Origin of the sequence: Micromonospora sp. WMMD734 (genome assembly GCF_049178975.1) — a bacterium.
In the GTDB taxonomy this organism is placed as follows: Bacteria; Actinomycetota; Actinomycetes; order Mycobacteriales; family Micromonosporaceae; genus Micromonospora; species Micromonospora wenchangensis.
On record NZ_JBMHMK010000001.1, the window covers coordinates 6,668,691 to 6,784,033 of the forward strand.

General features: G+C 72.8%; 98 protein-coding genes and 2 pseudogenes (1 of these 100 only partly in view). 56 read left to right on the top strand and 44 right to left on the bottom strand.

Translation table 11 applies throughout. The features are described from left to right. The 8 genes from ACN267_RS29155 to ACN267_RS29190 all read left to right on the top strand — a co-directional run. On the top strand, positions 1–781 hold the 3' portion of the coding sequence (locus ACN267_RS29155; RefSeq protein ID WP_281902857.1) for an ATP-binding protein. Its footprint begins 461 nt before the window's first position; 781 of the gene's 1,242 nt are visible here — the last part of the coding sequence; the start codon falls outside the window, past its left edge; its stop codon occupies positions 779–781. Between the two features lies 1 nt (position 782). Continuing rightward, a complete protein-coding gene (locus ACN267_RS29160; RefSeq protein WP_421490084.1) occupies positions 783–1,469 on the top strand; it encodes a response regulator in 687 nt (228 codons plus the stop codon). A 168-nt stretch (positions 1,470–1,637) separates the two neighbouring features. Continuing rightward, positions 1,638–2,843 carry a thioester domain-containing protein gene (locus ACN267_RS29165; RefSeq protein ID WP_421490085.1) on the top strand — a complete coding sequence of 402 codons (1,206 nt, stop codon included), beginning with the start codon at positions 1,638–1,640 and terminating at the stop codon, positions 2,841–2,843. A gap of 732 nt (positions 2,844–3,575) precedes the next feature. Beyond that, positions 3,576–5,219: a peptide ABC transporter substrate-binding protein gene (locus ACN267_RS29170; protein WP_204957768.1), complete on the top strand. Its 1,644-nt coding sequence runs from the start codon at positions 3,576–3,578 to the stop codon at positions 5,217–5,219. Positions 5,220–5,374: 155 nt separating this feature from the next. Beyond that, on the top strand, positions 5,375–6,301 hold the full coding sequence (locus ACN267_RS29175) for an ABC transporter permease (RefSeq protein WP_204957769.1): 927 nt from the start codon (positions 5,375–5,377) through the stop codon (positions 6,299–6,301). A gap of 75 nt (positions 6,302–6,376) precedes the next feature. After that, positions 6,377–7,348: an ABC transporter permease gene (locus ACN267_RS29180; protein WP_204957770.1), complete on the top strand. Its 972-nt coding sequence runs from the start codon at positions 6,377–6,379 to the stop codon at positions 7,346–7,348. A 26-nt stretch (positions 7,349–7,374) separates the two neighbouring features. After that, positions 7,375–8,403: an ABC transporter ATP-binding protein gene (locus tag ACN267_RS29185; RefSeq protein ID WP_421490520.1), complete on the top strand. Its 1,029-nt coding sequence runs from the start codon at positions 7,375–7,377 to the stop codon at positions 8,401–8,403. Further along, positions 8,396–9,409, top strand: coding sequence for an ABC transporter ATP-binding protein (locus tag ACN267_RS29190; RefSeq protein ID WP_204957771.1), 1,014 nt, complete (start codon positions 8,396–8,398; stop codon positions 9,407–9,409). The genes ACN267_RS29185 and ACN267_RS29190 overlap by 8 nt, the downstream gene beginning before the upstream one ends. A 139-nt stretch (positions 9,410–9,548) precedes the next feature. On the opposite strand, the gene ACN267_RS29195 is transcribed toward ACN267_RS29190, so the two are convergent. Further along, complete coding sequence (locus ACN267_RS29195) at positions 9,549–9,917, bottom strand: chorismate mutase (protein WP_204957772.1); 369 nt, start codon at positions 9,915–9,917, stop codon at positions 9,549–9,551. 267 nt (positions 9,918–10,184) lie between these two features. After that, complete coding sequence (locus tag ACN267_RS29200) at positions 10,185–12,035, bottom strand: bifunctional metallophosphatase/5'-nucleotidase (RefSeq protein ID WP_421490086.1); 1,851 nt, start codon at positions 12,033–12,035, stop codon at positions 10,185–10,187. 214 nt (positions 12,036–12,249) lie between these two features. On the opposite strand from ACN267_RS29200, the gene pcrA reads away from it, so the two are divergent. Further along, positions 12,250–14,652, top strand: a complete 2,403-nt coding sequence (gene pcrA / locus ACN267_RS29205; protein ID WP_421490087.1) for a DNA helicase PcrA — start codon at positions 12,250–12,252, stop codon at positions 14,650–14,652. 57 nt (positions 14,653–14,709) lie between these two features. Here pcrA and ACN267_RS29210 read toward each other — a convergent pair whose 3' ends face one another. After that, entirely contained in the window at positions 14,710–15,477 is a 768-nt protein-coding gene (locus tag ACN267_RS29210; protein WP_421490521.1) for a M23 family metallopeptidase, read from the bottom strand. A 343-nt stretch (positions 15,478–15,820) separates the two neighbouring features. Next, positions 15,821–16,537 carry a M23 family metallopeptidase gene (locus tag ACN267_RS29215; RefSeq protein ID WP_421490088.1) on the bottom strand — a complete coding sequence of 239 codons (717 nt, stop codon included), beginning with the start codon at positions 16,535–16,537 and terminating at the stop codon, positions 15,821–15,823. Between the two features lie 385 nt (positions 16,538–16,922). Between ACN267_RS29215 and ACN267_RS29220 the strand changes: the two genes are divergently transcribed. From ACN267_RS29220 to sucD, 3 genes are all read left to right on the top strand, one after another. Then, positions 16,923–17,327, top strand: coding sequence for a cobalamin B12-binding domain-containing protein (locus tag ACN267_RS29220; RefSeq protein ID WP_204957775.1), 405 nt, complete (start codon positions 16,923–16,925; stop codon positions 17,325–17,327). 498 nt (positions 17,328–17,825) lie between these two features. Continuing rightward, positions 17,826–19,004 carry an ADP-forming succinate--CoA ligase subunit beta gene (gene sucC / locus ACN267_RS29225; protein WP_421490089.1) on the top strand — a complete coding sequence of 393 codons (1,179 nt, stop codon included), beginning with the start codon at positions 17,826–17,828 and terminating at the stop codon, positions 19,002–19,004. Positions 19,005–19,006: 2 nt separating this feature from the next. Next, on the top strand, positions 19,007–19,894 hold the full coding sequence (gene sucD / locus ACN267_RS29230; protein ID WP_204957777.1) for a succinate--CoA ligase subunit alpha: 888 nt from the start codon (positions 19,007–19,009) through the stop codon (positions 19,892–19,894). Between the two features lie 61 nt (positions 19,895–19,955). On the opposite strand, the gene ACN267_RS29235 is transcribed toward sucD, so the two are convergent. Next, the gene (locus ACN267_RS29235; protein ID WP_281894526.1) at positions 19,956–20,213 is read right to left on the bottom strand and encodes a hypothetical protein; all 258 of its coding nucleotides are present in this window, start codon (positions 20,211–20,213) and stop codon (positions 19,956–19,958) included. Positions 20,214–20,369: 156 nt separating this feature from the next. Between ACN267_RS29235 and ACN267_RS29240 the strand changes: the two are divergent. Next, positions 20,370–21,644: pseudogene (locus ACN267_RS29240) on the top strand (DUF6350 family protein); the annotation flags it as partial. Between the two features lie 237 nt (positions 21,645–21,881). On the opposite strand, the gene ACN267_RS29245 reads toward ACN267_RS29240, so the two are convergent. Beyond that, the gene (locus tag ACN267_RS29245; protein WP_204957779.1) at positions 21,882–22,484 is read right to left on the bottom strand and encodes a DUF4190 domain-containing protein; all 603 of its coding nucleotides are present in this window, start codon (positions 22,482–22,484) and stop codon (positions 21,882–21,884) included. 26 nt (positions 22,485–22,510) lie between these two features. Continuing rightward, the gene (locus ACN267_RS29250; RefSeq protein WP_088647169.1) at positions 22,511–22,807 is read right to left on the bottom strand and encodes a CD225/dispanin family protein; all 297 of its coding nucleotides are present in this window, start codon (positions 22,805–22,807) and stop codon (positions 22,511–22,513) included. Between the two features lie 185 nt (positions 22,808–22,992). On the opposite strand from ACN267_RS29250, the gene purN reads away from it, so the two are divergent. Beyond that, the gene (gene purN / locus ACN267_RS29255) at positions 22,993–23,613 is read left to right on the top strand and encodes a phosphoribosylglycinamide formyltransferase (protein ID WP_088647168.1); all 621 of its coding nucleotides are present in this window, start codon (positions 22,993–22,995) and stop codon (positions 23,611–23,613) included. Continuing rightward, on the top strand, positions 23,610–25,181 hold the full coding sequence (purH, locus tag ACN267_RS29260; protein ID WP_421490090.1) for a bifunctional phosphoribosylaminoimidazolecarboxamide formyltransferase/IMP cyclohydrolase: 1,572 nt from the start codon (positions 23,610–23,612) through the stop codon (positions 25,179–25,181). Before purN ends, purH begins: the two co-directional genes overlap by 4 nt. A gap of 91 nt (positions 25,182–25,272) precedes the next feature. Here the strand turns inward: purH and ACN267_RS29265 are convergent, their stop codons facing one another. The 5 genes from ACN267_RS29265 to ACN267_RS29285 form a co-directional block, all read right to left on the bottom strand. Then, positions 25,273–26,310: an ABC transporter ATP-binding protein gene (locus ACN267_RS29265; RefSeq protein ID WP_281894516.1), complete on the bottom strand. Its 1,038-nt coding sequence runs from the start codon at positions 26,308–26,310 to the stop codon at positions 25,273–25,275. Next, positions 26,294–27,331 (bottom strand): ABC transporter ATP-binding protein, encoded by a 1,038-nt coding sequence (locus ACN267_RS29270; protein ID WP_281894514.1) that lies wholly within the window; start codon positions 27,329–27,331, stop codon positions 26,294–26,296. The genes ACN267_RS29265 and ACN267_RS29270 overlap by 17 nt, the downstream gene beginning before the upstream one ends. A 40-nt stretch (positions 27,332–27,371) precedes the next feature. Next, positions 27,372–28,328 (bottom strand): ABC transporter permease, encoded by a 957-nt coding sequence (locus ACN267_RS29275; protein WP_204957783.1) that lies wholly within the window; start codon positions 28,326–28,328, stop codon positions 27,372–27,374. A gap of 18 nt (positions 28,329–28,346) precedes the next feature. Continuing rightward, positions 28,347–29,285, bottom strand: coding sequence for an ABC transporter permease (locus ACN267_RS29280; protein WP_204924948.1), 939 nt, complete (start codon positions 29,283–29,285; stop codon positions 28,347–28,349). Between the two features lie 151 nt (positions 29,286–29,436). After that, positions 29,437–31,041 carry a peptide ABC transporter substrate-binding protein gene (locus tag ACN267_RS29285; RefSeq protein ID WP_421490091.1) on the bottom strand — a complete coding sequence of 535 codons (1,605 nt, stop codon included), beginning with the start codon at positions 31,039–31,041 and terminating at the stop codon, positions 29,437–29,439. A gap of 403 nt (positions 31,042–31,444) precedes the next feature. Here ACN267_RS29285 and ACN267_RS29290 point away from each other — a divergent pair, with 403 nt between their 5' ends. The 3 genes from ACN267_RS29290 (at position 31,445) to ACN267_RS29300 (ending at position 35,356) form a co-directional block, all read left to right on the top strand. Continuing rightward, entirely contained in the window at positions 31,445–32,305 is an 861-nt protein-coding gene (locus ACN267_RS29290; RefSeq protein ID WP_204957785.1) for a bifunctional methylenetetrahydrofolate dehydrogenase/methenyltetrahydrofolate cyclohydrolase, read from the top strand. Between the two features lie 186 nt (positions 32,306–32,491). Continuing rightward, a complete protein-coding gene (mdh, locus tag ACN267_RS29295) occupies positions 32,492–33,442 on the top strand; it encodes a malate dehydrogenase (RefSeq protein ID WP_421490092.1) in 951 nt (316 codons plus the stop codon). 696 nt (positions 33,443–34,138) lie between these two features. Continuing rightward, positions 34,139–35,356, top strand: coding sequence for an NADP-dependent isocitrate dehydrogenase (locus ACN267_RS29300; protein ID WP_204957787.1), 1,218 nt, complete (start codon positions 34,139–34,141; stop codon positions 35,354–35,356). A gap of 298 nt (positions 35,357–35,654) precedes the next feature. Here ACN267_RS29300 and galT read toward each other — a convergent pair whose 3' ends face one another. From galT to ACN267_RS29320, 4 genes are all read right to left on the bottom strand, one after another. Next, positions 35,655–36,731, bottom strand: coding sequence for a galactose-1-phosphate uridylyltransferase (gene galT / locus ACN267_RS29305; protein WP_204957788.1), 1,077 nt, complete (start codon positions 36,729–36,731; stop codon positions 35,655–35,657). Further along, entirely contained in the window at positions 36,728–37,534 is an 807-nt protein-coding gene (locus ACN267_RS29310) for a DeoR/GlpR family DNA-binding transcription regulator (RefSeq protein ID WP_421490093.1), read from the bottom strand. Before ACN267_RS29310 ends, galT begins: the two co-directional genes overlap by 4 nt. 105 nt (positions 37,535–37,639) lie before the next feature. Beyond that, entirely contained in the window at positions 37,640–39,169 is a 1,530-nt protein-coding gene (gene cysC, locus ACN267_RS29315) for an adenylyl-sulfate kinase (protein WP_204957790.1), read from the bottom strand. Between the two features lie 128 nt (positions 39,170–39,297). Further along, entirely contained in the window at positions 39,298–39,894 is a 597-nt protein-coding gene (locus tag ACN267_RS29320) for a DM13 domain-containing protein (protein WP_421490094.1), read from the bottom strand. 175 nt (positions 39,895–40,069) lie between these two features. On the opposite strand from ACN267_RS29320, the gene ACN267_RS29325 reads away from it, so the two are divergent. Genes ACN267_RS29325 through ACN267_RS29355 form a run of 7 tightly spaced genes read left to right on the top strand, consistent with a single transcriptional unit; the run spans position 40,070 to position 46,992 of the window. Then, positions 40,070–40,996, top strand: a complete 927-nt coding sequence (locus ACN267_RS29325; RefSeq protein ID WP_421490095.1) for a polyphosphate polymerase domain-containing protein — start codon at positions 40,070–40,072, stop codon at positions 40,994–40,996. Between the two features lie 6 nt (positions 40,997–41,002). Beyond that, positions 41,003–41,680 (top strand): DUF4956 domain-containing protein, encoded by a 678-nt coding sequence (locus ACN267_RS29330; RefSeq protein ID WP_421490096.1) that lies wholly within the window; start codon positions 41,003–41,005, stop codon positions 41,678–41,680. Beyond that, the gene (locus ACN267_RS29335; protein ID WP_421490097.1) at positions 41,680–43,437 is read left to right on the top strand and encodes a CotH kinase family protein; all 1,758 of its coding nucleotides are present in this window, start codon (positions 41,680–41,682) and stop codon (positions 43,435–43,437) included. Before ACN267_RS29330 ends, ACN267_RS29335 begins: the two co-directional genes overlap by 1 nt. A gap of 52 nt (positions 43,438–43,489) precedes the next feature. Continuing rightward, positions 43,490–44,461, top strand: a complete 972-nt coding sequence (locus ACN267_RS29340; RefSeq protein WP_421490098.1) for an ABC transporter ATP-binding protein — start codon at positions 43,490–43,492, stop codon at positions 44,459–44,461. Further along, complete coding sequence (locus ACN267_RS29345) at positions 44,454–45,335, top strand: ABC transporter permease (RefSeq protein ID WP_204957793.1); 882 nt, start codon at positions 44,454–44,456, stop codon at positions 45,333–45,335. The genes ACN267_RS29340 and ACN267_RS29345 overlap by 8 nt, the downstream gene beginning before the upstream one ends. Further along, positions 45,332–46,282, top strand: coding sequence for an ABC transporter ATP-binding protein (locus tag ACN267_RS29350; RefSeq protein WP_204957794.1), 951 nt, complete (start codon positions 45,332–45,334; stop codon positions 46,280–46,282). The genes ACN267_RS29345 and ACN267_RS29350 overlap by 4 nt, the downstream gene beginning before the upstream one ends. Beyond that, positions 46,282–46,992, top strand: a complete 711-nt coding sequence (locus ACN267_RS29355) for an ABC transporter permease (protein WP_204957795.1) — start codon at positions 46,282–46,284, stop codon at positions 46,990–46,992. The genes ACN267_RS29350 and ACN267_RS29355 overlap by 1 nt, the downstream gene beginning before the upstream one ends. Positions 46,993–47,094: 102 nt before the next feature. On the opposite strand, the gene valS is transcribed toward ACN267_RS29355, so the two are convergent. From valS to ACN267_RS29395, 8 genes are all read right to left on the bottom strand, one after another. Then, complete coding sequence (gene valS, locus ACN267_RS29360) at positions 47,095–49,710, bottom strand: valine--tRNA ligase (protein ID WP_421490099.1); 2,616 nt, start codon at positions 49,708–49,710, stop codon at positions 47,095–47,097. A gap of 136 nt (positions 49,711–49,846) precedes the next feature. Then, the gene (locus tag ACN267_RS29365) at positions 49,847–51,421 is read right to left on the bottom strand and encodes a trypsin-like serine protease (protein ID WP_421490100.1); all 1,575 of its coding nucleotides are present in this window, start codon (positions 51,419–51,421) and stop codon (positions 49,847–49,849) included. A 211-nt stretch (positions 51,422–51,632) separates the two neighbouring features. Beyond that, positions 51,633–53,465, bottom strand: a complete 1,833-nt coding sequence (locus ACN267_RS29370; RefSeq protein WP_421490522.1) for an ABC transporter ATP-binding protein — start codon at positions 53,463–53,465, stop codon at positions 51,633–51,635. A gap of 95 nt (positions 53,466–53,560) precedes the next feature. Continuing rightward, complete coding sequence (locus tag ACN267_RS29375; protein ID WP_421490101.1) at positions 53,561–55,369, bottom strand: ABC transporter ATP-binding protein; 1,809 nt, start codon at positions 55,367–55,369, stop codon at positions 53,561–53,563. 37 nt (positions 55,370–55,406) lie between these two features. Beyond that, entirely contained in the window at positions 55,407–55,934 is a 528-nt protein-coding gene (locus ACN267_RS29380) for a methylated-DNA--[protein]-cysteine S-methyltransferase (protein WP_421490102.1), read from the bottom strand. Continuing rightward, positions 55,931–57,613, bottom strand: a complete 1,683-nt coding sequence (locus ACN267_RS29385; RefSeq protein WP_421490103.1) for a DNA-3-methyladenine glycosylase 2 family protein — start codon at positions 57,611–57,613, stop codon at positions 55,931–55,933. Before ACN267_RS29385 ends, ACN267_RS29380 begins: the two co-directional genes overlap by 4 nt. A gap of 101 nt (positions 57,614–57,714) precedes the next feature. Next, the gene (locus tag ACN267_RS29390) at positions 57,715–58,287 is read right to left on the bottom strand and encodes a hypothetical protein (RefSeq protein WP_421490104.1); all 573 of its coding nucleotides are present in this window, start codon (positions 58,285–58,287) and stop codon (positions 57,715–57,717) included. After that, positions 58,284–58,793, bottom strand: coding sequence for a SigE family RNA polymerase sigma factor (locus ACN267_RS29395; protein WP_204957800.1), 510 nt, complete (start codon positions 58,791–58,793; stop codon positions 58,284–58,286). Before ACN267_RS29395 ends, ACN267_RS29390 begins: the two co-directional genes overlap by 4 nt. Before the next feature lie 143 nt (positions 58,794–58,936). Here ACN267_RS29395 and ACN267_RS29400 point away from each other — a divergent pair, with 143 nt between their 5' ends. The 4 genes and pseudogenes from ACN267_RS29400 to ACN267_RS29415 all read left to right on the top strand — a co-directional run bounded on the left by ACN267_RS29400 (position 58,937) and on the right by ACN267_RS29415 (position 61,950). Continuing rightward, a complete protein-coding gene (locus tag ACN267_RS29400) occupies positions 58,937–59,398 on the top strand; it encodes a hypothetical protein (RefSeq protein ID WP_421490105.1) in 462 nt (153 codons plus the stop codon). Positions 59,399–59,468: 70 nt separating this feature from the next. Then, a pseudogene (locus ACN267_RS29405) lies at positions 59,469–60,203 on the top strand (Type 1 glutamine amidotransferase-like domain-containing protein). Positions 60,204–60,261: 58 nt separating this feature from the next. Beyond that, entirely contained in the window at positions 60,262–61,347 is a 1,086-nt protein-coding gene (gene ychF, locus ACN267_RS29410) for a redox-regulated ATPase YchF (protein ID WP_088647525.1), read from the top strand. A 93-nt stretch (positions 61,348–61,440) separates the two neighbouring features. Further along, complete coding sequence (locus tag ACN267_RS29415; RefSeq protein WP_421490106.1) at positions 61,441–61,950, top strand: GNAT family N-acetyltransferase; 510 nt, start codon at positions 61,441–61,443, stop codon at positions 61,948–61,950. A 95-nt stretch (positions 61,951–62,045) separates the two neighbouring features. Here ACN267_RS29415 and ACN267_RS29420 read toward each other — a convergent pair whose 3' ends face one another. Further along, a complete protein-coding gene (locus tag ACN267_RS29420) occupies positions 62,046–62,582 on the bottom strand; it encodes a Uma2 family endonuclease (protein WP_421490107.1) in 537 nt (178 codons plus the stop codon). A 125-nt stretch (positions 62,583–62,707) separates the two neighbouring features. Between ACN267_RS29420 and ACN267_RS29425 the strand changes: the two genes are divergently transcribed. After that, on the top strand, positions 62,708–63,280 hold the full coding sequence (locus ACN267_RS29425) for a hypothetical protein (protein WP_421490108.1): 573 nt from the start codon (positions 62,708–62,710) through the stop codon (positions 63,278–63,280). A 99-nt stretch (positions 63,281–63,379) separates the two neighbouring features. On the opposite strand, the gene ACN267_RS29430 is transcribed toward ACN267_RS29425, so the two are convergent. The 3 genes from ACN267_RS29430 to ACN267_RS29440 form a co-directional block, all read right to left on the bottom strand. Beyond that, positions 63,380–64,108: a class I SAM-dependent methyltransferase gene (locus tag ACN267_RS29430; RefSeq protein WP_204957806.1), complete on the bottom strand. Its 729-nt coding sequence runs from the start codon at positions 64,106–64,108 to the stop codon at positions 63,380–63,382. 197 nt (positions 64,109–64,305) lie between these two features. Further along, positions 64,306–64,812: a GNAT family N-acetyltransferase gene (locus ACN267_RS29435; protein ID WP_421490109.1), complete on the bottom strand. Its 507-nt coding sequence runs from the start codon at positions 64,810–64,812 to the stop codon at positions 64,306–64,308. An 80-nt stretch (positions 64,813–64,892) separates the two neighbouring features. Then, positions 64,893–65,786, bottom strand: a complete 894-nt coding sequence (locus ACN267_RS29440; protein ID WP_204957808.1) for an NAD(P)-dependent oxidoreductase — start codon at positions 65,784–65,786, stop codon at positions 64,893–64,895. A gap of 60 nt (positions 65,787–65,846) precedes the next feature. Here ACN267_RS29440 and ACN267_RS29445 point away from each other — a divergent pair, with 60 nt between their 5' ends. Continuing rightward, positions 65,847–66,263, top strand: coding sequence for a MerR family transcriptional regulator (locus ACN267_RS29445; protein ID WP_204957809.1), 417 nt, complete (start codon positions 65,847–65,849; stop codon positions 66,261–66,263). Here ACN267_RS29445 and ACN267_RS29450 read toward each other — a convergent pair. Beyond that, the gene (locus ACN267_RS29450) at positions 66,251–66,613 is read right to left on the bottom strand and encodes a PH domain-containing protein (protein ID WP_088647519.1); all 363 of its coding nucleotides are present in this window, start codon (positions 66,611–66,613) and stop codon (positions 66,251–66,253) included. The two genes, ACN267_RS29445 and ACN267_RS29450, sit on opposite strands and share 13 nt — an antisense overlap. 112 nt (positions 66,614–66,725) lie before the next feature. Between ACN267_RS29450 and ACN267_RS29455 the strand changes: the two genes are divergently transcribed. Next, a complete protein-coding gene (locus ACN267_RS29455) occupies positions 66,726–68,003 on the top strand; it encodes a DUF4190 domain-containing protein (RefSeq protein WP_204957810.1) in 1,278 nt (425 codons plus the stop codon). A 167-nt stretch (positions 68,004–68,170) separates the two neighbouring features. Here ACN267_RS29455 and ACN267_RS29460 read toward each other — a convergent pair whose 3' ends face one another. Then, a complete protein-coding gene (locus ACN267_RS29460) occupies positions 68,171–68,479 on the bottom strand; it encodes a 4a-hydroxytetrahydrobiopterin dehydratase (RefSeq protein ID WP_204957811.1) in 309 nt (102 codons plus the stop codon). 182 nt (positions 68,480–68,661) lie between these two features. On the opposite strand from ACN267_RS29460, the gene ACN267_RS29465 reads away from it, so the two are divergent. Next, positions 68,662–69,102 (top strand): (deoxy)nucleoside triphosphate pyrophosphohydrolase, encoded by a 441-nt coding sequence (locus ACN267_RS29465; RefSeq protein WP_421490110.1) that lies wholly within the window; start codon positions 68,662–68,664, stop codon positions 69,100–69,102. Positions 69,103–69,294: 192 nt separating this feature from the next. Here ACN267_RS29465 and ACN267_RS29470 read toward each other — a convergent pair whose 3' ends face one another. The 6 genes from ACN267_RS29470 to ACN267_RS29495 all read right to left on the bottom strand — a co-directional run bounded on the left by ACN267_RS29470 (position 69,295) and on the right by ACN267_RS29495 (position 76,808). Beyond that, entirely contained in the window at positions 69,295–70,362 is a 1,068-nt protein-coding gene (locus ACN267_RS29470; RefSeq protein WP_204957813.1) for a succinate dehydrogenase/fumarate reductase iron-sulfur subunit, read from the bottom strand. Then, entirely contained in the window at positions 70,362–72,275 is a 1,914-nt protein-coding gene (locus ACN267_RS29475; RefSeq protein WP_204957814.1) for a fumarate reductase/succinate dehydrogenase flavoprotein subunit, read from the bottom strand. Before ACN267_RS29475 ends, ACN267_RS29470 begins: the two co-directional genes overlap by 1 nt. A gap of 13 nt (positions 72,276–72,288) precedes the next feature. Further along, a complete protein-coding gene (locus tag ACN267_RS29480) occupies positions 72,289–73,095 on the bottom strand; it encodes a hypothetical protein (protein WP_204957815.1) in 807 nt (268 codons plus the stop codon). Positions 73,096–73,366: 271 nt separating this feature from the next. Beyond that, complete coding sequence (locus ACN267_RS29485; protein WP_421490111.1) at positions 73,367–74,794, bottom strand: TldD/PmbA family protein; 1,428 nt, start codon at positions 74,792–74,794, stop codon at positions 73,367–73,369. Beyond that, positions 74,791–76,227: a TldD/PmbA family protein gene (locus ACN267_RS29490; RefSeq protein WP_204957817.1), complete on the bottom strand. Its 1,437-nt coding sequence runs from the start codon at positions 76,225–76,227 to the stop codon at positions 74,791–74,793. Before ACN267_RS29490 ends, ACN267_RS29485 begins: the two co-directional genes overlap by 4 nt. 32 nt (positions 76,228–76,259) lie before the next feature. Then, positions 76,260–76,808 (bottom strand): Uma2 family endonuclease, encoded by a 549-nt coding sequence (locus ACN267_RS29495; protein WP_421490112.1) that lies wholly within the window; start codon positions 76,806–76,808, stop codon positions 76,260–76,262. Between the two features lie 196 nt (positions 76,809–77,004). Here ACN267_RS29495 and ACN267_RS29500 point away from each other — a divergent pair, with 196 nt between their 5' ends. From ACN267_RS29500 to ACN267_RS29525, 6 genes are all read left to right on the top strand, one after another. Next, on the top strand, positions 77,005–78,051 hold the full coding sequence (locus tag ACN267_RS29500; RefSeq protein WP_204957819.1) for an ABC transporter ATP-binding protein: 1,047 nt from the start codon (positions 77,005–77,007) through the stop codon (positions 78,049–78,051). Further along, positions 78,048–79,178 (top strand): ABC transporter ATP-binding protein, encoded by a 1,131-nt coding sequence (locus tag ACN267_RS29505; protein WP_421490113.1) that lies wholly within the window; start codon positions 78,048–78,050, stop codon positions 79,176–79,178. Before ACN267_RS29500 ends, ACN267_RS29505 begins: the two co-directional genes overlap by 4 nt. Further along, complete coding sequence (locus ACN267_RS29510; protein ID WP_421490114.1) at positions 79,175–80,179, top strand: ABC transporter permease; 1,005 nt, start codon at positions 79,175–79,177, stop codon at positions 80,177–80,179. The genes ACN267_RS29505 and ACN267_RS29510 overlap by 4 nt, the downstream gene beginning before the upstream one ends. 12 nt (positions 80,180–80,191) lie before the next feature. After that, positions 80,192–81,178: an ABC transporter permease gene (locus ACN267_RS29515; RefSeq protein ID WP_281894441.1), complete on the top strand. Its 987-nt coding sequence runs from the start codon at positions 80,192–80,194 to the stop codon at positions 81,176–81,178. 119 nt (positions 81,179–81,297) lie between these two features. Further along, positions 81,298–83,040 carry an ABC transporter substrate-binding protein gene (locus tag ACN267_RS29520; protein ID WP_421490115.1) on the top strand — a complete coding sequence of 581 codons (1,743 nt, stop codon included), beginning with the start codon at positions 81,298–81,300 and terminating at the stop codon, positions 83,038–83,040. Between the two features lie 80 nt (positions 83,041–83,120). Continuing rightward, entirely contained in the window at positions 83,121–83,414 is a 294-nt protein-coding gene (locus ACN267_RS29525) for a type II toxin-antitoxin system prevent-host-death family antitoxin (protein WP_421490116.1), read from the top strand. On the opposite strand, the gene ACN267_RS29530 is transcribed toward ACN267_RS29525, so the two are convergent. Beyond that, positions 83,393–84,130 carry a helix-turn-helix domain-containing protein gene (locus ACN267_RS29530; RefSeq protein WP_194821169.1) on the bottom strand — a complete coding sequence of 246 codons (738 nt, stop codon included), beginning with the start codon at positions 84,128–84,130 and terminating at the stop codon, positions 83,393–83,395. The genes ACN267_RS29525 and ACN267_RS29530 overlap by 22 nt on opposite strands. A gap of 113 nt (positions 84,131–84,243) precedes the next feature. Here ACN267_RS29530 and ACN267_RS29535 point away from each other — a divergent pair, with 113 nt between their 5' ends. Both ACN267_RS29535 and ACN267_RS29540 read left to right on the top strand, forming a co-directional pair. Then, positions 84,244–84,450 (top strand): hypothetical protein, encoded by a 207-nt coding sequence (locus tag ACN267_RS29535; RefSeq protein ID WP_421490117.1) that lies wholly within the window; start codon positions 84,244–84,246, stop codon positions 84,448–84,450. Beyond that, positions 84,440–85,627 carry a helix-turn-helix domain-containing protein gene (locus ACN267_RS29540; protein ID WP_421490118.1) on the top strand — a complete coding sequence of 396 codons (1,188 nt, stop codon included), beginning with the start codon at positions 84,440–84,442 and terminating at the stop codon, positions 85,625–85,627. The genes ACN267_RS29535 and ACN267_RS29540 overlap by 11 nt, the downstream gene beginning before the upstream one ends. A 91-nt stretch (positions 85,628–85,718) precedes the next feature. On the opposite strand, the gene ACN267_RS29545 is transcribed toward ACN267_RS29540, so the two are convergent. Beyond that, positions 85,719–86,165 (bottom strand): hypothetical protein, encoded by a 447-nt coding sequence (locus ACN267_RS29545; protein WP_421490119.1) that lies wholly within the window; start codon positions 86,163–86,165, stop codon positions 85,719–85,721. Positions 86,166–86,544: 379 nt separating this feature from the next. On the opposite strand from ACN267_RS29545, the gene ACN267_RS29550 reads away from it, so the two are divergent. Beyond that, positions 86,545–87,306 (top strand): class I SAM-dependent methyltransferase, encoded by a 762-nt coding sequence (locus ACN267_RS29550; protein ID WP_421490120.1) that lies wholly within the window; start codon positions 86,545–86,547, stop codon positions 87,304–87,306. A gap of 127 nt (positions 87,307–87,433) precedes the next feature. Here ACN267_RS29550 and ACN267_RS29555 read toward each other — a convergent pair whose 3' ends face one another. Then, positions 87,434–89,578 (bottom strand): S9 family peptidase, encoded by a 2,145-nt coding sequence (locus ACN267_RS29555; RefSeq protein ID WP_204957828.1) that lies wholly within the window; start codon positions 89,576–89,578, stop codon positions 87,434–87,436. An 86-nt stretch (positions 89,579–89,664) separates the two neighbouring features. Between ACN267_RS29555 and mshB the strand changes: the two genes are divergently transcribed. The 3 genes from mshB to ACN267_RS29570 all read left to right on the top strand — a co-directional run bounded on the left by mshB (position 89,665) and on the right by ACN267_RS29570 (position 91,661). After that, positions 89,665–90,654 (top strand): N-acetyl-1-D-myo-inositol-2-amino-2-deoxy-alpha-D-glucopyranoside deacetylase, encoded by a 990-nt coding sequence (gene mshB, locus ACN267_RS29560; protein ID WP_421490121.1) that lies wholly within the window; start codon positions 89,665–89,667, stop codon positions 90,652–90,654. 17 nt (positions 90,655–90,671) lie between these two features. Further along, positions 90,672–91,115, top strand: a complete 444-nt coding sequence (locus ACN267_RS29565; RefSeq protein WP_204958193.1) for a hypothetical protein — start codon at positions 90,672–90,674, stop codon at positions 91,113–91,115. 81 nt (positions 91,116–91,196) lie between these two features. After that, the gene (locus tag ACN267_RS29570; RefSeq protein WP_421490122.1) at positions 91,197–91,661 is read left to right on the top strand and encodes a hypothetical protein; all 465 of its coding nucleotides are present in this window, start codon (positions 91,197–91,199) and stop codon (positions 91,659–91,661) included. Between the two features lie 139 nt (positions 91,662–91,800). Here the strand turns inward: ACN267_RS29570 and ACN267_RS29575 are convergent, their stop codons facing one another. Continuing rightward, positions 91,801–92,838, bottom strand: coding sequence for a GNAT family N-acetyltransferase (locus tag ACN267_RS29575; protein WP_421490123.1), 1,038 nt, complete (start codon positions 92,836–92,838; stop codon positions 91,801–91,803). Positions 92,839–92,917: 79 nt separating this feature from the next. On the opposite strand from ACN267_RS29575, the gene fdxA reads away from it, so the two are divergent. From fdxA to ACN267_RS29600, 5 genes are all read left to right on the top strand, one after another. Next, complete coding sequence (gene fdxA / locus ACN267_RS29580) at positions 92,918–93,244, top strand: ferredoxin (RefSeq protein WP_007072862.1); 327 nt, start codon at positions 92,918–92,920, stop codon at positions 93,242–93,244. A 95-nt stretch (positions 93,245–93,339) separates the two neighbouring features. Continuing rightward, entirely contained in the window at positions 93,340–94,443 is a 1,104-nt protein-coding gene (gene dapC, locus ACN267_RS29585) for a succinyldiaminopimelate transaminase (RefSeq protein WP_421490124.1), read from the top strand. 10 nt (positions 94,444–94,453) lie between these two features. After that, entirely contained in the window at positions 94,454–95,458 is a 1,005-nt protein-coding gene (locus ACN267_RS29590) for a prephenate dehydrogenase (RefSeq protein WP_421490125.1), read from the top strand. Between the two features lie 47 nt (positions 95,459–95,505). Further along, positions 95,506–96,144 carry an SIMPL domain-containing protein gene (locus tag ACN267_RS29595; RefSeq protein WP_421490126.1) on the top strand — a complete coding sequence of 213 codons (639 nt, stop codon included), beginning with the start codon at positions 95,506–95,508 and terminating at the stop codon, positions 96,142–96,144. Continuing rightward, positions 96,144–96,785 carry a nucleoside/nucleotide kinase family protein gene (locus ACN267_RS29600; RefSeq protein ID WP_204957834.1) on the top strand — a complete coding sequence of 214 codons (642 nt, stop codon included), beginning with the start codon at positions 96,144–96,146 and terminating at the stop codon, positions 96,783–96,785. The genes ACN267_RS29595 and ACN267_RS29600 overlap by 1 nt, the downstream gene beginning before the upstream one ends. Here ACN267_RS29600 and ACN267_RS29605 read toward each other — a convergent pair. After that, positions 96,768–99,338, bottom strand: a complete 2,571-nt coding sequence (locus ACN267_RS29605; RefSeq protein ID WP_421490127.1) for a hypothetical protein — start codon at positions 99,336–99,338, stop codon at positions 96,768–96,770. The two genes, ACN267_RS29600 and ACN267_RS29605, sit on opposite strands and share 18 nt — an antisense overlap. Before the next feature lie 91 nt (positions 99,339–99,429). Then, the gene (locus ACN267_RS29610) at positions 99,430–99,987 is read right to left on the bottom strand and encodes a sugar O-acetyltransferase (RefSeq protein ID WP_281894408.1); all 558 of its coding nucleotides are present in this window, start codon (positions 99,985–99,987) and stop codon (positions 99,430–99,432) included. A 217-nt stretch (positions 99,988–100,204) separates the two neighbouring features. On the opposite strand from ACN267_RS29610, the gene ACN267_RS29615 reads away from it, so the two are divergent. Then, positions 100,205–103,546, top strand: a complete 3,342-nt coding sequence (locus ACN267_RS29615) for a S8 family serine peptidase (RefSeq protein ID WP_421490128.1) — start codon at positions 100,205–100,207, stop codon at positions 103,544–103,546. A 52-nt stretch (positions 103,547–103,598) separates the two neighbouring features. On the opposite strand, the gene dapD is transcribed toward ACN267_RS29615, so the two are convergent. Then, on the bottom strand, positions 103,599–104,555 hold the full coding sequence (gene dapD / locus ACN267_RS29620) for a 2,3,4,5-tetrahydropyridine-2,6-dicarboxylate N-succinyltransferase (RefSeq protein WP_281894406.1): 957 nt from the start codon (positions 104,553–104,555) through the stop codon (positions 103,599–103,601). Between the two features lie 81 nt (positions 104,556–104,636). Here dapD and dapE point away from each other — a divergent pair, with 81 nt between their 5' ends. Then, a complete protein-coding gene (dapE, locus tag ACN267_RS29625) occupies positions 104,637–105,710 on the top strand; it encodes a succinyl-diaminopimelate desuccinylase (RefSeq protein ID WP_421490129.1) in 1,074 nt (357 codons plus the stop codon). A 542-nt stretch (positions 105,711–106,252) separates the two neighbouring features. On the opposite strand, the gene ACN267_RS29630 is transcribed toward dapE, so the two are convergent. Then, positions 106,253–106,420 (bottom strand): hypothetical protein, encoded by a 168-nt coding sequence (locus ACN267_RS29630; protein ID WP_204958239.1) that lies wholly within the window; start codon positions 106,418–106,420, stop codon positions 106,253–106,255. Positions 106,421–106,575: 155 nt separating this feature from the next. Between ACN267_RS29630 and ACN267_RS29635 the strand changes: the two genes are divergently transcribed. The 4 genes from ACN267_RS29635 to ACN267_RS29650 all read left to right on the top strand — a co-directional run bounded on the left by ACN267_RS29635 (position 106,576) and on the right by ACN267_RS29650 (position 115,307). Then, positions 106,576–107,499, top strand: coding sequence for a TIGR00730 family Rossman fold protein (locus ACN267_RS29635; RefSeq protein ID WP_421490130.1), 924 nt, complete (start codon positions 106,576–106,578; stop codon positions 107,497–107,499). 4 nt (positions 107,500–107,503) lie between these two features. Continuing rightward, on the top strand, positions 107,504–108,049 hold the full coding sequence (locus tag ACN267_RS29640) for a TIGR00730 family Rossman fold protein (protein ID WP_204957839.1): 546 nt from the start codon (positions 107,504–107,506) through the stop codon (positions 108,047–108,049). Positions 108,050–108,136: 87 nt separating this feature from the next. Beyond that, a complete protein-coding gene (locus tag ACN267_RS29645; RefSeq protein ID WP_421490131.1) occupies positions 108,137–111,709 on the top strand; it encodes a PD-(D/E)XK nuclease family protein in 3,573 nt (1,190 codons plus the stop codon). 64 nt (positions 111,710–111,773) lie between these two features. After that, positions 111,774–115,307 carry an ATP-dependent helicase gene (locus ACN267_RS29650; RefSeq protein ID WP_421490132.1) on the top strand — a complete coding sequence of 1,178 codons (3,534 nt, stop codon included), beginning with the start codon at positions 111,774–111,776 and terminating at the stop codon, positions 115,305–115,307. The last annotated feature ends 36 nt before the right edge of the window (positions 115,308–115,343 follow it).

Genomic DNA, 115,343 nt, shown 5'->3' on the forward strand with positions numbered 1-115,343 from the left:
CCGGTTCGCCGGTGGCGCGGTGCTGGTCGCCGTCGGCATCATCGGCGTGGCGGCGGTCTACTCCCCGGTGCAGAACCTCGACGCGGTGGTCAACGGCGTGATCTTCGCGCTGGTCGGGCTGGTCGGCGTCGGGGTGGTGGCCGCCCCGATGCTGTGGCGCATCTGGAACCAGCTCCGCTCGGAGCGGGAGGGGCGCATCCGTGAGCAGGAGCGGGCCGAGTTGGCCGCCATGGTGCACGACCAGGTGCTGCACACCCTCGCCCTGATCCAGCGCAACGCCAGCGACGTCAAGACGGTGCAGCGACTCGCCCGGGGCCAGGAGCGGTCGTTGCGCAACTGGCTCTACAAACCGACCGCCTCGCCGACCGAGCGGTTCGCGGCGGCGCTGGAGCAGGCCGCCGCCGAGGTGGAGGACACCTTCGCGATCACCGTCGAGGCGGTGGTGGTGGGTGACCGGGGGACCGACGAGCGGGTCGGCGCGCTGGTGGCGGCGGCCCGGGAGGCGCTGGTCAACGCGGCCCGGCACGCCGGGGTGCAGACGGTGTCGCTCTATGCCGAGGTCGAACCGGAGCAGGTGAGCGTCTTCGTCCGGGACCGGGGCAAGGGCTTCGACCCGGATACCGTGGAGGATCACCGGCACGGGGTCCGAGGGTCGATCATCGGGCGGATGAAGCGGCACGGTGGCCGGGCGGAGATCCGTTCCGAGCCCGGAGAGGGGACGGAGGTCCGGTTGATGCTGCCGATCACCGGCACCGGCTCCACGGCGGAAAGGGGCAGCTGAGATGGCGGAACAGCCGATGGATGCGGGGGCGGGCACGGCGGACCGGGCGCACCGGTTGAAGGTCTTCCTGGTCGACGACCACGCCATGTTCCGGGCCGGGGTCCGGGCCGAGCTGGGCGCGCACGTCGAGGTGGTGGGGGAGGCGAGCACGGTGGCCGAGGCGGTCGCCCGGATCGCCGCCACCGGGCCGGACGTGGTGCTGCTCGACGTCCACATGCCCGACGGCGGCGGGCGGGCGGTGCTGGACGCGATGCGCCGCAGCCACCCGCAGGTGAAGTTCCTCGCGCTGAGCGTGTCCGACGCCGCCGAGGACGTGATCGGGCTGATCCGGGCGGGCGCCCGGGGCTACGTGACCAAGACCATCTCCCCGGACGAGCTGACCGACGCGATCCGCCGGGTGGCCGACGGGGACGCCGTGTTCAGCCCCCGGCTGGCCGGATTCGTGCTGGACGCCTTCGCCGCCCGGCCGGACGCCCCGGTCGCCGACCCCGAGCTGGACCAGCTCACCAACCGCGAGCGCGAGGTGTTGCGCCTGCTCGCCCGGGGGTACGCGTACAAGGAGATCGCCAAGGAGCTGTTCATCTCGATCAAGACGGTCGAGACGCACGTGTCGAACGTGCTGCGCAAGCTCCAGATGTCCAACCGGTATGAGTTGTCCCGCTGGGCGGCGGACCGACGACTCGTCTGACACCTCCCATTCCGGGAGCATCATCCCAGGGCTGACAAGAGATCAATTCGTGTCGCATAATGCCCCGTCGCCTTCGCGCGTGCGGGTGGTGTCACGACCCCGCCCGGGGGCGACGCACACCGGCCCGCCCGGAGCGGGCCAACCCCTGGGGAGAGGTGCACGGAACTGATGTTCGGAGAACGAGGACGACGCTGGGCGGGTACCGTCACGGCGCTCGTCACCGGTGGCGCGTTGGTGCTCGCCGCAGCCGGTCCGGCCGCCGCCGAGCCGGCGACGAAGGGCGTGGCGCGGGCGGTGCCGGGCACCAGCGTCACCCTGAAGCTGGACGGTCGGGCGCAGAAGACCTCGGCGCTGGCCCTGGAGCTGAAGGACGGCACCGTGCCGGTCTTCTGCATCGACTTCCACACCCCGGTGGCCCGCAACGGCGAGTACGCCGAGGGCAGCTGGGACGAGTCGGAGGTGAAGAACCTCGGCCGGGTGCAGTGGGTGCTCACCCACGGCTACCCCAACGCCGACCGGGCGAAGCTGCTCGCCGCGGCCGGTGCCACCCTGCCCGCCGGGCTGTCCGACTCCCGGCGCGACACGCTGCTCTACTTCGGCACCCAGACGGCCGTCTGGCAGTTCAGCGACGGCATCACCCTGGGTGACTGGGAGCGGGGGCTGACCGTCGCCGCCGAGTACGACGTGATCCGCCGGGTGCACGACTACCTGGTGCGCAACGCCACCGACCAGCCGGAGCCGAAGGCCGAGCTGAGCCTCGATCCGGCCTCGGCCAGCGCGACCACCGGCGGGCGGGCCGGGCCGTTCACCGTGCACGGACCGGCCGGGGAGATCGCCCTCAAGGTCGAGGGCGGCAGCGCCGTCGACGCCGAGGGGCGTCCCGTCGCCGCGACCACCAACGGTGGCCGGTTTTGGCTGACCGCCACCGCCGCCGGCCGGGTCACGGTGACCGTCTCCGCCCCGGACTCGGTCTCCTTCGGGCGGGTCTTCCTCTTCTCCGGCGGCAAGAACGCCAAGCAGAAGCTGATCCTGGGTGGCAGCACCGGCACCTCGGTCACCGCCGACGCGGCGGCGACCTTCGCCGCCGCCCCGGCCTCGCCGTCGCCGTCGGCCTCGCCGTCCGGGTCGCCGTCGCCGTCGCCGTCGCCGTCCCCGTCGTCCTCGGCGGCGTCCCCGTCGCCGTCGACCCCGGCGGATTCCTCGTCGCCGCCGGCCAGCCCGGCTCCGTCGACCTCGCCGGCCAGCAACGGCGGCGGCCTGCCGCTGACCGGGTCGCCGATCGCCCTGGCCGCCCTGGCCGGGATGGCGCTGCTCGCGTTCGGCGCGGTGGCGGTGCTGCTGGTCCGCCGCCGCCGGATCCGCTTCACCGTCTGAGGTACGGACACCCCGGCCCCGGCACCCCGATGGTGCCGGGGCCGGCCCGTTTCCGTCGGGGGTGCTCCGGCCCGTTTCCGTCGGGTCGGGGGGTGTTCCGGTCCGGCGACGCCGTCCGGGTGGTCACGCCGTCCGGGTGGTCACGCGGTCCGGAGGGACCGGTGCGGACCTGCGCCGGTGTCGTCGGCCGGCCGGCCGGGACTTGTCTCCGCGCGGCGGAAGTTGCCATCATCCGGATGGTCGAAATCGGGCAACTCTCGGTGGACGTCCAACCGTCGTGACGGGATGGCGGGAAAGCTCACACTTGCTACCCGTCGGTCACTACCTGCTGCAGCAGACTTGCTGTCTTTCCTGCTCAGAGCGGTACGACCAGGGCATCTCATGATCTTTTCTCAAGTATCGGCAACATGGCGGGCAACTAACGGCTTGATAACGGCACCTTCACGTAATGGGCCGGTGGGTGTCACAGTGGCAGCACCTCACCCCTGACGTGAGGCACCCGTGTGTCCCGACCGACCACGTCACCGCTGCCCATGGCACGGATCGTGGTCGTCGAGCCTGCCCGGGGGCCGAGTGCGGGAGTGTGGTGGCCCGGCGGATCGGTACCCCTGGGGTGTCCCGATTTCTCTGCGGTAACCGGTGATCTGTAACACATGATCGCCGTGCGGTGTCACCCCCCAACGTGCGTGAAACCCACGACGGAACCAGGTTAGAAAGAGGAGGCCCCTCGGAATGAGAGTCTCGAAGCGGGCGAGCGGCGCCATCGCGATGGGTGCGGCGTTCGCGCTCATCGCGTCCGGCTGCTCCAGCGGTAGCGACGACGAAGGCAGCAGCGGCGCCAGCAGCTCGGACGGTGCCATCGTCATCGACGGCACCGAGCCGGAGAACCCCCTGGTTCCGGCGAACACCACCGAGACCGGTGGCGGCAAGATCATCGACTGGCTCTGGACCGGTCTGGTCGAGTACCCCAACAACGGTGGTGCGCCGCAGAACGCGCTGGCCGAGTCGATCGAGACCAGCGACTCCAAGGTCTACAAGATCAAGATCAAGCAGAACACGAAGTTCCACGACGGCACCGTCGTCAAGGCCAAGAACTTCGTGGACGCCTGGAACTGGGGCGCGTACTCGCCGAACGGCGCGCAGAACGCCAGCTTCTTCGCCGACATCGCCGGCTTCGCCGACGTCAACACCTCCGACCCGGACGGCGACGGCCCGAAGAAGGCGCCCGAGCCCAAGGCCAAGGAGATGTCCGGCCTCAAGGTCGTCGACGACTGGAACTTCGAGGTCACGCTCGCCGCGCCGACCGCCGTGTTCCCGACCAAGCTCGGCTACAGCACCTTCATGCCGCTGCCGGACGCCTTCTTCTCGCAGGGTGCCGAGACCTTCGGCAAGAAGCCGATCGGTAACGGCCCGGTCAGCTTCGTCTCGTGGGAGAACAACGTCGCGATCAAGCTGACGCGGTTCGACGACTACAACCTGCGCGACAAGATGAAGATCAAGGACGTCACCGTCAAGATCTACCAGGACGACACGGCGGCCTACAACGACCTGGTCTCCAACAACCTGGACTTCCAGCAGCAGGTTCCGGTCTCCTCGCTGGCCGGCGACAAGTGGAAGGCCGACCTGGGCGACCGGGCGATCCCGTCGACCACGCCGTCGACCGGCATCATCGCCTTCCCGATCTACGACAAGCGCTTCCAGAACCCGAAGCTGCGCAAGGCGATCTCGCTGTCGATCAACCGGCAGGAGATCACCGACAAGATCTTCTTCGGTAACCGCAAGCCGGCCGACAGCTGGGCCAACCCGCTGACCCCGGGTGCCAAGCCGGGCAACTGCACCGCGTGCTCCTTCGACGCGGCCCAGGCCAAGACCCTGCTGACCGAGGCCGGTGGCTTCACCGGGCAGCTGAAGATGTACTACAACGCCGACGCCAGCCACAAGGACTGGATGGAGGCCGTCGCCCAGCAGATCAAGACCAACCTGGGCATCGACGCGGTCGCCGTCGGTGTGCCGACCTTCGCGGTCTTCCGGCAGAACATCAACGCCCACAAGATGGACGGCGCCTACCGTGCCGGTTGGCAGCAGGACTACCCGGACGTGGAGAACTGGATCAACCCGCTCTACGTGACCGGTGGTTCCTCGAACGACGGTCTCTACAGCAACCCCGAGGTGGACGCCCTGGCCAAGCAGGCCAGCTCCGCCCCGAGCCTGGAGGCCTCGCACGAGCTGTTCGCCAAGGCGGTCGAGAAGGTCGACCAGGACGTTCCGTCGATGCCGATCTACTTCGGTGGCCAGCAGTCCGGTCACTCCGAGAAGATCAAGAAGATGGAGCTGACCAACGTCGGCGAGCTCGACATCACCTCCGTCGAGCTCTGATCCGAACGGTCTGACCCCGGGTCGGGCTCGCCTACCGGTGAGCCCGACCCGGGGCCGTTCCGCGAGTGGGTGCACCCCACCCCTCGCCACGTTGTCGCCACCCGTGTCGGCCGCACCCCCGCCCCCGGCACACCCCTTGTCAGGAGGACCACCCCATGGGCCGTTATCTGGTGAGACGGCTGCTCCAACTCGTCCCGGTGTTCATCGGGACGACGCTGATGATCTACCTGCTGGTGTGGAAGGTCCCCGGGGACCCGTTCGCCGGCAAGTGCGGTGATCGGGGCTGCCCGGACAACTACCGGGCCATGATGACCGAGAAGTTCCAGCTGGATCAGCCCTGGTTCGTGCAGTACGCCACCTACATGAAGAACCTCCTGCAAGGCGACTTCGGGACCACCTGGTCGGGGCGCGACGTCGGCGAGATCATCGCCACCGCGTACCCGAACACCCTCAAGCTGGCCCTGGTGGCCCTGATCATCGAGGGTGTCATCGGCCTCACCGCAGGTGTGCTCACCGGCCTGCGCCGCAACGGCTTCCTGGACAACCTGGTCCTGGTCTCCACGCTCTTCCTGATCGCGCTGCCGGTCTTCGTGGTCGGCTTCGTGCTCCAGTGGTTCTTCGGCGTGAAGCTCGGCATCGTCAAGCCGACCGTCTCCAACGAGATGCGGATCACCGAACTGCTCCTACCGGGCTTCGTGCTGGGCAGCGCGTCGATGGCGTACATCGCCCGGGTGTCGCGCACCAGCATCGCGGAGAACCGCCGGGCCGACTACGTGCGTACCGCGATCGCCAAGGGGCTCCCGATGCGCCGGGTGGTCGGCATCCACCTGCTGCGCAACTCGCTGATCCCGGTGGTGACCCTGCTCGGCACCGACCTCGGCGCCCTGATGGGCGGCGCGATCATCACCGAGGGCATCTTCGGCATCAACGGCATCGGCCGCACCGTGCTGCGGGCGATCGTCACCAAGGAGAGCGCTACCGTTGTCTCCATCGTGGTCGTGCTGGTGCTCGTCTACCTGGTGATGAATCTGCTGGTGGACCTGCTCTACGCCGCATTGGACCCGAGGATCCGCTATGAGTGAGCGCAGCAGCGAACGAACCGTCATTGCAGTGTGCGCGGGCAACCAGGCCGGCGCCGAGCGCAGCGAGGTGCAGGCATGAGCGACCCGAGTGCCGCTTCGATCGTGAGCACGCCCCGTCCCGAGCAGTTGACCGAGGCAAGCTCCCCGGCCACCGCCGGCCCCGGCGGCAAGCAGGAGAAGCCGCGTAGCCTGCTCGGCGACGCCTGGCTCGACCTGCGTCGCAAGCCGCTGTTCTGGATCTCCGCCGTCTTCATCGTGCTCTTCGTGGTGATGTCGACCTTCCCGTCGCTGTTCACCTCCGGCAACCCGACCGACGGCGTGCTGGCCCGCAGCCGGGTTGAGCCGTCGTCGGACGCCTGGTTCGGTTACGACGTGCAGGGCCGTGACGTCTACGCCCGGGTCATCTACGGCGCCAACGCCTCGATCGTGGTCTCGCTGCTCTCCACGATCGGCACCCTGCTGATCGGCGGGACGGTCGGCATCATCGCGGGCTACAAGGGTGGCTGGATCGACGGCCTGCTCTCCCGGATCACCGACATCTTCTTCGGTCTGCCGTTCGTGCTCGGTGCGATCGTCATCCTCACCACGTTCAACGGCGCCGGCTCCGACAACGGCGAGTGGGAGATCAAGCTCCTGGTGATCGGCTCGCTGGTGCTGCTGAGCTGGCCGGTGGTGATGCGGCTGATGCGTTCCTCGGTGCTCGCCACCAAGGAGGCCGACTACATCGTGGCGGCCCGGGCGATGGGTGCCAGCACCGGTCGGATCATCTTCAAGCACCTGCTGCCGAACTGCCTGGCACCGCTGCTGGTCTACGGGACGATCATGATCGGCTCCTTCATCGGTGCCGAGGCCACCCTGTCCTTCCTGGGTATCGGCCTGCAGAGCCCGGTGGTCTCCTGGGGCATCATGATCAATGAAGCGCAGAACTACCTCCGGGTCTCGCCCTTCCTGCTCTTCTTCCCCTCCGCGTTCCTCGTCACCGCCGTGCTGAGCTTCGTCATGCTCGGCGAGGCGGTCCGCGAGGCCCTCGACCCGAAGCTCCGATAGGGGAGACTGAGTTGTCCGACATTCTCGTGTCCGAGCAGTCCGCGCCCGGCGCCGACGGATCCGGCCGCCCCTCCGGTCGGCTGCTCGAGGTCGACGGCCTGCGGGTGGAGTTCCGCACCCGGGACGGCGTCGCCAAGGTCATCAACGGAGTGACGTACCACGTCGACGCGGGGGAGACCCTCGCCGTGCTCGGCGAGTCCGGCTCCGGTAAGAGCGTCACCGCGCAGACCATCATGGGCATCCTGGACATGCCCCCCGGCTTCGTCACCGGCGGCGAGGTCCGCTTCCACGGCAAGGACATGCTCACCATGTCCGCCGAGGAACGTCGCCGCATCCGTGGCGAGGGCATTGCGATGATCTTCCAGGACTCGCTCTCCGCCCTGAACCCGGTCTTCACCGTCGGGTTCCAGATCGCCGAGCAGTTCCGGGTCCGGCGCGGGATGAGCCGTTCCGACGCCAAGAAGCGCGCGATCGAGATGCTCGACCAGGTCAAGATCCCGAACGCCAAGGGCCGGTTCAGCAACTTCCCGCACCAGTTCTCCGGCGGCATGCGGCAGCGCGCGATGATCGCGATGTCGCTGGCGCTCGACCCCGAGGTGCTGATCGCCGACGAGCCGACCACCGCGCTGGACGTGACCGTGCAGGCCCAGATCATGGACCTGCTCGGCGAACTCCAGCGGGAACGCCGGATGGGCATGATCCTGATCACCCACGACCTCGGCGTGGTCGCCGACGTCGCGGACCGGATCGCGGTCATGTACGCCGGCCGGATCGTCGAGGAAGCCGACGTCTACGACCTGTACGCCAAGCCGGCGCACCCGTACACCCTCGGCCTGCTCAACTCGATCCCCCGGCTGGACGAGAAGGGGCAGCAGCTCCGCACCATCAAGGGCCTCCCGCCGAACCTGATGAACATCCCGCCGGGCTGCCCGTTCAACCCGCGCTGCCCGATGGCGCAGCCGGTGTGCCGGGAGACCGTCCCCCCGCTGTTGCAGATCGGCACCGGTCGGGCCAGCGCCTGCCACTTCGCCGAGGAACTGGTGAACCGTGACTGAGAACATCATCGAAGTCCGCGACCTGGTCAAGCACTACCCGGTCACCCGGGGCATCGTGTTCAAGAAGACCATCGGCCAGGTCAAGGCCGTCGACGGCGTCTCATTCGACCTCAAGGCCGGCGAGACGCTGGGCGTGGTCGGTGAGTCGGGCTGCGGCAAGTCGACGCTGAGCCGGGTGCTGATGAACCTGGAGAAGCCGACCGCCGGCACGGTGCACTACAAGGGCCAGGACATCGCCAAGCTCTCCGGTGGCGCGCTGCGGCGGCTGCGCCGGCAGATCCAGCTGGTCATGCAGGACCCGTACACCTCACTGAACCCGCGGATGACCGTCGGCGACCTGATCGGCGAGCCGTTCGAGATCCACCCGGAGGTCGCGCCGCGCGGCAGCCGCCGGGACAAGGTCAAGGAACTGCTCGACCTGGTCGGCCTCAACCCGGAGCACATCAACAGGTATCCGCACCAGTTCTCCGGCGGCCAGCGGCAGCGCATCGGCATCGCCCGCGCGCTCGCCCTGCGGCCCGAGGTGATCGTCTGCGACGAGCCGGTCTCCGCCCTGGACGTCTCGATCCAGGCCCAGGTGATGAACCTGCTGGAGAAGCTCCAGAACGAGCTGGGCCTGTCGTACGTGTTCATCGCGCACGACCTGTCGGTGGTCCGGCACCTGTCGGACCGGGTCGCGGTGATGTACCTCGGCAAGATCGTCGAGATCGGCACCGAGGACGAGATCTACGAGCGGCCGACCCACCCGTACACCCAGGCGCTGCTGTCGGCGGTGCCGGTGCCGGACCCGACGCTGCGGGAGAACAAGGCGATCATCCGGCTCACCGGTGACGTGCCCTCGCCGATCAGCCCGCCGTCGGGCTGCCGGTTCCGCACCCGGTGCTGGAAGGCGCAGGACGTCTGCGCCGAGCAGCCGCCGCTGCTGGAGATCCGCCCCGGCTCGGACCACCCGAGCGCCTGCCACTTCGCCGAGAAGCGGGAGATCGTCGCCACGCACGAGGCGTGACCCCACCCGGACCGCCTGCCACCGTCCACCCGACGGCGGCAGGCGGTTCGTCGTTCCACCACGGTCCCCGGGACGCCCTCACCGCGGCCCGCGTCAACCGCAGTGCCGCTACCGCACCCCGTGTCCGCCGGGTCGCCGTTTACAGCGGCCCGCGCCCGGCCCGCAGCAGCAGCAACGCCAACTGGGTGCCGTCGGCCCCCAGCTCGCTGCGGAAACGCTCCAGGATCTCCCGCTCCCGGGAGAGCACCAGCCGGGTGCCCCCGGAGGCCATCCGGGTCACCCCGACCTCCTGGGACAGCGCCGCCCGCTCCTGCCAGAGCGCGATCAGCGTACGGTCGATCTCGTCGATCCGTTCCCTGATCGCCACGATCCGTTCGGCCGCCACCGTGTCGCCGGTGCCGGTCCGGGCGGCAGCGGCGCCGGTCGGGTCCGCCTCCGTGGGCTCGGCCCCGGCCGGATCGTCGTGCCGCGCGGGGCCACCGCTGGACTCCACCACGTCAGTCATCATCGTCGTACCCCTCGGGTCTCGGGCCCGGTGTTCGGATCCCGGGACGAAAAAGCCCCGGGCTCTCCGAGCCCGGGGCTTTCGCAGGTCTGTCGATCAGGCGCGACCCACGGCTGCCGGACTCCCGGTGCCGTAGTAAAAAAAGAACTGCCGCTCGATCACGTCGTCGAGTATGCCGACCGGTGGCCGGTGCGCGCAAGCACCCGGACGGCTGAGAGAAGGGCCCCTCGTCGCCGCGCGCCCGCGCCGACGAGGGGCCCTTCCCGCCGGTCAGCCCAGCCGGGTGATGCGGTCCGCCGCCGTGGGGGCGACCGGCGCGCCGGCACCCAGGTACGCCACCAGGGCGTCCACGTCGAAGCCGGGGGCGGTGGTCCGGCCGGTGCCGCCCGCCAGCTCGGTGAACCCGTCCCCGCCGTTGGCGAGGAAGTCGTTCGTGGTGACCCGGAAGCTGGCGGCCGGGTCGACCGGGGTGCCGTTCAGGGCCAGCGCGCTGACCCGCGAGCCGGCCGGCGCGGTGCTGTCGTAGGAGTAGGTCAGCCCGGCCGAGGGCTGGAGGATGCGCTGGGTGGTCTGCCCCTTGAAGCCGACGAACTGCTGCTCCAGTACGTCCTTGAGCTGCGCGCCGGTGAACGTCTGGGTGACCACCAGGTTGTTGAACGGCTGCACGGTGAACGCCTCGCCGTAGGTGACCTCGCCCGGCGCCTCGCCACCGGTCGACGCCCCGTACGCCAGGGAGGCCCGCACGCCACCCGGGTTCATCAGCGCGAGCTGCGCCCCGTCGCCCCTGGTGTACGCCAGCTGCGCGTCGGCGATCACGTCACCCAGCGGGCTCTCCCCGTTGGGCCGGGCGTCCCGGACGATGTCGGCGCTGATCTTCCCGACCACCCGGTTGGCGATCGGGGCGACCGCGGTGCGGTACTTGTCGGCCAGCGTCTTCGCGCCCGCGTCGACCAGCGCCGGGTTCTTGGCGAACACCCCGCCGGTCTGCTGCCAGGTCCCGTCGGCGTTGCGCACGCCGTTCTCCACGATCACGTTCTTCGCGGTGATGCCGGTGAACCGGCCGGTCCGCCGGTCCAGCGAGTAGTCGATGTCGGTGACCAGCTGGCCGTTGTTGCCGGCGCTGGTGACCACGCTCGGCTTGCCCGAGGAGTTCGGCAGCGAGCAGGAGTAGAAGCGGTGGGTGTGTCCGGAGACCACCACGCCGAACTCCGGCCGCAGGCCCTTGACGATGTCGACGATCGGGCCGGAGAAGTTGGCGCAGTCGGAGACGCCCGGGGTGGCCGGCGGCGCGGACTGCGCGCCACCCTCGTGCACCAGCAGCACCATCGCCTTGACGCCGAACAGCTTGAGCAGGCCGCCCCACTTGTTGGCGGTCTGCACCTCGTCGGTGAAGGTGACGTCCTTGATCCCGGCCGGGTTGACGATGCCCGGGGTGCCCTCCAGGGTGACCCCGACGAAGCCGACCGGCACGCCGCCGACGAACTTCACGTCGATCGGGGGCAGGATCGGCAGCTTGGTCTTCTTGTTGATGGTGTTGGCGGCCAGGTAGGTGAACTTCGCGCCGGCGAAGCCGTCGCCGTCCTGGCAGCCGTCGACCGGGTGGCAGCCGCCCTTGTCGATCCGGAGCAGCTCCTTGACGCCCTCGTCGAACTCGTGGTTGCCGACCGAGCTGACGTCGAGGCCGACCTGGTTCATCAGCTCGATCGTGGGCTCGTCGTGGAAAGCGGCGCTGACCAGCGGGGTGGCCCCGATCAGGTCGCCGGCGCCGACGGTGGTGGTGACCCGGCCCTCGGCCTTCGCCTCGGCCCGCAGCTTCTTCAGCCAGGTGGCGAGGTATTCCACCCCGCCGGCCGGGGTGCCGTTGACGGTGGCGCCGCTGCCGCCGGGCGGGTCGATCGCGCCGTGGAAGTCGTTGTAGCTGAGGAACTGGCCCTTGACCTCGCCACCCGTCGCGGTGGCGTACGAGACGGCGACCGGGGCGAGGCCGGCACCGGGGGCGGCGTCGGCCGGCGGCGTGGTGGCGCGGCCGGTGATGGGCAGGCTGGCCACGACGGCCAGGGCGAGGGCCGGTGCGGCGAGGTGACGCAGCACGGCCCGACCGCGCGAGCGCGGGTGACTCATATTTGTTCTCCCAAGTCGTCTACGGGGGAGCAGGCGGGGATTTCCCGGGTCATCGTCGCGCCTCGGGGCGGAAGATGCCAGTGGGGCCACCGTGACAGGTTCGTCTCAGTCCGGCCGGTCGGCGGCCGGGGCGTGCGCCCGGTGGCGGGGCACGATCCGTGCCGGGCGTGCGCGGGCGGGAAGTGTCCGGCCGACGGCATAGACTCGCCGTGCGATGCATCCTCTCTTCGACATCCCCGCGTCCCCGCCCGCGCCCGAGCCCGAGTCGGTTCCGCCGCGCCGGCCCGGCCCCGCCCGTCGCCTCGATCCGCAGGACCTGGTGGAGGGCCTGAACGGTCCCCAACGGGACGCGGTCGTCCACGCCGGCTCACCGCTGCTGATCGTGGCCGGGGCCGGCTCCGGCAAGACCCGGGTGCTCACCCACCGGATCGCCTACCTGCTCGCCGCGCGGGACGTCCACCCCGGCGAGATCATCGCGATCACTTTCACCAACAAGGCCGCCGGGGAGATGAAGGAGCGGGTGACCCACCTGGTCGGTCCGCGCGCCCGGCTGATGTGGGTGTCGACGTTCCACTCCGCCTGCGTGCGCATCCTGCGTGCCGAGCACGAGCACGCCGGCCTGAAGTCGACCTTCTCCATCTACGACGCCGACGACTCCCGCCGGCTGATGCAGTTGGTCGCCCGGGAACTGGATCTCGACCCGAAGCGCTACCCGGCCCGGGGGCTGGCCGCCCAGGTGTCCAACCTGAAGAACGAGCTGACCGACCCGGAGGAGTTCGCCGGCCGGGCCACGGGCCCCAACGAGCGGGCGCTGGCCGAGGCGTACACGCTCTACCAGCGGCGGCTGCGGGAGGCGCACGCGCTGGACTTCGACGACCTGATCATGACGACGGTGCACCTGCTCCAGTCGCATCCGCACGTCGCGGAGAGCTACCGCCGCCGATTCCGGCACGTCCTGGTCGACGAGTACCAGGACACCAACCACGCGCAGTACACCCTGATCAAGGAGCTGGTCGCCGGCACCGAGGGGATCGCCCCGGCCGAGCTGTGCGTGGTCGGCGACGCCGACCAGTCGATCTACGCGTTCCGGGGCGCGACTATCCGCAACATCCTGGAGTTCGAGCGGGACTTCACCGACGCCCGCACCATCCTGCTGGAGCAGAACTACCGCTCCACCCAGACCATCCTCAACGCGGCCAACGCGGTGATCGACCGGAACACCTCCCGCAAGCCCAAGCGGCTGTGGAGCGACGCCGGGGCGGGCGAGCAGATCGTCGGCTACGTCGCCGACACCGAGCACGCCGAGGCCGACTGGGTGGGCCGGGAGGTCGACCGGCTGGTCGACGCGGGGGAGACCCGCCCCGGCGACATCGCCGTCTTCTACCGCACCAACGCCCAGTCCCGGGTCTTCGAGGAGGTGTTCATCCGGGTCGGCCTGCCCTACAAGGTGGTCGGCGGGGTGCGCTTCTACGAGCGCAAGGAGGTCCGCGACGCGCTGGCCTACCTGCGCGCGGTGGTCAACGACGACGACACGGTCAGCCTCCGCCGGGTGCTGAACACCCCGCGCCGGGGCATCGGCGACCGGGCCGAGGCGTGCGTCGAGGCGCTGTCCAGCCGGGAGCGGATCTCCTTCGGCGCGGCGCTGCGCCGGGCCCGGGAGGCGCCGGGCATCTCCACCCGGGCCGCCAACTCCATCGCCGAGTTCGTCGCCCTGCTCGACGGGGCCCGCGAGCTGGCCGAGGAGGGCACCCCGGAGGAGGTGCTGGAGGCGCTGCTGACCCGCTCGGGCTACCTGACCGAGCTGGAGGAGAGCGTCGACCCGCAGGACGCCGGCCGGGTCGACAACCTCCAGGAACTGGTGAGTGTCGCCCGGGAGTACACCGAGCGGATCGAGGCGCTGGGCGCCGACGACGAGCGGGCCACCCTGGCCGGTTTCCTGGAGCAGGTGGCGCTGGTCGCCGACGCCGACCAGATCCCTTCCGACGACCCCGACCACCAGGGCGTGGTCACCCTGATGACCCTGCACACCGCCAAGGGCCTGGAGTTCCCGGTGGTGTTCCTGACCGGCCTGGAGGACGGCGTCTTCCCCCACCTGCGGTCGCTGGGCGACACCCGGGAACTGGAGGAGGAGCGGCGGCTGGCGTACGTGGGCATCACCCGGGCCCGGCAGCGGCTCTACCTGTCCCGGGCGGTCACCCGTTCGGCCTGGGGACAGCCGTCGTACAACCCGCCGTCGCGTTTCCTGGAGGAGTTGCCGCCGGAGCTGGTGCGCTGGGAGCGCACCGAGGGGACGTACACCTCGTGGGCCGGTGGGGGCGGCGGCGTCGGCGGGCGCGCGGACCGCGCGCCCGGCGGGCGGAGCGGCTTCACCGGGGGCACTCCGAGAGCGGCGGAGCTGGCGAAACGGCTCGGGGTGGACGCCAGTCGGCTGGCCACCGCCAGCGAGCTGCCGCAGGGGCCGAAGGTGTCGGCCGGCGACCGGGTCAACCACCAGCGCTACGGCCTGGGGCGGGTGCTCGCGGTCGAGGGGCACGGGCCGAGCGCCCGCGCGCAGATCGACTTCGGCGACCAGACCATGTGGCTGGTGCTGCGGCACGCCCCGCTCGACAAGCTCTGAGCCGACACCGACGGCCCGGTCCGGCGTGCTGCCGGCCGGGCCCGTCGGTGGTACGGCTCAGCAGGCCACGTCGATGCCCCGGGCGCGCAGGAACGGCGCCGGGTCGATCTGGTTCCACATCTGCCCCTGGTGCACCTCGAAGTGCAGGTGCGGGCCGGTGGAGTCGCCGGTGGAGCCCTCGTAGCCGATCACCTCGCCGACGCCGACCCGGTCTCCGACGGCGACCTTCACGCTGCTCTGGTGGGCGTAGTGGGTCAGGTAGCCGTTGCCATGGTCGATGAAGACCGAGATGCCGTAGCCGTCGCCGACGTCGCCGGCCTTGACGACCGTGCCGGCGGCGGCGGCGCGGATCGGGGTGCCGGCCGGCAGGGCGAAGTCGATGCCGGCGTGCAGGGTGCCCCAGCGCTCCCCATAGCAGGAGGTGATCTGCGCGCCGGCCATCGGGATCACCCAGGACGGCTTCGGCTTCGGCGCGGTCGTCTTCCGCGCGGTGACCCTGGGCTTCGCGGTGACCTTCGACTTCACGGCGGCCTTCCGGGTGGCCGTGGCCGTCGGGGTGGGACTGGTGCTGGTGGGGCTCGGCACGGCGGTGGGGCTGGCCGGGGCGGCCGACTCGCGGGTAGACCGGTCGGCGCGGGCGGCGGCCTCGGCCCGCTCCCGGGCGTCGAGCGCGACGGCTGCCGGTTCGGGGGTGTCGTCCCGGTCCAGGGCGGTGACCGTGGCGACCCCGGCCAGGCCGAGGCCGACCAGCGCGGCGAGGCCGAGGGTCAGGGTGCGTACGCCCCGCGGGTGACGCCTGCGGTGCCGGACCACGGCGGCCGAGATCCGGGCTCCGGGGCCGGTGCGGGTGGGGTTCCCGGCGCGGGTGGTGCCGTCGTCCGGGCGGTTGTTGTCTTCCAGCACGGTGGACCTTCAACTACTCAGGGGGTTTCGGACCCGGACCATCCTGGGTGTCGAAGCGCGCCTGGCCGGGTACGGGTACCGACGGGTAGCCCGGATCGTCCGGCGGCCTGACCGGCTATGTCCCGTCGGGGTGTCGTCTGACCTGTTGCCTCCACCGGCCCGACCGTGGGCTCGGTCACACTGCGGAGTGTGACGCAGCAGACTTGGCCGCACGAAAAACCGCCCGGATCCGTAGATCCGGGCGGTGAGCAGGCGTTACCGAGCGTCAGGAAGCGGCTGCTTCGGTGTAGTACGCCTCGACTTGCAGCTTGATGTCCACTCCGCGTTCCTGCAGCCACGGCACCGGGTCGAGGGGCTGGCCCTTGACATGGACCTCCAGGTGCAGGTGCGCGCCGTAGGAGTGGCCGGTGTTGCCGACCAGTCCGAGCTGGTCGCCCGCCTTCACCTGCTGGCCCTCGTGCACGCTCACCGCCGAGGAGTGGCCGTAGATGGCCTCGCTGCCGTCGGCGTGCTGCACGATCACCGCGTAGCCGTAGCCGCCGAACCAGCCGGCCTTGGTGACCGTGCCGGAGTGGATGGCCACGTAGGGGGTGCCCTCCGGCGCGACCAGGTCGATGCCGGTGTGCAGCTTGCCCCAGCGCATGCCGTACGGGGAGTTGAAGTCGTAGCCCTGCATGGGCAGCAGCCACGGGTCCTGCTGGCTGACGCCCGGCTGGCTGTCCCGGGCGTCGCTGCGGGTGGCCCGGTCGGCGGCGTCGGCACGGGCGGCGGCGTCCTGGCTGGTGATCGAGGCCTGCCGCAGCTCGTCGAGGACCGACGGGCTGACGCTCTTGGCGTCCGGCATCGCCCCCGCGCCGAGCGCGACGATCCCGGCGCCGACGAACGCGGTGGTCACGACCGCCGCGTAGCGGCTCCGCGGGGGGGTGGGCACGCGGCGACGGCCGCGATATCTATCGGGCTCAGACGACAGGCGCTGGCGCACGCACACCCTCCGTTGTCGGGGATCCGATGCAACCTCCGACCGATCGGTGCAGCCGCCCCGACGATCGTTGATCGCGTCATCACCCGTCCGTGGACCTGATGACAACCGTGGACACGTTAGCCCTCCGCCGCTCCGGTCACAAGCGTGCCCCCCGGATCGGCGATTCGTTCTGTCCCTTTCCGTCCATCATTGTCATAGCTCCACGCGCCGGACGGCTGTCCCCCTTCCTGCCCGTTCGTCGCGCACAGTGACCGATCGGCGGAGGCGTCCGGCTTCCCGGGGGCGGGCTGGGACGGTAGGGGTCCGGCCCGGGTTCTCCACCCCCGGTGGGCCGGGTTACCGTTCGTTCAGCTGGTAGCCGCGGAGCCGTGAAGGGTGTGCGCTGATGAACTCTCGTATCCGGGTAGTCGTCGCGAAGCCGGGCCTCGACGGCCACGACCGGGGTGCCAAGGTGGTGGCGCGTGCCCTGCGTGACGCGGGTATGGAGGTCATCTACACCGGCCTGCACCAGACCCCGGAGCAGATCGTCGAGACCGCCGTCCAGGAGGACGCCGACGCGGTCGGCCTGTCGGTGCTCTCCGGCGCGCACATGACGCTCTTCCGCCGGGTGCTGGAGCTGCTCGCCGAGCGGGACGCGCGGGACGTCGTCGTCTTCGGCGGCGGCATCATCCCCGACGCCGACATCCCCGAGTTGATGGAGATCGGCGTCAGGAAGATCTTCACGCCGGGGGCGACCACCCAGTCGATCGTCGAGTGGGTCCGCGCCAACGTGGCCCAGCCGGTCGCCTGACGGCCTGCGGGTGCGCCGCACCCGTCCGTACACCGACGGTGGTGGACCCGCTCCGGGCCGCCGCCGTCGCGTCGTACGGTGAGGCGGTGGCCGGGAGGGGCGGGTTGCCGAATCCGGGCAGGGTGAAGGGCCGGACGCACCCCTCACACGCCCGGCCCTTCTATGCACGATGCCCCGCCGCCACCCCTCGACCGACAGGGCATCGGCCGCTCCCGTCTTCGCGCTGATCAGCGCTCCGACATCAGACTCAACGACGCCCGTACCGTGGGGTTACGCGTTACGTGGGACAACCTGTGGACCGATTTGTGCCACCGGCGAGTCGCCGACGGCGCGCTGTGCATTACCGCACACCGCGCACCCGCTCGGTTGCCGCCGGTGCCCACCTCGCTAGGCTGCGGCCAATGGCCTGTTTCAACTGATGACAGGCGTCAACGGAGTTTCCACAACGCTGGCGGCGGCGCGACGGCGCGCCGCGGAGACGGGACGGGACGCGCAATCGTGGACCTGTACGAGTACCAGGGGCGGGACCTGTTCGAGCGGCACGGCTTGCCCGTGCTCGCCGGCGGCGTCGCCACGACCCCGGAGGAGGCCCGCGCGATCGCCGAACGCCTCGGCGGCCGGGTGGTCGTCAAGGCGCAGGTGAAGGTCGGCGGCCGAGGCAAGGCCGGCGGCGTCAAGCTGGCCGAGGGCACCGACGAGACGGTGGCCAGGGCCACCGACATCCTCGGCATGGACATCAAGGGACACACCGTCCACAAGGTCATGATCACGGTGACCGCGGACGTGGCCGAGGAGTACTACTTCTCCTACCTGCTCGACCGGGCGAACCGCACCTTCCTCTGCATCGCCAGCGTGGCCGGCGGTATGGACATCGAGCAGGTCGCCGCCGAGACCCCCGACAAGGTGGTCAAGGCCCCGATCGACGCGGTCGAGGGTGTGGACGAGGCGAAGGCCCGGGAGATCGTCGACGCGGCCGGGTTCCCGGCCGAGGTCGCCGACCAGGTCGTCGCGGTCGCGGTCGGGCTGTGGAAGGCGTTCGTCGCCGAGGACGCCACCCTGGTCGAGGTGAACCCGCTGGCCAAGACGGGCGACGGCACGCTGCTGCTGCTCGACGCCAAGATCACCCTGGACGAGAACGCCGGCTTCCGGCACCCGGACCACGAGGCCCTGGTCGACCAGGCCGCGGTGGACCCGCTGGAGCAGGCCGCCAAGGAGAAGGGCCTCAACTACGTCAAGCTCGACGGCGAGGTCGGCATCATCGGCAACGGCGCGGGCCTGGTCATGTCCACCCTCGACGTGGTGGCCTACGCGGGCGAGCGGCACGGCAACGTCAAGCCGGCCAACTTCCTGGACATCGGCGGAGGCGCGAGCGCCGCGGTGATGGCCAACGGCCTGGAGATCGTGCTGTCCGACCCGTCGGTGCGCAGCGTCTTCGTCAACGTCTTCGGCGGCATCACCGCCTGCGACGAGGTCGCCAACGGCATCATCCAGGCGTTGGCCCTGCTGGAGGAGCGCGGCGAGAAGGTCACCAAGCCGCTCGTGGTCCGGCTCGACGGCAACAACGCGGAGGCCGGTCGGGCGATCCTCGACGGCGCCGGGAACCCGCTGGTGCAGCGGGTCGACACCATGGACGGCGCGGCCGAGCGGGCCGCCGAGCTGGCTGCTGCGGGGGTCTGACGATGGCGATCTGGCTGACCAAGGAGTCCAAGGTCATCGTGCAGGGGATGACCGGCTCCGAGGGTTCCAAGCACACCCGGCGGATGCTCGCCGCCGGCACCACCGTGGTCGGCGGGGTGAATCCGCGCAAGGCCGGCACCACCGTCGACTTCGACGGCACCGAGCTGCCGGTGTTCGCCTCCGTGGCGGACGCGATGCGGGAGACCGGGGCGGACGCCACGGTGATCTTCGTACCGCCGCAGTTCACCAAGGGGGCGGTGGTCGAGGCGATCGACGCCGGCATCCCGCTCGCCGTGGTGATCACCGAGGGCGTGCCGGTGCACGACACCGCCTCGTTCTGGGCGTACAACGTCGCCAAGGGCGAGCAGACCCGGATCATCGGGCCGAACTGCCCCGGCATCGCCTCGCCTGGCGCGTCCAACGCCGGCATCATCCCGGCCGACATCACCGGCTCCGGCCGGATCGGCCTGGTCAGCAAGAGCGGCACGCTGACCTACCAGATGATGTACGAGCTGCGCGACATCGGCTTCTCCACCTGCGTCGGCATCGGCGGTGACCCGATCATCGGGACCACCCACATCGACGCGCTCGCCGCGTTCGAGGCCGACCCGGAGACCGACGCCATCGTGATGATCGGCGAGATCGGTGGCGACGCCGAGGAGCGGGCCGCCGAGTTCATCAAGGACAACGTCACCAAGCCGGTGGTCGGTTACATCGCCGGCTTCACCGCGCCCCCCGGCAAGACCATGGGGCACGCGGGCGCGATCATCTCCGGTTCGGCGGGCACCGCCGAGGCCAAGCAGCAGGCCCTGGAGGCGGTCGGCGTCAAGGTCGGCAAGACCCCGACCGAGACCGCCAAGCTGATGCGGGAGCTGATGTCCGGCCGCTGAGCCGTGCACCGCACCACCCGAGCGAGCGACGCAGGGGGTCGACCGGAGACGGTCGGCCCCCTCAGTTGTTCCAGAGCGGGTAGTTCCCGCTGGCCCGCCAGATCGCGGTGCCGATGATGTTGATCACGCCGAACGCGATCGCCAGGTAGCCGAGGACCGGCGACTGGCCGTACCGCTTGGCGTCGCGGATCGACAGGTAACCGAAGATGATGCCCAGGATTCCGCAGCAGATCAGGCCGAGGACGATGCCGAGCACCCCCCAGAGCGTGGTGCGGTCCCGCCCGGCCGCGGCCGGTGGCGGTGGGTACGGAGCGTTCACGGCTTCCTCCGGGCGATCGGTGCCACGACTTCGGTCGCGTCCCTGCGCCGAGGCTAGACCGGATCGGGGCCCCACGGCGGTGGATCACGGAACTCGCCGGCCCCGGGCGGCCCCGACGGGCAGCCACCACCGGCGCGGCATGCCAGAGTAGAGCCGATGTCCTCGACCACCCCTGATCAGCCCCGCCGTCCCAGCGGTGCCCGCACCGGCGGCCGGCCGCCAGGCCGTGCCGGCGGCGCCCGGGTGCCCGCACCCCGCCGGCCGGAGCAGTCCGGGCGCTCCCGGGCGCCGCTGCCCGTCGCCGCCGGGGTGGCCGCGGCCGGCGCCGCCGTCACCTCGTACCTGCCGGTGGCGGTGGTGCTCGGGCTGGCCCAATTCAGCGAGGACGCCGGCTCGCTGGTCGGTGCGCTGCGCGCCGGGCTCGCCGGCTGGCTGCTCGGTCACGGGGTGCCGCTGGAGACCACCGCCGGCCGGCTCGGCCTCGTCCCGCTGACACTCTGCGCCTTCGCCTTCTGGCGGCTGACCCGGGCCGGGGTGCACGCCAGCCGCGCGGTCGGCGCGCGCGACGGCCGGTCACCCCGACGGGCGGCCACCGTCGCCCTCGCGGTCGGCCTCGGATACGCCGTGTTCGGCGTCCTGGCCGCGCTGCTCGTCGACAGCAGCGGCCTGCGGGTGTCCCCGGTCCGGTCCGGGCTGACCCTGCTGCTCTTCGGCACGCTGGCCGCGCTGGTCGGGGCGGCCCGCACCACCGGGGTCACCCGCCTGGTCGCCGACCGTGCCGCACCGGTGCTGCGCGACGGGGTCCGCACCGGCCTGGTCGCCGCCCTGCTGCTGCTCGCCGCCGGGGCGAGCGCGGCGGGCCTTGCGGTGGCGACCGGCGGCGGAGACGCCGCCGACCTGATCGGGGCCTACCGGACCGGGGTCGCCGGGCAGGCCGGCATCACCCTGGTCAGCCTCGCCTACGCGCCGAACGCCACCGTCTGGTCGACGGCCTACCTGCTCGGCCCAGGGTTCGCCGTCGGCACCGGCACGGCGGTCCGGCTCAGCGAGGTCTCCGTCGGGTCGCTGCCGGCCGTACCGCTGCTCGCCGGGCTGCCCAGCGGCCCGGTCGACGGGCTCGGCGCGGCGCTGCTGGCGGTGCCGGTGCTGGCCGGCATGACGGCGGGCTGGCTGCTCGCCCGCCGGCTGCTCCGCCCGGACGCCGACGAGTGGACCCCGCCGGCCTGGCCGGCGCTGCTCGGCCCGGCCGCGCTCGCCGGTCCGGTGGTCGGCCTGGTCGTCGGGCTCGCCGCGGCGGCCTCCGGCGGCCCGCTCGGCGGCGGCCGGCTGGCCGTGATCGGCCCGGTGCCGTGGCAGGTGGCGGCGGTGGCGACCGCGGTGGTCACCGTCGGCGCGCTGCTCGGGGCCGCCGCCGCCAAGGTGCTCGACCGGCCGTCGTCGGCCCGCCCGGCCGCCCGGCCCCGCCCGCCCGCCGGCCGCCCCCGGAGGGCTCCGGAACGGTCCGACCCGGCCGGGGAGCGGCACCGGCCGACCCGGGGCACCGAGGAACGGCCGGCCCGCCCGGTTCCGGACTGACCGGCCGTCCCGACCGCCGGGTGGCCCTGCCGGACACGCGGCGAGGGGCGCCCCGGACGGTGCCGGGACGCCCCTCGATCGTGCCCGCCCGGGTCAGGGCGAGGTGGGGAGCGTGAAACTGCCGATGAGGTTGAGCAGCAGCAGCAGGATGCCGAGGCCGACCGCGACCGCCCCGCAGATCAGGCCGGCCTTGGCCTGACCGCCGTTGCTGGCCAGGCCCTGGTTCGCCTTCTGCATGCCCAGCCAGCCGGTGATCACCGCGCCGATGGCGACCGGGAGGCCCAGGAAGAGGCAGCAGAGCAGCGGCAGGGACGCGATGCCGAGGATCAGCGACACCAGGCCGAGGGTGTTCTGTTGCCCCTGCGGCGTCGGGTAGCCGGCCCCCGGGTAGGAGCCGGCCGCCGCGGCGTACGGCTGCTGCCCGTAGGGGTCCTTGTGGACGGGCTGGCCGTACGGGTCCGGCTGGAGTGGCTGACCGTACGGCTGGCCCGAGGTGGGCTGGGGGCCGTACGGGTCGTGCGGGGGCTGCTGGCCGTACGGCGGCTGTTCACCGTACGGCGTCGCCGGCTGCTGCCCGTACGGTGCCTGCGGCGCGGCGTACGGGTCCTGCGGCTGGCCCGGGACGGGCTGCTGCCCGTACGGATCGTGCGGGGGCTGCTGGCCGTACGGGTCGTGGCCGGGGTTTCCGGGCTGCATCTCGGCTGCTCCTCAGTCGTGGGCCGTCAGTAGCTGCTGGTGCTGCTGCCGTCGATCGCACCCATCACACCACCGAAGAGGCAGCACAGCAGCACGATGACGAGCCACACACCACCGATGATGAAGGCCAGCTTCGACCACTTCTTGGACTCCCGGGCGGCGGCCTCGGCGCCCGCGTAGTCGCCCTGCTGCAGGGCCGGGTTGACCTTCGAGGCGTTGATGATGGCGGGGATCGCCAGCGGCCAGAAGAAGAAGATGGCCACGATCGACGCGGTCATGTTGTTGTTGATCGGCTGCTGCGGGTTGGGGTAACCGGGCTGCATCTGAGGTGCTCCTCGTTCACGTCGGTACGGCGTCCGTACCTGATCATTGGCTATGGGGTGCGGTGGCGGGCACGACCCGGCCACCGGGCGACCGGCAGCGTACCGTGCCGGGGCGACACGCGTGATCACCCGAAACGTCGCCGCCCGCAGGATGGGCGTGCCGACCTGCCCGCTAGGGTGGCCGGGTGACCGAGCCCGCGTCCGTCGCCCGCCTCGTCGTCCTCGTCTCCGGCTCCGGCAGCAACCTCCAGGCGCTGCTGGACGCCACCGCCGACCCCGGCTACGGGGCCCGGGTGGTGGCCGTCGGCGCCGACCGGGACGGCATCGTCGGGCTGGACCGGGCCGCCGCCGCCGGGGTGCCGACCTTCGTCGACCGGGTGAAGGACCACCCCACCCGTGCCGACTGGGACAAGGCGCTCACCGCGCACGTCGCCGAGCACCGGCCCGACCTGGTGATCTCGGCGGGTTTCCTGAAGCTGGTCGGGCCGCAGTTCCTGGCGGCCTTCGGCGACCGCTACCTGAACACGCACAACACGCTGCTGCCGGCGTTCCCCGGCATCCACGGCCCCCGCGACGCGCTCGCCTACGGCGTCAAGGTCACCGGGGCCACCCTCTTCTTCGTCGACGCCGGGATGGACACCGGCCCGATCGTCGCGCAGGTGGCGGTGCCGGTCCTCGACGACGACGACGAGGAGACGCTCACCGAGCGCATCAAGGAAGCCGAGCGCCGCCAGCTCGTCGAGCAGGTCGGTCGCCTGGTCCGTGCAGGTTGGACGATCACCGGAAGAAAGGTCACGGTTCCGTGAGTGCCCCGCAGGACTCCCGCCGCCCGATCAGGCGGGCGCTGGTCAGCGTCTACGACAAGAGCGGTCTGGTCGAGCTGGCCCGGACGCTGCACGAGGCGGGGGTCGAGATCGTCTCGACCGGTTCCACCGCGTCGACGATCTCCGGCGCGGGGGTGCCGGTGACCCCGGTCGAGCAGGTGACCGGCTTCCCCGAGATCCTCGACGGCCGGGTCAAGACCCTGCACCCCAAGATCCACGGCGGGCTCCTGGCCGACCTGCGCAAGGAGTCGCACGGCGCGCAGCTCGACGAGCACGGCATCGCCGGCATCGACGTCCTGGTCTCCAACCTCTACCCGTTCCAGGCCACCGTCGCCTCCGGCGCGTCCCCGGACGAGTGCGTCGAGCAGATCGACATCGGCGGGCCGGCGATGGTCCGGGCCGCCGCCAAGAACCACGCCTCGGTCGCCGTGGTGACCGACCCGGCCGCGTACCCGGCGCTGGTCGCCGCGCTGGCCGAGGGCGGGTTCACGCTGGCCCAGCGGCGGGCGCTGGCGGCCCGCGCGTTCGCCGACATCGCCGAGTACGACGTGGCGGTCGCCGACTGGTTCGCCGGCACCGCCGCCCCGGCCGAGGACGGCTGGCCGCACTTCGCCGGGCTGGCGCTGCGCCGGCAGGCGACGCTGCGCTACGGCGAGAACCCGCACCAGGGCGCCGCCGTCTACGCCGACCCGGGCAGCCCACCGGGGCTGGCCCAGGCCGAGCAGTTGCACGGCAAGGAGATGTCCTACAACAACTACGTCGACGCGGACGCCGCCTGGCGGGCCGCGAACGACTTCCCCGACGAGCCGGCGGTGGCGATCATCAAGCACGCCAACCCGTGCGGCATCGCCGTCGGCGCGGACGTCGCCGAGGCGCACCGCAAGGCGCACGCCTGCGACCCGGTCTCCGCCTTCGGCGGGGTGATCGCCGTCAACCGGCCGGTCTCGGTGGAACTGGCCGGGCAGGTCGCGGAGATCTTCACCGAGGTGCTGGTGGCACCGGAGTTCGAGCCCGGCGCGGTGGAGATCCTCCAGGGCAAGAAGAACATCCGGCTGCTGCGCGCCCCGGCCTTCGCCCCGCTGCCGGCCGAGTGGCGGCAGGTCACCGGCGGGGTCCTCGTCCAGCAGCGGGACCGGATCGACGCCGCGGGCGACGACCCGGCCAACTGGAAGCTCGCCACCGGCGAGGCGGCCGACGAGGCCACCCTGCGGGACCTGGCGCTGGCCTGGCGGGCGGTCCGCGCGGTCAAGAGCAACGCGATCCTGCTGGCGAAGGACGGCGCGTCGGTCGGGGTCGGGATGGGCCAGGTCAACCGGGTCGACTCGGCCCGGCTGGCGGTCAGCCGGGCCGGTGCGGAGCGGGCCCGGGGCTCCGTCGCCGCCTCCGACGCCTTCTTTCCGTTCGCCGACGGCGCGCAGATCCTGATCGACGCCGGGGTGCGGGCGATCGTCCAGCCCGGCGGCTCGGTCCGCGACGAGGAGACCATCGCCGCCTGCCAGCAGGCCGGCGTCACCATGTACCTGACCGGCACCAGGCACTTCTTCCACTGATCCACCCGGCCGGGCCCGACCCGGCGTACCACCTGCGGCCGAGCGGCATCCGCGCTCGGCCGCAGGTGTGTCCGGCGGCGGTGGGCGGTGGTCACCCCCCGCCCGGCGGGTCGCGCAGGGCGGCGAAGTGGCAGGCGCTGGGGTGCGGGTCGGCGGGGCGGGGGACGGTCGGCGGGTCCTCCCGGGCGCAGATCTCCTCGGCCTTCCAGCAGCGGGTGCGGAAGTGGCAGCCGGACGGCGGGTCGGCCGGGCTGGGCACGTCGCCGGTCAACCGGATGATGCCGGCCGCGCCCCGGGCCTGCGGGTCGGGCACCGGCACCGCCGACAGCAGCGCCTGGGTGTACGGGTGGGTGGCCCGCTCGTAGATCTCCTCCTCGGTGCCGATCTCGACGATCCGGCCGAGGTACATCACCGCGACCCGGTCGCAGATGTGCCGGACCACCGACAGGTCGTGCGCGATGAACACGTACGACAGCCCGAACTCGTCCTGGAGCTGCTCCAACAGGTTGATCACCTGGGCCTGGATCGAGACGTCCAGGGCGGAGACCGGCTCGTCGCAGACGATCACCTCGGGGCGCAGGGCGAGCGCGCGGGCGATGCCGATGCGCTGCCGCTGCCCGCCGGAGAACTGGTGCGGATACCTGTTGACGTGCTCCGGGTTCAGGCCGACCACGTCCAGCAGCTCCTGCACCCGGCCGCGCTTGCTGCCCTTCGGGGCGGCGTCGGGGTGGATGTCGAACGGCTCGCCGATGATGTCGCCCACCGTCATCCGCGGGTTCAGCGAGGTGTACGGATCCTGCATCACCATCTGCATGTTGCGGCGCAGCCGGCGCAGCTCGCCCCCGGCGGCGGAGAGCAGGTCGCGGCCCTGGAGGGTGGCCCGGCCGGAGGTCGGTGTCTCCAGCCGCATCAGCACCCGGGCGAGGGTCGACTTGCCACAGCCGGACTCGCCGACGATGCCGAGCGTCTCGCCCCGGCGCAGGGTGAAACTGACCCCGTCGACGGCGCGGACCGCGCCGACCTGCCGCCGGAACAGCACCCCCCGGGTGATCGGGAAGTGTTTGACCAGGTCGTCGACGGCGAGGATGGTCTCGCCCCGGACATTGGTCGGGTCAGCGGTCGCGGTCATCGTGGACCTCCTGCGCGAAGTGGCACGCGCTGGTCCGGCCGTCGGCGAGGACCAGGTCGTCGGGCACCACGTCCACGCACACCTGCTGCACGTACGGGCAGCGGGGGTGGAACGGGCAGCCGTCCGGGATGCGCATCAGGTTCGGCGGCAGGCCCCGGATGGTGGACAGTTCCCGGCCGCGCACGTCCAGTCGGGGGATCGAGGCCAGCAACCCCCTGGTGTACGGGTGGGCCGGTGCCCGGTACAGCGGGCGGACGTCGGCGTGCTCGACGATCCGGCCGGCGTACATGACGGCGATCCGGTCCGCGACGCCGGCCACCACGCCCAGGTCGTGGGTGATCAGGATCATCGCCATGTCGAGGTCGCGGCGCAGGTCGGCCAGCAGGTCCATGATCTGGGCCTGCACGGTGACGTCGAGGGCGGTGGTCGGCTCGTCGGCGATCAGCACCTTCGGGTTCAGCGCCAGCGCCATGGCGATCATGACGCGTTGCCGCATGCCGCCGGAGAACTGGTGCGGGTGGTCGCCGAGCCGTCCGGCCGCACCGGGGATGCGTACCAGGTCCATCAGCTCGACGGTCCGCCGTCGGGCGTCGGCGCGGGACAGCCCGTCGCGGTGGCGCAGCGTCTCGCCGATCTGCCAGCCGACCGGGAAGACCGGGTTCAACGCCGACAGGGCGTCCTGGAAGATCATCGCGATCTCCTTGCCGCGTACCTGCCGGCGCTGCTCCTCGGGCAGGGTGAGCAGGTCGCGGCCCCGGTAGCGGATCTGACCGGAACGGATCACCGCCGGTGGGGTGTCCAGGATGCCCATGACCGCCTGGGCGGTGACCGACTTGCCGGAGCCGGACTCGCCGAGCACGGCGAGCGTCTCGCCCGGGTCCAGGTGGTAGGAGACCCCGTTGATCACCTTGGCCACCCCCTCGCCGGTACGGAACTCGACGTGCAGGTCGCGGACGTCCAGCAGGTGGCCGCCGGGCGGGGTGGGTGAGGCCGGCGTGGGCCGGGGTGCGGACTCGGTCACCGGATCTGCCTCTCGCTCGCGCCCGGGGTGGACATCGGCCTCACCGCAGCTTCGGGTCGAAGGCGTCGCGGATCGCGTCGCCGAGCATGATGAACGCGAGCACGGTCAGCGCGAGGAAGGCCGACGGGACGACCAGTGGCGTCGCCGACTCGCGCATGTGCACCCGGCCGGCGTCGATCTCGATGCCCCAGGAGATGGTCGGGGCCTTCAGCCCGATGCCGAGGAAGCTCAGCGTCGCCTCGGCGGCGATGAACGAGCCGAGCGCGATGGTCAGCACCACGATCGCCGGGGCGAGCGCGTTGGGCAGGATGTGCCGCCACATGATCCGGCCGTGGCCCGCGCCGAGCATCCGGGCGGCGGCCACGTAGTCCTGCTCCTTGGCGGTGATCACCGAGGAGCGGACGACCCGGGCGGCGGTGGTCCAGCCGAGCACCGCCAGCACGAAGATCACCGCGAACAGCCGGACCGTGTCGCTGCTGGTGCTGACCCGCTTGAGCAGCACGATCGCGGCCAGCAGCAGCGGGATGCCGAGCACGATGTCGATCACCCGGGAGAGCACCGCGTCGACCCAGCGGCCGAAGTACCCGGCCACCATCCCGACGACCAGCGCGATCGCCCCGGTGAGCAGGGCGGAGAGCGCGCCGACCAGTAGCGAGGCGCGGGCCCCGTAGACGGCGCGGGCGTACGTGTCGCAGCCCTGGAAGTCGTACCCGAAGACGGCTCCACCGGACGGCCCGGCGTGCTGGCGGGACAGCACGCAGTCGCGCGGGTCGTTCGCGGTGAACAGCGACGGCACGGCGGCCATCGCGGCGACCAGCACGACCAGCACCAGGCTGATCCAGAAGACCGGTTTGCGGCGCAGGTCGCGCCAGGCGTCCCCGGCCAGGCTGCGGGGTTTGTGCGGTACGCCGACCCGGTCGGGCGTCCCGGGCTCGCCGGAGACCCCGCGCCGGGCGGCCTGGTCCTCCGTCGCCGCCACCGTCTCGAAGTCGCTCATGCCGGCACCTCGCTGCGTTCACTCATAGCGGATCCTCGGGTCGAGGACGGCGTACAGGACGTCGACCACCAGGTTGGCGACGAGGTAGACCACGACGAGGACGCTGACGATGCCCACCACCAGCGGGCCGTCCTCGGTGCGGATGCCCCGGAACAGGTTGAAGCCGACTCCCGGGATGTTGAACACGCCCTCGGTGATGATCGCGCCGCTCATCAGGTTGCCCAGTTCGACGCCGAGGAAGGTGATCACGGGGATGAGCGAGTTGCGCAGCACGTGCACGCCGATGATCCGCCGCCGGGCCAGCCCCTTCGACCGGGCGGTACGCACGTAGTCGGCGCGCAGGTTCTCGGCGACCGAGGTACGGGTCAGCCGCAGCGCGGTGGCCAGCGACAGCGAGCCGAGCACGATGCCGGGCAGCAGCAGGGCCCACAGGTCGGGGTCGGCGCCGGCGGTCGGGGGGAAGACCGGCCAGCGGACGCCGAGCAGGTACTGGGCGAGCGGGGCCAGCACGATGGTGGGGATGCCCAGCACCAGCAGGGTCAGCACCAGGGTGGCGTTGTCGAAGAGGCTGGCCCGGCGGATGCCGGCGAGGACCCCGGCGGTGACCCCGAACAGGATCGTCACGGCCATCGCGATCAGCGCCAGCTTGACGGTGACCGGCCAGGCGGCGGCGAGGATGTCCCCGATCGACCGGCCGGTCAGCGACTGCCCGAGGTCACCCTGGAGCAGGTTCTTGAGGTAGTCGAGGTAGCGGTAGAGGAAGCCGCCGACGCCGGTGCGGTCGAGGTGGAACTTCTCCGTCAGGTACGCCCGCTGCGCCGGGGTCACCGGCCGTTCCCCGGCCAGCGCCTGGATCGGGTCGCCCTGGCCGGCGAACATCAGGGCGTACACGATCAGGGTGGTCCCGAAGAAGGCCAGGACCATCTGGAGCAGACGCCGCAGAACGAAGCGGAACATACTGTGCAGTCTTGCCCAAAAGTAGCGGAGACGGAGGCGGGTCGGGTCACCGTCCACCGATGACCCGACCCGTTGCTCCCGCCGACGGCCCCGTTGCCGCCGACGCGCCTGCACGTGCCGGCGGCCCGCTCGCCGCCGACGCCCTCCCGGACTAGCTGACCGCCTCGATCTTCAGCAGGTCGACCCGGTCGAAGAGGTCCATCTGGACGTTCTTCACCTTGGTCGAGTGGCCGAAGTTGTTCTGGCCGTAGCGCAGCGGGATCACCGGCAGGTCCTCGGCCAGCAGATCCTCGGCCGCCTGGTACTTGGCGATCGCGGCCTCCTCGTTCGGCGCCTTGGCGCCCTCGGCGAGGAGCTTGTCGAACTCGGGGTTGCTGTAGCCGTAGTAGTTCGACGAGCCGTTGGTGCTGTACAGCGGGCCGAGGTAGTTCTCCATCGACGGGTAGTCCATCACCCAGCCCATCCGGAACAGACCCACCGGCTGCTTCGCCTTGACCTTGGTCAGCAGGTCGGCGAACTTGGGCTCGGCGGTGCCGACGCAGTCCACGCCCAGGTTGGCCTTGAGCTGGTTGCAGGTCGCGTCGATCCAGTCCTTGTGCCCGCCGTCGCCGTTGTACGACAGTTCGATCTTCTTCGGGCCGCCGGCCGCCTCGTACGCCGCCTTCGCCTTGGCCGGGTCGAACTCGCCGGCCGCGCCGATGGTGTTCTCCCGGTAGCCGGCGACCACCGGCGAGACGAACGAGCGGGCCGGCTGCTGCGAGTCCTTGAAGATCGACTTGGTGATCTCGTCCCGGTCGATCGCCATCGAGATCGCCTTGCGCACCTCGGGCTTGCTGAACTCCTTCTGGAAGGTCGGGAAGGCCAGCACCTGCAACGACGACGCAGGGCTTTGCTGGAACCGGTCACCCAGGTCGGTGCCGGCGGTGGACAGGTTCTCGGTCGGGATCGTCTTGATCACGTCGAGGTTGTCCGAGAGCACGTCCGCGTACGCGGCGGTCGGCTGCTGGTAGATCCGGAACTCCACGCCGCCCACCTTCGGCTGCTCGCCGGGGAAGGCGTCGTAGCGCTCCACCTCGACCTTGGCGTCGTGCTGCCAGGAGCCCTTCATCCGGAACGGGCCCTGCCCGACCGGGGCCTGCTCGTAGCCCTCCCTGAGCACGCCGGGGGCGGAGAAGGCGGCCTTCGGCAGCGGGTAGAAGGCGGTGTACCCGAGCATCGACTTGAACTCGCTGTACGGCTCGGTCAGCGTCACCGTGAAGGTCAGGTCGTCGACCTTCTTCAGCCCGGACAGCCGCTCGGCGGCCGGCTTGTCGCCCTGGAGGTCGGCGTACCCGGCGATCTTCTCGAAGAAGTAGCTGGAGTTCTGCCCGTTGGGGGCGTACGCGCCGTAGTTCCAGGCGTCGAGGTAGTTGTCGGCGGTGACCTGCTCGCCGTTGTGGAAGGTGTAGCCGTCCTTGAGCTTGACCGTCCAGACCCTGTTGTCCGACGACGTGACCGACTCGGCCGCCACCTCGTGGGGCTTGTTGGCCTCGTCGTAGTCGACCAGCGGGCTGAACAGGGCGGCGAGCACCTGGGAGCCGCTGGTCTCGTTGGTGTTGGTCGGCACCAGGTGCTGCGGCTCGGCGATCTCGATCCGCACGGCCGCGTCGGGGTCGGACTGGCCGGTTCCGCTGCCGCCGCCCGAGCCGCAGGCCGCCAGGCCCAGCGTCACCGCGAGCGGGAGAGCGGTCCAGGCGGCAAGCCTGCGCACACGCATGGGGGTCTCCTCATCTCATGACGTAGCGCAGCCGGACCCGGCGCTGGGTGACTCTGCGCAACGTTCGGCAACGGTAGGCCGGGCTCGGCCCGACGACAACGACAGTGTTGCGATCACCGGCTACGCCCTTGTCGACGACGACCTTCGCTGGTATAGCGCTTTGGGCAAAATCCCTGCGTGCTGGCGGGGTGTCGAGGGCGGTTCCGGTGCTAGGTCGCCCTGGATCGCCTGTCCCGGCACGGGGTTGCCGGATGTCCGGACCGGGTCCGACCCGGCCCGTCCGTCCCGTACGGCAGGTGGGTCGGCCGAAAACCCTCACTCAGGGTGAGTAATGGCACCTCACGGAAAGTCACGGGTTCCCCGTCGTCGGCCTGCCGTCCGCCGGCCATGAGACGATCTGGTCGTGACGGCGATCATCCTGGACGGCAAGGCGACCGCAGCCAAGATCAAGGACGAGCTGCGGGTACGGGTCAAGGCGTTGGCCGAGCGGGGCGTCACCCCCGGCCTGGGCACGGTCCTGGTCGGCGCGGACCCCGGCTCCGAGGCGTACGTCAACGGCAAGCACCGCGACTGCGCCGAGGTGGGCATCGCCTCGATCCGCCGCGAGCTGCCCGCCGACGCCACCCAGCAACAGCTCGACGACGTGCTCGCCGAACTGAACGCCGACCCGGGCTGCCACGGCTACATCGTCCAGCTGCCGCTGCCGGCGCACCTGGACACCCAGCGGGCGCTGGAGATGATCGACCCGGACAAGGACGCCGACGGCCTGCACCCGGTGAACCTGGGCCGGCTGGTGCTCGGCTACGACGGCCCGCTGCCCTGCACCCCGCGCGGCATCGTCGAGCTGCTCCGCCGGTACGACGTGCCGCTGCGCGGCGCCAACGTCGCGCTCGTCGGCCGGGGCAACACCGTCGGCCGCCCGCTCGGCCTGCTGCTCAACCGGCGCAGCGAGAACGCGACGGTCACCCTCTGCCACACCGGCACCCTCGACCTCGCCGCACACACCCGCGCCGCCGACATCGTCATCGTCGCCGCCGGGGTGCCCGGCCTGCTCACCGCCGACATGATCACGCCGGGGGCCACCGTGGTGGACGTCGGCATCACCCGGGTGATCGGCGACGACGGCAAGGGCCGCTACACCGGCGACGTGGACCCGGAGGTGGCCCAGGTCGCCGGCCGGCTCGCCCCGATGCCGGGCGGCGTCGGGCCGATGACCCGGGCCATGCTGCTCACCAACGTCGTCGAACGCGCCGAGCGCGGCTGACCTCCCCCGCCCGTCTCCCCGGCCCGGCCCGTCTCCCGGGCCCGGCACCCGTCGCGCCGTCCGTCGGGAACCGGGCGGTGGTGACGTTGGCCCCATCCCGGGGATGGTCACCGCCCCTGGCCGAAACCGTGCCGGGGTGACTGTTACGGTCGGGAAAACCGACTGGTAGCAGGGAGTGGGACGACCATGGGTAAGAAGGTCACTGTCGTCGGGGCCGGCTTCTACGGCTCCACCACCGCACAGCGCCTGGCCGAGTACGACGTCTTCGACACCGTCGTCATCACCGACATCGTGGAGGGCAAGCCGGCGGGTCTCGCGCTGGACCTCAACCAGTCCCGCGCGGTCGAGGGCTTCGAGACCAAGGTCGTCGGCGTCACCACCGGCCCCAGCGGCGAGGGTTACGAGGCCATCGAGGGCTCGGACGTCGTCGTGATCACCGCCGGCCTGCCCCGTAAGCCGGGCATGAGCCGGATGGATCTGCTGGAGACCAACGCCAAGATCGTGCGGCAGGTCGCCGAGAACGTCGCCAAGTACGCCCCGAACGCCGTCGTCATCGTGGTGTCCAACCCGCTCGACGAGATGACCGCGCTGGCCCAGCTCGCCACCCAGTTCCCCAAGAACCGGGTGCTCGGCCAGGCCGGCATGCTCGACACCGCGCGGTTCACCAACTTCGTCGCCGAGGCCCTCGACGTACCGGTGAAGTCGGTGAAGACGCTGACCCTCGGCTCGCACGGCGACACGATGGTCCCGGTGCCCTCGCAGAGCACCGTCAACGGCAAGCCGCTGCGCGACGCGATGCCCGCCGAGCAGATCGAGGAGCTGGTCGTCAAGACCCGCAACGGTGGTGCCGAGGTCGTCGCGCTGCTCAAGACCGGTTCGGCGTACTATGCGCCGTCCGCCGCCGCTGCCCGGATGGCGCGGGCCGTGGCCGAGGACTCCGGCGCGGTCATGCCGGTCTGCGCCTGGGTCGACGGCGAGTACGGCATCTCCGGGGTCTACCTGGGCGTCGAGGCCGAGATCGGTGCCGAGGGCGTGAAGCGGGTCGTCGAGACCGACCTGGACGCCGACGAGCTGGCCAGCCTCAAGGAGGCCGCCGAGGCCGTCCGTGCCAAGCAGGCCGACGTCGCCAGCATGTGATCCACTGAACCATCCGCCGCAGGGGCGGGACGGCGGGAGCCGTCCCGCCCCTGCGCCGTCCCCGCCACCCCACCCCGCCTCGCCCCACCCGGCCCCCCGCCCCGGTGATCAAGAGGTTTAGGTCAGGAATCCCGGCTGGCATGACCGAAACCTCTTGATCACCGCCGCAGGACCGCCTGGCTTGGAGTGATCAAGAGGTTTAGGTCAGAAGGCCGGCCCAACGTGACCTAAACCTCTTGATCGCGGATGTCAGGTCGGTTGACTCCGGGTGATCAAGAGGTTCAGGTCAGGAGATCGGTCTGGCGTGACCTGAACCTCTTGATCACCGGGGAGGCGCGGGAGGCGCGGAACGGTCGCGTAGCGCGAAGGCGCGGAACGGCAGCCACCGCCGGCCGTCGGCGGTCACCGAGGCGGGTTCGCGTCGGTCGGTTTCGCGCCGGTGTGCGGCGGTCGCCCCGGGGAATGCCTCCGTCCAGGGCTGGAAGAACGGTCCCTCACCGTCGGTGGGGCGGTGACCGTGATAGACCCGAGGGTGCGGCTGGCCGGCATCCGGTGGTCCTGGCAGATCCGGCCGTGGCGCACAGGGCGTTTTCCGCCGGCCGGTGCCGCCGGGTGGAGGCCGGCTCGGTGCCGCGAACCAGTTTCCAGTACGCTCGTACTGCTTGAGCACGTGTCCCCCGAGAGGAGCGCCGGCCGATGGCGAAGATCAAGGTAAACAACCCGGTCGTGGAGCTCGACGGCGACGAGATGACCCGGATCATCTGGAAGCAGATCCGCGAGCAGCTGATCCTGCCCTACCTCGACGTCGACCTGCACTACTACGACCTGTCGATCCAGCACCGGGACGCCACCGACGACCAGGTGACCATCGACGCCGCCAACGCGATCAAGGAGCACGGCGTCGGCGTCAAGTGCGCCACCATCACCCCGGACGAGGCCCGGGTCGAGGAGTTCGGCCTCAAGAAGATGTGGCGGTCGCCGAACGGCACCATCCGCAACATCCTCGGCGGCGTCGTCTTCCGCGAGCCGATCATCATGTCGAACGTGCCGCGCCTGGTCCCCGGCTGGACCAAGCCGATCATCATCGGCCGGCACGCCCACGGCGACCAGTACAAGGCCACCGACTTCGTGGTCCCCGGCCCGGGCACGGTGACCATCACCTACACCCCGGCCGACGGCGGCACCCCGATGGAGATGGAGGTCGCCAACTTCCCCGGCGGCGGCATCGCCATGGGCATGTACAACTACGACGAGTCGATCCGGGACTTCGCCCGCGCCTCGTTCCGGTACGGCCTGGACCGCAACTACCCGGTCTACATGTCGACCAAGAACACCATTCTCAAGGCGTACGACGGTCGGTTCAAGGACCTCTTCGCCGAGGTGTTCGAGAACGAGTTCAAGGCCGAGTTCGCCGCCGCCGGCCTCACCTATGAGCACCGGCTCATCGACGACATGGTCGCCGCGGCGCTCAAGTGGGAGGGTGGCTACGTCTGGGCCTGCAAGAACTACGACGGTGACGTGCAGTCCGACACCGTCGCGCAGGGCTTCGGCTCGCTCGGCCTGATGACCTCCGTGCTGCTCTCCCCGGACGGCCGTACCGTCGAGGCGGAGGCCGCCCACGGCACCGTCACCCGGCACTACCGGCAGTACCAGAAGGGCGAGAAGACCTCGACCAACCCGATCGCCTCGATCTACGCCTGGACCCGGGGCCTGGCCCACCGGGGCAAGCTGGACGGCACCCCGGCGGTCACCGAGTTCGCCGACACCCTGGAGCAGGTCATCGTCGACACCGTCGAGAGCGGCCAGATGACCAAGGACCTCGCGCTGCTCATCTCGCGGGACGCCCCGTGGCAGACCACCGACGAGTTCATGAACACCCTCGACGAGAACCTGGCCCGCAAGCTCGGCGCCTGACCCTCGCCCGTACCCACGGAACCCGTCGGCGGACCGCCGACGGGTTCCGTCGTCTCCGGCGCGCGGCTCCCGCAGGAGGCCGCAGCCGCCACCCGTCCGGGTGACGGGCGCGTCACCGGCCCGGAAAAAGGTCGTTGAGCTGGGTGGACGTGGTGCCAGTCGCGTCCAGGGAGGTTGTCGTCGGCCGTCGCACGGCACCGGTGCCGGCCGGCCAGCCTTCCCGGCTGTCGAGCACAGCCAGCCGTCCCTTCCCCGCGGGGGGCCCTGTTCCGGGGCCCCCCGCGCCCTGCCTGCGGGGTCAGGCGGCGCGCAGCAGTTCGGCGGCCCGCTCGGGGGCGATGTCGTTGATGAAGACCCCCATCCCGGACTCGGAACCAGCCAGGTACTTCAGCTTGTCCCTCGCCCGCCGGACGCTGAACAGTTGCAGGTGTAGGTGACCCAACTCCCGGTCGATCCGCACCGGCGCCTGGTGCCAGGCCGCGATGTACGGCATGGGCAGGTCGAACAGCCCGTCGAACCGGCGCAGCAGGTCCAGGTAGAGCGGGCCGAAGGCATCCCGTTCGGCGTCGTCGAGCGCCGGGATGTCCGGCACCGGCCGGTGCGGCGCGACGTGCACCTCGAACGGCCAGCGGGCCGCCGCCGGCACGTACGCCGTCCAGTGCTCGTTGGCGGCTACCACCCGGTCACCGGCGGCGCGCTCGGCGGCGAGCACGTCGGCGTAGAGGTTGCCGCCGCCGGTGCGCTCCGCGTGCCGGCGTGCCGCCGCCAGCAGCGACCGGGTACGCGGCGTGACGAACGGGTACGCGTAGATCTGCCCGTGCGGGTGGTGCAGGGTCACGCCGATCTCCACGCCCCGGTTCTCGAAGCAGAACACCTGCTCCACCCCGGGCAGTGCGCCGACCGCCGTGGTCCGGTCGGCCAGCGCGTCGAGCACCAGCCGGACCCGGGCGGGGGAGAGGCTGGCGAAGGACGCCTGGTGGTCGTCGGTGAAGCAGACCACCTCGCAGCGCCCCTGGCCGGGGCGGACCGGGGTGAACCCGGTGATCTCGGCCGGCTCGTCGGCGATCCGCTGGCTCAGCGAGGGGAACCGGTTCTCGAAGACCGCCACATCGTAGTCGGGCGCGGGGATCTCGCTGTGCCGGTCGCCCCGCGACGGGCACAGCGGGCACTGGTCGGCCGGCGGGAGGAAGGTCCGGGTCTGCCGGTGCACCGCCACCGCCACCCACTCGTCGGTGAGCGGGTCGTAGCGCAGCTGGGAGGCGGGTGGGGGCGGCGGCAGCTCCCGCCGGTCCGGCTGGTCCCGGACGGCGTCGTCCCGCTCGTCGAAGTAGATCAGCTCACGGCCGTCGGCCAGCTCGATCGCCGTACGCTTCACCGCGTCGTCTCCCGCCCGGTCGCCCGGCCCGTGCCTGTCACGATCACCAGTTCGCCCACCTTCTCGTCGATCACCCGGAGCGCCTCGGGGGCCAACCGGTCGTCGCTGACCAGCACGTCGGCGGCGCCCAGGCCGACGATGGAGGAGATGCCGACGGTGCCCCACTTGGTGTGGTCGGCGAGCACGACCAGCTGGTCGGCGGCTTCCACCAGGGCCCGGTCGGTCTCCGCCTCCATCAGGTTGGGGGTGGTGAAACCCGCCCGCTCGGTGATCCCGTGTACGCCGAGGAAGAGCAGGTCCAGGTGCAGCGAGCGGATGGCCTCCACGGCCAGCGGGCCGACCAGCGCGTCGGACGGGGTGCGTACCCCGCCGGTCAGCACCACGGTCTGGTCGGGTCGGCCGGCGGTGTGCAGGATCTCGGCCACCGGCAGCGAGTTGGTCACCACGGTCAGCCCCGGCACGTCGACCAGGCGTCGGGCCAGCTCGGCGGTGGTGGTGCCGGCGGAGAGGGCGACCGCCGCACCCGGACGCACCAACTCGGCGGCCCGGGTGGCGATCGCGGCCTTCTCGGCGGCCTGCCTGACGGACTTGGCGTGGAAGCCCGGTTCGTCGGTCGAGCCCGGGTCGGTGACGGTGGCCCCGCCGTGCACCTTGGCCAGTAGGCCCCGGTCGTGCAGCGCGTCCAGGTCACGCCGGATGGTCATGTCGGAGACACCGAACTCGGCGGCCAGCTCGGTGACCCGGACGCCACCGGCGGTGCGGACCCGGTCGAGGATCGTCGCCTGCCGCTGCCGCGCCAGCATCCGCCGTACCTCCCGGGCCCCCCGCACCTGCACGCGCTCGCACGTGTTCCAACAAGATTGAACACTAGCGCGCAGCAGGCAGCGGTGGAAGTGGAACCCCCGAGGTCAGGCGGACGGCAGCCGCGGCTCCACCCAGCCGGTCTCGGTCAGATGGGTCATCACCGCCTGCACCGCCTCGTCGATGCTCTGGTCGGTGGTGTCGACCACCAGATCGGCGTCGGTGGGCGTCTCGTACGGGTCATCGATGCCGGTCATCCCGGTGAGCAGGCCGGCGCGGGCGCGGGCGTACAGGCCCTTGCGGTCGCGCTGCTCGCAGACCTCCAACGGGGTGGCGACGTGCACCAGCAGGAAACCCGCCCCGGCCGACCGGGCCATCTCCCGCACCGCGGCCCGCGCCTGCGCGTACGGGGCGATCGGGCAGCAGATCCCCACCCCCCGGTGCCTGGCGATCTCGGCCGCCACCCAGCCGATCCGGCGGACGTTGGCGTCCCGGTCGGCCCGGCTGAACGTCAACCCGGCCGACAACTCCCGACGCACCACGTCGCCGTCGAGCAGGGTGATCGTCCGGTCGCCCTGCTCGCGCAGCAGATCGGCCAGGCCCCGGGCGATCGTCGACTTGCCGGAGCCGGAGAGCCCGGTGAGGAAGACCACCAGCCCCCGGTGCCGACGCGGCGGGCGGGCCCGGCCCAGCTCCTTGGCCACCGCCGGCGGGGTGTGCCACTCGGGCAGCGGGAAACCCCGGTCGAGCAGGTCGTCGATCTCCGCCTCGCTCAGCGCGAGCTTGCGGTTGCGCGGCGGGATGTCGTCCCGCCAGCGCCACTGGCCGTCCCGGCTGTCGTAGGCCAGCTCGCGGGGGACCAGCACCCGCAGCCCCGCCCCGGACAGCATGCCGCCCGTGGACAGCAGGTGGGTCACCCCGTAGGCGGCGGAGATCCGGGCCCGCAGCAGCGCGTCGCTGATCTCGTCGGCCCGGCGGGGCAGCGGCACCGCGACCAGGGTCGCCGGGGGCATCCGGTCGCGGGCGGCGAAGATGCTGCGGACCAGGGCCTCGGTGGGCAGCCCGCCCACGCCGTCCTCGCCGACCGGGATCATCACCAGCAGATGCGCGCCGAGGGTCCGCGCCGCGTGCGCGATCTGCGCCAGCTGCGGCCGGTGCAGCGGACGGTCGGCGATCACCCCGAGTACCCGGCCCGGGGGCAGCAGCGGACGGATCTCGTCCGGGCCCCGGCGCAGCCGCTGGAACGGGCCGTGCCCGCCGTCGCCGAGCCGACGCACCGGGCCGCCCAGCCCGGCCACGCCCTCGCGGACCGGCCAGACGTCGGTCACCTCCAGCCCGGCCACCGGGGCGCCCTCGCCGTCGGTGAGCACCAGCGTCCGCCGGCCCGGGTCGGCCGGGTCCAGCCCGTCGGCGACGGCGGTGGGCACCTGGAGGGTCACCGGGACCGGCCAGGACGTGCCGTCGGCCAGTCTGCCGCGACGCTGCAACGAGGCCAGGTCGGCGCGGGTCATGAAGCCGGCCAGCGGGGTGTACGCCCCACTCAGCAGCAGCTCCAGATCGGCCAGCTCACCGGGGCGTGGCGCGTACGCGGGGGCGTCCCGCAGCACGTCCTCGGGCAGCACTGCACCGTTGCTCATCCGTACCCCTCACTCGCTGGCCGGATCACAGTTTCTCAGCCGGCCGGCGATCGGTCGAGAGTGCCACTCCACTCCCGACCCGGAAGTGGATCATCGGTGGCGTGTCCCGACCGGTCGGTGGGGGAGCGTCAACCGGCCGGGACCAGGGACGCGGCACCGAACGAGACCGCGAATCGCTGACACCAGATGGTGACACTGGTCAGCTCGGCGAGGTCGGTGCCGGGCGGGACGGCGTACGCCTGGTCGCCGCGGTTGCCCTTGAGTCGGCCCAGTTCCGCCCGGCGGCCGTCGTCGAAGACGTGCCAACCGGCCCGGCCGGTGCGGACCTGCTGGTCGGAGAGCCAGACCCGCAGATCCGGGCCGTTGGAGGTGTCCAGCCCGACCAGTTCCAGCCGGTGCCGGCCGTCGGCGGTGCGGACGATCCGGGCGGTGCCCGAGGTGTCGTGTTCGTGACTGACGAACTCCCCCCGGCTGACCACGACCGGCCGGGTGCTGGTGGGACTGCCGGCGGGGGTGGCCCCGGTGGGCGTGACGCCGGGGGCGTCGGTCGGGGTGGTGCCGGACGCCTCGGCCGGGGTGGTGCCCACTGCGGAGAGCTGTTCGTCGACCTGGTTGTCGGTCACCACCTTCCAGGGTTGGAACCAGTACAGGCCGAAGGCGGCCCCGACACCGAGTACGGCGACGGCGACCCAGGTCAGCGGGGCACGGAACAGACGACGGGACATGCCACCCAGTCTCGCCGGAGCACGGCGGCCGGGTGCCGGCCGGCGGCGTTACGAAAGCCTTACCGCCGTCGGACGTTCGCGATCCATAGCTCGTTCATAGGTCGTTCACATCGACTTTCCGGTCCGGTCACCTTAGCTGCCGGCGACCCTTTCGCGACCAGAGAGCGCCCACCGCATGCGACCACGATTCCTCCGCCGGACCCCCAGATCCGATCCGCCCACCACCGCCGAACCCTCCGCCGGCGGGCACCGCGAGTCGTCGCCCCCTCCCGGCGACACCGACCACACCGGCCACGCCCTCCGGGCACCGAGCAAGCTGCACGCGTTCAACCGGTACGAGATCAAGTACCTGGTCGAGACGACGAAGGTGCCGGCGTTGCGGGCCGCACTCGCCGCCCGGATGGTGCCCGACGCGCACGGCGGTGACGGTGGTTACGGCGTCTGGAGCGTCTACTACGACACCACCGACCTGCGGTTCTACTGGGAGAAGATCGAGGGGCTGAAGTTCCGTCGCAAGCTGCGGGTACGCCACTACGGCGACCGGTCCGGCGTGACCGACGACGCGACGGTGCACGTCGAGATCAAGCAACGGGTCAACCGGGTCACCCAGAAGCGCCGGATCGCCGTGCCCTACCGGGTGGCCCGCCGACTCTGCGACGAGCGCGTCATGATCGACCACGATCCCTCCCAGCGCGGTTTCGTCGAGGAGGTGCTGGGACTCGTCTCCGGCCTCGACCTGCGTCCGGTGGCGATGACCGGCTACCAGCGTGAGGCGTTCGTCGGTCAGGCGGCCGACCTGGGCCTGCGGGTCACCCTCGACCACCGGGTACGCGGCCGGGACCGCGACTTCCACCTCGGCGCGGACGCCGAGAACCGCCTGATCATTCCGGCCTCGAAGTCGATCGTCGAGGTCAAGGCGAACGAACGGGTCCCGTACTGGCTCACCGACCTGGCCGGCCGGGCCGAGCTGTCGGTGGTGCGGGTCTCCAAGTACTGCCAGAGCGTCGAGGCGTTCGGTCGCGTGCCGCGCTCGATCTTCCACGTCCAGGATGCCGATCCCGCCGCCGACCTGGTGGCCCCCACCCCGAGAAACGAGGCCTGAACCCCGATGGACATCACGTTCCAGGACCTGTCCGGCACCTTCAGCTCGGGCGACATCGCCCTCACGCTGTCGTTGTCCTTCCTGCTCAGCGCCATGATCGGCTGGGTCTACCGGGCCACCCACCGCAACGTGTCGTACAGCCAGTCGTACGTCCAGACGCTGATCATCCTGGGCATGCTGATCTCGCTGATCATGCTGGTGGTGGGCTCCAACATCGCGCGGGCGTTCGCCCTGGTCGGCGCGCTGTCGGTGGTGCGGTTCCGCAACGCCATCAAGGAGACCCGCGACGTCGGCTTCATCTTCCTGGTGATGGGCGTCGGGATGGCCTGCGGCACCCGGTTCTACAGCCTGGCCGTCGCCGCCGCCGTGGCGATCAGCCTGATCATCGTGGTGATGTACCGGTTCAACTGGTTCGCGCTCAACGTGCAGCGGCAGGTCGTCAAGGTTGAGGTCCCCGCCGGGGGCAACCACACCGCCGACATCCAGGACGTGCTGGTCCGGCACACCACCGAGTTCGAACTGGTCAGCATGGAGACGATCCGGGCCGGTGCGCTCACCGAGATGACGTACACGGTCCGGTTGAAGAAGGGCGGCGAGCCGGGCGACCTGATCAGCGCGCTCAGTGAGCGGACCTCGGGCCAACGGGTGACCGTGCTGACCGGCTACGACCAGACGGACCTGTGATGGCGCGTTCCCTGCGTACCCGGTCGGTGCTGCCGCCCCGGCTGCGTCGCCGGCTGCCGGTCCGGGTGCGGCAGAACTGGAAGCTGCTCACCACCTGTGCGGCCTTCCTCGCCGTGCTGACCCTGGTGCTGGGTACGGAACGGATCCGCCCCTACGTGACCAGCGCCGGGGACTCCGGGGGCGACGTGGTGAGCGTGGACATCCCCGGCACCGTCGACCTCTTCGACGCCGGTCGGGCGCACGAGATGTCGCTGACGTTCCGCGACGCCGACTACGAGCGGATGCTCGACGCCTACTGGAAGGAGGGCGAGAAGGGGTACGTCGAGGCCGACCTGACCGTCGACGGGACCACGATCCCCAGCGTGGGCATCCGGCTCAAGGGCAACTCGACGCTCGGCCAGCTCAGTTGGAAGGGCGAGACGCGGTCCTTCGGGGGCCGGGGTGAGGACGGCGGTGGGCAGCGACCGGGCGGCGGGTTCCCGGGCGGGCCGCCGCAGGGCGCCGGGTTCCCCGGTGGCGGGCCGCCGGACGATGCTGCTCCCGGCGTCCAGCAGCCCGCAGCAGGCGATCAGGCCGGCGGTGGTCAGCAGCCGGGTGGCGGTCAGCAGGCCGGTGGTGGTCAGTTTCCCGGTGGGATGACCCGGATGGCGTTGCAGGCCGAGGAGCCGGAGACGCTGCCGTGGCTGCTCAGCTTCGACGAGTTCGTCGACGGCCGGCGCTACCAGGGGCACCGGGAGGTGGCCGTCCGGGTGGGTGGCATGGGCGGCGGTTCGACAGTGCTCAACGAGGCCCTGTCGCTGTCGCTGCTCGACGCCACGGGTGAGCCCGCGCAGCGGTACGCGTACTCCTCGTTCACCGTCAACGACCGGCCCACCACCGCCCGACTGCTGGTCGAGCACCCGGACGAGCACTTCGCCGATCAGATGGACGGTACCGGCGTGCTCTACAAGTCACTGGCCAGCGGCAGCTTCACCGACCAGGGCGACGACCCGACCGCGTACGCCGACGACTTCAAGCAGATCACCATGAAGGGCAGCCAGGACCTGCAACCGGTGATGAACCTGATCCGGTGGGTGACGTCGGCCAGCGACGAGGAGTTCGCCGCGCAGCTCGCCGACAGGGTCGACGTGGCGTCCTTCGCCCGGTACGTCGCGTTGCAGAATCTGCTGCTCAACTTCGACGACATGGCCGGCCCGGGGAAGAACTACTACCTCTGGTACGACCTGGGGACGAAGAAGTTCAGCGTGATCAGCTGGGACCACAATCTGACCTTCAGCGGCAACGCCAGCCAGGGCCCGCACGACAGTGGCGGGTTGGGCATGGGCCGGGGCGGGCCCGGCGCAGCCGGTGCCGACGGCGCGGCCCCGGGCCAGGCCGCACCGGGCGGGACCGGTCAGCAACCCGGGCAACCGGGTCAGCCCGCCGGTCAGGCCGGACAGCCGGCCGGACCGGGCGCCCGGGGTGCTGGCGACGGGGATGGTCCGCGCGGCGGGATGATGACGGGCCACAAGCTCAAGGAGCGCTTCCTCGCCGCCGACGCCTTCAAGGAGACCTACGAGGACGCCTACCGGGAGCTGTACCAGCAGGTCTACGGCAGCGGGAAGGCGGCGGAGTCGCTCACCGCGATCAGCACGACGCTGAAGGGCGTCGAGGGGGTCGACGCCGCCGCCGTCGACTCCGACGCGGCCCGGCTGCGTACCCTCATCGGCCAGCGGACCGAGAGCCTGGCCAAGCACGAGGTGATCGCCCGAGGCTGAACCCGGTGGGACGCGGGTCCGACGGGCCCGCGTCCCACCGCCGACCTCAGGGATGTCCCCGGGCGAATCCGGATACCCGCCAGGGTGCCGGCTCCCTAGGCTGGCGGACGTGACACTGATCGCGACCGAGTCGCTGACCAAGACGTACGGAGGCCGGGTCACCGCGCTGGCCGACCTCACCGTCGCGGTCGAGCCGGGGATCATCGGACTGGTCGGCGCAAACGGCGCCGGCAAGTCGACCCTGATAAAGATCCTGCTGGGCCTGCTCCCGCCGACCAGCGGACGGGTCCGTGTGCTCGACCTCGACCCCACCACCGACCCGGCGGCGGTCCGCGCCCGGGTCGGCTACATGCCCGAACACGAGGCGCTCCCGCCCGACCTGTCCGCCGCCGAACTCGTCACCCACCTGGGGCGGATGAGCGGCCTGCCCCGCACGGTGGCCCGCGAGCGCGCCTCCGAGACGCTGCGCCACGTCGGTCTCTACGAGGAGCGGTACCGCCCGGTGGGCGGCTACTCCACCGGCATGAAGCAGCGGGTCAAGCTCGCCCAGGCTCTGGTGCACGACCCGGACCTGCTGCTGCTCGACGAGCCCACCAACGGGCTCGACCCGGCCGGCCGGGACGCCATGCTCGCCCTGGTCCACCGGATCGGCACCGAGTTCGGCATCTCCGTCCTGGTCTGCTCGCACCTGCTGGGCGAGGTGGAGCGGATCTGCGACACCCTGGTCGCCATCGACGGGGGGCGGCTGCTGCGTGCCGACCGGATCGACGCGATGACCTCGGCCACCGACCTGCTCGCCGTCGAGGTCAGCGAGGGCACCGACCAGTTGGCCGGCCGGCTCGCCGCGCTCGACCTGCCGGTGACCCGCGACGGCCGGATGCTGCTCGTCCCGCTGGCCGACGAGCGTACCTACGACCTGATCCTCGGCGCGGTCGCCGAGCTGGACCTGCCGTTGCACCGGCTGGACCAGCGCCGGCACCGGGTGGCCGAACTCTTCGCCCCGAGGGAGCCCAGCAATGCCTGAGCCGACCGGCGTCATCCACGACATCGGCTACCAGCGCTACACCGGCCCGCGGCTGGGCCGCCGGCACGTCTTCGGCGCGCTCTACCTGCACGGCCTGCGGACGGTCTTCGGGCTGGGCCGCAGCGCCAAGGCGAAGATCTTCCCCTGGCTGGTGGTCGGCATCGTGACGGTGGTGGCCGCCGGCCTCACCGCCGTCCGCAGCCAGATCGGCGAGGTGGTGATGACGTACGCCCAGTTCGCCGACGCGATGAGCTGGCTGGTCATCTTCTTCGTCGCGGTGGCCGCCCCCGAGCTGGTCTCCCGGGACCTGCGCAGCGGCGTGCTCCCGCTGTACTTCTCCCGGCCGCTGCCGCGTGACGACTACGCGCTGGCCAAGCTGCTCTCCCTGGCCAGCGCGCTGTGGCTGCTGCTGGGCGGGCCGCAGCTGGTGATGTTCCTGGGGGCTGCGTTCACCACCCCCGACGGCCTGCGCGGCACCTGGAACGAGCTGCTGGACCTGCTGCCCGGCCTGCTCTACGCCGGGCTGTGGGCGGCGGTCTTCGCCTCGATCGGTCTACTGGTCGCCTCGCTCACCGGCAAGCGGGCCTTCGCCGCCGGTGGCATCGTGGCGGTCTTCCTGATGACCACCCCGGTCGTCGGTGTGCTGTCGATCCTGCCCTCGCGGGCCGTCAACGAGCTGGCCCTGCTGGCCTCGCCGTCGACGCTGGTACAGGGGGTCGGCTCGTGGGCGTTGCAGGACCTGCTCTACCCGGGCGCCGGCACCGGCCCGCCGATCGGCGGCTTCGGCCCGGTCTACGCGGTGGTCGCCGTGTTGCTGGTCACCGCCTGCACCGCCCTGCTGCTGCTGCGATACCGGAAGGTGGCCGCCCGATGACCACACTCGACACCGACGCCCGGCCGGCGGTCACCACCAGCACCCTGGACCTCGCCGGGGTCTCCCGCTGGTACGGCAACGTGGTGGCGGTCAACGACGTCACCATGCGGCTCGGCCCCGGGGTGACCGGCCTGCTCGGCCCGAACGGCGCCGGCAAGACCACTCTGCTGCACATGATGGCCGGCTTCCTCGCCCCGTCCCGGGGCACGCTCACCCTCGACGGGGAGTCCACCTGGCGCAACCCGGCGGTCTACCGGCGGCTCGGGCTGGTCAGCGAGCGGGAGGCGGTGCACTCCTTCCTCACCGCCCGCGAGTTCGTGCTGGCCAGCGCGAAGTTGCACCGGCTGCCCGATCCGGAGGCCGCAGCCCGCCGGGCGATCGAGCTGGTCGAGATGACCGATGCCCAGAACCGCCGGATCGGCACGTACTCCAAGGGGATGCGGCAGCGGACCCGGGTGGCCGCCGCGCTGGTGCACGACCCGCAGGTTCTGCTGCTCGACGAGCCGTTCAACGGGATGGACCCGCGCCAGCGGCTGCACATGATGGGCCTGCTGCACTCCCTCGGCGACGCCGGACGGACGATCCTGTTCAGCTCGCACATCCTGGAGGAGGTCGAGCAGGTCTCCGGCACGGTGCAGGTGATGGTGGCCGGCCGGCTGGCCGCCTCCGGCGACTTCCGCACCATCCGCCGGTTGATGACCAACCGGCCGCACGTCTTCGCGGTCCGCTCCACCGACGACCGGGCGCTGGCCGTGGCGCTGATGGCCGACCCGTCGGTCGCGGGCGTCGAGCTGGACAAGACCGGCCTGACCGTACGCGCCGGTGACTACGGCGCGTTCACCCGGGCGCTGCCCAAGATCGCGCTCGCCCGGCAGATCCGGGTCCGGCAGTTGACCCCCGAGGACGAGTCCCTGGAGAGCGTCTTCTCCTACCTGGTGGAGGCCTGATGTCGACCGTTTCCTGGATCACCGCGCGCGGGCTGTTCGGCCGTCGCCGGTTCCTCATGCTGCTGCCGCTGCCGGCGGTGCTGGTGCTGCTGGCCGTCCTGTGCCGGTCGCTCGGGGTGGACCCGGGCCAGTGGGCCCCGCCGGTGCTGGTCGGTCTCGGCCTGGCCGTGGTGCTGCCGGTGGTGGCGCTCATCGTCGGCACCGGCGTGCTGGGCGCGGAGATCGACGACGGCACGGTGGTGCACATCCTGACCAAGCCGCTGCCGCGTTGGCAGATCGTGCTGCCGAAACTCGCGGTGGCCGCCGGGGTCAGCGCGGTCACCGTCGCCGTGCCGCTCTACGTCGCGGGCGTGCTCGCCGATTCGGTACGTCTGGGCCTGGGCCTGGTCGTCGCCTCGGCGCTCGGCGCGCTGGCCTACTCGGCGCTGTTCCTGGCGCTCAGCCTGGTCACCCGGCGGCCGGTGCTGCTCGGCCTGGTCTACGTGCTGATCTGGGAGGGGCTGCTGGGCAACTTCGTCAGCGGCACCCGGGTGCTGTCGATCCAGCAGTGGGTGATCGCCCTGGCCGACCGGATGGCCCCCACCGACCTGCTGTCGACCACCGTCTCGGTGCCGGTGGCGGCGGTGCTGACCGCCCTGGTGAGCGTCGGCTTCACCGTGCTGGCCATCGACCGCCTCCGCTCCTTCAGCATCGCCGGCGAAACCAGCTGACCCGGTCCGGCCGGCCCGGACTTTGATCGACACGATTGCGCCGGTGTGGCGGTATCCAGGTGCCCCGGATACCGCCACACCGGCGTTCGAGCCCGACCCGGCTCAGAACGCGCTGGCGATGACGAGTTCGGGGGCGCGGTCGGGGAGCAGGTCGAGGGTGGTGATCCGGCCGGCGGCGCGAACGTCGTCGGCGACCAGGGTGAGCTGGTCGAGCAGGCCCGCCGGGCCCAGCGCCTCGGCCAGCGGGACCTCCGCCCGCATCGACAGCTTGCGCTCGGACTTGGCCCGCCGGACCTGGCCCAGCGCGTCTCCGGCCAGCCGCAGCAGGGCCGGGTCACCGGTGCCGGTGATCGCCCGCCCCACCTCGTAGGTGGTCGGCCAGGGGGCCCGGTGCACCGAGCCGTACCGCCACCACGACCAGACCTCCTCGGTCACGTACGGCAGCACCGGGGCGAACAGCCGCAACTGCACCGACAGGGCGGTGGCCAGCGCCGCCCGGGCCGAGTCGGCACCCGGCCCGGTGCCGTAGGCACGTTCCTTCACCAACTCGATGTAGTCGTCGCAGAACCGCCAGAAGAACGCCTCGGTGGCCTGCAACGCGGCCGTGTGGTCGTACCCGTCGAAGGCGGCGGTCGCGGTGGCGACCACGGTGGACAGCTCGGCGAGCAGGGCGGTGTCCAGCGGGGTGGTCGCCGGGGTGCGCAGGGCGTCGGCGGCCCCCAGCCCCAACGCGAACTTCGAGGCGTTGAGCAGCTTGGTGGCCAGCCGCCGGCCCACCCTGATCTGCGCCGGGTCGAAGGCCAGGTCCATGCCGGGCCGGCCGTTGGCCGCCCAGTAGCGCACCGCGTCCGAGCCGTGCTGCTCCAGCAGCGCCATCGGGGTGACCACGTTCCCCTTGGACTTGGACATCTTCTTGCGGTCCGGGTCGAGGATCCAGCCGGAGAGCACCGCGTCCCGCCAGGGCAGCACCCCGTGCTCCAGGTGGGCGCGCACGACGGTGCCGAAGAGCCAGGTCCGGATGATCTCCTGCCCCTGCGGGCGCAGATCCATCGGGAAGATCCGGTCGAACAGCTCCGGGTCGGTCTCCCAACCGCCGACGATCTGCGGGGTCAACGACGAGGTGGCCCAGGTGTCCAGCACGTCCGGGTCGCCGACGAACCCACCGGGCACGCCGCGCTGCGACTCGTCGTAGCCGGGCGGCGGCTCAGCCGACGGGTCGACCGGCAACGACGCCTCGTCCGGTGTGAGAGGGTTGGCATGGTCCGGCTCGCCAAAGGCGTCGAGCCGGTACCACACCGGCACCGGCACCCCGAAGAAGCGCTGCCGGCTGACCAGCCAGTCCCCGGTCAGCCCGCCCACCCAGTGCGCGTAGCGGTGCGCCATGTGCTCCGGCACCCAGCGCAGCTCGTCGCCCCGGGCCAGCAGCTCCGCCCGCAGCCCGGCGTCCCGGCCGCCGTTGCGCAGGTACCACTGCCGGGTCGAGACGATCTCCAACGGCCGGTCGCCGCGTTCGTAGAACTTCACCGGATGGGTGATCTCGCGCGGCTCACCCACCAGGTCACCGGCGTCGCGCAGCTGCTCCACCACGGCCCGCCGGGCGGCGTTGACCGACTGCCCGGAAAGCGCGGCGTAGGGTCCGTCAGGCACGCCGGCCGGCGGCTCGGCCAGCAGCCGGCCGTCCCGGCCGATCACCACCCGGGTCGCCAGGTCGAGATCCCGCCACCAGGTCACGTCGGTCAGGTCGCCGAACGTGCACACCATCGCGATGCCGGTGCCCTTGCCCGGGTCCGCCAGCGGGTGCGCGCGCACCGGCACCCCGACCCCGAACACGGGGGTACGCACGGTCGTGCCCACCAGATCGGCGTACCGCTCGTCGTCCGGGTGGCAGACCAGCGCCACGCAGGCCGGCAGCAGCTCCGGCCGGGTGGTGTCGATCAGCACCTCCCGCCCGTCCGGCCCGGTGAACCGCAGCCGGTGGTACGCCCCCGGGCGCTCCCGGTCCTCCAGTTCCGCCTGCGCCACGGCGGTGCCGAACCCGACGTCCCACAGCGTCGGCGCCTGCGCCTGGTACGCCTCGCCCCGGGCCAGGTTGCGCAGGAACATCCGCTGCGAGGTGGCCCGCGCCGTACGCCCGATCGTGGTGTACGTCAACGACCAGTCCACGGACAGCCCGAGCCGCCGCCAGAGCGCCTCGAAGACCTGCTCGTCGTCGGCGGTCAACCGTTCACACAGCTCGACGAAGTTACGGCGGGAGATCGGCGTCGGCTCCCGACGCCGGGCCTCGGTGACCGGGGCGTCTGGCGGCTGCCACGCCGGGTCGTACGGCAGGGACGGGTCACAGCTCACCCCGTAGACGTTCTGCACCCGGCGTTCGGTGGGCAGGCCGTTGTCGTCCCAGCCCATCGGGTAGAACACGTTACGCCCGCGCATCCGCTGGAACCGGGCCACCGTGTCGGTGTGCGTGTACGAGAAGACGTGCCCCATGTGCAGCTCGCCGGATACGGTCGGCGGCGGGGTGTCGATGGCGTACACGTCGTCGCCGCGACCGTGCCGACGCGGGGTCCCCGCCGTCGACCCGCGACCCGCTACGGTCGCCTTCTCCCGGTCGAACGCGTACGTGCCCTCCTCCTGCCAGCGGCGCGCCCAGCGTTCCTCGATGCCGTCCAGGGTGGGACGTTCGGGAACACCGGCGCGGGCCGTCCTCGCCGTATCAGTCATCGGTCGATCGTAGGCAGCCGTCGACCTCCCGCCCACGGCTTTACCGGGCGTGCCGGCGGCACCGCACCGGGTGCCCGGCACGACATGGGTCGTGGCGGGCCGAGTGCCCGGTGCGACGTGGGCCGGACCCGGTGGGCTACCGGTTCGAAGAGCCGACCGGCGGGGCGAGCAGCGGCCCCTTGGTGGCGATCTGGAAGTCGAGCCCGGTGCGGTCGTTGACCCGGTCGAGGATCACCGAGACCGACGCGTAGGTGTTCGTCTCGTCGGGGTTGGTGCACGGCCCCTCGCCGGGATCGCCGTTGTTGAGGATGCCCAGCGCCCGCCCGTCGGACTCGGTGAACAGCGGGCCGCCGCTGTCACCCGGCCGCGCGCACACCCGCACGTCGATGCCGCCGCCGGCCTTGCCGATGACCTCGCCGCAGCGGGTGCCCGGCAGGTAGCCGACCCCGGCACCCGAGTCGACGTACTGCTCGCCGGCCTTCGGGGTGTACGCCGAGCCGGTGGCGCAGACCACCCAGCCGGCCTGCACGGCGGCGTACGGCGTGACGCCGGTGATCGGCACGTCGCGGCTGCCCCTGCCGGCGCAGGCCGGATTGTCGGCCACGCACCAGTAGTTGACCAGGCTCGGCGTGTTGCCGACACTGCGCCTCGGGTACGCCCAGCGGGTGCTGGCCCCCGTGGCGTAGGGCAGGACCGCGTAGTCGTTGGGGAAGTCGTTCTCGGCCAGCACCGGGTTGGTCGACTCGACGCCCACCGGCACCTTCGGCCCGAGGAACTGGTGCCAGGTGTCGTCCACCCGCTGGTGCCGGCCGCCCACCACGCAGTGCCCGGCGGTCAGCACGTAGTACTGCCCGGACTTCGCCCGGACGTTGAAGCCCGTGGTGCAGCCGCCGACGGTGCCGTCGTCGCGGGGCACGTCCAGCCGGATGCCGCCGCGCATCGGCGCCTGCGCGCAGTAGCGCGGGTCGCACGCCTTGGGGATCGCGCCCTCGTCGAGCCGGGCCCGGGCCCGGGCCGGCACCCCGGCCGAGTCGAGCGCACCGGCCAGCCGGGTGTCACCGGCGGGCACCGCGTCGCCGGTGAGCACCAGCACCTCGTTGGCCCGCTCGTCGACCACCACGTCCCGCCCGGCGGTGACGCCCAGCGTCCCGGCCAGTCGGGTCGCCGCCGCGTCCAGGTCGCGCCGCGAGTGCCGGGCCGGCACGACGGTGACGTGCCGGGCGTCCGGCAGCCCGGCGACCGCCCCGGCGACCGGGGCCGGGTCGGTGGCGGCGATGGTGAGCACCCCGCCGCCCGCCTGGTCCAGCCACATCCCGGCGTACGAGTCGGGGAAACGGGTGGCGAGGGTGTCGGCCAGCGGCGCGGACAGCTCCTGGAGGGCCAGCCGGCGGGCGGCCTCGCCCGGGGCGACCCGGTAACGGTCGCTGAGGTAGCTCACCGAGGCGGGGGCCGCCTGCGCGACCTGGGCCGCCGGGCGGGTCGCCACCGGTGCCGGACGCGGTGCGGCGGGCGTCGCGGCCCGGCCACCGACGTCGGTGCCGGCCGCCACCCGGGCCTCCACGGCGACCGGGGCCGCCCCGGCCGCCCAGGTGCCACCTGCCGGTCCGCCGGTCGGACCGGTGCCCCGGTCCACGGCCAACGCCACCCCGGTCGTCCCCATCGTGCTCAGCGCCAACGCCGCTGCCAGCACCACTCGTCCACGGATCCGCACGCCGCAACCTCCCCGTATGCCGGCGACGCGACCGACCCCGCCACGCCCGCCCGGCCGGTCGGACCGGTGGGAACAGGGTCGGGGCCGTCGATGCGGGCAGAGTCTATCCGTCCCCGGCGGGCACCGGTTGCCCCGTACCGTCCGGTTCGGTCCCGACCGCGTTGCTCACCCGCCGGGACCGGGCGGCGGCCGGGTGCGAGGCGTCCGCCGGTCAGCTCAGCGACTCGCGCCACTGCCGGTGCAGCGTGGCGTACCGGCCGCCGGTGGTGGCGAGCCGCGCCGGCGCACCGTCCTCGACGATCCGTCCGGAGTCGACGACCAGCACCCGGTCGGCGGTCTCCACCGTGGAGAGCCGGTGCGCGATCACCAGCGCGGTGCGGTCCCGCAGCACGCTGGCCAGCGCCCGCTGCACCAGCCGCTCGGTCGGCACGTCCAGCGACGACGTCGCCTCGTCCAGGATCAGCACCCGTGGGTCGGCCAGGAACGCGCGGGCGAACGCGACGAGCTGCCGCTGCCCGGCGGAGAGCCGGCCGCCGCGCCGGTGCACCTCGGTGGCGTACCCGTCGGGCAGGGCGGCGATGAAGTCGTGTGCGCCGATCGCCCGCGCCGCCGCCTGCACCGCCGCGTCGGAGGCGTCCGGCCGGCCGAACCGGATATTCTCCGCCACCGTGCCGCCGAACAGGTGGTTCTCCTGGGTCACCAGCACCACCGCCCGGCGCAGCTCGGCGTCGGACAGGTCCCGCAGGTCGACGCCGTCCAGCTCGACAGTGCCGGCGTCCGGGTCGTGGAAGCGGGCGAGCAGCTTCGCCACCGTCGACTTGCCGGCGCCGGTCGGGCCGATCAGGGCCACCGTCTGCCCGGCCGGCACGGCCAGGTCCAGCCCGGTCAGGATCGGCGTCTGCGGCCGGTAACCGAAGGAGACCGCGCGGAACGTCACCGCGCCCCGCCCCGGTCCGGCCGGCAACGGCACCGGCGACGCCGGTTCGGGCACCCCCGGCCGTTCGTCGAGCACCCCGGCGAGCTTCTCCAGGGCGGCGGTCGCCGACTGGAGCGAGTTGTAGAACTGGCTCAGCTCCTGCATCGGATCGAAGAACCGGCGCAGATAGAGCAGGAACGCGGCGAGCACCCCCACCTCGGTGTCGCCGCCCAGCACCCGCCAGCCGCCGTACCCGAGCACGGTGGCCACGGTGACGTTGCCGATCACCTTGATCCCCGGCGAGTAGGTGGCGATCAGCCGGAACCCGTGCAGACTGGTCCGCCGGTACTCGTCGTTGACCGTCACGAAGATCTGCTGGTTGCGCGGCTCACGGCGGAACGCCTGCACCGCCCGGATGCCGCGCAACGACTCGACGAAATGGACGATCACCAGGGCCACCGCCTCCCGGCTGTGCCGGTAGGCCTGGGCCGAGGCGCGGGCGAACCAGCGGGACAGCCAGAACAGGAACGGGAACGCCAGCAGCGTCACCGCCGCCAGCGGCAGGTCCAGCCAGAGCAGGATGGCGGCCACCGACAGCACCGACAGCGCGGCGGCGACCAGGGTGTCGATCCCCCCGTCGACCAGCTCGGCGATGGAGTCGACGTCGCTGGTGAGCCGGGACACCACCCGACCGGAGGTGTAGCGCTCGTGGAAGCCGACGGAGAGGGTCAGCAGGTGGCCGTACACCCGCTGGCGCAGGTCGAGCAGGACGGCCTGGCCGATCCGGGCGGAGCATGTGAGGTAGCTGCGCCGGGCGGCGTACTCGGTGACCGCCGCGACGGCGAACGCGCCCGCGACGGCGGCCAGCGGACCCGGGTCCCCGGCGCGCAGCGGCGGCACCGCCCGGTCGATGCCGAGCATGACCAGGTACGGCCCGGCCATCGCGGCGGCGTTCTGGGCCAGCAGCAGGCCCACCGCCACGCCGAGCGACCTGCGGTGCGGGCGGAGCAGGTCGCGCAGTAGCGCCCGGCTGCGCCCCCGCAGCCGGGCCACCGCCTCCGGGGAGTCGTCCTCGGCGCGGCTGCGGTCGGCGTCCGGGTCGGTGGCCCGGCCCCGCCAGTGGTCCAGCGCGACCGACCGGCCGTCACCCCCGGCGGTGCCGTGCTGCCGGGGCGGGCGGCCGTCACCGGCGGTCGTGCGGTGCTGCCGGGCCGGCCGGCGGATCACGAACGCACCAGGCCCGGTGCCGGTGCGGGTTCGGCGGCGAGCACCGCCCGGTACGCCGGCACGGTGGCCAGCAGGTCACCGTGCCGGCCGACGGCGGTGATCCGACCCCCGTCGAGTAGCGCCACCCGGTCGGCCAGCGCGACCGTCGACGGCCGGTGCACCACCAGCAGCGCGGTGGTGTCCCGCAGCACCCGGCGCAGCGCCGCCTCGACCAGTGCCTCGGTGTGCACGTCCAGGGCGGAGAGCGGGTCGTCGAGAACCAGCAGCGCCGGCCGGCCGAGCACCGCGCGGGCCAGCGCCAGCCGTTGCCGCTGCCCGCCGGAGAGCGACAGGCCCTGCTCGCCCACCCGGGTCGCCAACCCCCACGGCAGGTCGTACGCGAAGTCGGCCTGGGCCAGTGCCAGCGCGGCCCGGACCTCGTCGTCGGTGGCGTCCGGGCAGCCCAGGGTGAGGTTCTCCCAGACCGACATGGAGAACAGCGTCGGCTCCTCGAAGGCCACCCCGACCAGCCGGCGCAGCGCGTCCAGGCGTACCCCGCGCAGGTCGTGCCCGTCCAGGGTGATCCGGCCGCCGGTGACGTCGTGCAGCCGGGGCACCAGGGAGAGCAGGGTGCTCTTGCCGCAGCCGGTCGCCCCGACCAGGGCCAGCGTCTCGCCCGGCTCGACGGTCAGTTCGATCTCCCGCAGCACCGGTTCGGTGCTGCCCGGGTAGCGGAACGACACCCCCTCGAAGCGGAGCCGGCCGCGCACCGCCGAGCGGGCCAGCGGCACGGCGTCCGGCGCGTCCACGATCGACGGCGGCGTGTCCAGCACCTCCTGGATGCGGTCGGCGGCGGTGGCGGCCTCCTGCCCGTTGGCGATGATCCAACCGAGCGACTGCACCGGCCAGATCAGCATGAGCTGGAGGCTGACGAAGGCGACCAGCTCACCGATGGTCAACGCGTCCCGGGCGACCAGCGTCGCGCCGCCGACCAGCGTGGCGCCCAGCGTCAGGTTCGGCACCAGGTCGAACAGGGCTGACGCGCCGGCCAGCAGCGCCCCCTTGGCCACGCCGGTGTCGTGCAGCGCGCGGGCCCGCCCGGCGAACCGGTCGGCCAGCTCCGGCCCCCGCCCGTACGCCTTCATGGTGCGCAGCCCCTGCGCGGTCTCCTCGACCAGGGTGGCCACGTCGCCCTGCTGGTCCTGCATCCGCCGCGACGAGGTGTGGTAGTGCCGCCCGAACCGGCGGCTGATCAGGAACAGCGGCACCGCGCTGGCCGCCACCAGCAGCCCCAGCGGCCCGTGCAGGCGGATCAACAGGATCACCACGGCGACGTAGGTGACCACGTTGAGCACCAGGAACAGCAGCCCGAAGGAGAGGAACCGGCGCAGCACCGACAGGTCGCTGATCGCCCGGGAGAGCAGCTGCCCGGACTGCCAGCGGTCGTGGAAGCCGGCCGGCAGGCGTTGCAGGTGGGCGTACAGGTCGGCGCGGATGGTCGCCTCCATGCCGACCGAGGAGGAGGACTGGCTCCACCGCCGGATGAAGATCAGCACCGCCTCGACCAGGCCGAGCAGCAGGGCCAGCCCGCCGAGGCGGAGCAGCCCCGCCGGGTCGTGCCGGGCGACCGGCCCGTCCACCACCCGCTGCACCACCAGGGGTACGGCCAGACCCGCCCCGGTGGCGGCCAGCGCCGCCAGCAACAGCAGGACGTACGCGGCGGCGTACGGGCGCAGGTAGCGGCGCAGCCGCCAGAGGTTGCGCAGCGACCGGACCCGACCGTCCGCCCTGGGGTTGGCCGGGTCGCCGTCGCGCTGCGCAGGCACTACCCGACGGTAGCGTCGATCGGCGTCGATTCCGCTGTCAGCTTGCCGTCAGCCGCCGCTCGTGACCGAGCAACCACCTCTTCACCGGCAGACCGTACCGGTAGCCGCCGAGGGTGCCGTCGGTGCGCAGCACCCGATGGCAGGGCACGAAGAGGGCGGCGGCGTTACGGGCACAGGCGGCGGCGGCCGCCCGGACCGCGGCGGGCCGGCCGGCCAGTGCGGCGTACCCGGTGTAGGTGACCGGCTCGCCCGGTTTGACGTCGCGCAGCACGGTCCAGGCGTGGGTCTGGAACGCCCCGCCGCTGTGCTGCCGTACCCGCACCACGTCGATCGCGGTCAGGTCCCCGTCGAGATAGGCGCGGACGGCGGCGGTCACCGGACCGAGGTCGGCGTACGGCGTCAGCGGGCCGCGCAGGCTCGGGTGCACCAGCGGCAGCAGGCTGTCCGGGTCGGCCGTGAAACCGGCGGCCCGGACCGCGCCGTCGGGGTCGACGAGCACGCTGAACGGGCCGGCCGGGGTGTCCATGGTGGTGGTGCCGATGGTGGTGGTGCCGAGGGTCGTCATGCCGCTCTCCAGAGTCTGATCGCCGCGTACGACCGCCAGGGTCGCCAGCGGTCGGCGTACGTGTCCAGGGTGGTGGGGGTGGCCGGCAGGCCGAGGGCGGCAGCGCCCCGACGTACCGCGAGGTCGGTGGGGAGCAGCACGTCGGGGTCGCCGAGGGCCCGCATGGCCAGGTAACCGGCGGTCCACGGGCCGATCCCGGGCAGCGCCGTCAACCGTCGTACCGTCTCCGCCCGGTCGCCGCCCGGCTCCAGGTCTACCTCCCCGGCGGCGACCGTCCGGGCCAGCGCCCGGATCGTCTCCCGCCGGGCGGCCGGCATCCCGAACGCCGCATCCGGCAACCCCAGCACCTCCTCCGCCCCCGGGAACCCCCACACCCCCCACCCGCCCGCCCCGCCCCCGTCGGCCGCCCCGCCCCCGTCGGCCGCCCCGCCCCCGTCGGCCGCGCCGCCCCCGTCCGCCGCGCCGCCCCCGTCCGCTGCGGCGCGGTGATCAAGAGGTTTGCGTCGCCGGGAAGCGCTCTCCGTGACGCAAACCTCTTGATCACCGGAGCCGGGGCCGAGGCCGGAGCCGGAGCCGGAGCCGAGGCCGAGGCCGGAGCCGGGGCCGGGGCGGGGGTGGGGGCCGGGGGTGAGGGCCGGGTGGGTGAGGAGGCGGGTGAGGGTGGTGCGGGCGGCGGGGAGGGAGACCTGTTGGCCGATGATGGCCCGCAGCGCCATCTCGAAGCCGTCCACCGCCCGGGGCACCCGCACGCCCGGTTCGGCGGCGACGACCCCGGCCAGGGCCGGATCGGCGGCCAACGTCTGGTCGACCGCCTCCGGATCGGCGTCCAGGTCGAACAGGCGACGGCAGCGGGCCACCGCCGGGGCCAGGTCCCGCAGGTCGGCCAGGCGCAGCGTCGCCCCGACGTACCCGGTCGTCGGGGTCAGCGCGATCTGCGCCGGGCCGTGCGGCAGCCGCAACCCCCGGCGGTACGTCCCGTCGCGCACCTCGTCGAGGCCGGGCAGCGTCCGGGCGGCCAGGAACCCCAGCAGGGCGGCGGCGTGCAGCGGCGGCCGGTACGCCAGCCGGAGCGTGATCGTGCCCGCCCCACCCGGCGTCGGCGGGCCGCCCCGCCCGGTGCGCAACTGCGACGGCACCGTCCCGTACACCTGCCGGACGGTGTCGTTGAACTGCCGTACGCTGCCGAACCCGGCTGCGAACGCCACCTCCGCCAGGCCCAGCCCGGTCGTCTCGATCAACGTTCGGGCGGTCTGGGCACGTTGGGCCCGCGCCAGTGCCAGTGGCCCGGCGCCCAGTTCCGCCCGGAGCATCCGGTGCAGGTGCCGTTGCGTGTAGCCCAGCCGGGCGGCCAGCCCGGGTACGCCGTCCCGGTCGACCACTCCGTCGGCGATGAGCCGCATGGCGCGACCCACCACGTCGGCGCGGACGTCCCACTGCGGTGAGCCGGGCGCGGCGTCCGGGCGGCACCGGCGGCAGGCCCGCAGGCCGGCCCCCTGCGCGGCGGCTGCCGACGGGAAGAAGCGGACGTTACGCCGCTTCGGGGTGATCGCCGGGCAGGACGGCCGGCAGTAGATCCCGGTCGACGTGACGCCCGTGTAGAACCACCCGTCGAACCGCTGGTCACGGCTGTCCACGGCGCGGTAGCACCGTTCGAAGTCCAACTCCACGCCACCGATCATGCCCGCAGCTCACCGGCGGTGGCTCGCGGGAATCGGACCTGAGCGTGCGGGCGGTGGTCGACCTCCCCACCCCGGCCGTGCCGGGGTGGGGAGGCGGTGCGTCAGCGCGCGGGAACGGGGCCGGTCGCGGGGCCCTGGTCGACGGGCGGTGCGCTGCTGGCGGGGGCCGGTGCGGTGACCGGGCCGGTGCGCGGTCCGGCGACGCGTGGCGCGGGCGACGCCGGGATGGCGGTCGTCGCCGGAGCGGGCGACGCGGGGATGGCGGGCGGTGCCGGAGTGGACGTCGCGGGCGACGCGGGTACGGCCGTCGAGGCCGGCTTGCCCGGCGGTGCGGGAACGGCGGTCCGGGCCGGTGCCGGCGCGCCGCGGCCGGTCCGGACACCCTGGTCGACGGGGGGTTCGGTCACCGCCGCCGGGACGGGTGCCGCGGGCGGCCCGCTCGGCGTCGACGCCGGTACGGCGGGCGGGGTGTCCCCGTCACCGCTGGCGGCCATCGCGAACGGGGTGGCGATCAGCATGGCGGCGAGGACCCCCGCCGCGCTCATCGTGATCGTGGCGCGGCGGCGGGACCGGGCCCGGCGTTCCGCCCGGTTCAGGTGGTCGTGCACTGTCGGTGCCTCCTCGGCGAGGTCGGAGAGGGTGGCGCGGATGAGGTTCTCGAGGGGCGTGGTCACCGCCGTACCTCCAGCAGTTCGATGTCCGGCAGGAGTTGCCGCAGCCGGGCCACGGCCCGGTGGGTGCGGCTGCGTACGGTGCCGACCGAGCAGCCGAGCGCGGCGGCCACCTGGGTCTCGGTGAGGTCCTCGTAGTAGCGCAGGACCACGACCGTGCGCTGGGCCGCCGGCAGCGCGCGCAGCGCGGCCCGCATCGCCAGCCGTACGTCGGTGCCGCCGAACAGGTCCGGACCGGCCGGGTCGTCGACGCCGGTGAGCAGCGTCTCCCGGTACCGGCGCAGCCGCCGCCACCAGCTGACCTGCTCCCGGTACATGACCGTGCGCAGGTAGCCCTCCGGGTCGGTGTGGCGCAGGTCACGCCACCTCGGAATGGTCTTGGCCAGCGCCGACTGGAACAGGTCCTCGGCGGCGTGCCGGTCCCCGGTGAGCAGGTACGCGACCCGCATCAGGGCAGGTGCCCGGCTGGCCACGAACTCGGCCAGCCGGGCCCGATCGTCCTCGTCCACCCACCCTCCCCGTCATTGTCTGTCACCGATACAGACGCCCCAGCTCACCCCGCCTATCCCGGTCCCGGGGATCAGTTTCCGGCCCGGAAAGTGTCGGTAGTGGTCGGTAGCGTCCCGGCACCAACTCCAGAAAGGGTGCGGCGATGGCGAGCGTGACCGGGCGGGGCGACCCTCGGTCAGGGCCGGGGCGGCTGGACGACGCCACCGCGCAGGGCCTGTACGACCGGATGCGGGTGGTCGCGCCGGCCGCTTTCGGCGCGATCGAGCGGGACCGGGCCGACGATCCGGCACGACCGTTCGCCGACACCGCCTGCGGTCGGCTCGCCGGCTCCCTCGACGCGGCCGGCCTGCGGGCGCTGGGCATGTGGGCACACCACTGGTGCATGCGGTTCTACGACGACGACACCCGGGTCGGCCGCCGGCTGGTCCGGGAGATCGCCGGCCGGCGGGGGCTGGGCTGGACGGTCGACGAGGTGCGCTGGATGTTGGGCGAGTCGGAGCGGGCCGGCCCGAGCGCCGGGGACCGGCTCACCCTGCCGCTCGCGGCGGCTGGCGAACTGCCCGGGGTGGCCGACGGCGGGGCGGACTGGCGACTCGCCGGGTGACGCCGGCCGGTGGGCCGGGGGACGGCGGTGGCGCAGGATGACAGCGGAGCCAGCCGCAGAGAGGACCGACATGCCCGCCACCGAACCGACCATCGTCGCCACCAGCATGGGTTTCACCAGTCGTGGCCGGGGCCCCTGGGATGCCGATCCCGGACCGGTCTTCGACCTGATGGCCGAGTTGGCGCAGGCCGACGAGCCGCGGATCTGCTACCTCAACCAGGCCGTCGGCGACCAGCCCACCGCGCTGACCGTCTTCCACGGCGCGTTCGCCGGCACCCGCTACCGCCCCTCGCACCTGGCGCTGTTCCCGATGCCCAACGTCGAGGACGTCCGGGCGCACCTGCTCGGCCAGGACATCATCTGGGTCGGTGGCGGCAGCGTGGCCAACCTCTGCGCGGTGTGGCGGGTGCACGGGCTGCCGGAGATCCTGCGCGAGTGCTGAGAGGCCGGGGTGGTGCTCGGCGGGGTCTCCGCCGGTTCGATCTGCTGGCACGTCGGCGGCACCACCGACAGCTACGGCCGGCGGTTGCGGGCCTACACCGACGGCCTGGGCTGGCTGCCGTACGGCAACGGGGTGCACTACGACAGCGAGGCGCAGCGCCGGCCGCTGCTGCACCGGCTGGTCGCCGACGGCACGTTGCCGGCCAGCCACTGCACCGACGACGGGGTGGGGCTGGTCTACCGGGGCACCCGGCTGGCCGAGGCGGTCGCCGACCGGGCCGGGGTGGCCGCGTACGAGGTGGTGCCGGACGGTGCCGGCGGGGTGCGGGAGACCCGGATCGAACCCCGGTTGCTCACCGCCTGAGCCGCCCCGGCGGTGCCGACGGGGCCGCCTGCCGGGTGACGGCGTAAGCTGGCCCGTCGTGAGTCTCACCATCGGCATCGTCGGCCTGCCCAACGTCGGCAAGAGCACCCTGTTCAACGCGTTGACCAAGAACGACGTGCTCGCGGCGAACTACCCGTTCGCCACGATCGAGCCCAACGTCGGGGTGGTGGGGCTGCCGGACGCGCGGCTCGACAAGCTCGCCGAGATCTTCTCGTCGCAGAAGGTGCTGCCCGCGCCGGTGTCGTTCGTCGACATCGCCGGCCTGGTCCGGGGGGCGTCGAAGGGGCAGGGCCGGGGCAACGCGTTCCTGGCGAACATCCGGGACGCCTCGGCCATCTGCCAGGTGGTACGGGCCTTCTCCGACCCGAACGTGGTGCACGTCGACGGCAAGGTCTCGCCCGCCGACGACATCGAGACGATCAACACGGAGCTGATCCTGGCCGACCTGCAGACCCTGGAGAAGGCGCTGCCCCGGTTGGAGAAGGAGGCCAAGCTCCGCAAGGACCGGGCCGCCGCGGTGACCGCCGCGAAGCAGGCCGTCGAGGTGCTCGACGGCGGCACCACCCTGTACGCCGGGGCCGCCGCCGCCAAGATCGAGCTGGAGCACCTGCGGGAGCTGCACCTGCTCACCACGAAGCCGTTCCTCTACGTGTTCAACGTCGACGAGGCCGAGCTGGGCAACGCCGCCTTCCTCGACGAGCTGCGCGCCCTGGTGGCTCCCGCCGAGGCCGTGTTCATGGACGCCAAGATCGAATCCGAGCTGGTGGACCTGCCCGAGGAGGAGGCCCGCGAGCTGCTGGAGTCGATCGGGCAGTCCGAGCCGGGGCTGGACCAGCTCGTCCGGGTCGGCTTCCGCACGCTCGGGCTCCAGACGTACCTCACGGCGGGGCCGAAGGAGGCGCGGGCCTGGACCGTGCCGGTCGGCGCGACCGCCCCGGAGGCCGCCGGGGTGATCCACAGCGACTTCCAACGCGGCTTCATCAAGGCCGAGGTGGTCTCCTACGACGACCTGGTCGCGGCCGGCTCGATGGCGGCGGCGAAGGCCGCCGGCAAGGTCCGGATCGAGGGCAAGGAATACGTCATGCAGGACGGCGACGTGGTGGAGTTCCGGTTCAACGTGTAGTTCCGGTCCACCGTCTCGCGGACAGCTCGGCGGGTCGTGCCGCCCGGCTGAATCGCGTTGTCGGGGCCTGTCGACCGGTCCTACGGTGATCCGGTGACGATCCGCGACGCCGAGGACGGCGACTGGCCTGCGATCTACCCCTTCTTCAGCGAGATCGTGGCGCAGGGCCGCTCGTACGCGTTCCCCGGGAACCTGTCCCTGGAGCAGGCCCGCGGGTGGTGGATGGAGCCCCCTCCGGGGCGCACCGTCGTCGCGGTGGACGGGCCGACCGTTCTCGGCAGCGCGAAGATGGGTCCGAACCGGCCCGGTCGCGGCGCACATGTGGCAACGGCCAGCTTCATGGTCGACCCACGGCATTCCGGCCGCGGCGTCGGCCGCGCCCTCGGCGAGCACGTCGTCGACTGGGCGCGGGCCGCCGGCTACCGGAGCATCCAGTTCAACGCGGTCGTCGAGTCGAACGAGGTCGCGGTCCGGCTGTGGCGTTCGTTGGGTTTCGAGGTGCTCGCCACCGTCCCCGAGGCGTTCGACCACCCCGAGCACGGCCTGGTGGGGCTGCACGTGATGTTCCTGAATCTGGGCGCTCCCGAGCCACCGTCACGGTGACCGGCGACGGGATCCGGTGGGGTCCGCTCCAGCGTGTGGTGGTCGCCGCGCTCAGGCCTTGCGGCCCGGCACCAGCCCGTCCAGGTCAAGCTTGATCACGAACGGCTTCGTGGTCCGCAGTTCGTGGCGATGGATTCCGGTCGCCACGTAGGCCCGTGTCGGCACGTCCAGTTCGTAGGCGTGGACCACAGGTGAGCCGTCCTCCTCCTCGACGGCCAGTAGTTGGCGATGCCGGCTTCCGCGTACTTGCGCAGCTTGACCGTACGGTCGCGGTGCGCCGACTCCGGCGAGACCACCTCCACGACCAGGAGAGTCTCCTCAGGTGTGTAGAAGGTGCGCGACGGGTCGTAAGGTGCTGCCGCTGCCACGAGGCCGGGCTCGGGACGGTTCCACCTGTCGAGTCGGACCGTGATCTCCCTGTCGACCTCGACACCTGATGGTGCCTGGTCGGTCAGGGCGTTCACCAGCGCTGTGACGATCCGGGCGTGCCAGACCCGCTGGGGGGACATCATGAAGACGAGTGCTCCGTCGATCAGTTCGGTGTGACGGGGTGCCTCGGTGAGCGTGTCGAGGTCGTCTGCGTACCACCCCTCCGGGCGGGGCGGCCGCATCCACTCGGGCACCGCAGTCATGCGGTCACCGTAGCATTCGGTAGTCGCGGTCCCGGCCTCCTGCGCTCGCCCGCCCCGGCCCCGCGTCGTCACGGATCGCGGTGGACCTCCGCTTCGACGTCCGAGCCGGCCGGTACGGTCGGGCCATGGTCACGACGTTGACGCCCGCGCTCCCGGACGGCCGGACCGGTGGGCGGATCGGTGGCGCGCCACCTGTCGCGATCGAGTCCCACCCGGTGCTGACGACGCACCGCTACCTCCTGACACTTCCTGCGGACTGTGCGCCCTGGACCGGCGGTCGTGAGGTGTCGGTGCTGCTGCGCGAGGGGTTCGAGATCAGCGACGACGATCTCGAATACCCGGGCATGGCGATGCGGGCCGTCCCGCACCAGCCCTCGCCGCGGGGCTCCCGTACGGAGCTCGGCTGGCCCGGACTGCGCTGCGCCGCATTGACGGAGTGCGACGGTGACGTCGTTCCGTTCGTGCGCGTCGGCACCGAGCCGGTGCTCATCCAGGGCGACCCGAGTTACGCGGACGCGGTGCTCGCCGACGGGCACGACTTCCTGTTCCAGGTCGACGAGGAAGGCTGGCCGGTGGCAGGCGAACTGGCGGACATGGTCGAGTCCTACCTCTGGGGATACGGCTCGGTGTACTTCTACGGCACGCTGCGGGACGACGGTACGGTGGACGAGGTCGTGGCCGGGTTCATCGACTTCTGAGGCCGCCGAGGCCGCCGCCATCCGGATGATCAAACGGCTGTAGTACGCCGGCACACCCCGGGGCCGGGGCAGGTGCCCCGACCCCGGCCGGTCCACCCCTCAGCGGCGGTAGACCGAGATGTGCGACGTGCTGGTGTCGTCGAACGGGTGCCGGTGCCAGTCGGCGTACCGCTCGACGAGGCGCAGGCCGGCCCGGTGGGCCAGCTCGTCGATCTGCTCCGGCCAGCAGTAGCGCATCGCGAACGGTTCCAGGTGTACGCCGTCGCGGTCGAAGGTGATGGTCTGCCGGACGAAGGTCTGCGCCGCCCGGTCGTACTGGTGCAGCCGGATGGTGGCCGAGTCCTCGGTCACCGACCGCATCTGCACCTGTTCGTCCCGGTCGAAGCCGGCCGGGTCGGGCACGAACGCCTCGACGACGAACTCGCCGCCGGGGGCCAGCACCCGGGCCACGTTGCGCAGGCAGTCCTGCTGCCGCTCGGCACGGACCAGGTTGAACAGGGTGTTGAACACCAGGTAGACCAGCCGGTACGGGCCTGTCACGGGCACGTCGGCCATGTCGCCGATGGTGACCGGGACGCCGTCGCCGCCGGGCTTGGCGCGCAGCTTCGCCACCATCTCCGGTGACGCCTCGACCCCGTCGACGGGTACGCCCCGGGCGGCGAGCGGTAACGCCACCCGACCCGTCCCGACGGCGAGTTCGAGCACCCGCCCGTCGCCGGCCCGTTCGGCGAGGAAGTCCACCGCCGGGCCCGGGTCGGGGTTGCCGGGGCTGTCGTACCTGTCGGCCCACATCCTGCCGAAGTGGCCCGGATCATCGAACACCGACATCAGCGACCCCCGTTCGGGGTGCCGGCCGGTCCGGTGTCACCGGCGCATGGTCGCGCCGTCACTGCCGTGGTGCTGGTGGTCACGAAGCCTCGATTCCCGCTGCTGGTCGATGGTGGGCGCCTGGGTGGACCTCGTGGCGTACGACATGTCGTCTGCTCCCTCCGGTCGGCTTCGTCCCCAGCCAAGCAGCGGGCCGGTCAGCGGGGCAACCCGGTTTCCGGCCGGGTCAGGTCGAGCGTCCAGTGCCGGGTACGGATGACCTGGTCGTTGAACTCGACGTCCTCCTCGCCGAGCAGGGTGAACCCGAGCGACCGGCAGATCGCGTTCGACGGGGCGTTGCCGACCGCCGGGAAGGCGTGCACGGTGTCCTCCCGTCCCTCGGTGCGGGCCTGGTCGAGTAGCGCGCGTACGCCCTGCTTGGCCAGCCCCCGGCCCTGGAACTCGGGCAGCACCATCCAGCCGACCTCGGCGACCGCCCCGTCGTCCGGCCCGCGCCAGAGGGTGACGGTCCCGGCGACCGTGTCGTCCACCACGATCATCTTGATCAGTGCGACGCCGTCGGCGGCCAGTCGGACGTCCCGGCGGACCTGCCGGGCCACGTGGGCGGCCGGCAGCGGCCCGCCGAGTTCGACCATCATCGCCGGGTCGCAGCGCATCCGCTGGTACGCCTCGACATCGGTGGCCAGCACGTCACGCAGGAACACGCCGCACCAGCCCCCGATGACCATTGTGGAGAGTCGTCCGCATGGGCCCGAGTATTCCAGGGACCGGGGCCGGCCGGGTGTCAGACGGAGCGGGCCGGGGTGAGAACCTGGGCCAGCCGGGCCAGTCCGTCCTCGCCGTGACCGGCGGCGATGGTCCGTTCGATGACGGACCGGGCGGCACGCAGCATCCCGGAGTCGATCCCGTGGGCGTCGGTGGCCTCGATGACGTGGGTGATGCTCGCGCCGACCGAGGCGACGGTGGACCGGTCGCCGGGGAACTGGTCCGCGGCGATGTCGTCGGCGAAGCGGCCGACCAGCTCCGCGAGCATCGGGGCGATCCCGGCGGCGTACCGGGCGAACGACCGGGGGTCGATGCCCTCCGCCGAGGCCAGCGCGAAGGCGTGCAGCAGGCCGGTGACCGCGGTGCCGAACAGATCGAACAGCGCCATCTCGTACGCCGCCGTCGCCCCCGGGTCCGGGCCGAGGTGGGCGGGTGTGCCGCCGAAGGCCGTCAGGGTGGGCATGACCGCGTCGACGGTGGGCCGGTCGCCGCACCAGAGCGTCACGGCGGCCGGTGTGCCGATCGTCGGCGTCGGGGTCAGGATCGCGCCCTTCACCAGGTCGACGCCGTTGCCTTCGGCCCATTTCGCCAGCTTGCGCGCCTCGTCCGGTTGACCGGTGGTGACGTCGATGACGGTCCGGCCGGCCCAGTCGTCGTGCGCGGCGAGCACCGAGTCGACCGCCGCCGGGCTCCGCAGGCAGGTGACCACGACGGCGGCGGCCCGGACCGCCCCGGCGACGGTCGGCGCAGCCACCGCGCCCCGCGTGACGAGGGGTTCGGCCCGCTCCGGCGTACGGTTCCAGACGATGGTCGGAATGCCGGCCGAGATCAGGGCGGTGGCGAGGGCCTGCCCCATCGGGCCGAGACCGAGCACCGCCACCGGGTCGTGGTGCGTGAGTTTGCGATCGCTCATGCCGGCGACGGTAGACGTTCACGTTGACGTGAAGGTCAAGTCCGCGCTCTCCTGTACGGCATGCGGATCGGTGAACTGGCCCGGCGGGCCGGGGTGAGCACCCGGGCCCTGCGCTACTACGAGGAGCAGGGCCTGCTACGGCCGGAACGGCGGCCGAGCGGCTACCGCGACTACGGCGAGCAGGCCCTGGCCACCGTGCGGCGGATCCAGTTGCTCCTCTCGGCCGGGCTCGGGACGGCCGTGATCGCCGAGATCCTGCCCTGTGTGCCGGACGACACCACGGTGCTCGCCCCCACCTGCCCCGAACTGCTCGACGGTCTCGCCGAGGAACGGGCGCGGATCACCGCGGCCATGCAGCGGCTCGCCGCGGCCCGGGACATCCTCGACTCCCTCATCGCCACCGGCGCCCCCGACCCGCCAGCGGTGAGGCGGGACGGGGCGGCGTGTCGGCGGGCGGGGGCAGGTCAGGAGATGTAGTGCAGGATCACGTTGTGCACGTGGTGGCTCTTCTGCGCGCCCCGGAACTCCACCTCGTAGGTGTGCGTGCCGACGTGTACGGCGATCGCGCCGGTGGAGAAGAACTCCCCGCCCCACGACTTGTTGCTCACCACGCTCACGCTGGTGATCTTCGAGTACGGGATGCTGGTGATCGCGAACTTCTTGCCCACGAACGAGCGGTCCTGGATGATCACCCGCCGGTCGGTCAGGCCGATGAACCCGGTGCCGGTGCCGATGGCGTCGTAGACGGCGATGATCTGTTCCCCGTCGAGCAGTCCACTGCGGATCTGCTGGAACTGCTCCTTGCGGTCGTACGTCACATTTGCCATGGGTTCCACGGTAGGAAGTGGGCGCCAGCGTCGGCCGTTGCCTGCCCGTCCGCCCGGTCGACTAGTCTCCCCATGCCTGGCCGGACGCGGGGCGACGGGGGAGGGAAGCGGTGTGACCAGCGAACGTTCCGAGACGCAGCCCGCCGACGAGTCGCGGCCGGTGCCGCCGACGACCGCGGCCGGCACCGCCGACGCGGCCCCGCCCGACGCGACGCCTCCGGCTCCCGGCGGTGCCGACGCGCCCGACGGCGGTGCGGACGCGAGCCCGGCCGCTGCGGCGACCCCGCCCCCGGCCCCCGGTGCCGACGCGGCCAACGGCGGTGCCGACACGGCCCCGGGCGGTACCGGGGACGCCGAGGCGGGCCCGGCGTCGCATGCCGTGCCCGACTGGGAGCCGTGGCCGCAGCGCCCCGCAGTCCGCGGCCGGCTGAACCGGCTGGCCGTGGTGACGCTGCTGCTCGGCCTGCTCGGCGGGGTGCTGGCACCGGTCACCGCCGGGTTCGCGCTACGCCGGATCAGGCGGGACGGCGAGCGGGGTCGGGGGCTGGTGATCGCCGGCCTGGTGCTGCTCGGCGGCTGGGTGCTGGCCGGTCTGGTGGCGCTGGGCGTCACGATGACCGGTTCCGACCCCGACCCGGGGCTGCGCGGGCTGCGGGTGGGGGACTGTTTCCGGGTGTCCTCCGGTGCCACCGCCAGCCGGACCGCCCCCGAGAAGGTCACCCGGGTGGCCTGTGACACCCCGCACCACGCCGAGTACGTCGACGACTTCCCCGCCTACGAGCGCTCCGCCGACGAGCGGTACCCGGGTGCGGCGGCGCTCTCCCAGCGGGCCGAGACGCTCTGCCGGCAGCGGCAGCGCAGCTACGTGGTGGACCCGCTGGGACTGCCGACCGAGGTGCGGCTGAGCTGGTTCCTGCCGACCCGGGTCGACTGGTCCACCGACCCCACCATCACCTGCTACCTGACCTCCCCGGCGGGGCTGTCCCGGTCGCTGCGGATGGACACCACGGTGCTGGACCCGGCGCAGCTCGGCTACCTGCTGGCCAGCCGGGACTGGACCGAGGCGCGGGCCGCCCTGGTGGCCAGTGCGCCGACCAGCACCCCGGCCGGGCTACGGGACGCGGTGCGTCGGGCCGAGACCATCCACACCGACATGTGGTTCCGGCTGCGCCGCGAGACCTGGCCGGAGGCGGTCCGCCCGGCGATGGAGCGGCTGCTCACCGAGATGGAGCAGGACGAGCCGGCCTGGCGGGACGCCGACGGCGAACCCGACCGGGGCCGGCTGCTCCAGGTGGTCGCGCAGGCCGGGCAGCATCCGGACCCGGCCACCGAGCTGGCCGTACGCCAGGCGCTGGGGTTGCCGACGGCGCAGGGCGAGCCGATGCGCTGAGCTGACCGAGGGTGGTGTTCCGACCACTCGGCGCGGACGGGGCGGACGTTCCGCCGAGGGGGCGGGCCCCGGACGGCTCTAAGCTGGCGGGGAGGGTGCGGCTGGCGACGACGGGGGTCGACGATGACGGGAACCGCCGGTCACCCGCGACCGCCGCGGCCGGCTGGTCAGTCCGCCGTCACCGCGCGGTACGCGTCCTCGATCCGGGCGGCGAGCAGCACCTCACCCTCGGTGAGCGGCTCCCCGTCGCCGTGCCCGACCCGGATGCGGGTCTCGGTGTCCCGCCGGCTGATGTCCGGTCGCAGCCGCAGCGCGTCCGCGACGACCTTGACCCGTTCGGTGAGCGCGGCGTGCTGGCTGTCGTCCATGACCAGGGTGCGGCGGATCTGCTCACCGTCGCGGGTCCACCCGTGCAGGAGCGTGAGGGCGTCACTGAGATAGTCGTGCTTGCTTCGACTGGTGAACAGCGCGCGCATCACCGCACCTCCCAGGCGCCGTTGCCGGCTTGTGGCCAAATCGTCGCCGTCCCGTGTCCTCGTGGTGCTATTAGTCTGTCGACCTGATGGCGGTGTGTCCACGCCCACACTTCCGTCTCTTATTGGCCTACCGGTCGGCCACGGTACCCAAACCGACGATTGATCTGGCACGCTGGACGCCCGTGCAGACCGAACGGAGTAGCGGTAACGGACCGACCGACCGGCGCGAGCCGAGGGTGGTCGTGGGAGCGGCGATCATCTCCGCCGGGCGGGTGCTCGCCTGTGCGCGTAACGCGCCCCCCGAGGTCGCCGGCATGTTCGAGTTCCCCGGTGGCAAGGTCGAGCCGGGCGAGAGCGAGACGGCGGCGCTGGTCCGCGAGTGCGCCGAGGAGCTGGCCGTCCGGGTGGAGGTCGGCGACCGGATCGGCCGGGACGTCCGGATGGCCCACGGCCGGTCGGTGCTGAAGGTGTACGCGGCACGCCTGCTGCACGGCGACCAGCCGCGCGCACTGGAACACTCCGCGCTGCGCTGGCTGACCGCCGACGAACTGCACAGCGTCACCTGGCTCCCCGCCGACGTGCCCATCGTCGCCGCCCTCCGCCCGCTGTTGGCCGCCGGCTGACGGCGGCGGGTGCCCGGCCGACACGGCGACGGGGGCCGACGGCGTGTGCCGTCGACCCCCGTCGACCTCGTCGTGCCCGTTGCGGCGGATGTCGCGCCGCAGCGATGCCGGCCGTCCCGACCCGTGCCGTTCGCCCGGCCCGGTGGTGCCGTCAGGCCGGCCCGGTGCCTGTCGTGCCGGTCTCGTGCCCGTTCAGTGCTTGTCGTCCTGGCTCGGGTGGGCGAAGTTCAGGTGCTCCGGCGGCAGCGGGAAGGTGACGTCGTCACCGAACGGCGACGGAGCCGCCGCCCGGTCGAAGGTCAACTCCGTCAGCGGGAGCTTGCCCCGGTCGTCGACCGCCGGCATGGTCGGGTGCGGGACCTCGCGGTGCCAGTTCACGCCCTGCTGGGCCTGGGCCTCCGCGGCCGGGTCGCCGGAGCCGCCGGCGTGCGAGTGGACTCCAGCCTGCCGTGCGCCGCTGTGCACCACGGACCCCTTTCCCGCGCTGTTCGCGGTGCTCTGGGGCGTCTCGCCCCGACGGAAGATCTTGCTACCGAGCCATACCAGGGGATCGTACCTGCGGTCGACGACCCGTTCCTTCATGGGGATGATCCCGTTGTCGGTGATCTTGATGTGCTCGGGGCAGACCTCGGTGCAGCACTTGGTGATGTTGCAGAAGCCGAGCCCCTGCTCCTGCTGCGCGTACTGCTTGCGGTCGGTCTTCGCGTCCAGCGGGTGCATGTCCAGCTCGGCGGCCCGGATGAAGAACCGGGGGCCGGAGAAGGCCGGCTTGTTCTCCTCGTGGTCGCGGATCACGTGGCACACGTTCTGGCACAGGAAGCACTCGATGCACTTGCGGAACTCCTGCGAGCGTTCCACGTCGACCTGCTGCATCCGGTACTCACCAGGCGCCAGGTCGGCCGGCGGGGCGAAGGCCGGCGTCTCGCGCGCCTTCTCGTAGTTGAACGAGACGTCCGTGACCAGGTCCCGGATCACCGGGAAGGTGCGCAACGGGGTGACCGTGACGGTCTCGGACTCCTCGAACGTCGACATCCGGGTCATGCAGCTCAGCCGGGGCTTGCCGTTGATCTCCATCGAGCAGGAGCCGCACTTGCCGGCCTTGCAGTTCCACCGGCAGGCCAGATCCGGCGCGTCGGTGGCCTGGAGCCGGTGGATGACGTCGAGGACGACCTCGCCCTCGTTCACCTCGACCGAGTAGTCCTGGAGGTCACCGCCGGTCTCGTCGCCCCGCCAGATGCGGAACTCCCTCTTGCTTCCCATCAGTTCGCCTCCTCGCCGACGGCGTCGACGTCGGCCAGCTCCTCGTCGGTCAGGTACTTGGCCAGCTCGGTACGGTCGAAGAGGCCGATCAGCTCGGCCCGCATCTTCGGCAGCGGCTTGTGCTCCAGCCGGACGGTGTCACCGTCGAGCGTGCAGACCAGGTTGATCCGCCGCCAGCGGGGGTCCATGGTCGGGAAGTCCTCCCGGGTGTGCCCGCCGCGCGACTCCTGCCGCTCCAGCGCCGCCTTCGCGGTGCACTCCGAGACGACCAGCATGTTGCGCAGGTCCAGCGCCAGGTGCCAGCCCGGGTTGTAACGCCGGCCGCCGGCCGCGCTCACCTTCGCCACCCGCTCCCGCAGCTCGGTCAGCCGGCGCAGCGCGTCGACCAGCTCGCCCTCCCGGCGGATGATGCCGACCAGATCCCCCATCACCGCCTGGAGATCCTGCTGGAGGGTGTACGGGCTCTCCCCGGTGTCCCGCTGCAACGGCGCCAGCGCCGTCTCCACGGCGGTCTCCACCGCGGCCACCGGCACCTTCGGGCGCGAGGCCAGCTGATCGGTGTACGACGCCGCGTGCCCGCCCGCCCGCTTGCCGAAGACCAGCAGGTCGGACAGGGAGTTGCCGCCCAGCCGGTTGGAGCCGTGCATGCCGCCGGAGACCTCACCGGCGGCGAACAGCCCCTGCACGGTGCCGAACGCGGCCCCGGAGTCCGGGTCCACCTCGACGCCGCCCATCACGTAGTGGCAGGTCGGCCCGACCTCCATCGGCTCGGCCGTGATGTCGACGTCGGCCAGCTCCTTGAACTGGTGATACATCGACGGCAGTCGACGGCGGATCTCGTCGGCCGAACGCCGGGAGGCGATGTCCAGGTAGACGCCGCCGGCCGGCGTACCCCGACCGGCCTTGACCTCGCTGTTGATCGCGCGGGCGACCTCGTCGCGGGGGAGCAGCTCCGGCGGACGCCGGTTGTTGTCCGGGTCGGTGTACCAGCGGTCGGCCTCCTCCTCGGTCTCCGCGTACTGCTTGCGGAAGACGTCGGGGACGTAGTCGAACATGAACCGCTTGCCCTCGGAGTTCTTCAGCACGCCGCCGTCGCCCCGGACCGACTCGGTGACCAGGATGCCCTTCACCGAGGGCGGCCAGACCATGCCGGTCGGGTGGAACTGGAGGAACTCCATGTTGATCAGCGTGGCCCCGGCGCGCAGCGCCAGCGCGTGCCCGTCCCCGGTGTACTCCCAGGAGTTCGAGGTGACCTTGTAGGACCGGCCGACCCCGCCGGTGGCCAGCACCACCGCCGGTGCTTCGAACAGGATGAACTCGCCGGATTCCCGGTAGTAGCCGAACGCCCCGGCCACCCGGTCCCCGTCGAGCAGCAGTTCGGTGATGGTCGTCTCGGAGAACACCCGGATCCGGGCCTCGTAGTCGCCGAGGTCGCGCTTGTCCTCCTGCTGGAGGGAGACGATCTTCTGCTGGAGGGTGCGGATCAGCTCCAGGCCGGTGCGGTCACCGACGTGCGCCAGCCGGGGGTACTCGTGCCCGCCGAAGTTGCGCTGGGAGATCTTGCCGTCCTTCGTCCGGTCGAAGAGCGCCCCGTACGTCTCCAGCTCCCAGATCCGCTGCGGCGACTCCTTCGCGTGCAGCTCGGCCATCCGGAAGTTGTTGAGGAACTTGCCGCCGCGCATGGTGTCACGGAAGTGCACCTGCCAGTTGTCCCGGCTGTTCACGTTCCCCATCGCGGCCGCCGCGCCGCCCTCGGCCATCACGGTGTGCGCCTTGCCGAACAGTGACTTGGAGATGATCGCGGTCTTCTTGCCGGCGAGCCGGGCCTCGATCGCCGCGCGCAGGCCGGCGCCGCCGGCCCCGATCACGACGACGTCGTAGTGGTGTCGTTCGATGCGAGTGGTAGTGGTCATGTCGCCGCGCCCTCTAGTTGATGAACCGCAGGTCGGTGAACCAGCCGGCGGCGATGGCCATCACGTAGAAGTCGGTGAAGGCCAGCGTGCCGAGGGTGATCCAGGCGAGCTGCATGTGCCGGGTGTTCAGCTTGGACACGAACGTCCAGGCCCGGTACCGCACCGGGTGCGCGGAGAAGTGCTTGAGCCGCCCGCCGATGATGTGCCGGCAGGAGTGGCAGGAGATCGTGTACGCCCAGAGCATCACCACGTTGACCAGCAGGACGATGTTGCCCAGCCCGAAGCCGAAGCCCTCCGGCGAGTGGAAGGCCAGCACCGCGTCCCAGGTGTTGATCAGCGAGATGATCGCGGCGGCGTAGAAGAAGTAGCGGTGCAGGTTCTGCCCGAGCAGCGGGAACCGGGTCTCCCCGGAGTAGGACTTGTGCCCGTCGGGAACCGCGCAGGCCGGCGGCGACAGCCAGAACGACCTGTAGTACGCCTTGCGGTAGTAGTAGCAGGTCAACCGGAACAGCAGCAGGAACGGCAGGGTCAGCGCCGCGTCCGGGATGATCCACCAGCCGGGCAGGAGAGTGCCGAAGTGCGAGGAGCCCTCGACGCACCTGTCGGTCACACAGGGGGAGTAGAACGGCGTCAGGTAGTGGTACTGGTCCACCCAGTACCACTTGTGCATGAACACCCGGACGGTCGCGTACGCCACCCAGGCGCTGAGCCCGACGACGGTGATCAGGGGGGCGAACCACCAGCGGTCGGTCCGCAACGTCTTCGCCGCGATGGCGGCGCGCGCCCGCGCACCCCGCGGCTTCGTTGCCGTTGATGTCATTCGAGTCGTCTTCCTGACGGGACGGGCCCTCGCGGGCGGCGGTTCACGTTCCGTGCCGGCCAGTGGACCGGCCGGACCGTGTCCACTGCCGCGTCGTGCGCAAGCAGGCGACCACGCCGAAACATCGGCGCAGCTAAGTGACACACGTTACGCCGATCATCACGTTCGGGCCGCGCAACGCAGTGTCCCGTGTGTCCCGCACCTTGGAAAGACCCGAACCATGATCAATGTGTAGTCGGCGTTAGTCGGCTGCGCGGGCGCTGCGGCACCGTCAGCCCGACGCGCCGCCGGTGAAGTTCCACGAGGCCAGCCGCAGTGCCGGCCCCTCCCACCAGCCGCCGTCGAACCGGTCCGGCTGGCGGACCGGCCGCCGGCCGAGACCGAGCACCGCCCCCGGCCCCAACGCCCGGGGGTACGCCTCGGTGAACCGGAGGTTCCGCACCGCCCGCACCGGCACGCCGTCCTCGACCAGCCACACCCCGTTGCGGGTCAACCCGGTGACCACCAGGCTCAACGGATCGAGCACCCGGGTGTACCAGAAGTCGCTGACCAGCAGCCCTCGGGCCATCGGCGCGACCAGTGCGGCGGTGTCCGCGTCCGCCACCGCCCCCACGACCGGGCCGCCGGCCGGGTGGCCGCCGACCGCCGGGTCCACCGGATCGCCGGCCGACCCGGGCATCAGGAGATTGCGGGGGATCGGGCCGAAGGTGGCGCCGCCCGGCGTCCCGTGCCCTGTCGACGACGTGCCCGCCCCGGCGGCGCTGCGCCGGTCGTGGGCCACCGCGCGGGTGGTGCCCGCCTCGACCAGGGTCAACGCCGTACGCGGGGTGCCCTCCAGGTCGAACGGCATCGCCCCGCCGTACGTCGGGTCGTCGACCAGGGTCACCGCCGGATCGAACTGGGCGACGCCGGGCCGGGCGAACGACTGGCCTTCGACGTGCCGCTTGCCGTTGAAGCCGTACCAGGCGAGATTCTGTAGCAGGTCGGCCACGGCGGCCGGTTCGAGGACCACCTCGTACCGGCCCGGGGGCAGCTCGACCGGGTCGGCGGCGGCCCGTGCCTTCGCCGCCGCCCGCGCCCCCAGGGACGCGCCGTCCAGCTCGTCGAGGCGACCGGCGCAGAGCCGGGCCACCCCGTCCGCGCCGTCCACCCGGGCGATGCCGTCCATCGCCGCCTCGGTGGTGCGCCCCTGCGCCGACTGGCCGGCCGAGTTGGCGAACGCCCCCGACCGGTACGCGGTCCGGCAGTACCCGGCCGCCTCCAGCCCGCCCACCGCGTCGACGAAGGCGCGCACCCGGTCGGCGCGGGCCGCCGGCTCGGCATAGGCGGTGGCCTCGTCGAGCAGGCCGTTGGAGTGCACCGCCGACGGCGGGGTCAGCCCCGGCCAGGCCGGATCGGGCGGGCAGAGCCGGGCGGCGGCGAGGGTCCGCCCGACCAGGGCCCGCAGCCCGTCGGGGCCGATCAGGCTGCCGCCCCCGGCGGCCGTCCGACCGTCGACGTGCACCCGCAGCCGCACCGTCACCTGCGACTCGGCGACGTTCTGGTGGATGAACGAGTTGGCGAACCGGGTCAACGCCAGATCGTGCCGGACGACGGTGACCTCGGCCTCGGCGGTCGGACCGGCGATCTCGTGGACCAGCTCCACCACCCGGGCGGCGACGTCCAGCTCGGTCGCCCCGGTGTCGCGCAGGCCGGTCATGCCCGCACCCCCACCCGGACGCCCCGGAACCGGGCCGGCGCCGCCGGATGCCCGGTGTGCCCGATCTGGCCCGGCTGGCCCTTGCCGCAGTTCGGGGTGCCCCACGGGACGATCTCGGAGGAGAGCATGTCCATCGACTGCCAGAACAGTGGGCCGATGCCGGTGTAGGTGGGGTTGCGCAGCATCCGGCCGCGCCGGCCGTTGCGCACCTCCCAGGCGATCTCGCAGCCGAACTGGAAGTTCAGTCGTCGGTCGTCGATCGACCAGGACCGGTTGACGTCCATCAGCACCCCGTCGTCGGTGGCCGCGATGATCTCGTCGAGGGTGTGCGGGCCGGGTTCCAGGCCCACGTTGGTCATCCGCACCATCGGCAGCCGGGCCCAGCCGTCGGCGCGTACGCTGCCGCCGTGACCGAGGCCGGCGACGGCGGCCGAGTCCCGGCCGGCGAGCACCCCGACCCAGCGGCCCTCGCGGACCGCGTCGCGCTTCACCGCCGGGGAGCCCTCGTCGTCGAAGCCGAAGCTGCCCAGCGCGCCGGGGATCGTCGGGTCGATGGTGACGTTCATCAGCTCGGAGCCGTAGCGCAGCGACCCGAGCTGGGCCAGGTCGAGCCAGGAGGTGCCGGCGAAGGCGGCCTCCCAGCCGAGGATGCGGTCCAGCTCGATGGCGTGCCCGACCGACTCGTGGATCTGCAACGCGAGCTGCTCGTCGCCCAGGATCAGGTCGGTCTCGCCGGCCGGGCACTCCGGCGCGGTGAGCAGCGCCCGGGACTCGTCGGCGATCCGGGCGGCGTGCCCGGTGAGGTCGAGCGACTCGACCAGCTCCCACCCGGTGGTGCCGTACTGGCCCCGGTAGCTCGGCCAGGAGCGGCGCTGGGTCTCGTGCTCGCCGATCGAGGTGGCCGAGATGCCGCCGCCGCACTCGCGGATGTGCTGGTCGATGCGGTGCCCCTCGCTGGAGACGAACCACTTGCGGGTGTCCCAGACCTGGTAGAGCCCCTGGGCCAGGTCGGCCCCCTGCCCACGGGCCGCCTCGGTGGCCCGGACCAGCAGGTCGCCCTTGTCGGACAACGGCACGCCGAGCGGGTCGACCGCGCAGTCGGAGGCCCAGCTCGCCACCACCGGCTCGGCCGGGGTCAGCGTGATCGGTGGGCCGGGCACCCGGGCGCTCGCGGCGGCGACCTGGGTGGCCCGCCGGCCGGCTGCGCGGGCCGCCGCGTCGGACAGCTCGGGTACGGCGTGGAAGCCCCACCCCGACCCGACCAGCGCACGCACCCCCAGGCCGAGGCTCTCGTCCTGGGTCAGCTCCTCGATGTCGCCGTTGCGCGCGGACATCGACTCGTAGCGCAGGTGCATCACCCGGGCGTCGGCGTACCGGGCGCCCGCGTCGAGAGCGGCCTGGACGGCTGCGGACGCCGCATCGAACTCGGTCATGGACCGACCCTAGGCCAGTCCACCGACATCCGTCAGGGCAGCAGATCCTCGGGCCGGATCGTGGCCCGCACCGGCTCCGTGAGGTCGAGCGTCTCCCCGACCTTGGCGACCGCGTGCTCCAGGTAGTGCCGGCCGTGTCGGCGGTAGAGGTGCAGGTTGCCGTTCTGCTGCTCGACCAGCAGGTACCACTCGATCCCGGCGGTGGCGTAATAGTGCATCTTGAGGACCTTGTCGGTCGCCGCGTTGCCGGGCGAGATGATCTCGCACACCAGGTGGACGTCGTGCGCCTCGACGTAGACCTCGTCGAAGTCGATCTCGCCGGTGACGACGAGATCGGGAATGGTGATCCGACCCGGCTTGAGGCGGACGTTGACCGCCTCCAGGACCCGCAGGTGCGCACTGCGGGCCGGCTGCCGTAGCGCGGCCCGGAGTTCTCCCGAGATGTTCTGGTGGCGGGGGGTTGGGGCTGGGGTCACGTGGAGGCTCCCGTCGAAGAGTTCGACGCGTTGGGACGTCTTGCCGAGGGAGAGGTACTCCTCTTCGGTCCACGGTCCGTCGTGGCCGAACACCGCTGCGGTCATGGTCGGTCACCTCCACCTCGTGTCGCCGGGCATCCTCCACCGGGCACCTCGCCCATGGTCGCACCCCGGCTGCGACCGGACGGCGACGACACCGTGCGGCGACTACGCTGTGGTCCGGTGACAGCTCCCGCTCCGTAGCTTATTTTCAGCCTCGGCTCTTTGTTGTAGGTTCCCTACAACCCCGGGGGAGGCGGTCGTGGACAGTCCGAAGGCAGGCGACGACCCGTACCTGCGGGTGGACGACCTGCGGGTGCGGTTCGACACGGCCGACGGCGTGGTACGTGCGGTGGACGGGGTGTCCTTCGCCGTGCCGCGCGGTCGGACGCTCGGCATCGTCGGCGAGTCGGGCTCCGGCAAGAGCGCCACCGCGCTGGCCGTGCTCGGCCTGCACGACCCCCGACGCGGCACCGTCACCGGCACGATCAGCGTCGGCGGGCGGCAACTCGTCGGCCTGGCCGAGGACCGGGTACGCCGGCTGCGCGGCCGGGACGTGGCGATGATCTTCCAGGATCCGCTCTCCGCACTGCACCCCTACTACAGCGTGGGGCGACAGATCGCCGAGGCGTACCGGGTACACCACCCCCGGACGGGGCGGCGGGCGGCACGGACCCGTGCCGTGGACATGCTCGACCGGGTGGGCATCCCGCAGCCGGCCCGCCGCTACGACCAGTACCCGCACGAGTTCTCCGGCGGCATGCGGCAGCGGGCGATGATCGCGATGGCGCTGGTCAACGACCCGGCCCTGGTCATCGCCGACGAGCCGACCACCGCGCTGGACGTGACGGTGCAGGCCCAGATCCTCGACCTGCTCGCCGACCTCCAGGCCGAGTTCCGCACCGCGATCGTGCTGATCACCCACGATCTGGGGGTGGTCGCCCAGGTCGCCGACGACGTGCTGGTCATGTACGCCGGGCGGGTGGTCGAGCAGGGCAGCATGCCGCAGGTGCTCCGCCGGCCGCAGCACCCGTACACCTGGGGGCTGCTCTCCAGCGTGCCGTCGCTGCACGGCGACCCGGACGCGGACCTGGTGCCCATCCCCGGCAACCCGCCCTCGCTGATCGACCCGCCGCCCGGCTGCGCGTTCCACCCGCGCTGCCGGTACGCAGGTGACCGCTCCCGTACGGTGGTGCCGGCGCTCGGCCCGGCGGGCGCGGCCGGCCACCTGGTCGCCTGCCACCTTCCCGCCGGCGACCGCGCGGCCCTCTCCCACCAGGCCGTTCCCGGGGCGGGGGTGTCCCGGTGAGCACGACGGACGTGCCGCGGTCGCGAGCGGAGGGCGGGCCGGTGAGCGCCGGTGAGCCGTTGTTGCGGGTACGGGGGTTGACCAAGCACTTCCCGGTCCGCACCGGCCTGCGGTCCCGGGGGCTGGTGCGGGCGGTGGACGGGCTGGACTTCGACGTGCGACCCGGCGAGACGCTGGGCCTGGTGGGGGAGTCCGGCTGTGGCAAGAGCACCACCGGCCGGATGCTGGTCCGGCTGCTGGAGCCGACCGCCGGGACGATCGAGTTCGCCGGCCGGGACATCACCCACGCCCGTCGGCGTGCGCTGCGTCCACTGCGGCAGGACCTCCAGATCATCTTCCAGGACCCGTACGCCTCGCTGAACCCCCGGCACACCGTCGGACGGATCGTGGCGATGCCGTTGCAGGTCAACCGGATCGACCCGCCCGGCGGGGTGAAGGCGCGGGTCCGCGAACTGCTGGAACTGGTCGGGCTGAACCCGGAGCACTACAACCGCTACCCGCACGAGTTCTCCGGCGGGCAGCGGCAGCGGATCGGGATCGCCCGCGCGCTGGCCCTGCGACCCCGGCTGATCGTCGCCGACGAACCGGTCTCCGCGCTCGACGTCTCGATCCAGGCACAGGTGGTGAACCTGCTGCGCGACCTGCAACGCGACCTCGACCTGGCGTTCGTGTTCATCGCACACGACCTGGCCGTGGTGCGGCACTTCTGCCAACGGGTCGCGGTGATGTACCTGGGCCGGATCGTCGAGATCGGCGACCGGGACGACATCTACCGGCGGCCCCGGCACCCGTACACCCGGGCACTGCTGTCGGCGGTTCCGGACGTGACCGCCACGGGTGCGGTGGGGCGGATCAGACTGACCGGGGACGTGCCCACGCCGCTGGACCCGCCGTCGGGCTGCCGGTTCCGCACCCGGTGCCCCCGGGCGCGCGACGTCTGCGCCCGCGAGGAGCCGGTGCTGGTGGTCGACGCCGGGGGCCGACACGCCACCGCCTGCCACTTCCCGGAGACCGGACCGACCCCGTCCGGTCCCGGCGACGCACGGGCGGGCACGGCTGGCGGGACGGGCCCGGCCACCCCGGGCGCGGGCCGGGCGGACGGGAACGCCGAGGAGGTGCCGAGATGAGTGTGTCCCCGGTCGATCCGGCGACGCTGGCCGAGGCCGAGGCCGCAACGGGTGGCGACCGGCCCGGCTCCGGGTTCGTCGGGCGCTCGCCCGGCCAACTCGCCTGGGCCCGGCTGCGACGCGACCGGACCGGCCTGGTCAGCGGCGGGATGCTGGTCTTTTTCGTGCTGGTGGCGCTCGCCGTGCCGCTGATCGAATGGGCGTACGGGATCGGCCCCCGGGAGCAGTTCCAGTCCCGGCTGGACGGGTTCGGGATGCCGCTCGGCTACGCCGGCGGGGTGACCGGGGAACACTGGTTCGGGCTTGAGCCGGGGCTGGGCCGGGACATCTTCGTCCGGATGGTGCACGGGCTGCGTACCTCGCTGTTCATCGCGTTCGCGGCGGCGGTGACCACGGCGGCGATCGGGGTCGTGCTCGGCACCCTGGCCGGCTACCTGGGCGGCTGGCTGGACGCGGTGGTCAACTGGGTCACCGACCTGACCCTGGCGATGCCGTTCCTGATCATCGCGCTGGCGCTGACGCCCACCGTCGCGCTGCGCTTCTACGGCCAGCGCGAGGAGGTGCCTGCCGCGTTCCAGATCGGCGTGCTGATCGCCATCTTCGCGCTGTTCGGCTGGACGAGCACCGCCCGGCTGGTCCGGGGGCAGGTGATCGCGCTGCGCGAACGGGAGTTCGTGGAGGCGGCGCGGGCCAGCGGCGCGGGGCTGGGACACATGCTGTTCCGACAACTGCTGCCCAACCTCTGGGCGCCGATCCTGGTGTCCTTCTCGCTGGCGGTGCCGGCGTACATCACCAGTGAGGCGGCGCTGTCGTTCATCGGGGTCGGGCTGACCGACGCCACCCCGAGCTTCGGCCGGATGATCTACCGCAGCCTGGACTACCTCCAGACCGACCCGGCGTACGTCTTCTTCCCCGGCATCACGATCTTCGCGCTCGTGTTCGCCTTCAACCTCTTCGGCGACGCGCTGCGCGACGCGCTCGACCCGAAGTCGTCCCGGTAGGAGGGCCCGGCGATGGCGCGGTTCCTGGTCAAGCGGCTCTTCTCGGCGGTGTTGACGCTCTTCGCGGTCAGCGTGCTCAGTTTCCTGATGTTCTTCGCCCTGCCCCGCGACCCGGTCACCGGCATGTGCCCCAAGAACTGCAACCCGGAGCGGCTGGAGCGGGTCCGTCAGGAGCTGGGCCTGCGCGATCCGCTGATCAGCCAGTACGCCGGCTACATGAAGGGCATCGTGACCGGCCGGGACCTCGGCAGCGCCCAGGGCGGCAGGTGCGACGCACCCTGCCTGGGCTGGTCGTACGTCGCCAACGAGGCGGTCAGCGACACCATCGCCCGGGTGCTGCCGGTGACGTTGAGCATCGTCGTGCCGGCGGCGGTGCTGTGGCTGCTGCTCGGGGTGGGCCTGGGCATGGTCTCAGCGCTGCGCCGGGGCACCTGGCTGGACCGGGCGGCGATCGGCTTCTCACTGGCCGGGGCGTCGTTGCAGCTCTACTTCGTGGGCGCGGTGCTGCTGCTGGTGTTCGTCTACACGCTGCGCTGGCTGCCGGTACCGAGCTACACGCCGCTGCTCGACGACCCGGTGCGCTGGGCCGGCGGGCTGGTGCTGGCCTGGCTGTCGCTGGCGTTCCTCTTCTCCGCCATCTACGCCCGGCTGTCCCGGGCGCAGATGCTGGAGACACTCTCGGAGGACTTCGTGCGGACCGCACGGGCCAAGGGCCTGGCCAAACGCACGGTGTACGGCCGGCACGCGCTGCGCGCGGCGATCACGCCGGTGGTGACGATCGCCGGCCTGGACGTCGGCGGCGCACTGGGCGGCACGGTGATCACCGAGACGACCTTCGGCCTCAACGGTATGGGCCGTACGGCGGTCGACGCGGTACGCGCCGGTGACCTGCCCACCATCATGGCGACCGTGCTGATCGCGGCGGTCTTCGTGGTGCTGGCGAACGTGCTGGTGGATCTGCTGTACGCGGCGATCGACCCCCGGGTGCGGTTGCGCTGACCGGCCCGTCGGGCGGTGGAAGTTACCGGAATCTGCTAGACAGTCCGAAGTTTTTCTTCTTGACGATCCCCGGGTGTCGGCGGCCACCTCCGCCGGTGACCGGGTGGAGGAGGTAGGAGATGCGACCACGCGCAGCAGCCGCCGTGGGCGGGGCGATCGCCCTGGTGGTGGCGTTGGGGGCCTGCTCGGAGAACACGGGCGAGGGCACCACCGTGGACACCGACCGGCAGCAGACCGGGGTGATCGCCACCGACCCGAAGGACTCCCAGGGCCCCGCCGCCGAGATCGAGGGGGCGACCCGGGGCGGCACCTTCACCATCATCCGGGAGACCCCGATCTCCCACCTGGACCCGCAGCGGACGTACTCGTTCGCCGGCCTGATGGCCAACCCGCTGTTCGCCCGCTACCTCACCACCTGGAAGGACGACGGCAACGGTGGTCTGGTCCTCGTCGGTGACCTGGCCCAGAACCCGGGCAACAACGTGAACAGCGACTGCCGGGTCTGGGAGTACACCATCAAGGACGGGGTGAAGTTCGAGGACGGCAGCCCCGTCACGTCCAGGGAGATCGCGTACGGCATCGCCCGCTCCTTCGACCCCGACCTGACCGGCGGCCCCACCTACCTCCAGGAGTGGCTGGCCGACACCCCGCAGTACGACACGAAGTGGGACTTCACGAAGAACAAGACGTCGCTGCCGCCGGGGCTGACCACCCCGGATGCGAAGACGCTGCGGTTCGAGTTCGCCAAGCCCCGCTGCGACCTGCCGTTCGCGGTCTCGCTGCCGACCACCGCGCCGCTGCGGCCGGACCAGGACACGGGCGTCAACCTGGACCAGCGGCCGTTCTCCTCCGGGCCGTACAAGATCGCCAAGAACCAGGCGGGCGTGCAGCTCACCCTGGAGCGCAACCCGCACTGGGACCCGGCCACCGACCCGGTCCGCCACCAGTACCCGGACCAGTTCGTCTGGACCTTCGGGCCGACCGCCGACGCGGCCGTCAACCGGGTGATCGCCGACAACGGCGCCGACCAGAGCGCGCTGGCCTGGAACTACGTGCCGGCCTCGCTGGTCGCCCGGGTCGCCCAGGACCGGGGTCTCAAGTCGCGCAGCGTCCTGTCGCCGACGCCGAGCGCCAACCAGCTCGTGATCAACAACCAGCGGGTCACCGACCTCGCCGTCCGCCGGGCGCTCAACTACGCCATCGACCGCGACGGCCTGGTCAAGGCGCTCGGCGGGCAGACCGTCGCCCAGCCGATGACCACCCTGATGCCGCCGTCCACCATCGGCTACCAGGCGTACGACGCCTACCCGGCCGGCGCCAACGGCGATGTCGACAAGGCCAAGGAACTGCTCGCCGGCAAGACCCCGGAGCTGGTCCTCGGGGTCGCCGACAACACCACCGAACAGCAGATCGGCACCCAGCTCAAGGCCAACCTGGAACGCGCCGGATTCAGGATCACGCTGCGGAACATCCCGGACGACGCGAAGCTCGACGAGATCAAGAAGAAGAACAACCCGTGGGACCTCTACATCGGCAACTGGGCCGCCGACTGGCCCAGCGGCGCGTCGATCCTGCCGGTGCTCTACGACGGCCGCACGATCAAGGCCGAGGGCAACAGCAACCAGGCGTACTTCAACGACCCGGCGGTCAACGCCGAGATCGACCGCATCCAGGCCATGCCCCCGGCCGACCAGGGCCCCGAGTGGGGCAAGCTCGATCGGCGGATCATGACCGAGTACGCCCCGGTGGTGCCGCTCTTCGTGGATGTGGCCTACACGGTGCACGGCTCGAAGGTGGGCGGGGTGTTCATCTCCAGCGTCTTCGGCTACCCGTCCTTCGTCAACGCCCACGTCAGGCAGTGACGTCGCACTGAGCCGGAACCGGGCTCCCTCCCGACGCCGATCGGAAGGGAGCCCGTCGGCTCTGTTGGACAATTGGTGACATGAGCGAGCCCGCCGCCGAACTGCCGATCTCCGATGCCCGCGACAGTCTTGCGGCCGTCGTCTCCCGCGCCCACCACGCCGGGCGGATCACCTACGTCACCCAGCGTGGGCAGCGACTGGCCGCCATCGTCCCCGCCGAGCTGGCCGAAGCGATCGAACGCGCCGAGGATGCCGTCGACGTCGCCGCTGCCCGGGAGGCCCTGGCCCGCATCGACGAGGGCGACACGCCCGTTCCGCTGACCGAACTGCGCCGCGAGTTGGACCCTGGTGCCTACCCGGGCGGGGTGTTGTAGCGGTCGAGCGTCGCCTTGGACGTCGAGGCGTCCTGGAAGGTCAGCTCCCAGGGGCCGGTGTTGACGTCCATGTCCTTGCCGAACCCGACCCACTTCCCGGCCATCCGTCGACCGGTCGGCTCCACCAGCAGTTGGATCGCGCCGTGGTAGCGGGCTCCCCGGTAGTGGCCGGCGGGGTCGGTCTGCTCCACCCAGGTCCCGGTGACGACGGCACCGTCCACGCTGAGATCCAGCGACAGCGACGATGCCGCCGAGCCGGGCAGGCTGCGCACGGTCAACCGGTCGCCGTGCTGGAGCACCACCACGAAGTGCTGCCCGGCGAAGGACTCGCCGCGACTGCTGGAGTGGTATTGATAGCGGCTGAGCCACACCCCCTCGTGTGACCCGTGCGCGGCGGCTGATCTGGGCGTCGGGGTGGCCAGGTCGGACATGGGCGAGCGGTCGCCGCCGTCCTGGTCGTCGACCGCGTCGCCGTCAGGGGTCGTGGCGAAGCCGAGCAGTGTGATGGGCAGGCCGGTGACGACCTCCAACGCGCGGGCGTACACCGGCCGAGGGGCGGCGGTCATCCCGGACTCCCAGCGTTGGACGAGCCGCTTGTTGGCGTCGTTGGGTTCGCCGGCACGGTAGCCGGCGGCCTGCAGCGCGCGGGCGAAGTCGTCCTGGCTCATGCGCATCCTGGTCCGAACCGCGCGCAGTGCGATGTTGGGGGCAGCCATGCCGTCACGGTACCGATTTTGTCGCCCTAATGTCGTCCCCTAGGCAACCGTTTTGTCACTTGCTATGACGTCGTGTGCAGCGACATTTCAGCGTCGAATCCAAGTAGTGCGCGGTGGCTGAACCTGCTGCCGCGTTGTCGACGGAGGTGGCGATGGAACGTCGTGGCGACGGATCGGCGGGGAGCCGGGGTGAGCAGATCGACGCCGCCGAGCGGGAGGCGGCCCGGCAGCGGATTCTGGCGCAGGCCGAAGCGGAGCGGATACCCGTGAAGGAAACAACCCGGGCGGTGCCGGATCGGCGGTGGCGCGGTGAGCGGTGACGCGTTGCCGATCGGTCGGCGGGTGGCGTACCTGCGGGTGCGGCGGAAGCTGTCGCAGCAGTCTTTCGCCGACCGGCTCGGCAAGTCGAAGAGTTGGGTGGACAAGGTCGAGCGTGGAGTCCGTCCGCTGGAACGGATGTCGACCATCCGGGAGGTCGCAGCGGTGCTGCGGGTCGACACCGCGACGCTGCTCGGTCGGGACGCCCAACCCGCCGAGATGGCCACGCGGGATACGAGCGTCGCCCGGATCAGGGCGGCGCTGTCGACGTACGAGATGGCTCTTGGCCGGGCGACGGGCCGGGAAATGATGTCGACGGATCGGCTGGCGCGGGCGCTGGGGCACGCGTGGACGGCGTACCAGCAGGCCCGGTATCCGCGCCTGGTGGAGTTGCTGCCGGGATTGTTGACCGAGGTGCATCGTGCCCACGTGCGGGACCCGGAGGCGGGCCGGGCGGCGGTGGTGCAGGCGTACCGGCTGACGGCGGCGCTGCTGGTGAAGCTGGACGAGGGAAGCCTTGCCTGGTTGGCCGCCGATCGGGCGATGTCCGCCGCCACCGGTGACCGGGTGTTGCTGGCGGGCGCGGCGGTGCAACTCGGTCAGGTGCTGCGGACGGTGGCGCGGGCGCGGTCGGTGATGCTGGCCGCCGCGTACCAGATCGCCCCGGTCGACCCCAACCGTGGTACGCCGCAGGAGTGGTCGTTGTGCGGATCGCTACTGGTGCAGGCTGCATTGATCGCGGCACGGACGGGGGACGATCGGGCGGCCGACGGCCTGTTGGACGAGGCCACCGAGATGGCCGCCCAGGTCGGCGACGGTCACGACCATCACCGGACGGGGTTCGGGCCGGCGGCCGTCGAGGCGGGACGGGTCACCGCCGCCGTGGAACTGGGCGACGGCCCGCAGGCGGTCGCCCGGCACGAGGAGGTGATCGGGTGGGACGGGTGGCGCTGGCTGCCGGTCGAGCACCGAGCCGCCCACCTGGTCGACGCGGCGCGCGGGTACCTGCTGACCGGCGATCCGGTCGGCGCGGCGCGGGCGCTGATCCGCGCCGACCGGATCGCGCCCGCCGAGGTCCGGCACCGGCCGGCGGTACGGAAGGTGGTCGACCAACTCGCCCGCGACCCGCGTGCTCCCACCACGATCACCCCGCTCGCCGTCAGCCTCGGGCTGCTCTGACGGGGAGCGGTCCTGCCTGCCGGATCGCCTGGTGGTGTCGACCCGGGCGGTGAAGATGATCCGCTGACCGGGTCGCGCGACGGGCCGGCGGTCAGTCGACCCGCAGGGCCAGTAGGGTGCTCTTCAGTTCCTGTTCGACGTACTGCCGGGAATCCCGGTCGGCGACCATCAGCAGGTAGCTGTCCTGGCGGGCCGGAATTCCCGACACCGAGAACCGGAACTGGCAGGTGCCGTCGGCGAGTGCACGGGCGTCGGTCAACCGTCCACCGGCGAATCCGAGGCCGGCGAAGATGACCACCTGGGCACCCGCTTGGACGTCGGCGTGGCCGCCCGTCCCGGCGCAGCCACCATGACCGTCGGTGACGAAGGACCCCCTGTCGCCGAGCAGCACCGTGCCCGAGGCCACGAACGTCTCCCTCGGCAGCCGGTTCGGCGCGACCGGGGTTCGGGCCCTGGTGCTGTTGCCCACGAACATGCCCCCGGCGAGCAGCAGCCCAGCGGCAGCACCGGCCCACATCCACCCGGGACGACGTCGCACGGTCCGCTCCTCGTACAAGGGCTGCATGTCGTCTCCGGGGTGGGGGGCGGGCGGGACCCCCGAAAGTGTGATCGACGCTGCCCTCTCCCGCAGCCCCGTTTCGACGTTCGGTCGCTTCGTCCACCACCCGACCCCGGTGATCAAGAGCTTTGCGTCAGATTCCGGCCGCAGGATGACGCGAACCTCTTGATCACCGGGGCAAGGCGGGGCGTGGCGGGGCGTGGGCGGGCGGGTGGGGGTCATTGGGGCGATGTTGGGGTGTCATGGGGCTCGGACACCGCTATATCCGTGACGTTGAGTCGATCCGGGCCGGCGTCGACCCTCGGACAGGGACGCAATTCGATTGACCGCCGGTCTGTCGGTCGGGACAGTTCGGGGTATGGACCCGACGTCGCGTGCCAACCGGACCGCCTGGGAACTGGCCCACCAGGAGCGGGTCTGGGCCGACGACCAGATGACGGCCGAGGCGGCGGCCGGTGTCACGCTCATCCCCAGTGAACGGGCGCTGCTCCGGGACATCCTGGCGACCCGCCCGCTGGTGGTCCACCCGCAGAGCGGCAACGGCCAGGACGACGTCGCACTGGTCCACGCCGGCGCCCGGATGGTGATCGGCGTCGACTACAGCGAGCACGCGATCCAGGGTGCGCGCGGGCGCGCCGACGCCCTCGATGCCGCCTGCCACTACCTGCTCGGGACGGTCCCCGGTGTGCCGCTGCGCGACGGCTGTGCCGACCTCGTCTACACCGGCAAGGGCGCGCTGATCTGGATGCCCGACATCGACGCCTGGGCCGGGGAGATGGCCCGGCTGCTGCGCCCCGGCGGCCACCTGTTCGTCCACGACGGTCACCCGGCCACCGACCTGTGGACCTGGGACCTGGACGAGCCGCGCATCCGACCCGACCGCAGCTACTTCGGCCGCTCGTTCGTCTGCCCCGACGACAGTTTCCCGGCCCACGGGGCGGTGATGTGGCAGTGGACGCTCGGCCGGATCGTCACCGCCGTGGTCACCGCCGGCCTGGAGATCCGGCAGCTCGACGAGTACGCGGAGCCGTTCTGGCGGATGGGCGACGTCGACGCGGCGGCCTTCCGGGGCCGCCTGCCCAACGCGTTCGCCCTGCTGGCCCGCCGCCCCGCCGGCTGACCTGCCCGGCCGCCGCCTGCTGACCCGCCGGCTGACCTGCCCGGCCGCCGGGCCGCCGCCCGCTGACCCGCCCGGTCGGCGGCCCGGCGACCCCCGACCCGGTCCGGCGGGACGGTCCGGCCACGGCTCAGCCCAGGTGGGTGCGGAGGAAGTCGAGTTCCAGGCGGAGCAGCCGTTCGGACAACCCCCCGGCTGCCATGTGGGTGGCACCGGTCAGCGGCAGCACCGCGTGCGGCCGGCCGGTCGACAGCAGCGCCGCCGACAGCCGCAGCGTGTGCGCGGCCACCACGTTGTCGTCGACCATGCCGTGCACCAGCAGCAGCGGTCGGGCCGGCTCGCCGGGATGCAGCGGCTCCGCCGCCAGCTCCACCAGCGAGTGGTGCCCGTACACGTCGATGCCGTCGTCGGGCAGGCCGAGGTAGCGCTCGGTGTACGCGGTGTCGTACAGCGCCCAGTCGGTGACCGGGGCACCGGCGATGCCGCACCGGAACAGCTCCGGGTGGCGCAGCACCGCCAGCCCGGCGAGCCAGCCGCCGAACGACCAGCCCCGGATCGCCACCCGGTCCAGGTCCAGGTCGGGATGCTTGCCGGCGAGCGCGGTCAGCGCGTCCACCTGGTCGGTCAGGATCACGTCGGCCACCCGCCGGTGGATCGCCTTCTCGAACGAGGGTGCCACGCCCGGCGTACCCCGGTTGTCGACGGTGACCACGGCGAACCCGGAGTCCGCCCACCACTGCCGCTCCAGCCAGGCCGACCGGGCGGCCACCACCTCCTGGTGGCCGGGGCCGCCGTAGACGTCCAGCAGCACCGGCAACCGGGTGCCCTTGACGTGCTCGGACGGGTAGAGCACCGCCGTCGGCAACCGCCTGTCGGTCACCCGGACCAGCATCGGCCGGGGCGCCGACGACGGGGTGGCGGCCAGCGACCGCAGCCGGGCCACCTCGCCGTCGCCGCGCCACACCGACCAGGTCGTCCCCGCCTCGTCCAGCGAGGCGGTGCCGACGACCAGGGTGTCCCCGCCGACCACCGCCGTGTGCCAGCCGGGGGTACTGCTCATCCGGCGGGCGTCCACCCCACCGCCGATCACCGTACGGACCCGGTAGAGGTGCCGTTGGCTCGGTTCGCCCTCGCTCGCCTCGACCAGCAGGTCGGCCGGGCCGGGGCCGGTGGGCAGCCGGCCCACCACCCGCCGCACGTACAGCGAGGGCGGGGTGAGCAGGGTGCCGTCGGCGAACAGGCAGCGGGCGTCGTACCCGTCGTGGGCCAACTCACCGCCGACCAGCACCCGGCCGTCGGGCAGGTGCGCCGGGGTGCCCGGGATCGGCTCCACCCAGCGCGGGTCGGCCAGCTCGGCATGCACCTGGGTCTCCCCGGTACGCGGGTCCACCGCCAGCACCAGGCCGTGCTGCTGCGACCGGCGCAGCACGGTGATCAGCGGGTTCCCGTCGGCCCAGTCGACCGAGGCCAGGTACGGGTAGGTCTCCCGGTCCCAGTGCACGTCGACCCAGCCGTCATCGAGGTCGAGCAGGTGCAGGCTGACCTCGGCGTTCGGCCCACCCGCCCGGGGGTACGCGACGGTGGTCGGCGGGGTCGCCGGGTCCGCCGGGTCGTGCAGGTGCCAGCGGGGCAGCCGGGACTCGTCGACCCGGGCGGCGAGCACCATCCGCCCGTCCGGGGCCCACCAGTAGCCCCGGAACCTGCCGAACTCCTCTGCCGCGACGTGCTCGGCGAGCCCCCAGGTCACCCCGCCGTCCTCGCCGGCCAGCAGGGTGTCGGTGCCGTCCGGGGCGACCACCCGCAGCTCGCCCCGGCGTACCCCGTCGGCGGCATCGGTCACGTACGCCACCCGCTGCCCGGTCGGGTCGGGGCGCGGGTCGACCACCGGCCCGACGGTGCTCACCTCGATCACGTCGCCGTGCACCAGGTCGGCCCGGAACAACCGGCCGGCCAGCGCGAACACCGCCACCCGGCCCGCGCCGTCCAGCGCGTACGAGCCGATGCCGGCGGCGCTGAGCCGGCGGCGTTCGCGTAACGCCCGTTCGCCGGGGGCCAGCGCCACCGGGTCGGCGTCCTCGCCGAGCAGCACGGCCGGGTCGGCGATCAGCCGTTCCTCGGCGGAGGCGGTCTCCAGCGCCCAGAGCGCGTCGGCCGGGTCCTGCGGGCCGCCCGAGCGGAGGAAGACCACCCGGGAACCGTCGTCGGCCACGGAAACGGCGCGCGGCGCCCCGTGGCTGAACCGACGGGTACGGGCGGCCAGCTCGGGAAAGTCCACAACCCGGATCGTAGAGCCGTGTCGGGCGTGATGTGGCCGACCTGCGTGGACGCGTACGCCCCGGTGCCGCCGGACCGCCGGTTAGAGTGACGGTCGTGACGACGCTGCCCGACCGACGCCTGCTGCTGGTCCACGCGCACCCCGACGACGAGTCCATCGGCACCGGGTCGACGATGGCGCACTACGCCGCCGCCGGGGCCCACGTCACGCTGGTGACCTGCACCCTCGGCGAGGAGGGCGAGGTCCACGTTCCGGCGCTGGCGCAGCTCGTCGCCGCCGAGGCCGACCAGCTCGGCGGGTTCCGGATCGGCGAGCTGGGTGCCGCCTGCGCCGCGCTCGGTGTCACCGACCACCGTTTCCTCGGCGGCGCGGGCCGCTACCGGGACTCGGGGATGATGGGCATGCCCACCAACGAGCATCCTCGGGCGTTCTGGCGGGCCGACCTCGACGAGGCCGCCGGGCTGCTCCTGGAGGTCATCCGGGAGATCCGCCCGCAGGTCCTGGTCACCTACGACCCGAACGGCTTCTACGGGCACCCGGACCACATCCAGGCGCACCGGGTGGCGATGCGGGCCCACGAGCTGGCCGGCGCGGAGGGCATCGCCCCGGCCAAGGTCTACTGGACGGCGCTGCCGCGCAGCGTCCTGGAGGCCGGGATGAGCCAGTTCACCGAGTCGTCGGACAACCCCTTCGCCGCCATCGACAGCGTCGACGACCTGCCGTTCGGCACCCCCGACGAGCAGATCGCCGCCCGGATCGACGCCACCGACCAGCACGCGGCCAAGGAGGCGGCGATGCGGGCGCACGCCACCCAGATCCCGGCCGACTCCTGGCTGTACGCGATCGCCGGTAACTTCGGCGCGGAGTTCATGGGCGTCGAGTACTTCACCCTGGCGGTGGGGGAGCCCGGCCCGGCGGGCGGCCCGAACGGCTGGGAGAACGACCTCTTCGCCGGGATCGACCCGGACCCGGTGGACCTGCCGGACGGCCGGCCGGTGGCGGCGGCGCGTCGGCCGGAGCAGGCGACCCCGGCGGGTGACGCGTCGGCGGCCACGGCGTCGGCCGGGCTCCGGTGACCCTGCCCGCCACGCCGATGCCGGTCGTCGAGGAGGAGGCCGCCGCCGTCCCGCCGCCGCCCGGCTGGACGGTACGCCTGCTCGACGTCGTGCTGCGGGTGGTCGGTGGGCTGGTCGCCGTGGTCGGTGGGGTGCTCACCGCCGTGACCGGGCTGCTGCTGTCCACCGTCCGGGCCGGCGGGCAGCTGATCGGGGTGTCGGTGGTGGTCACCATCCTGGGCGCGGTCGCGGTGAGCTGGTTCGCGTACGCGGCGGTCGGCCGGAAGTGGGCGGTGGCGTTGCCGGCGCTGCCGTGGTTCGTGCTGATGGCGGTGGCGGCGGTCCGGACCGCCGAGGGTGACCTGCTGGTGGCGGGGGACAACTGGGTCGGACTGGCGATGATCACCACCGGGGCGATGACGTTCGCGGTGATGGCGTTCCGGCAGATGCTCAGCCCGCAGCCGCGTCGCCACGACGGGTGATGACGACACACAGCCTGCGGTGGTAGATATTCCTGCCAGGAGACCCGCCGACGGGGCGGGTGGTACGGCGGGAGGCGTGTGATGACACAGCGGTGGCGGGCGGTCGGCGTACTCGCGGCGGCCCTGTTCGCGGTCAACGTGGTGGCCCGGGTGATCATCAAACTCGGCTTCGACGGGAACGACGCCGCCGCCGACCGGGTCTCGCTGGGCATGTTCGTCGTGATCGGGCTGGTCCTGGCCGGGGTGGTGTTCACCTGGGGTAAGGCTGTTCCGGCGGCGCGGTGGGGTGCCGACGTGGCTGCGGCGGTGGCCGTGGCGCTGCTGCTGACGGTGCTCGTCGGCCCGCTGCTGGTCGGGAACAACCCGTTCGGTGGGGGCGCGGGGCTGTTCTTCGCCCAGATCTGGCTCTACCTCGTCGCCGCCGGGGCCGGCGTGGCGCTCGGCTACCTGGTGCTGGTCGCGCTCGGGTCGGACTACCGCTCGCAGCAGTTGCGGCGGTACGCCGAGCGCAACGTGGGCAAGCCCCGTCGGGTGGTCCGGCGCTGACCCGCGCGCCCGCCGGGCTTGATCAACTCTTGGGGGCGCACATAGCGGTATCCGGACCGGTGCGATGTCGCAACATCGGCCCCCAGGAGCCGATCAAGGCGCCCGGGCCGGGTCAGGTCGCGGGATGGGACGGGGCGGGTCAGGTGGGCGGGGCGACCCGCGTCAGGTAGGTGTGGTGGGTGGTGAAGCCCAGCTTGCGGTAGAGCGTCACCGCCGCGGTGTTGCGCTGCTCCACCTGGAGGAAGGCGTGTGTCGCCCCCTCTGCCGCGCCCCACTCGGCCAGGGCCCGGATCACCCGGGCGGCCAGCCCCTGCCGGCGCGCTGACGGGGTCACCTCGATCAGGCTGAGCCCCAGCCAGCGGCCCTGCCCGGTGACCGTGCCCCGGCCCGTCGCCAGCAGCCTGCCGTCGGCGTACACCTGGGCGAAGCGGACCCGGGCCACGGCGGTGAGGATGTGCCGGGCGGAGTCGGGCAGCCCGCCCTTGCGCCCGGCGGCGACCGCGAGCCACTCCTCGGACGGCGCGGCGTCGAGCCCGACCGGCAGCCCGCCGGCCGGGTCCGCCGCACCCGGCGTGTCGGCCTGGATCGCCGCGCCCGGCGTGTCGGCCGGGTCCGGCGTATCCGGCGCGGGTGGTGGCTGCGGGGTGAGCAGGGTGGCCAGCGGGACGGTCTGGACCAGGGTCAGCGGGCGGGCGGTCCAGCCCCGGGCGTCCAGTTCGGCACCGACCGGCACGGCCAGCGGCAACGGGGTGTTGACCATGGCGGGTTGGCCGTGTCCGGCGTACCAGCGTTCGATGGCGTCGATCGCCGCCGGCAGCGGCCGGTCGGGGTCGCCGACCGGCAGGGCCGAGTTGGCGCGTCCGGTCCAGCCGTCGGCGGAACGCAGCAGCCAGTCGCCGAGCCGGCCGCGTACCGGCGCGGGCCACGCCTCGTCGGCGGCGAGTTCCAGCTCGACCACGGCGGACGCGGTGGGCCGGCGGGTGGGCGGCACCCGCTTGGCCCGGTGCACCTCGGCCACCGGCACCCGGACCCGGCCCTGCGCGGTGGCGATGGTGAGATGGGTCTCGCTCAGCTCGACCAGTTCACCGAGGGCGTCCGAGAAGAGGGGCCGGCCCTCACGAATCCCCACAATGCGGCGAACCACGATCCGGTGTCCCACATCCTGCTGTCGGAGCACGATCGACCTCCTCCCCGGCGAGATACTAGGCTCTTAGCGTCGCGGGTGATCGCGACGAGTCTTGCGGAGGAGAAGACCGGTGACCTACATCATCGCCGAGCCGTGCGTGGATGTGCTCGACAAGGCATGCATCGAGGAATGCCCGGTCGACTGCATTTACGAGGGCAACCGGATGCTCTACATCCACCCCGACGAATGCGTCGACTGTGGTGCCTGTGAGCCGGTCTGCCCGGTGGAGGCCATCTTCTACGAGGACGACGTCCCCGAGCAGTGGAAGGACTACACCGGCGCCAACTACGAGTTCTTCGAGGACCTGGGCTCGCCGGGCGGTGCGTCGAAGATCGGCAAGGTGGAGAAGGACGCGACGTTCGTCGCCGGCCAGCCGCCGCGCGGCGAGGGCCACTGAACCGGCCCGCCGCCGCGACACCGGGGGCACCGGCCGGGCCCGCAGCGGCACCGGCCGGGGCCGCGCCGGAGCGTCAGGTCGGGCCGGCACCGGCCGTGCCGGTGTCGGCCCGGTTGCCCGAGTTCACCTGGGACACCCTGGACGCCGCGGCCACCCTGGCCGCGGCGCACCCGGACGGCCTGATCAACCTCTCCATGGGCACCCCTGTCGATCCGGTGCCCACGGTGATCCGGCAGGCCCTGGCCGACGCGTCCGACGCGCCGGGTTACCCGTTGACGGCGGGCACCCCGGCGTTGCGGCAGGCCATCGCCGGCTGGGTGGCGCGCGCCTGCGCCGCCGGTGTCGACGGGCTCGGGGTGCTGCCGACCATCGGTTCCAAGGAACTGGTGGCCTGGCTGCCCACCCTGCTCGGGATCGGCCCCGGCGACGTGGTCGTGGTGCCCACGGTCGCCTATCCGACATACGAGGACGGTGCCCGGCTGGCCGGCGCCACTGTCGTCCGCGCCGACGCGCTGACCGCGGTCGGCCCGACCTCACGGGTACGCCTGGTCTGGGTCAACTCGCCGGGCAACCCGACCGGTCGGGTGCTGCCCGCCGCCCACCTGCGCAAGGTGGTCGACTGGGCGCGGGAGCGCGGTGCCGTGGTGGCCAGCGACGAGTGCTACCTCCCGCTGGGCTGGACGGCCGACGCCGCCCCGGTGTCGGTGCTCGCGCCGGAGGTCTGCGGCGGGTCGTACGACTCGGTGCTGGCGGTGCACTCGCTGTCCAAGCGCTCCAACCTGGCCGGCTACCGGGCCGGGTTCGTCGCCGGTGACCCGGTGCTCGTCGCCGAGCTGCTGAAGATCCGCAAGCACGCCGGCATGATCGTCCCGGCGCCGGTGCAGGCCGCCATGGTGGCCGCGCTCGGCGACCAGGCGCACGCCGACGAGCAGCGGGAACGCTACCGGGCCCGGCGGGAGACGCTGCTCGCCGCGTTCATCGGGGCGGGGTTCCGGCTGGAGCACTCCGAGGCGGGCCTCTACCTCTGGCTCACCCGCGACGAGGACTGCTGGGACACCGTCGACTGGCTGGCCCGCCGGGGCATCCTGGTCGCCGCCGGGGCGTTCTACGGCCCGGCCGGGCAGCGGCACGTCCGGGTGGCGCTGACCGGGTCCGACGCGCACGTCGGGGCGGTCGCGCAGCGGCTCGCCCAGCCGTAGGGCGGCTGTGGTGGGTGACGACGTCGGCCGACCCCGGGTCGCCGTGGTGGGCACCGGCCTGATCGGCGGGTCGATCCTGCTGCGCCTGCACGCGGCGGGCGTCCCGGTGACCGGCTGGGACCCGGACCCGGCGACCCGGGCCGAGGGCCGCCGCCGGGGCCTCGACTTCGCCGACGAGCTCGGCGACGCGGTCCGCGACCGGGACGTGGTGTTCCTCGGCGGCCCGCTGCCCAGCCTGCCGCAGACCCTGCTCACGGTGGCGGGGCTGACCGGTGACCGATGCATCGTCACCGACGTGGGCAGCACCAAGGAGGCCGTCGCCGGGTTCGCCGGGGCACACGGGTTGACCGGCCGGTTCGTCCCCGGGCACCCGATGGCCGGGACCGAACGGGCCGGGCTCACCGCCGCCCGGGAGGACCTGTTCGCCGACGCGGCCTGGGTGCTCTGCCCGAGCGCCGACGGGCTGGTGCCGTTCCGGGCGCTGGTCGGGCTGGTGGTCGACGTCTTCGGCGCGCACGTCGTGCCGATGTCGCCGCAGGTGCACGACCGGGTCGTGGCGCTGTCCTCGCACGTGCCGCACCTGCTGGCCGGCGGTCTGGCCGGGGCCGCCGCCGACTCGACGGTGCGCGACGCGGTGGTCCGGCTCGCCGCCGGCAGCTTCCGCGACGGCACCCGGGTGGCGACCACCCCGGCCCGGCGGACCGCCGCCATGCTGCTGGCGAACCGGGACCAGGTGCTGCGGCAGTTGGCCGAGGTGCGGGCCGCGCTCGACGTGCTCGCCGAGGCGGTCCGCGACGACGACCTGCCCACGCTGGTGGCCCACTACGAGCGGGCCGGCGCGGTGCGGGCGGCCGGGTCGGGCCGGGAACAGCCCGTCCAGCGGGCGTTCGACCTCGATGCCGATCCCGCCGGGGAGTTGGCGTTCGTCAGGTCGGTGGGCGAGTCCGGTGGGCACCTGACCGGCTGCGTGGTGGCACGGGGGACGGTGACGTACACCGGGCTGCGGCCGGCCTGACCGCGCGGATACCGGCGGCACGCCGGTCGCGCCGCTAGGGTGGGGGCGTGGCGGACGGACCGGTGGTGGCGGTGCGCGGTGAGGCGTACCGGGAGGTGCCGCCCGAGCTGGCCCGCTTCGAGGTGACCGCGACGGCCCGGGAACGTGACCGTCAGGTCGCGTTGGCCCGGCTCGCCGAGCGGGCCGCCGCCGTCCGGGTGCTGCTCGACGAGCACGAGCCGGCGGTGGACCGCCGGGAGGCCGGTGAGCTGCGGGTCCGCCCCGAGACGAACCGGTCCGGCGAACGGGTCGTCGGCTACCTGGGCAGCGTCTCCACCACCGTCACCGTCACCGACTTCGGCTCCCTGGCGGAGCTGATGCTGCGGCTGGCCGAACTGGACCACGTCGAGGTGGCCGGCCCCTGGTGGTCGTTGCGCCCGGACAGCCCGGCCCACCGGGAGGCCCGGCACGCGGCGATCGCCGACGCGTTGCGCCGGGCCCGGGAGTACGCCGAGGCGCTCGGCGTCCGGGTGACCGCGCTGCTGGAGTTGGCCGACAGCGACGAGAGTTCCGGCATGGGCGGGGCGCTGTTCGCCCGTCAGGCCCGCCAGGGTGGCCCGCCGGAGCTGGATCTGGACCCCCGTCCGCAGTCGGTGCACGCGGTGGTGCGGGCCCGGTTCACCATCAGCGAGCCGGTCCTGACCTGATGCCCGGGGCACGTCCGTTCTCCCTCGACGACCTGGTGGCAAGGGCCCGGTCGTTGGCCGACGCCGGCCCCCGGCAGTTGCTGGGCATCGCCGGGGCGCCCGGGGCGGGCAAGTCCACCCTGGCCGAGCGGATCGTCGCGGCGGTCGGCCCGAGCGCCCGGCTGGTGCCGATGGACGGCTTCCACCTCGCCCAGGCGGAGCTGGTCCGGCTGGGCCGGGCCGACCGCAAGGGCGCGGTCGACACGTTCGACGCCAACGGGTACGTGTCGTTGCTGCGCCGGCTGCACCGGTTGGAGCCGACCACCGTGTACGCGCCGCTGTTCCGCCGTGACCTGGAGGAGCCGGTGGCCGGGGCGGTGGAGGTGCCGCCCTCGGTCCGGCTGGTGGTGACCGAGGGCAACTATCTGCTGCTCGGCGAGCCGCCGTGGGACGAGGTGCGGTCGTTGCTGCACGAGGCGTGGTTCCTCGACCTGGATGCGGGGGCCCGGCTGCGTCGACTGGTGGCCCGGCACGTGGCGTACGGGCGGTCACCGGAGGCGGCGCAGGCCTGGGCGTACGGCAGCGACGAGGCGAACGCCGCCGTGGTGGCGGGCACCGCCGACCGGGCCGACCTGGTGATCCGGTCAACCGACCCGGGGTGACGGGACGCTACGCCGCAGCAGCCGGGCCACCAGGGCCCGTTCCCGGTGGAACTCCCACGCCTCCGGGTAGCCGCTGTGGTTGCGGATCGGCGGGTCGGCGACCTCGCCCCCGCTGGGGTGCAGCGCCTCCGGGTCGGTCACCGGCACGTCCCGTTCCCCGGCGTTGACCTGCCAGCCGAGCGGGTCGGTGTCCCGCCAGAAGTTGGTCCACGCGACGTGGCCGGAGGGCCAGGTCAGGGCGTCGGCGAGCACCCGGAGCCGGGCCGGGCCGAAGTAGGCGGGGAAGACCCGCCCGTAGAGTCGGGTGAGTTGGCAGCCGTACGACAGGAACCAGATCCGTCGCCGCCACCGGGTCGGCAGTTGCAGCAGCGTCGCCGCGCAGATCACCGTGCCCTGGCTGTGCCCGGAGAGGATCACCCCGTCCATCCGGCGGGGGTCGCGCTCGGTCAGCGCCAGGAGGCCGGCGATCCGGGTCTGCAACTCGGGGACGGCGCGTTCGGCGTAGCTGGGTGGGGCGAGCGGGTGCGCGGCGCGCGGCCAGAAGGTGCCGACGTCCCACAGCACCCCGACGCTGCGCCGGACGGTGTCGTTGCGGTAGACGAGCATGCCGAGCCCGGCGACCACCAGCGGCAGCCAGCCCAGCAGGGTGTCCCCGAGGTCGGCGGCGGCGTGCACCAGCCCCGGCCAGCCCGACGCGCCGGCCGGGGCCGGGCGGGCTCGGTTCAGCGCCGCCACGCAGGACAGTGTCACGAGCACCGCCGCGATGGTGGCGTAGCAGCCGATCAGCCGTACCGCGTGCTCGCCGACCAGGCGGTGCAGCGCGCGGAAGGTGCTGACGTGCCGGCAGCGGCGCAGGTCGTGCGCGGACAGGGCCTGCCCGGTGGCGGTGAGCCGGTGGTATTCGACGCGGCGCAGCCGGTGGAAGAGCACCACGGCGCGGATCAGCGTGCCGAGCAGGGCGGCGGTGGCGACGGTGAAGGCCAGTCCGGCCCAGATCACCGGCAGGGGTGGCACGATCGGGGAGAACCCGCTGGGTGAGGCGGCCCCGTCGAGCCGGTCGGTGACCCAGTAGAGCAGGCCGGCGCAGTAGGCGATGGCCATCATCCAGCCGAAGCCGGCGATCACGGCGGCCCCGCGTCCGCCCCAGGCGACGTCGGTGTGCACGCCCAGTGGTTGCTGTCCGGCGTCGCTGCCGGTGCGGGGCAGCAGCAGTCCGGTCGTGGCGAGCGCGATGGCGGGTGCGGCGAGCATCCAGATCCGCAGCCCGTCGGGGGCGGCGGGAAGGCCGGGCAGCCGGCCGTCGAGCCAGGCCGTGCCGAGGGGCAGCAGCACGGCGGCGGCAGCGGGGACGGGCAGCGCGCGGCGGCCGGAGCGGGCGACCGTGCCGATGGCGATCAGCAGCAGCACCTGGTAGGTGGCGAGCCAGGCGACCAGCCCGTCGTAGCCGGGCAGCGAGTGGTCGGCGCGGCAGCCGGCCAGGCCGGGGTCGCGGATGCAGCCGGCCGGTGGGCGGAACTGCGCGAGCGGGGTGCCGGCGGGGCCGTCCGGCAGCAGCAGGAGGGTGAAGGTGCCGGCCAGCGCGAGGCCGGTGAGCACGCCGACGGCGAGGCTCCACCGGCCGAGCGGGGCGGCCCCGCTGCGTCGGGTCAGCCAGGGACGGCCGACCGCCACCACCGCGATCGCCACGACCGTGACCAGGGCGGCGACGGTCGGGACGGCGACCACGGCGCGGACGCCCCGGGCCGGGTCCAGCACCAGCACCGCGCCGACGGGTACCGCCGCGGCGAGCGCCGCGCCGACGCACAGGTGCAGCACGGCGGCCCGACGCAGCTGTCCCTCCCCGCCCCAGAAGGTGGGGTCCTGCAACGGGTTGGCCAGGTTGGGCGCCGGCTCGGCCGGGTGCTCCCCGTCGCCCGCCGGGGGGCGGGGTTCGGCGGGCATCTCGGCCTCGTACTGGTAGGTGCGCCAGGAGACGATGCCGAGCACCAGCAGCATCGCCAACGGCACCAGCAGGCCGACGGCGAGCGCGCGGGCGTCCGCGCGCCACCAGCCCCGGCCGAGGAACTCCCACGGGCCGGGCAGTTGCCGCAGGCACTCCTGGTCGACGCACTGCCAGGCGATCAGGTCGACCCCGATGCCGGTGGCGGCGAGGACCAGGGTGCCGGTGAGGCTGAGGCAGAACAGCCGGATCAGCCAGGCGGTGATGCCGGAGCGGCTGCCCCAGCGTTCGGTGTCCGGGTCGGGCGGGATGCCGGGGCGGGCGTACAGGGCGACGTTGGCCAGGGTGAACGGCAGCAGCAGCGTCCACAGGGCGCGTTCGACGTCCCGCGCGGTCCGCGCCCCCGAGGTCAACTGCCCCCAGCTGTACGCCTCGACGACGACGGGGTCGTCGGGGGCGGCGTCGTCGGCCCGGTAGAAGCCGGTGACGTCGCCGCCGGAGACGAGCCGGGGGTGCGGGCCGGTGCCGGTCGGGTCGGCGGGCAGGCCGAGGATCTGGTCGGGCGGGGTGTTGGACACGCCGTGTACCCGGAGTTCGAGTACCCGCTCGGCCATCGGTGCTCCCTGGTGACGAAGTCACTACCCAGAGTGCATCGGAATTTGCCGTTCGCCCACGGTTGCGTCGGTGTTTTCGCAGCTCAAGCTGTTATTGCAGGGTACGGATCACCCGTGCGGGGTTACCCACGGCGACCACGTTGGGGGGTAGGTCGCGGGTGACCACCGCGCCCGCGCCGACCACCGTGTTCTCCCCGACCGTCACTCCGGCGAGGACGATCACCCCGCCGCCGAGCCAGACGTTGTCCCCGATGGTGATCGGCTGGGCGGCCTCCCACTTGGCTCTCCGCGCCTCGGCCTCGACGGGGTGGGTGGCGGTGAGCAGCTGCACGTTCGGTCCGATCTGGACGTCCGCGCCGATGGTGATCCGGGCGACGTCGAGCAGGACGGCGTTGAAGTTGACGAAGCTGCGGTCCCCGAGGTGGGTCTGCCAGCCGTAGTCGCAGTACAGCGGTGGGCGTACCTGGGCGTCCTCGCCGACGCTGCCGAGCAGGTCGCGCAGGGCGGCGAGCCGGCCCTGCGGGTCGTCGGCGGGACTGCGGTTGAACCGTTCGGCCAGCCGCGCGGCGCGGTCGAGATCCGCGACGATCTCGGGGTCGTCGGCGACGTACGGCTCGCCGGCGAGCATGCGTTCCCTCATGGACGTCACCAGGCGATCGTCGCCGATCGGGCGGGCCGGTGGGACGAAATCGCGTCGGTCGTGTCTCGGCAATGTGTCCGGACGGTCATCCCGCGGACTTCTTTTTACATACCGAGTATGTAATTCTGGGGCATCGATGTGGCCCGGTCGTCGATGTGGCCGGTCGTCGATGGTTCACGTGGCTCGATGGGCTCACGTCAGGTAAACGTCCCAGAAGGAGGTTCCGTTGCACCGAAGCAGAAGAACCGCGGCCGGCGGGCTGGTGCTCGCCCTGGCCCTCGGTCTGCCGGCGACGGGCGCGCACGCCGCGCCCGCCGGCCCCACCGCGCCCCGGCCCATCACGCCGGCCGCCGGCTCCAGCACCGTCACCCTGATCACCGGGGACCAGGTCACCGTCACCCGCGCCGGTGGTGCCGCCGTGCGCCCCGGCCCCGGCCGGGAACACCAGCAGTTCCTGGTCCGCCGGGAACGCGGCCACCTGTCCGTGGTGCCCCGCGACGCGGTGCCGCTGGTGCGCTCCGGGCAGGTCGACAAGCGGCTGTTCGACGTCACCGGCCTGATCGCCGCCCGCTACGACGACGCCCACCGCGACAACCTGCCGCTGCTGGTGTCGTACCGCGAGGGGCAGGCCCGGCGCGGCGCGGCCGGGCTGCCGGGCACCCGGGTGACCCGCGACCTGCCGGCGATCCAGGGCGCGGCGCTGACCGCCGGCAAGTCCTCGACCGGCGCGGTCTGGTCGACGCTGACCGGCGGCGACGCCGGAGCCCGGCTCGACGCGGCAGGGGGCGTCGAGCGGATCTGGCTGGACGGTCGGCGCACGCTCTCCCTCGACCACAGCGTGCCGCAGATCGGCGCGCCCACCGCCTGGGCGGCCGGCTGGACCGGCAAGGGGGTGACCGTCGCGGTGCTGGACACCGGCATCGACGCCACCCACCCGGACCTCGCCGGCAAGGTCGCCGAGGCCCGCAACTTCAGCGACCTGCCCGACCAGCGGGACATCGTCGGGCACGGCACCCACGTCGCCTCCACCATCGCCGGCAGCGGTGCCGCCTCCGGCGGGAAGTACCGGGGCGTCGCGCCGGACGCGACGCTGCTCGACGGCAAGGTCTGCGAGGAGTTCGGCTGCGCCGAGTCGGCGATCCTGGCCGGCATGCAGTGGGCCACCACCGAGAAGAAGGCCGCCGTGGTCAACATGAGCCTCGGCGGCGGCGACACCCCCGAGGTCGACCCGCTGGAGGAGGCCGTCCAGACGCTGACCGCCCAGACCGGCAGCCTCTTCGTCATCGCCGCCGGCAACGACGGCCGGGACGGCTCGGTCGGCTCACCGGGCACCGCCGACGCCGCACTGACCGTCGGCGCGGTCGACCGGGACGACGAACTCGCCGACTTCTCCAGCCGGGGCCCCCGCCTCGGCGACGACGCGCTCAAGCCCGACATCACCGCCCCCGGCGTCGACATCGTGGCCGCCCGCTCCGTCGACGGCCAGATCGGCGACCCGGTCGGCACGAGGTACGTCGCACTCTCCGGCACGTCGATGGCCACCCCGCACGTGGCCGGCTCGGTGGCGCTGCTCGCCCAGCAGCACCCGGGCTGGAAGGCCGGGCAGCTCAAGGCGACCCTGATGGCCGCCGCCAAGCCGCACCCGACGCAGACCGCCTACGAGCAGGGCGCCGGCCGGGTGGACCTGACCCGGGCCATCACCGAGCAGGTCACCACCGACCCGGTCAGCGTCTCGTTCGGCCGGGCCCTGTGGCCGCACGGCGACGACGCCCCGATCACCCGGACCGTCGCCTGGCACAACGGCGGCACCACGCCGCTCACCCTCGACCTGACCGTCGAGGTGAAGGGGCCGGACGGGAAGGCCGCACCGGCCGGCATGTTCACCCTCGGCGTCAACCGGATCACCGTCCCGGCGGGCGGCCGGGCCGAGACCACCGTCACCGCGAACACCCGGCTCGGCGTCGACGGCTACTGGACCGGTCGGGTGGTGGCCCGCTCCGGCGGCACCGTCGCGGTGACCCCGCTGGCCGTGCACCGGGAGGTGGAGAGCTACACCGTCACGCTCACCCACCTCGACCGCAGCGGCGAGCCGGGCGGCGACTACTCGACCAGCCTGGTCAACCTCGCCGACGGCGACCTGCGCGACGTGTTCGAGGCCGACGGCGTCGTCGAACTCCGGGTCCCCAAGGGCCGGTACGGGCTGAGCAGCGTCTTCTTCGAGCCGGGCCCGGACGAGGAGTCGGGCGGCCTGGGCATGCTCGCCCAGCCGGAACTGGTGGTCGACGGCGACACCGCGGTCACCGTCGACCTGCGCAAGGCCAAGCCGGTACGGATGACCGTGCCGCAGGCCGACGCCAAGGTCTCCCTGGTCGACATCAGCGCCAACTACCTGCTGCCCGACGACGGCAGCTACGGCTTCGGCATCGTCTCCTTCGACACCTTCGACGGGCTGTCCACCGGCCAGCTCGGCAAGGCGGTGTCGGCCGACGAGTTCGTCGCCACCTTCAACAGCCAGTGGGCCGACCGGGACGCCGAGGTCAGCCCCTACCTGTACGCGCTGGGCGAGGTCGTGCCGGGCAAGCTGCCCAGCGGGCTGGTGCGCGACTACCGGCGGGGCGACCTGGCCACGGTGGTGCACACGTTCCGTGACCCGTACCCGAAGATGGAAGCCGAGCGGCTGGTCTTCCCGGACAGCGGCTACAACCTCGGCGGCTGGGCGGTCGTCCTGCCGACCGACCTGCCCGGCCAGCGCACCGAGCACTACAGCACCAAGGGGATGCGCTGGGAGTCCGAGCTGGACTTCGGCGTCCGCGACCCGGAAGCGGGCTGGCTCGACGTCCAGGCGGTCCTGGTGACCCCGCCCACGAAGTACCAGCCCGGCCGGCGGGCCACCGAGACCTGGGGTGCGGCGCCGCTCGGGCCGTCCCTGCCCGCCCCGCGCTGGCCGGGGGACGGTGTCACCCGGACCGGGGACACCATGCTGGTGAGCGTGGCGCTGCACGCCGACGCGGCCGGGCACCCCGGCGGGTCACTGACCGACAGCGCCCGTACCGCGCTGTGGCGCAACGGCACGCTGGTGGAGGAGACCGACAACCCGGGGTACGGCGAGTTCACCGTGCCGAAGACGGCCGGCGACTACAAGCTGACCGTCGCGGCGACGCGGAGCCTCACCGACCTCGGCACCGAGGTGGAGGCGAGCTGGACGTTCCGCTCCGGGCACGTGGCGGGTGACACGCCGAAGCCGCTGCCGCTGTCGGAGATCCGGTTCACCCCGCGGCTGCGGGCCGACAACACCGCCCCGGCGGGGCAGGTCTTCGCCGTCCCCGTGCAGGTACGACGGCAGCCGGGCGCCGGCACCGCCAAGCTGGCGAAGCTCAGCGTCGACGTGTCGTACGACGGGGGGAGGACCTGGCGGCGGGCGACCGTGGTGAAGATGCCGGGCCAGGGCACGGTGGCGCTGGTCAAGCACCCGGCCGGTGCCGGGTACGCGTCCCTGCGGGCGACCGCCCGGGACACCGAGGGCAACACCGCGAGCACCCGGATCATCCAGGCGTACCGCCTGAAGTGATCGGACGTCCGGGCCCGCGACGGTTCTCGTCGCGGGCCCGGACCCGTGCGGGTCAGTCGTTGGCGTGCAGGGCGGCGTTGAGCGTGATGCCCTGGCCGCTGCGCGGCTTCGCCTCCAGCGCCCCGGTCACCGAGTTGCGCCAGAACAGCAGGCCGTCGACGCCGGACAGCTCACGGGCCTTCACCACCCGGCCGTCCGGCAGGGTGATCTTCGAGGCGGCGGTGACGTAGCAGCCGGCCTCGACCACGCAGTCGTCGCCGAGCGAGATGCCGACCCCGGCGTTCGCGCCGATCAGGCTCCGTGCCCCGATCCGCACCCGGTCGGTGCCGCCACCGGAGAGGGTGCCCATGATCGACGCGCCGCCGCCGATGTCGGAGCCGTCACCGACCACCACGCCCTGCACGATCCGGCCCTCGACCATCGAGGTGCCCAGCGTGCCGGCGTTGAAGTTGACGAAGCCCTCCTGCATCACCGTGGTGCCGGCGGCCAGGTGCGCGCCGAGCCGGACCCGGTCCGCGTCGGCGATCCGCACCCCGGCGGGCACCACGTAGTCGGTCATCCGGGGGAACTTGTCCACCCCGTACACGGCCAGGTGGCGGCCGGCGGCCCGCTCGATCACCCGCAGCTCGTCCACCCGCTCCGGCGGGCACGGGCCGGCCGAGGTCCAGGCCACGTTCGCCAGTTTGCCGAAGATGCCGTCGAGGTTCAGCTCGTTGGGCCGCACCAGGCGGTGGGAGAGCAGGTGCAACCGCAGGTACGCGTCGGCGGCGTCCTTGATCGGCTCGTCCAGCGCGCCGATCACGGTGACCACCTGCACCGTACGCAGGCCCGGCAGGGCCCGCTCGCCGACCGCGCCGGGCGGCAGGTCCAGCACGTCGGCCTGGTCCTCGCCGGGGACCAGCGGCAGCTCACCCAGGCCCAGCTTGCCGGTCGGGTACCAGGTGTCGAGCACCTGCTCGGCGGCGGTCACTGTGGCCAGGCCGATACCCCAGGCGGATTGGGACGTCACTGTTCTACCCTCTCGTTCGCGGCTGCGGGGCCGGTGGGCTCACCCCTCCCGCCCACCGTCCAGGACGGTACCGTGCGAATCATGGAGAACCCGCTTACCCCCGAGATCCTGGCCGATCCGGTGGCGCTGACCCGCGCCCTGGTCGACATCGAGTCCGTCTCCCTCGACGAGAAGGCTATCGCCGACTGTGTCGAGGAGGTCCTGCGCCGGGTGCCGCACCTGAGCACCTTCCGGCACGGCAACACCGTGATGGCGCGGACGGATCTGGGCCGGTCCTCCCGGGTGGTGCTCGCCGGGCACCTGGACACGGTGCCGCACAACGACAACTTCCCGTCGACCATGCGCGGGGATCTGATGTACGGCTGCGGCACCTCCGACATGAAGTCCGGGGTGGCCTTCGCGCTGCACCTGGCGGTTACCCTGCCCGACCCCCGGTACGACGTGACGTACTTCTTCTACGAGGCCGAGGAGATCGAGTCCCGGTACAACGGGCTCACCCTGGTCGCCGAGGCCCACCCGGAATGGCTCCGGGCCGACTTCGCGGTGCTGCTGGAACCGACGTACGGCATCGTGGAGGCCGGCTGCCAGGGCACCATGCGGGCGATCGTCACGGTGCCCGGCGAACGCGCCCACGTGGCCCGCTCCTGGCGCGGGGTCAACGCCATCCACGGCGCGGGCGAGGTGCTCCGCCGCCTCGGCGAATACCAGGCCCGGCGGGTCACCATCGACGGTTGCGACTACCGGGAGGGCCTCAACGCGGTGCGCATCGACGGCGGCGTGGCCGGCAACGTCGTCCCCGACCGCTGCGAAATCGAGATCAACTACCGGTACGCCCCGGACCGTGACCCGGCGGCGGCCGAGGCGCACCTGCGGGAGGTCTTCGCCGGCTACGACCTGGCGATCACCGATGCGGCGGCCGGCGCGGCCCCGGGACTCGACGCGCCGGTGGCCCAGGAGTTCCTGGCTGCCGTCGGTGCCGCCCCGATCGGCAAGCTGGGCTGGACCGACGTGGCCCGGTTCGCGGCGATGGGCATCCCGGCGCTGAACTTCGGCCCCGGCGACCCCAACCTCGCCCACCACAAGGACGAACACGTCGAACTCACCAAGATCCGCGACGGCGCCGCCACCCTCCACCGCTGGCTGACCCCCGCCTAACCCCGCCCCCCGCCCCGCGCCCCCGCCCCGCCCCGCGCCCCGCCCCGGGTTCGCCCCGGTGATCAAGAGGTTTGTGTCACCGAGAGCGCTCTCCCACTCCCCATTTCTCTTGATCACGACTCATTTCTCTTGATCACCGAGTGCGGGGCGGGCCCGGGCTGGCTGCGGGAGCGGACCGGGTGCGGCGCGGGGACTCGGCCGGGCGTGGGGCGGGGCTGGGGAGCGGGCCGGCAGCAGCGCGGGCCGGGTTGGGAGCAGTATGGGCCGGGCCGGCAGCAGTGTGGGCCGGGTTGGGAGCAGCGTGGGCCGGGATGGCAGGAGCGTGGGCCCGGTCGGGAGCGGCGTGGGCCGGGACGGTTGCAGAGGGCGGGGTCGGCGGGGTGGATGTGGTGAGGCCCCCGGGTCGGGGGACCGCGGGGGCCTCGGTGCGTACTGGGTGAAGGCTCGGGTGGCCGGCCAGGGGTGTGAGGCGGCCGGCCGGTCGGGTGGTGCGGGCCGGGGCGGGTGCTCCGGCCGGGTCGACGCGGGTCGGGCTGGTGGTGTCAGACGGTGGTGAGGCGGGGACTGTCGGGCTCGCTGGGCTCGACGGACTGGGCGGCCGGCTCCACCGGCACCTCCAGCTGTCGGGCGCGGCGGCGCTCGGCCACCACCTCGTTGATCCTTCGCTGCATCTGCCGACGGATCCGCATCCGTTCGTTGTTGCTGATCACGCTTGCTCCTCCCCCGAAGGCGCGCGCCGGGCCATACCCGGTATGTGAATAGTAAGACGTACGGGCGACAGAATTAGTTGCCCATGATCGCGAACTTTTTCTCCGACCCGTCGGCCAGCACCGCCCTGACGTGCGTCTCCACTACGGTGACTGACATGAGTCAGACCAACGGGCGACAGTCGGGCCGCGATCCGGAGCGGCACCGGGGGGCGGTGACACTGCGCCGTGGCGCGATCCCCACCAGCACCGCTGACCAGCGGTTGCTCGACTCCCGAGGGCGCAGCGACTGGAAGACGAAGGACGCCTGGCGGGCGCTGCGCATCCTCGCCGAGTTCGTCGAGGGTTTCGACACGTTAGCCGATCTGCCACCCGCGGTGAGTGTCTTCGGCTCGGCCCGTAGTAAACCCGACAGTCCCGAGTGCCGGCTGGCCGAGGAGTTGGGCGCGGGTCTCGCCCGGGCCGGTTACGCGGTGATCACCGGCGGTGGACCCGGTGTGATGGAGGCGGCCAACCGGGGGGCCAGCGAGGCCGGCGGCCTCTCCGTCGGGTTGGGCATCGAACTCCCCTTCGAGCAGGGGCTCAACGACTGGGTCGACCTGGCCATCGACTTCCGTTACTTCTTCGCCCGCAAGACCATGTTCGTCAAGTACGCCCAGGCGTTCGTCGTGCTGCCGGGTGGGTTCGGCACCATGGACGAGCTGTTCGAGGCGCTGACCCTGGTGCAGACCGGCAAGGTGACCCGGTTCCCGGTGGTGCTGATGGGCACCGACTACTGGCGGGGCCTACTCGACTGGCTGCGGGACAGCATGGCCGCCGAGGGCAAGATCGGCCCGGTGGACCTGGAGCTGATCTGCCTCACCGACGACGTGGACGCCGCGGTCCGGCACATCGTCGAGGCCGAGGCGGCGCTCGCCGCCGACCAGGAGGCCGTCCGTGAGGCGGCGGTGGCGCGTACCGCCGCCGACCAGCAGGCCGCCCGCCGGGCCGCGGACACCGCCACCCCCTCCCCGGGTACGGCGTCCAACGGCACCGGGTCCGGCGGCGCGGGCCGGGGCGTCGTCGACGGCCGGGAGGACTGAGCCGGTGGCGGCGATCTGTGTGTTCTGCGCGTCCTCCCGTACCCTCGACCAGCGCTGGCTGGACCTGGCGGCCGAGACCGGCGCGGAGCTGGCCCGGCGCGGGCACACGCTGGTCAGCGGCGGCGGCTGCGTCGGGATGATGGGCGCGCTCGTCGACGGGGCGCGGGCGGCCGGTGGGCGGACCGTCGGGGTGATCCCGCAGGCGCTGGTGGACCTGGAGGTCGCCGACCTCGCCTCGGACGAACTGCTGGTCACCGACGGCATGGCCAGCCGCAAGACCGTCATGATCGAGAAGTCGGACGCGTTCCTCACCCTGCCCGGCGGTCTGGGCACCCTGGACGAGCTGTTCGAGGTCTGGACCACCGCCACGCTGGCCATGCACGCCAAGCCGATGGTGCTGGTCGACACCGATGGCTTCTACCGCCCGCTGCTCGACTGGCTGGCCACCATCACCGACCAGACCTTCCTCAAGCCGGCCGGCCTGGACCTGCTCACGGTCACCCCGACCGTCGCCACCGCGCTCGACGCCCTGGAGGCCCGGCTGCCCTGACCCGAGGCCGGACCGGCATCCGGCCGCCCCGTCCGGGCGGGGTGGTGCCCTGGGGGGGGTGTCGTACCGACATGGTGGGATGTGGGGGTGCAGGGGTACCGGCTGGTGCGCCGACCTGCCGGACCGGGCCCGCAGGACGGGCGGTCCGCCGCGGACGTCCGGGGGGACGACCGGCACGGCGGGCCGGCCGAGGGGCCGGGTCGGGCCGGTGCGGGTGACGAGGGGGAGCCGCGGCCCGGGGGGCCGACGGGCGATGCCGTACGCCCCGAGGGGAGCCCACCGGCGCGAGGCCCGGCGGGCGATGCCGTTCGCCCCGGCGGGCGGCGGCACGATCCGCTCCAGGCGGAGGTGGTGGCGCACACCGACGGACCGATGCTGGTTCTCGGCGGGCCGGGCACCGGCAAGACCGGCACCCTGGTCGAGGCGGTGGCCGCCCGGGTCGCCGAGGGGGTCGACCCGGAACGTCTGCTGGTGCTCACCTTCAGCCGTCGGCAGGCCACCGGGCTGCGGCAACGGATCGAGGCCCGGATCGCCGCCGACGGCCACCTGGTGCTTCGGGAGCCGCTGGTGCGCACCTTCCCGGCGTACGCCTTCGGGCTGCTGCGCCGGGCCGCCGCCGAGCGGGGCGAGCCGTCCCCCCGGCTGCTCACCGGCCCCGAACAGGATCTGATCATCCGGGAGCTGCTCGACGTCGTCGGCGGCGAGCCCGACGACGACCCGGTCGGCTGGCCGGACGACCTGCTTCCCGCCCTGCGTACCCGGGCGTTCGCCGCCCAGCTGCGTGACCTGCTGATGCGCGCCGCCGAACGCGGCGTCGGGCCGGTGGAGCTGGCCCGGCTGGGGGAGAAGCTGGGCCGCGCCGACTGGCCGGCCGCCGCCCGGTTCCTGCGGGAGTACGTCGCCGTCCTCGCCCTGCGCGACGTCGGCAACCGGGGTTCCGTGGCGTACGACCCGGCCGAGTTGGTGCGGGCGGCCACCGGCATGCTCCTCGACGATCCGGAGCTGCTGACGGCCGAACGCCGTCGGCTGGCCCACGTCTATGTCGACGAGCTGGCCGACACCGACCCGGCCCAACAGGACCTGCTGGCCGTCCTGGCCGGGGGCGGCCGGTCCCTGGTGGCGTTCGCCGACCCGGACTCCTCCACGTACGCCTTCCGGGGTGCCGACCCGGCGGTGGTGACCGCCTTCCCGCACCGGTTCCGCACCGCCTCCGGGGCACCGGCGGCGCAGGTCACCCTCACCACCTCGTACCGGGCCGGTGCGGTGCTGCTGGGGGCCACCGGTCGGCTCGCCAGGCGGTTGCGCGGCCCGGCCGGGCACCGGCGGCTGCGACCGCTGCCCGACGCGCCGCCCGGCAGCGTCGAAGTGCGTACCTTCCGCTCGGCCACCGGCGAGGCCGCCTGGCTGGCCCACGCGCTGCGCTCGGCCCACCTGCTCGACGGGGTGCCCTGGTCGGCGATGGCGGTGCTGGTCCGCTCGACCCACCTGCACCTGCCGTCGCTGCGCCGGGCGCTGCACACCGCCGGGGTGCCCACCGTCGTGCACGGTGAGGACCTGCCGCTGCACCTGCAACCGGCGGTCGCCCCGCTGCTGCTCCTGCTGCGCTGCGCGCTCGAACCGGCCCGGCTCGACGAGGAGTCCGCGATCGCGCTGCTGCACTCGTCGCTGGGCGGGGCCGACCCGCTCGCCGAGCGGCGGCTACGCCAGGGGCTGCGGGCGCTCGCGCTGGCCCGGGGTGACCGGCGGCCCTCCGGCGAACTGATCGTCGAGGCGCTGGCCGACCCGGCCGAGCTGGCCGGCATCGAACGGCGTTGGGTCGAGCCGGCCCGTACGGTCGCGGAGCTGCTCGCCACCGCGCGGACGGCGGCGGCGGTGCCCGGGGCGACCGCCGAGGACGTGCTCTGGGCGGTGTGGGACGCCAGCGGTCTCGCCGAACGCTGGGCCGGGGCGATCAACCGGGGGCGGGCGGCCACCGGGGAGCACGAGACCGCCCAGCGTTGGCGGGCCGAGGCCGCCGACCGGGACCTCGACGCGGTGCTGGTGCTCTTCGACGCGGCGGCCCGGTTCGTCGACCGGCTGCCCGGCGCGCGGACGGAGGTCTTCCTCGACCACGTCCTCGGCCAGGACCTGCCGGCCGACACCCTGGCGGCCAGCGCCGACCGGGGCGAGGCGGTCCGCCTGCTCACCGCGCACGCGGCCAAGGGCCTGGAGTGGGACCTGGTCGCGGTGGCCGGCGTGCAGGAGGGCGTCTGGCCCGACCTGCGGCTGCGCGGCAGCCTGCTCGGCTCCGAACGGCTGGTCGACGTGCTGGCCGGCCGGGCGGACGGCACCGGCACCCGGGCCAGCCTGGTCGGGCAGACCTCCGCCCTGCTCGACGAGGAACGCCGGCTGTTCCACGTCGCGGTGACCCGGGCCCGGCGGCGGCTGCTGGTCACCGCCGTCGCCTCGGCCGCCGTCGGCGGCGACGACCACGAGGAGCAGCCCAGCCGCTTCCTGCACGAACTCGGCGTCACCGGCCAGGACGGAGACGGCCCGACCAGAAGCGGCCCCACCCCGCCCGCCGGGGAACCCGGGAAGGCGGGCGAGGACCTGCCCGGGGGGCCGGGGGATGAACCGGAGGAGGGGCCGACCCGGGAGTTGCCCGTCGGCCGGCCACCCCGGGCGCTCACCCTCTCCGCGCTGGTGGCGGAGCTGCGTACCGCGATCGTCGACCCGGCGGCGTCGGTGGCCCGGCGGCGCGCGGCGGCGGCCGAACTGGCCCGGCTGGCCGCCGCCGGCATCCCCGGCGCGCACCCGGACGACTGGTGGGGCCTGCGCAGCCTCTCCGACGACCGGCCGCTGGCCGAGGAGGGTGAACCGGTGCGGGTCACCCCGTCGGGGATGGAGAGCGCGCTGCGGTGCAGCCTGCGCTGGCTGCTGGAGCGGCACGGCGGCAGCGGGCCGGCCAGCGCCGCCCAGGGGGTCGGCAACCTGGTGCACGCCGCGGCGATGCTGGCCGAGGACGCCAGCGCCGACCGGACGGCCCTGCTGGAGTACGTGGCTGCCCGGTTCGACGCGATCGAGCTGGCGGCCCGGTGGATGGTCGGCCCGGAGCGGGAACGCGCCGAGGCGATGGTGGACAAGCTGCTGCGCTGGCTGGCCGGCAACCCGCGCCGGCTTCTCGCCATCGAGCACGAGTTCGCGGTCCGCCTCGACGACCCGACCCGGCCGATCGAGCTGACCGGCCGGGTCGACCGGCTGGAGGTCGACGCCGACGGCCGGCTGGTGGTGATCGACCTCAAGACCGGCAAGTCGACGACCGTCACCGAACGGGAGATGGCCGAGCATCCGCAGCTCGGGGCGTACCAGGCGGCGGTGGAGGCGGGCGGGTTCGCCGAGTTCGGCGACGAGGCCGGGGGTGCGGCGCTGGTGCAGCTCGGCACCGGCGGGAAGGACGCCCGCGAGCAGACCCAGGCCGCCGCCGGGCAGGGCCCCGAGGCCGGCTGGGCCACCGCCCTGGTCCGGCGTACCGCCGATACGATGGCCGCCTCGACCTTCGCCGCCGTCGCCAACGCGAAGTGCCGGGTCTGCCCGGTACGGACCAGTTGCCCGGTCTCCGGGCAGGGCCGGCAGGTCGTCGAGCCGCCGACCACCGGCGAGCACCGGGCGGGCGGGGAGTGAACGTGTCGGCCGCGCCACCGACGACCGGGCGGCCGGGGCCGCGGCGCGCGACGAGGGGAGAGCGGTGACCCAGCCGACCCTGTTCAGCGCCGCCACTCCCGTGCCGCGTACCGCCGACGCCGGGCCGCGCTACACGCCTGTGGAGCTGGCCCGGCTGCTGCGGCTGCCCGCCCCCACCGCCGAGCAGGCCGCGATCATCGCGGCGCCGGTCGCGCCGCTGCTGGTGGTGGCGGGCGCCGGCTCGGGCAAGACCGAGACGATGGCCGCCCGGGTGGTGTGGCTGGTCGCCAACTCCTACGTCCGCCCGGAGCAGATCCTCGGGTTGACCTTCACCCGTAAGGCCGCCGGTGAGCTGGCGCACCGGGTGCGTACCCGGCTGGACCAGTTGGTGCGGCGGCTCGGGCGGCGGGCCCGCAATCCGCTCGACGATCCGCTGGCCGGTGAGCCCACCGTCGCCACCTACCACTCGTACGCCGGTCGGATCGTCGCCGAGCACGGGTTGCGGGCCGGCTACGAGCCGACCACCCGGCTGCTCACCGAGGCGTCCCGGTGGCAACTGGTCGACCTGCTGGTCCGCAACTACGACGGGGACATGTCCGAGGTCGACCGGATGCCCAGCACGATCACCGACGCCGTGCTGGCGCTGGCCGGCGAGCTGGACGAACACCTGGTCGACCCGGACGCCCTGGCTGCCTGGACGGGCCGGTTCTTCGCCGAGGTGCAGGCCCATCCCGGGCGGGTCTACGCCGACGTCCGCAAGGCCCTCCAACTGCAACGCACCCGGCTGAAGCTGCTGCCGCTGGTGCGGGCGTACGCCCGGCGCAAGGACGACTTCGAGGCGATGGACTTCGCCGACCAGCTCGCCCGCGCCGCCCGGGTGGCCCGCGACCATCCGGCGGTCGGCGCCGTCGAGCGGGACCGCTACCGGGTGGTGCTGCTCGACGAGTACCAGGACACCAGCCACGCCCAGGTGGTGCTGCTCAACCACCTGTTCGGCGGCGGTCACCCGGTCACCGCGGTCGGCGACCCCTGTCAGTCGATCTACGGCTGGCGGGGGGCCAGCGCCGGCACGCTCGACCGGTTCCCCACCGACTTCGCCCACGCCGACGGCACCCCCGCCGGGGCGATGAGCCTCACCACCAGCTGGCGTAACCGGCCGGAGATCCTCGGGGTGGCCAACACCCTGTCGGTGCCGCTGCGGGCGGCCGGCGCCCGGGTGCCGGAGCTGCACGCCGCGTTGAGCGTCCGCGACCCGATCCCGCACCGCAGCCCCCGCGGGCGGGCCGCCGGCACCGTGCACTGTGCGCTGCTGCCCACGTACGTCGACGAGGCGGACTGGATCGCCGACAGTGTGCTCGCCGCCTGGCGGGGGGCGGCCCGGATGCCCGGCGCGCTGCCCGAGCACATCCCGGTGCCGCAGCGCCCCGCCACCGCCGTGCTGGTGCGGGTCCGCAGCCAGATCCCGGCGATCGAGGCGGCCCTGCGGGCGCGGGGGCTGCCGGTCGAGGTGGTCGGCCTGGGCGGGCTGCTGGACACCCCTGAGGTACGGGACGTGGTCTGCACCCTGCGGGTGCTCGCCGACCCGACCGACGGCGCGGCGCTGCTGCGCCTGCTCACCGGGGCGCGCTGGCGGATCGGGCCGCGTGACCTGGTGGCCCTGCACCGGCGGGCACGCGCCATCGCCCGGGCCCGCCGGGAGGTGACCGGCGACGACGGGCCGGAGATCGTGGTGGACGCCCTCGACGAGGCGACCCTGGTGGAGGCGCTGGCCGATCTGGGGCCGGCGCAGGCGTATTCGGCGGAGGGGTACGCGCGGCTGCGGTCGTACGGGATGGAGTTGGCCCTGCTGCGGTACCGGCTGGACCAGACGCTGCCGGAGCTGATCGCGGACGTGGAACGCACCATCGGCCTGGACGTCGAGGTGGCGGTCCGGGCCGGCCGGGACGGCGCCGGCGACGCCGGGCTGGCCCGGGGGCACCTGGACGCGCTCGGTGACGTGGCCGCCCGGTTCAGCGGCGAGACCCCGGCGGCGACGCTCGCCGGTTTCCTGGCCTACCTGACCGCCGCCGAGGACGAGGAGCGCGGGCTGTCCCCGGGCGAGGTGGAGGTGGTCGACGGCGCGGTGCAGGTGCTCACCGCGCACGCCGCCAAGGGCCTGGAGTGGGACGTCGTCGCCGTCGCCGGGCTGACCCGGGGCGGCTGGCCCGGTCAGGTCCGCAACTCCGACCACTGGCTGGGCGGGCTCGGCGTGTTGCCGTTCCCGCTGCGCGGCGACGCCGACGGGCTGCCCGTGCTCGACCTGACCGAGGTGGCCGACCAGCGGGGGGTGGCCCGGGCAGTGGCCGACTTCACCGACGCCTGGCGGGCGCACGACGAACGCGAGGAACGCCGGCTGGCGTACGTGGCGGTGACCCGGCCCCGGCGGCTGCTGCTCTGCTCCGGGTACTGGTGGGGGGAGGGGACCAAGCGGTTCCGGGGCCCGTCGGTGCTGCTCCGCGAGGTGTACGACGCCTGCCTGACCGGTGGCGACGGCCTGCTGATCGACGAGTGGGCACCCGAACCGGCGGGTGACGCGGTCAATCCGACCACCGCGCTGGTGTTGCGGGCGGAGTGGCCGGCCGACCCGCTGGGCCCGCGCCGGCCGGCGCTGACCGAGGCGGCGGCCCTGGTCCGCCGCTTCCTCGCCGACCCTGACGCGGCCCGCCGGGAAGCTCCCGGTCCTGTCCCCGCCCCCGCAATCGACGCCCAGGCGGCGGTGGGGCCGGAGGTGGTGGACCCACCGGCGGCAGGTCCGCAGGCGGCTGGGCGGCAGGCGGCGGGCCGGGTGGTGGCGGGCGGGGAAGCGGCTGGTCCGGAGGTGGCTGCGCCCGAGCCCGATCCGGAGGTGGTGCGGTGGCGGCGGGAGGCGGACCTGCTCCTCGCCGAGCGGGCGGAGCTGCTGCGGCAGGCTGAGGCGGTCGAGGTGACCCTGCCCGGCCACCTGTCGGTGACCCAGCTGGTGGCCCTGCGCCGGGACCCGGCCCAACTGGCCCGTACGCTGCGCCGGCCGATGCCCACCCCACCCAGCCCGTACGCCCGGCGGGGCACCGCCTTCCACGCCTGGCTGGAGTCCCGGTTCGGCATCGACCGGCTGCTCGACGTGGACGAGTTGCCGGGTGCCGCCGACGCGGACGCCGCGCCCGACGGGGCGTTGGCCGAGCTCCAGGAGCGCTTCCTGGCCAGCGAGTGGGCCGACCGGGTGCCGGTGGAGGTGGAGGTGCCGTTCGCCACGGTGCTGGCCGGCGTGGTGGTCCGGGGCCGGATGGACGCCGTCTTCTCCCGCCCCGGCGGCCGGTACGACGTGGTCGACTGGAAGACCGGTCGGCAGCCGACCGGCGCGGAGGCCGAGGTGGTCGCGGTGCAGTTGGCCGTCTACCGGCTGGCCTGGGCGGAGCTGGCCGGGGTGCCGGTGGACCGGGTGGGGGCCGCCTTCCACTACGTCCGGGAGGGGGTGACGGTGCGCCCGGCCGACCTGCTGGACGCCGACGGGCTGACCGCGATCATCGCCGGGTTGCCGGAAAATCCGGTGGGGGGTGGCGCGACGGCGGATCCGTGGTAAGTTGTTCTTGTTGCAGTTTTGGTTTCCAGAGACTCT

Bases quoted from the DNA above. Each gene is read 5' to 3' on its own strand.
- pcrA (WP_421490087.1), top strand. From the start codon at position 12,250: ATGCATCCTCTCTTCGACATCCCCGCGTCCCCGCCCGCGCCCGAGCCC.
- ACN267_RS29180 (WP_204957770.1), top strand. From the start codon at position 6,377: ATGAGCGACCCGAGTGCCGCTTCGATCGTGAGCACGCCCCGTCCCGAG.
- ACN267_RS29275 (WP_204957783.1), bottom strand. From the start codon at position 28,328: ATGAGCGACTTCGAGACGGTGGCGGCGACGGAGGACCAGGCCGCCCGG.
- ACN267_RS29250 (WP_088647169.1), bottom strand. From the start codon at position 22,807: ATGCAGCCCGGTTACCCCAACCCGCAGCAGCCGATCAACAACAACATG.
- ACN267_RS29570 (WP_421490122.1), top strand. From the start codon at position 91,197: ATGACACAGCGGTGGCGGGCGGTCGGCGTACTCGCGGCGGCCCTGTTC.
- ACN267_RS29400 (WP_421490105.1), top strand. From the start codon at position 58,937: ATGGCGAGCGTGACCGGGCGGGGCGACCCTCGGTCAGGGCCGGGGCGG.
- ACN267_RS29200 (WP_421490086.1), bottom strand. From the start codon at position 12,035: ATGAGTCACCCGCGCTCGCGCGGTCGGGCCGTGCTGCGTCACCTCGCC.
- ACN267_RS29330 (WP_421490096.1), top strand. From the start codon at position 41,003: ATGGACATCACGTTCCAGGACCTGTCCGGCACCTTCAGCTCGGGCGAC.
- ACN267_RS29320 (WP_421490094.1), bottom strand. From the start codon at position 39,894: ATGTCCCGTCGTCTGTTCCGTGCCCCGCTGACCTGGGTCGCCGTCGCC.
- ACN267_RS29510 (WP_421490114.1), top strand. From the start codon at position 79,175: ATGAGTGTGTCCCCGGTCGATCCGGCGACGCTGGCCGAGGCCGAGGCC.
- ACN267_RS29550 (WP_421490120.1), top strand. From the start codon at position 86,545: ATGGACCCGACGTCGCGTGCCAACCGGACCGCCTGGGAACTGGCCCAC.
- ACN267_RS29170 (WP_204957768.1), top strand. From the start codon at position 3,576: ATGAGAGTCTCGAAGCGGGCGAGCGGCGCCATCGCGATGGGTGCGGCG.
- ACN267_RS29350 (WP_204957794.1), top strand. From the start codon at position 45,332: ATGACCACACTCGACACCGACGCCCGGCCGGCGGTCACCACCAGCACC.
- ACN267_RS29605 (WP_421490127.1), bottom strand. From the start codon at position 99,338: ATGGCCGAGCGGGTACTCGAACTCCGGGTACACGGCGTGTCCAACACC.
- ACN267_RS29495 (WP_421490112.1), bottom strand. From the start codon at position 76,808: ATGACCGCAGCGGTGTTCGGCCACGACGGACCGTGGACCGAAGAGGAG.
- ACN267_RS29600 (WP_204957834.1), top strand. From the start codon at position 96,144: ATGCCCGGGGCACGTCCGTTCTCCCTCGACGACCTGGTGGCAAGGGCC.
- ACN267_RS29245 (WP_204957779.1), bottom strand. From the start codon at position 22,484: ATGCAGCCCGGAAACCCCGGCCACGACCCGTACGGCCAGCAGCCCCCG.
- ACN267_RS29635 (WP_421490130.1), top strand. From the start codon at position 106,576: ATGAGTCAGACCAACGGGCGACAGTCGGGCCGCGATCCGGAGCGGCAC.
- sucD (WP_204957777.1), top strand. From the start codon at position 19,007: ATGGCGATCTGGCTGACCAAGGAGTCCAAGGTCATCGTGCAGGGGATG.
- ACN267_RS29475 (WP_204957814.1), bottom strand. From the start codon at position 72,275: ATGACCACTACCACTCGCATCGAACGACACCACTACGACGTCGTCGTG.
- ACN267_RS29355 (WP_204957795.1), top strand. From the start codon at position 46,282: ATGTCGACCGTTTCCTGGATCACCGCGCGCGGGCTGTTCGGCCGTCGC.
- ACN267_RS29220 (WP_204957775.1), top strand. From the start codon at position 16,923: ATGAACTCTCGTATCCGGGTAGTCGTCGCGAAGCCGGGCCTCGACGGC.
- ACN267_RS29470 (WP_204957813.1), bottom strand. From the start codon at position 70,362: ATGGGAAGCAAGAGGGAGTTCCGCATCTGGCGGGGCGACGAGACCGGC.
- ACN267_RS29485 (WP_421490111.1), bottom strand. From the start codon at position 74,794: ATGACCGGCCTGCGCGACACCGGGGCGACCGAGCTGGACGTCGCCGCC.
- valS (WP_421490099.1), bottom strand. From the start codon at position 49,710: ATGACTGATACGGCGAGGACGGCCCGCGCCGGTGTTCCCGAACGTCCC.
- ACN267_RS29285 (WP_421490091.1), bottom strand. From the start codon at position 31,041: ATGCGTGTGCGCAGGCTTGCCGCCTGGACCGCTCTCCCGCTCGCGGTG.
- ACN267_RS29165 (WP_421490085.1), top strand. From the start codon at position 1,638: ATGTTCGGAGAACGAGGACGACGCTGGGCGGGTACCGTCACGGCGCTC.
- ACN267_RS29335 (WP_421490097.1), top strand. From the start codon at position 41,680: ATGGCGCGTTCCCTGCGTACCCGGTCGGTGCTGCCGCCCCGGCTGCGT.
- mdh (WP_421490092.1), top strand. From the start codon at position 32,492: ATGGGTAAGAAGGTCACTGTCGTCGGGGCCGGCTTCTACGGCTCCACC.
- ACN267_RS29520 (WP_421490115.1), top strand. From the start codon at position 81,298: ATGCGACCACGCGCAGCAGCCGCCGTGGGCGGGGCGATCGCCCTGGTG.
- ACN267_RS29490 (WP_204957817.1), bottom strand. From the start codon at position 76,227: ATGACCGAGTTCGATGCGGCGTCCGCAGCCGTCCAGGCCGCTCTCGAC.
- ACN267_RS29175 (WP_204957769.1), top strand. From the start codon at position 5,375: ATGGGCCGTTATCTGGTGAGACGGCTGCTCCAACTCGTCCCGGTGTTC.
- ACN267_RS29310 (WP_421490093.1), bottom strand. From the start codon at position 37,534: ATGCTGGCGCGGCAGCGGCAGGCGACGATCCTCGACCGGGTCCGCACC.
- ACN267_RS29445 (WP_204957809.1), top strand. From the start codon at position 65,847: ATGCGGATCGGTGAACTGGCCCGGCGGGCCGGGGTGAGCACCCGGGCC.
- ACN267_RS29380 (WP_421490102.1), bottom strand. From the start codon at position 55,934: ATGACGACCCTCGGCACCACCACCATCGGCACCACCACCATGGACACC.
- ACN267_RS29195 (WP_204957772.1), bottom strand. From the start codon at position 9,917: ATGATGACTGACGTGGTGGAGTCCAGCGGTGGCCCCGCGCGGCACGAC.
- ACN267_RS29440 (WP_204957808.1), bottom strand. From the start codon at position 65,786: ATGAGCGATCGCAAACTCACGCACCACGACCCGGTGGCGGTGCTCGGT.
- ACN267_RS29425 (WP_421490108.1), top strand. From the start codon at position 62,708: ATGGTCACGACGTTGACGCCCGCGCTCCCGGACGGCCGGACCGGTGGG.
- ACN267_RS29565 (WP_204958193.1), top strand. From the start codon at position 90,672: ATGCCGGTCGTCGAGGAGGAGGCCGCCGCCGTCCCGCCGCCGCCCGGC.
- ACN267_RS29385 (WP_421490103.1), bottom strand. From the start codon at position 57,613: ATGATCGGTGGCGTGGAGTTGGACTTCGAACGGTGCTACCGCGCCGTG.
- cysC (WP_204957790.1), bottom strand. From the start codon at position 39,169: ATGAGCAACGGTGCAGTGCTGCCCGAGGACGTGCTGCGGGACGCCCCC.
- ACN267_RS29460 (WP_204957811.1), bottom strand. From the start codon at position 68,479: ATGCGCGCGCTGTTCACCAGTCGAAGCAAGCACGACTATCTCAGTGAC.
- dapE (WP_421490129.1), top strand. From the start codon at position 104,637: ATGGAGAACCCGCTTACCCCCGAGATCCTGGCCGATCCGGTGGCGCTG.
- ACN267_RS29430 (WP_204957806.1), bottom strand. From the start codon at position 64,108: ATGTCGGTGTTCGATGATCCGGGCCACTTCGGCAGGATGTGGGCCGAC.
- ACN267_RS29345 (WP_204957793.1), top strand. From the start codon at position 44,454: ATGCCTGAGCCGACCGGCGTCATCCACGACATCGGCTACCAGCGCTAC.
- ACN267_RS29265 (WP_281894516.1), bottom strand. From the start codon at position 26,310: ATGACCGCGACCGCTGACCCGACCAATGTCCGGGGCGAGACCATCCTC.
- ACN267_RS29160 (WP_421490084.1), top strand. From the start codon at position 783: ATGGCGGAACAGCCGATGGATGCGGGGGCGGGCACGGCGGACCGGGCG.
- ACN267_RS29530 (WP_194821169.1), bottom strand. From the start codon at position 84,130: ATGGCTGCCCCCAACATCGCACTGCGCGCGGTTCGGACCAGGATGCGC.
- ACN267_RS29525 (WP_421490116.1), top strand. From the start codon at position 83,121: ATGAGCGAGCCCGCCGCCGAACTGCCGATCTCCGATGCCCGCGACAGT.
- ACN267_RS29450 (WP_088647519.1), bottom strand. From the start codon at position 66,613: ATGGCAAATGTGACGTACGACCGCAAGGAGCAGTTCCAGCAGATCCGC.
- ACN267_RS29515 (WP_281894441.1), top strand. From the start codon at position 80,192: ATGGCGCGGTTCCTGGTCAAGCGGCTCTTCTCGGCGGTGTTGACGCTC.
- ACN267_RS29325 (WP_421490095.1), top strand. From the start codon at position 40,070: ATGCGACCACGATTCCTCCGCCGGACCCCCAGATCCGATCCGCCCACC.
- ACN267_RS29280 (WP_204924948.1), bottom strand. From the start codon at position 29,285: ATGTTCCGCTTCGTTCTGCGGCGTCTGCTCCAGATGGTCCTGGCCTTC.
- ACN267_RS29480 (WP_204957815.1), bottom strand. From the start codon at position 73,095: ATGACATCAACGGCAACGAAGCCGCGGGGTGCGCGGGCGCGCGCCGCC.
- ACN267_RS29300 (WP_204957787.1), top strand. From the start codon at position 34,139: ATGGCGAAGATCAAGGTAAACAACCCGGTCGTGGAGCTCGACGGCGAC.
- ACN267_RS29420 (WP_421490107.1), bottom strand. From the start codon at position 62,582: ATGACTGCGGTGCCCGAGTGGATGCGGCCGCCCCGCCCGGAGGGGTGG.
- ACN267_RS29340 (WP_421490098.1), top strand. From the start codon at position 43,490: ATGTCCCCGGGCGAATCCGGATACCCGCCAGGGTGCCGGCTCCCTAGG.